The sequence below is a fragment of the Enterococcus sp. DIV0421 genome (assembly GCF_051713745.1).
Taxonomy (GTDB): Bacteria; Bacillota; Bacilli; order Lactobacillales; family Enterococcaceae; genus Enterococcus_D; species Enterococcus_D casseliflavus.
Map to the genome: position 1 here is coordinate 1240001 of NZ_JBIOQM010000001.1, position 115343 is coordinate 1355343.

A 115343-nucleotide genomic window follows, 5' to 3' on the forward strand; every position below is an offset into this window, starting at 1 on the left:
AGACTACCATATCGGAGTCCTACAACCCCAACAAGCAAGCTTGTTGGTTTGGGCTTTTCCCGTTTCGCTCGCCGCTACTCAGGGAATCGAATTTTCTTTCTCTTCCTGCAGGTACTTAGATGTTTCAGTTCTCTGCGTCTACCTCGACTGCGCTATGTATTCACGCAGACGTAACATCCTATAAAAGATGCTGGGTTCCCCCATTCGGAAATCTCTGGATCATAGCTTACTTACAGCTCCCCAAAGCATATCGGTGTTAGTCCCGTCCTTCATCGGCTCCTAGTGCCAAGGCATCCACCGTGCGCCCTTATTCACTTAACCTTTGACCTTACGGTCGGTTTTGAGTACTTCTTCTAGCGATAGAAGGTTGCTCAAGAAAATAAGCGTTGAACTTATTAAAAAACTCTTTTAACATTTCAACTCGGTGTGTGTTACTTGTTTTGATTATTTCTTCGATATCCAGTTTTCAATGAACAAAGCTTAACGACCATTGTCGTTAATGGAGCCTAGCGGGATCGAACCGCTGACCTCCTGCGTGCAAAGCAGGCGCTCTCCCAGCTGAGCTAAGGCCCCGGGTATTTACTTGAGAGTAGACCTCTCAAAACTGAACAAAGGCAAACGATGTGTAGTCTTCCGAAATATTCCTTAGAAAGGAGGTGATCCAGCCGCACCTTCCGATACGGCTACCTTGTTACGACTTCACCCCAATCATCTATCCCACCTTAGGCGGCTGGCTCCAAAAGGTTACCTCACCGACTTCGGGTGTTACAAACTCTCGTGGTGTGACGGGCGGTGTGTACAAGGCCCGGGAACGTATTCACCGCGGCGTGCTGATCCGCGATTACTAGCGATTCCGGCTTCATGTAGGCGAGTTGCAGCCTACAATCCGAACTGAGAGAAGCTTTAAGAGATTAGCTTAGCCTCGCGACTTCGCAACTCGTTGTACTTCCCATTGTAGCACGTGTGTAGCCCAGGTCATAAGGGGCATGATGATTTGACGTCATCCCCACCTTCCTCCGGTTTGTCACCGGCAGTCTCGCTAGAGTGCCCAACTAAATGATGGCAACTAACAATAAGGGTTGCGCTCGTTGCGGGACTTAACCCAACATCTCACGACACGAGCTGACGACAACCATGCACCACCTGTCACTTTGCCCCCGAAGGGGAAGCTCTATCTCTAGAGTGGTCAAAGGATGTCAAGACCTGGTAAGGTTCTTCGCGTTGCTTCGAATTAAACCACATGCTCCACCGCTTGTGCGGGCCCCCGTCAATTCCTTTGAGTTTCAACCTTGCGGTCGTACTCCCCAGGCGGAGTGCTTAATGCGTTTGCTGCAGCACTGAAGGGCGGAAACCCTCCAACACTTAGCACTCATCGTTTACGGCGTGGACTACCAGGGTATCTAATCCTGTTCGCTCCCCACGCTTTCGAGCCTCAGCGTCAGTTACAGACCAGAGAGCCGCCTTCGCCACTGGTGTTCCTCCATATATCTACGCATTTCACCGCTACACATGGAATTCCACTCTCCTCTTCTGCACTCAAGTCTCCCAGTTTCCAATGACCCTCCCCGGTTGAGCCGGGGGCTTTCACATCAGACTTAAGAAACCGCCTGCGCTCGCTTTACGCCCAATAAATCCGGACAACGCTTGCCACCTACGTATTACCGCGGCTGCTGGCACGTAGTTAGCCGTGGCTTTCTGGTTAGATACCGTCAAGGGATGAACGTTTTACTCTCATCCTTATTCTTCTCTAACAACAGAGTTTTACGATCCGAAAACCTTCTTCACTCACGCGGCGTTGCTCGGTCAGACTTTCGTCCATTGCCGAAGATTCCCTACTGCTGCCTCCCGTAGGAGTCTGGGCCGTGTCTCAGTCCCAGTGTGGCCGATCACCCTCTCAGGTCGGCTATGCATCGTTGCCTTGGTGAGCCGTTACCTCACCAACTAGCTAATGCACCGCGGGTCCATCCATCAGTGACGCAAAAGCGCCTTTCAACTTTCTTCCATGCGGAAAATAGTGTTATACGGTATTAGCACCTGTTTCCAAGTGTTATCCCCTTCTGATGGGCAGGTTACCCACGTGTTACTCACCCGTTCGCCACTCTTTTTCTTTCGGTGGAGCAAGCTCCGGTGAAAGAAAAAGCGTTCGACTTGCATGTATTAGGCACGCCGCCAGCGTTCGTCCTGAGCCAGGATCAAACTCTCATAATGATTTGTTTGAATGACCATACGGTCATTAAGCTCATAAAAATTAACTTTGCTAGCTATTGCTTGCATGTATTTGTTTCAATAAATTGAAACGTCCTACACATTGGTTCGTTTGCTTGCTTTGTTCAGTTTTCAAAGGTCTACCGTGCTGTGTTAGCAACTTTTATATCATATCAGAGTGACATTTAATTGTCAACTCTTTTTTTAAAAGTTTTTTTCGCTCGTTGTTTTTCAACTTCGTAGCGGCTGTCTCAGCGACTTAATTAGAATAACAAATGATTTGTTATTTGTCAACAACTTTTTTCAATTAATTTTGTTGATCTATCAACATCAATTAACTATTTTAAAATTGCGACTTCGTTATAATATCATCTGTCGAGCTGTGCGTCAACTACTTTTTTCAATTCTTTTTAGGAATTCATTTAGTCATTTGGCACATGTAATAATATACCAACTAAATCCCTTGCGGTCAATCATTTTCTATGGCTTTTTTCAATTTTTACAAACCCGTCTAATCGCATTGGATCCAGCTTTTATCGTTCGCATTTAATCCGTTTTCTGGCAACTTTCGTGGCGTTTTTCCCTCTAATTCCTCGCTGTTTTTCTCCCTGATCCAGCAGACAAGAAAAAAAGCCGCCCACCTCTTGCGAGTGGACGGAGTTTTTTTATCTCATTGTTGGGAATAATAAAACGTCGCGAATCGATTGCGCATCTGTCAACAGCATCACTAAGCGATCGATCCCGATCCCTAATCCACCAGTTGGCGGCATACCGTATTCAAGTGCTTCTAAGAAATCTTCATCCACCCCATGGGCTTCATCATTTCCTGCTTCGCGCTCTTTTTCTTGCCCTTCAAAACGTTCTCTTTGATCAATTGGATCATTTAGTTCCGTGAAGGCATTCGCAAATTCACGACCAACGATAAATAATTCAAAGCGGTCGGTAAAGCGTTCATCTTCTGGATTCTTTTTCGCTAATGGCGAAACTTCCACTGGATGACCGAAGACAAAGGTTGGCTGCTGTAACGTTTCTTCAACAAATGTCTCAAAGAATTCATTGATGATATGGCCAACAGTCATGGCATCAGTGATTTCAACATGATGTTCTTTCGCTAAGCTGCGGGCTTCTTCAACGGACATTGGTTGCCAGAAATCAACACCTGTTTGATTTTTGATTGCATCGACCATATGGATTCGTGCAAAGTCGCTAGCTAGATCGACTTCTTGTCCATCGTATTGGATCGTTGCTGTATGCAAGACTTTTTCAGCAGCATTACGGATAATGCCTTCGGTCAGATCCATCACATCTTTGAAATCTGTATATGCCGTATACGCTTCTAGCATTGTAAACTCAGGATTATGGGTCGTATCGATCCCTTCATTTCGGAAAACGCGACCGATCTCATAGACTTTTTCCATGCCGCCCACGATCAATCGTTTTAAGTGAAGCTCAAGAGCGATCCGTAAATACAGATCCATGTCTAAGGCATTGTGGTGGGTAATGAAGGGACGAGCCGCTGCACCACCTGCTTGATTATGCAATACTGGCGTTTCGACTTCGATATACCCATGACCGTCAAGGTAACGACGAATTTCGCTGATGATTTGGCTTCGTTTCATGAAACGATCAAAGCTTTCTTTATTACTGATCAAATCCAAGTAACGTTGACGGTAGCGTTGTTCTACGTTCGTCAAGCCATGGTATTTGTCAGGCAATGGACGCAATGCTTTTGATAAGATCACGATTTCTTTGGCTTTGATGGTCACTTCACCGGTATCGGTCTTCATGATTTCACCAGATACGCCGAAGAAATCACCTAAGTCTGCGTGTTTGAATACTTCGTAAGGTTCATCCCCTACTTGGTCTTTACGTACATATATTTGAATACGGCCTTCGCGGTCTTGTAAATGTGCAAAACCAGCCTTACCTTTTCCACGTTTTGTAACGATTCTTCCTGCAATGCTTGCTGAAAGATTCATTTCGGCTAATTCTTCTTTGGTTCTTTGATCAAATAACTCATGTAACTCGGCAGAATTATGGGTGCGTTCGAATCGCTTGCCAAAAGGATCAATGCCTTCTTCCCGTAGTTTTTCCATCTTTTCACGGCGAACCAACATTTGATCATTCAATTCTTCTTGTGTTTGTCGTTCCTCTGTCACGAGTTTTCCTCCATTCTTAACTTGGGTTTCCTTCTTATAATGCCAATGATGACGCAAAAAATCAAGCCGAACTTTCGAATCGACTTGATTTGTTTCTTATTCCTTAAGAGTTGCTAGCGGCTGTTTTTCGGTCTTTTCCACAAATGCATCTAATAAATCAAAAATCGTCTGCTTATCTTCCGCTTGGTTGATAGCTGCCTTCACTTTGGCTGCCCGCGAAATACCTTTTAAGTAGTACGCAGCATGTTGACGGAATTCTCGCGAAGCGATTTTTTCCCCTTTTAGCTCAGCCAAACGTTCTAAATGAAGTTTCGCTGTCGAAATTTTTTCTCGCGGTGTTGGTTCTGGCAATAACTCGCCTGTCTCCAAGTATTGCTTGGTGCGGTGGATCATCCATGGATTGCCTAACGCTGCCCGTCCGATCATCACTGCATCTGCACCGACTTCTTCCAACATTCGCTTGGCATCTTCAGGGGTTTTGACATCGCCGTTGCCCATAAAGGGAATCGTGATACTTTGCTTCACTTGTTTCAACACGTCCCAATCAGCCGATCCTTCATACATCTGTACACGGGTTCTGCCATGCATACCGATCGCTGCGGCACCCGCTGCTTCTGCGGCTTGGGCATTTTCAACCGCAAAGATGTGCTGCTCATCCCAGCCGATCCGCATTTTTACGGTAACGGGCTTGCCGATCGCACTGGAAACAGCATGGACCATTTCATAAACCTTGTCGGGATCTAAAAGCCACTTCGCACCAGCTTCTGCTTTGATGATTTTGTTTACAGGACACCCCATGTTGATATCAATGATATCGGCAGTTGTGTTTTCTGCGACAAATTGCGCTGCTTCTACTAAGGATGCTTTATTCCCACCAAAAATCTGAATACTAAGAGGATGCTCGGTCTCGTCAATAAATAGCATCTCAAGGGTCTTCTTGTTCCGCAGTTGAATCCCTCGATCACTGATCATCTCACAGACGACTAAACCCGCGCCAAATTCTTTGACTGTCACACGAAACGCAGAATTGGTGATCCCTGCCATTGGCGCAACGACGACGCGGTTGGGAATCTCAACCGAGCCGATCTGCCATGTTTGTCTATCTTTCACTTACGCTTCCGCCTCTTTCTTCAATGCCGCCAATTCCGTTTCATCAAAATGATACTTGTTGCCACAAAACGAGCAGACTGCCTCTGCCCCGTGGTCTTCATCGATCATCGCTTGGATCTCATCAGCCCCCAAGGTAATGATCGCCGTCGCAAATTTTTCTTTCGTGCAATCACAATGGAACTGGACTGGCATTTTTTCTAGTACTTCGATCGTCGTGTCTGGCAACAATGTCGCTAAGATCTCTTCTGGTGATTGTCCTTCATCGATCAAGGTTGATACTCGAGGCAATTCTCCCAAACGTTTTTCGATGGCATCAATGATCTCTTCACTGGCACCAGGCATGATCTGCAGCATAAAGCCACCGGCTGCCCGAATTGAATCATCGGTTTCTACTAATACACTCAGACCAACAGCAGAAGGAATCTGTTCTGACACTGCTAAATAATAAGTAAAGTCTTCCCCAAGCTCCCCAGAGACGATCGGTGTTTGTCCAGAGAAGGGTTCTTTTAGCCCTAAGTCTTTGATCACGGTAAAGATCCCTTGGTCACCCACTGCGCCCCGAACGTCCAATTTCCCTTGAGGGTTCAACGGCAGACTGATCTGCGGATTTTTTATGTATCCTTTTACGTCCCCACGGCCATTGCTGTCTACGACGATTGCCCCAGCAGGACCATTTCCTTGAATTTTGACGGTCAATTTGTCTTCCCCTTTTAAGGTACTGCCTAATAACAAACTTCCCACCATCGCTCGCCCTAAAGCAGCGGATGCCGTATTCCATGTTTCATGGCGTCGTTGTGCTTCGGCGATCGTTTCTGTTGCCGATACTGCATATGCTCGGACGAAGCCGTCATATGCTAGTGCTTTTACTAAATAATCCTTCATCTTGATTCTCCTTTTTATTCATTAATGAATCATACTAGGAAGCGCCGCTTTTTTCAACTGAATGTGTTTGAATTTAAGGAAAGTCTTCTTAAATAGAAACAAAAAGGCACCGAGTTTCCTCGGTGCCTTGATACGTCTTGTTTTAGGCGTTATCATCTTTGTTTTCTTGATCAGTCGGTTGACTTTCGCTATTGCGGCGAACGTCTTCCAATTGTTGATCAAAATCGTTTGATGGTGCATCTTCGCTGTGTTTTTCTGCAGCTTGCTTCTCTGCATCTTTTTCTTCCAGCGCACGTTTCGCTTCTTCAAACGTTTGAGCTTTTTCACTAGGATACTCAGAGCTTTCGGTTCCTTCAGGCATTTTGCCTTCTTCAAACAAGGATTTGATTGCTTTGGCATCTAATGTTTCATGTTCAAGCAGTTTTTCAGCGATCAATTTGTGCTGTGCACGGTGTTCTTCAATGATTTCATGGGCTTTTTGATGAGCATCCATTAAAATCTTGCGAACTTCTTGATCGATTTCAAAGGCAACTTGTTCAGAGTAAGCTTTTGTTTGACCATAATCACGACCAACAAAGACTTGATGGTTTCCTTCATATTGAACTGGACCTAACTTGTCACTCATTCCATATTCTGTCACCATGCTTCTTGCAAGCGCAGTTGCTTGTTCAAAGTCATTGGAAGCACCCGTTGATTGTACACCGAAGATGATTTCTTCAGCCGTACGACCACCAAGCAACCCAACGATTTGTTCAAACATATCTTCTTTGGTCATCAAGAATTGATCTTCTTTCGGCAAGGCGATCATGTAACCACCCGCACGTCCCCGAGGAATGATCGTTACTTTGTGTACCACACGGGCACGACTCAAGACTAACCCAACAATGGTATGTCCTGCTTCATGGTAAGCAACCATTTCACGTTCGCGTTTGTTGATGACCCGGTCTTTCTTCGCAGGACCAGCGATCACGCGGTCTTCTGCTTCATCGATATCTGAAGCATCGATTTTTTTCTTGTTACGACGAGCAGCAACTAATGCCGCTTCGTTCAAGACGTTTTCCAGATCCGCACCGGCAAAGCCTGGTGTTTGTTGGGCAACGACTTTCAAATCAACATCATCTGATAAAGGTTTGTTGCGGGCATGGACACGGAGGATCGCTTCACGACCTTTCACGTCTGGACGACCAACCAAAATCTGACGGTCAAAACGACCTGGACGTAGCAACGCTGGATCTAAAACATCCGAACGGTTCGTTGCGGCAATGACGATCACGCCTTCATTCCCATCAAAACCATCCATTTCAACCAACAACTGGTTCAATGTTTGTTCCCGCTCATCATGTCCGCCACCCATACCGGCACCACGTTGGCGACCGACGGCATCGATTTCATCGATAAAGATGATGGCTGGTGCATTTTTCTTCGCTGTTTCAAATAAGTCACGCACCCGGCTTGCACCGACACCGACAAACATTTCAACGAAATCTGAACCAGAGATCGAGTAAAACGGTACGCCAGCTTCACCAGCAACGGCTTTGGCTAGTAATGTTTTCCCGGTTCCTGGAGGCCCCTCAAGTAAGACACCTGCTGGGATACGAGCACCTAATTCAACGAAGCGTCGAGGGTCTTTCAAGAATTCCACGACTTCGACAAGCTCTTGTTTTTCTTCTTCTGCACCGGCTACGTCTGAAAAACGCACGCGGTTGGCTTTTTTATCCGCTTCTTTGGCTTTAGATTTGCCAAAGTTCATCACACGGCCGCCACCGCCACCGCCGCCACCTTGTTGGCTCATCATCATGTAGAAGAAGAAAATGATGATCACAAGTGGTAAGAAGCTAACCAAAAGCGATAACCAAATGCCGCTGTTGGATTCTTCTTCGATCGTGGTTTTGACCCCTTCTGCCGAGGCCAAACTGGTGACTTCGCTTAGTGTGGAATCATTCGGTAAAATGATCGTTGAAAAGCGGGTCGAACTCGCCTGTGTATTACCTAAAACAGACAAGCTGTTGTCATTGCTGACGGTTTGTTCTTCATTGTATTCACCCACGATTCGATACACACCGTTAGCGGGTTGAACAGTAAACTGTTTGATCTTCCCGTCTTTCAGCTGCTCTGTAAACGTGGAGTACTCGATCGTTGGGGTCTGCTGATTGCCATTTCCAAAAATGAAATATACGACCATGACCATCGCCAACAAGACAAGTACATAATATAAGGTATTTTTTACCATACCGTTATTTTTCTTATTCATGCGTACCTCCCTGGCTATTTTGTTTTATCAATCCTGACCATTTAATTGTATCACAATTGATTTAGAACAGTCACTAATTTGACTGATAAACACTAGGTTTTAAGACGCCAACGTAAGGTAAGTTTCGATATTGCTCTGCATAGTCCAGTCCATATCCAACAACAAACTCATTTGGCACATCGAAGCCGACATAATCTGCATCGATCTCAACGACACGACCTTCTGGCTTATCTAATAACGTTACGATTTTCACTGATTTCGCTTTACGGTATTTGAATAGATCCACCAGATAAGCCAATGTGCGACCGCTGTCAATGATGTCTTCAACGATCAAGAGATCACGGCCCTCAACATTTGTATCTAAATCTTTGATGATCTTGACTTCCCCAGATGAAATCATGGCATTGCCATAACTTGAGACATCCATGAAGTCTAACTCCAAGTAACAATCCATCTCACGAACGATGTCTGCCATGAAAGGAACGGCACCTTTCAGCACACCTACGACTAGAGGATTTTTATCCGCATAAGCCGCCGTTAATTCTTGACCAAGTTCCACACAACGATTTTTGATTTCGTCACGGGAAATCAAAATTTTCTCAATATCTTTATCTAGCATAAAGTTCTCCTTCCAACTCTTACTTCTGGTATTTATAAAGAAGTATGTAGTGTATTTTATCAGTTTCTGGCGCAATACTCAAATAGGAAAATGTATGAGGTAGTAAGGCAATCACCTCTTTTTCAAGGTTTGTGACGACCCAACTTTTTTCTCGCGCTTCATTAGGAATTTTTGAATCGATAAAAAAACGACTGATCTTTTTGGTCAGACCACGCGCCAAGCGGATTCGGTCTCCCGGCTGGCGCTTACGCACCACCAGCTCAGAGGAATAGTTTAGCGGTAAATCTTGGGAAAACTCTGACCAATTTGTGATTTTTTTGGGAATATGCTGTTCATTTATCGGAAAATACCCAATCCATTCCTTTTCAGAAAGATAGATCCCCTCCCCTAAAACCAGTCGCTGACTGACTTCTGTCAACGGCGCTGCAGGCTTTTGGGGAACAGTAACAGGTTCCAATAACAATTGGTCATAACTGCGCCGCAGCTGCCACTGTTTGTGCAACGCCAATTGCCATTGCCCTTTCTTTTCATCTAGCAGACGCAATAACTGCGGCAGCTGTTTTTGATTGAGGGGCTGCTTCGTAAAAGCCTCTGCTTGCTGTAAAAAACCCGCATAGAAAAAATAGCGTTGCGCTGGCGAAAATGTCGGCAGCTGCTGCAGATCGATCACTAAGCGAGCAGCTTGCTGTTGAACGAACGCAGACAACCATTGCTGCTGCTCTTGTTGGATCAGCTGATTGGCGAACTGTACTTCTTCAGAAAGCTGTTGAAAATGCGGCAGCAGCTGCGGATTTTCCACTTTTAAGGCTGGCACTACTTGCTGGCGTAGTCGGTTTCGCAAATACAGCGGTTCGTGATTGCTTTCGTCTTCAAAGTAGGGAATCTGCTGTGCTTGCGCATAGTCGTAAATCGCTGCCTTGCTGACAGTAAGCAGTGGACGCAACAAGATCCCTGTGTGAAAAGGCTGCTGCTGTTTCATCCCGCCAGCCGATCGCAAGCGACCTTCTCGCATCATCTTCATCAACATCGTTTCTACTTGGTCATCACTGTGGTGAGCAGTCAGCAAAACATCATAGCCTTCTTGAGACATGACGTCGGAAAAAAATGTATAGCGAAAGTTTCGAGCGCTAGCTTCTACGCCGGTTTCTGGCGGATTTTCCCAGCACCGTTCATAAAAAGGAATACCGCGTTCTTGGCAGTACTGCCGTAAAAAAGCCGCTTCCTTGGCAGATGCTGGACGCAATTGATGGTTCACATGCGCCACACTAAAACATGGCTCTTTTTGCATTTCAGGAAACAACTGACAAAAGATCTGCAACAAGACCATCGAATCGACGCCCGTCGATACCGCCAGCAAAAAGCGGCGTTTTTTTTCAGGATCGATGGCAGTGAGTTGCGCTTGAACGGTTTGAATGACCATCGTTTGACCTCCTTCTCATTTGGTAATCCCACAAGAAAGAAAGCTGAAACAAAACGAACCAACAGTTTTGTTCCAGCTTTTTCCAACTTGCTATTCATGTTTAGTTACGGCGTCCGCCGCGGCCACCGCGTTTTCCTTCTGTATTTCGACGTAATGACGAAAGACGATCATCACTATCTTTTAGAAAAGAACTCATCAATGAATCGAAGTCTTGTTTATTTACATTCGTATTTTGATTGCGTGAAAAAGATTTTTTCGGATTTGGTCGATTGAATTCTTTTTTCGGGTATTCACGTTTTTCTTCCGGTTTATCTTCTGCTTTGCGGATCGATAGGCCGATTTTTCCATCGTTGCCGATTGCCGTAACAAGTACTGTCACTTCATCCCCAACAGACAACACGTCGTGAATGTCTTTGACGAATCCGTTTGATACTTCACTGATATGCACCAAACCAGTTTTCCCTTCACCAAGATCAATGAACGCACCAAAATTTGTAATACCAGACACTTTGCCCTTTAGTTTCGCTCCAACTTCGATTGACATATAAAAAATGTTCCTCCTAATTTTTACCCATTTAAAATAATTCAAACTACTGCGCTGAGTAGGTATGACATTGCTTAATCTTGTGACTCTGTGGATGATGATTCTTGTCCGCTTTGCGAAGAACGCTCATTGGTGTTTTGAGAATCCGTCCCGTCTGGCAAGACTGGATAGATTTTTTCGCCATCTTTTGAGTAGAAGAATCGGCTGCGGGCCAATTTTGCCACATACTCATCGTCTTGCAACAAGGCAACGTCTCGCTCCAGTGAAGCCACCTTTTGTTCTGCCTCTTTTTGTTCGGCGACTGTTTCCGCCTTATATTCCTTTAGCTTTTGCAGGCGCATTTGATCGTTGAACATTTGAATCCCTACGATCGCAAATATCGCTAATGCCGCCACGAAAAACGCCACCAGCCGACGTCGGCGAAACACGACTTGCCGCCGCTCTTTTTCAAACTTGGCAAATTGCTCTTTCGCATAATCGGTCTGCAATAGTTCTATTTTTTTATTTGATTCTTTTGCCACCTGAACTCGCTCCCGTCGCTGTCTTTGTTTTTTACATTATACCAACATCCGCAAAGCTTGTCTAACTGAAAATGCCGTAAAAATCAAGCATTTTCTGAGATTCTTTCCTCTGAAACGATCTCATACATTTTTGCAGCGTCTTCTTTTTTCGTCGATTCATGCAATTCATTGACTTTTACTTCCAAGACCTTATTCCCGAATTGAATGCGCATGGTATCGCCTACTTTGACGTCACTGCTTGACTTGGCTAATTTGCCGTTGATCTGAATGCGTCCCTTGTCTGCCACTTCTTTGGCCACAGAGCGACGCTTGATGATGCGGGAGATTTTAAGAAATTTATCTAATCTCATGTTTTTCACCTCTTCTTAATAGTTTCTTTCCAAATGGAACTAACAGCCATTCGCGAATCGTTAACAATTTGATTTTGATCGCTGCCCCGATAAAGGCTGCACCTCCCAGACCGACACCGCCTAGGCAAAAAAGCAGTGCCTGTAGTCGATGGGTCAAAGGACCGTTCAATAAGATCGCAACGAAGCTATAATATAAGAATAGCACGCTTGCCATGATCCCTAAACAAATAAATAGTTTTTTTCCATAATTTCCTTCATGCCAAAAGTGATTGATGCTGCTTTTTGCTCGACGCTGTTCGGAAACCACAAAACAGCATAAGGTCGCGCCTAACCCCAACAGCGTACTGATACTCGCTCCTGCAGTCCCATAAGAAGCAGTCAGCGGCCACATCGATAGACATTTGATCAAAAGACCGATCCCCGCAGCCAGCAAGCCGAAGGTATAGGTATTACGACTTTGTTGAATGCTTTGATAGGCTTGGATCGTCGCCATCAGAGCGATGGAAAAGACAAACAATACCAGCGCCGCATTGCCAGAACCGTCTTTGAATAAGGCAAAGTTAATATAAGGCAGCAAAATCGCTAAGCCCACGGCGGAAGCCGAAGCAATCCCGATCGTCAGGCGCAAATACATTTTTGCCGACTTTTCAAACAGCTGCTGATTTTTTACCGTCAAATACTTGGTCAACGTTGGCAAAAACGTCGAGCTTAATGCCATCGCCACCACAAGACCTAGTTGGACGAGGGGTTGTCCGCGATCATAGATCCCTTTTGAAATTCGGGCTGCTTGTGCCGTCATCCCCCCCGCTTCTAGCGCATTGGTCAATAAAAACGAATCCGCTAACTGGAACAAGATCAAATAGCCGCTATAAATCGTCAACAGACCGCCTTCTAAGAAGAACCGTTTCTTCAACGAGGCGGATAAACCAGCGGGATTTTCTCCTGTACTGGTGACTGGTTTATGCCATAGCGATAGGCGTTTGCCGTTGATTTGTCGGCTATAATAACTTAAGATCCACCACGCCGCAAGGCCCCCGACTAAGGCACCCATCATGGCGACAGTCCCCGTTTGATAAATCGTCCAGCCCAATTGCTGGAAAGCTGCCGCAGCACCTAAAATCACACCAACTCTAAGCAGCTGCTCTACGACTTGGGAAACTGCTGTCGGCACCATTTGCAAATTTCCTTGAAACATTCCTCGATAAAAGGTCAAAGGCGGGACAAATAAGAAGGTAAAAGAAACGACTCGAATCAAGCCCGCCAGTTGGTGGTCCCCCATCACTTGTGCGATCGGACCAGCAAATAAAAAGGTCACCGCCCATAAACCGATCGCAGACCAAAGCACGAAAGGCGTCAACGCTTGCAGCCGTTCCTTGCTTTTCAAAGGATCGGGTTCTTCAGCGACGATGCGGGAGATAAACTGTGGCAACCCTGACAACGCTAACGTCATCGCCAATCCATAAATCGGATAGACTTGTTGATACACATAAAACCCTTCGTCCCCTACCAGGTTCTGAAAAGGGACCCGATAAACGGCACTTAAGATTTTTGCGATAAAGGAAGCGATCGTTAAAATAAACGCCCCTTCCATCGTACGCTTCAATTGTGATTTCGGCATCCCGCTGGTTCCTTTCTAGCCTTGGCTGGCGTATTTTTGTTCCCGTAACGCTTTGACAAAATCTTGGATTTCTAATAGCCAGGTGCTTTCCTTCATCACTGGCGGAATCTGTAATTTGATGGTCATTTGCTCATGATCGACACCCATCGTGGCTTTTAATTTAGTAGCTTTCAATGCTTCAAACAGCTGCTCCACCGAATAATTTTTCGTGCCGACTTTACTCAAAGTAAACGACACCGTCTGCTGCTGCTTGCGGATAGTTTCTAACAAGGCACGATCGCCGTTCATTTTGATCTCGCCCACCGTTAAGAGATGTGCCACTTCTACAGGGTATTCACCGAAACGGTCTAATAGATCATCTTGAAGTTCATCAACTGCTTCTTGGGATTCCAGCTCACGAATTCGTTTGTAGATCTCGATTTTTTGCCGTTCGTCTTCAATATACGAAGTCGGTAAGTAGGCATCGATCCCCAGATCGATCTCGACGGTCGTTTTTTCTGTTTGGGTATTTTTCCCTTGTTTCCGAGTGACTGCTTCAGACAGCATTTGCGAGTACATGTCAAACCCGACTGCATCGATAAAGCCGTGCTGCTGCGCCCCCAATAGATTTCCCGCTCCACGAATCGAAAGATCTCGCATCGCGATTTTGAAACCTGACCCCAACTCGGTAAAGTCCTTAATGGCTTGCAGCCGTTTTTCACTGACTTCATTCAACACTTTTTGCTGTTCATACATGAAATACGCATAGGCGACCCGATTGCTCCGACCGACACGGCCGCGCAGCTGATACAACGTCGAAAGCCCCATGTAATCGGCATTTTCCACAAACAACGTATTGGCATTGGGAATATCCACACCGGTTTCAATGATCGTCGTCGTCACCAACACATCGTATTGCCCTTCAATAAAGTCAAACAGGGTATTTTCCAATTGAATCTCGGTCATTTGCCCGTGGGCATACGCGATTCGTGCGTCTGGCACTAACGCCTGCAGTTCTTCGACTTTCCGCTCGATCGTATCGACACGATTATAGAGATAAAATACTTGACCTCCCCGTGCCATCTCCCGTTGGATCGCTTCTCGCACTGCTCCTGGATTCATCTCCATCACATAGGTTTGGATCGGGTAACGATTTTCTGGTGGTGTTTCGATCACAGATAGGTCCCGTACCCCCAGCATCGACATATGCAATGTTCGTGGGATCGGCGTTGCCGTCAACGTCAACACATCGACTTGCGAACGCAGTTGTTTCAAGCGCTCTTTGTGTTTGACCCCAAACCGTTGTTCTTCATCGATCACCAACAAGCCCAAATCAGCAAACTCGACATCTTTTGACAATAATCGGTGGGTCCCCACCAAAATATCGACTTGCCCTTTGCGCACTTGCTCGATCGTTTCATTCTGCTGTTTTTTCGTCCGAAAACGACTCAGTACCCCAACATTGACGGGGAATCCTTCAAAACGATCGACCATCGTTTCATAGTGCTGCTGCGCCAAGATCGTTGTCGGTACTAAGAAAGCCACTTGTTTGCTTTCTTTGATCGCTTTAAAAGCAGCCCGCAGCGCCACTTCTGTTTTCCCAAAACCAACATCCCCGACTAACAAACGGTCCATCGGCTTTTCTTTTTCCATATCCCGCTTGATCTCTGCCGTACTGCGCAGCTGATCATCGGTTTCCGAATACGGAAAGGCATCTTCAAATTCTTTTTGATAGGCATCGTCTGGTTGAAAGGCATAGCCTTTTTCTGATTCGCGTTTGGCATACAATAAAATCAAATCATCTGCGATGTCTTCAATTTTTGCCGTCACTTTGCGCTTGGTCTTCGCCCACTCGCTGCCACCTAATTTATTGATTTTCGGTGTTTTCGATTCGGAAGCCACATATTTTTGAATCAAATTCAATTGGGTGACTGGAATAAAGAGCTTGTCTTCGTTTTGGTACAAGATCGTCATGTAATCTTGGTGGACGCCATCGACTTCTAAGGTTTCCATGCCGATGTACTTCCCGATCCCATGATTCGCATGGACGACATAATCGCCCGCTTTTAACTCATTGTAGCTTTTGAGCCGTTCCGCATTGGTGACATTTTGCCTGCGGGCTCTTTTTTTGTTCATCTTTTGGAAAATTTCTTTTTCCGTAACCACCACTAGCTTGTCTTGCGGCATTTCAAAGCCGCTTTGCAAACGTTCCACCACGATTTGGGTGCGTCCTGTAAACAGGCGGTCTTGTTGCGTCTGCACGGCATAGATATCATGATCTCGCAGATCTTGCTCTAACTTCTTGGCCCGCTCTTGGTCACTGACCAGAAAAATCACCGTCTGCTGCTGCTTCTCCCAGCGATCGATTTCAACTTTCAAGAGACCCATTTGGCTGAAAAACTGCTGCATCGGCCGGTATTGGAATTGATGGATCGCTTGGAAGCGAATGTTCCCCATTCCTTTTTGGAATAAAGAAAAGAAGCTGGTCACAAAGGTTTCTTTTTGCAGCAGCTGATGGACATCGATCCCGAATTGCTGTTCAGAAAAGACCCGCAGCTCCGCTAATTTTTGGGTATGCCACTCCGCCTCTTCCCGTTCGATCTCACGATTGGTCTCCATGATCCGAGCATAATCATCGATCATCAAAAAGGCATCTTCAGAAAAATAATCTAAGACACTCGTTTGCTGACGATACAGTAAATCCGTGTAATAACGGGCACTTTCACCAGGAATCCCCGCTTGCCATTGAGAAGCCAACTGGCCAAAATAATCTTCTAAAAAGGCGCGATCGGTTGCTTCTTTGGTGACTGCCAACCGTTTGTTCAATAATTCTTGCAGCTGCTTTTGCCCCGCAGCTAAATCTTCCGCTGAGAAAACCAATTCGGTAGTGGGTAAAATAGCCACTTGCTGCAGCGTTTCCACTGAGCGTTGCGTTTCCACGTTGAAAGAACGCATCGAGTCGATTTCTACATCGAATAACTCGATCCGTACGGGATATTCGGCGTTTAATGGATAAATATCGAGGATGCTCCCACGAATACTGAATTCGCCAGGTTTGCCAATCATTGACTGACGTTCGTAACCCATCAAGATCAATTGTTGCGGCAAACGCTCTAAATCGATCTCATCGCCGATCTGCCATTGAAATTGATTGGCTAACCAGGTTTTCTTTTCAGGCAAATACTTTCGCAAAGCCGCCACCGGCAACACATAGATCCCCGTTTTCCCTTGAGAAACAGCATTCAGCGCTGCCACGCGTTCTTCTCTGGCTTCTGGTGAAGAAAAAGCCATTTCGGCTGACAACACTTCATCCACTGGAAAAACGTAGACATCTTCCGTCACATTGCGCAGATCTTCGGCTAGTTGATTTGTATAATAGAGATTAGGTGTCACGACGATCACTTGTTTTTGAAATGCCTGATACACACCAGTGATCGCTAATGTTTTTGCCGATCCAGCTAGACCGGTCAGTAATTGCCGGGGGGCCTGTTCACGTAAACCTGTATGCCAAGCCGCCACTGTCGGCACTTTATTTATTAATTCAATTAAATCCATCTCGGCCCTCCTTAGTTAAATCGATTCATTGTGGCAAGAAAGTCGCCGTTGGTCAAGTAATCACTACTTGCCTCGACCGCTTTATCAATACTTTGTAAAACGATGGGCAGATCGTCTTTTGCAAAAGGACTCAGGACATGATTGACCACGGTTTGTCCTGGACGTGGACGATCGATCCCGATTTTGATACGGTCAAAGACTGTTGAATCCAAATGAGCGATCAAACTCTTGATCCCATTGTGGCCACCTGCACTGCCTTTTTGGCGCAAACGAATTTTCCCTAACGCTAAATCGAGGTCATCATAGACCACCACTAGTTCTTCTTGGTAGATGCCAAAATAGGTCATCAACGGGCCTACCGCACGACCGGATTCATTCATGAAGGTTTGTGGTTTGACCAAAAGGATTTTTTCACCCTTCAAGAAAAACTCTGCCACCTCTGCTTCAAAAGCCGACTTTTTAAAGGTTGCTTGGTACTTTTGTGCCAACGCATCCACTACCATAAAGCCAACATTATGTTTGGTTTTTTCATATTTTTTGCCAGGATTTCCCAAGCCTACAATCATTTTCATTTTTTATTTACGCTCCATTATTTCTAGTTTCAAGCTGATTCTTCATCTATTTTATCGGTTTTCTTATCCAAACACAAAATACTGGGCACACAAATGCGCCCAGTTCTTTTGCTTAGGTAATTATAACACGAAATGGACTGTTATGGTGGCACCCTCTTGCTCAGTTTTTATCTTTCTTAACGAATCTTAATAAAACCTTGATATATCTTCTTTTTGACGTAATAACAAAGAAAGCATTTACAACTGAAACAGCGATATTTTGTGTAATATTGTTGTGCAAATCACATGACAAACATACTTGAAAATGGTAGGATGATAGCGAGTAAAACAATTATGCGGAAGGAATGATACACAGATGACTGCAAAAACGAACAAAAAAGATCACCAAAAGGTAATTCTTGTTGGAGACGGTGCGGTTGGTTCTAGTTACGCGTTTGCGCTGGTGACCCAAAACATTGCGCAAGAAGTCGGAATCATTGATATAAATACAGCAAAAACAGAAGGCGACGCAATTGACTTGTCCCATGCTTTGGCATTTACTTCCCCTAAAAAAATCTATGCCGCTTCTTATGAAGATGCACATGATGCTGATTTAGTCGTTATTACTGCTGGTGCGCCTCAAAAACCAGGCGAAACCCGTTTAGACTTAGTTCATAAAAACTTGAAAATCAACCGTGAAGTAGTTACCCAAATCGTTGATTCAGGCTTTAACGGAATTTTCTTAGTTGCAGCAAACCCAGTCGATATTTTGACTTATTCTACTTGGAAATTCTCAGGCTTCCCGAAAGAACGCGTTATCGGTTCAGGTACCTCATTAGACTCTGCCCGTTTCCGTCAAGCATTGGCTGAATTGGTCGATGTCGATGCCCGTAATGTCCATGCCTATATCTTAGGGGAACACGGCGATTCAGAATTCCCTGTTTGGTCTCATGCCAACGTAGCTGGCCTACAAATCTATGAATGGGTCAAAAACAACCCAGACATCGATGAAGAAGCAATGGTCAACATTTTCTTCAGTGTTCGTGATGCAGCCTACACCATCATCGAGAAAAAAGGTGCGACCTTCTACGGGATCGCGGTAGCCTTAGCACGGATCACTCGTGCGATCTTAGACGATGAAAATGCTGTTCTCCCATTATCTGTGTACATGAACGGCGAATACGGCTTAAACGACTTGTACATCGGTGCGCCTGCAGTCATCAATGCCCAAGGGATTCAAAAAGTAATTGAGATCCCATTAACAGATGGTGAAAAAGACCGGATGGCCGCTTCGGCAAAACAATTAAAAGATATTCTTGATGAAGCTTTTGCAAAATTAGATGCGGAAGACAATCAATAATTTCTTTTCCCTCGTGTTAAATAGTCAATTTTAGTTAGTCAATTATGCGACTGAACGAATCCTCCAGCTCACTCTTTTTCAGAATCCTTTGATCAAGATGGCTTGCTGCCGATTCGTTCAGTTTTTTTATCGTAAGAAATGCGTTTCTACAGCTTGCCTAAAGATAGTTTAAGAATTTTCTATTTTTCATGGAAGTTTCATTTGCCATATTCGCTTTCCCGTGGGAATATGGTATGATTTAAGCGTTATTATCTATTATGCCATTAGAAAAAAGGAGTAGTTGAATGACTCGTTCAAACAAACATACTGACGCCAAGAATAATACGAAGAAAATTGTTCTGATCGTTGTGGCTGCTTTACTCGTAGTGATCGCTGGCGGCTATACCTACCGAAGTACATATTATGCAAACCGTTTTCTACCAAAGACTGAAATCGATGGGATCGACATCAGCAACAAAACCGTTGCCGAGGCCAACGACCTGCTGCATGATCGCTATTCACAAGAAGACTTTACCATCAAAGATGGTGATAGCGAATGGAAAACAGTCAACCTTGCTCAATTTGGTTTGCAGACGGATTTCACCGATGAGCTGCAATCATTAAAAGATGAACAAAATCAGTGGAGCTGGGGAATGGCTTACGTTTCGGCTGCCGAAGAAAAGAAGCTAGACAATCTCTCAGTAGACCAAGACACCTTGACTAGCGAGACCAACACGATCCAAAAAGAACTCGAAACCTTAAATGAAGATCGTACCAAATCGACTGATGCCACGTTGGAAAAAGGCGAAGACGGCTTTTCTATCAAACCAGAAGTTGACGGCGATGCCATCGATGTTGACAAAGCAGTGGCAGACTTGCAAGAAGCCATCGTCAGCGGCGAAAAGGAATTGAATCTCGTTGATTATGTCACAAAACCAAGTGTGACCGCCGATGATCCAGACTTAACGAAAGAAATGGATTCGTTGAATAAAATCGCCAAAGTAACCGGCAATTATACGATCAACGGAAATACGTTTCAAATCCCAAGAGAAACGATCATGGATTGGCTCTCTTATAAAGACGGCAACACAACGATCGACGAAGACAAAGTAAGAAGCTATGTCACATCGATCGGCGAACAATACAATACTAGCACCAATTCTTCGACCTTCCAAAGTACCAAGCAAGGCGAAGTGACAGTCCCAGCCGGTACTCTTAGCTGGACGATCCAAACCGATGCGGAAACAGAAGCATTGATCGAGGCGTTAAAAGCAGGCGAAGACTTCACCCGCACACCGATCGCTCAAGGAAGCACCGATGCAGGCAGCCCGCTGTTTGGCAACACCTATATCGAAGTTGATCTAAAAAACCAACACATGTGGTATTACAAAGATGGCGAGTTAGTGTTGGATACGAAAATTATCTCTGGGAAACCAGCCACACCAACACCAACTGGCGTCTTCTATGTCTGGAACAAAGAAGAAGATGCAACCTTGACTGGTGAAGATTATGCGTCCCCTGTTGATTACTGGATGCCCATCGATTGGACCGGTGTCGGTATCCATGATTCTGATTGGCAGACGGAATACGGTGGCGATCTTTGGAAAACCCGTGGTTCTCACGGCTGTATCAATACTCCGCCAGGCGTGATGAAAGAATTGTACAGCAAAGCCGAAGTCGGTACACCCGTGATCGTGATTTAATCAAAAAAAGAATCAAACCTTTTTATAGACGAACCAAAAGCCGCAAAAGAAAAATCTTTTGCGGCTTTTTTGTTGTCTCCCAAATGTTCCTATTTACAAAGAACGGTTTAATTAATATACTTAATTAACCAATTTAATTAATAAGGAGAAACATTTTGGAAAAAGTCATTTTTATTGATCGTTCTACTTTGGCTGGAAGTCTGATCAAAATTTTCGCCCGCAACATCCAACTGCTGTCCGAGGATCAAATCAGCGTAACTGTTGTGACACCAGAACGTCTGGCGAATTATCGTTTTTCGCAAGAAAAACTCGTTTTGGTCGATCCCTTGCTTTCTTTAACAGATCCGATGATCAAGCAGGCCATCCCACCACGCATCAACCGCCTTTCGTTTCCCGTCAATCATTACAGCGGGATGAATACTGAAGCCATTCTAGAATTGATCCAACAAGCATAACCTAAAAAGGCGGACGGAAACCAATGGTTTCTGCCGCCTTTTCTCATGCCACTTCCCCTTTGCTAGACTATCGCTTCTTCTTGTTCTAACAAAGTAACTTGCTCTCCTTTGTCTTGCAGTGCAGCAACGTGCATCGTGCCCCATTGGCAAAGTGTATCCAATAAGCCGCCTAAGGTTTCTCCATATTCACTCAAGGAATACTCAACTTTAGGTGGTACTTGATTATATGACTTGCGAGTAACGATGTCAGATTCTTCTAATTCCCGCAATTGCTGGGTCAACATTTTTTGACTGATGCCAGGGATCTTCCGCCGTAAATCACTGGGACGTAATGCCCCATGGCGTAAATTACAAAGAATGATTGGTTTCCACTTCCCGCCGATGACATCCATGGTTGCTTCAACACCGATATTATAAATTTTTTCTGCCATTTTTTTCACCTCATTACGCTTGATACCACACAAAGGTTACCAAAAGGTGGGTATCAAACAAAAAAGTACGTACTATACAGTATTACCACCTCATTATATGATGATACCAGAAAAAAATAAAGGAGATGTTTTTATGATCGAAAAATTATCAGATACCGTCACCCTGAACAACGGCAGTGAAATCCCCGGGTTGGGGTTAGGTGTCTTTCAAATCCCTGAAGCTGACACAGCAGAGGTCGTGAAGCAAGCGATTATCAATGGCTATCGCTTGATTGATACAGCAGCGATTTACGGCAACGAAACAGGAACAGGGGAAGGAGTCAAACAAGGCTTACAAGAAACGGGGTTGGCTCGTGAAGAACTCTTTGTCACTTCCAAACTTTGGAACGATCATTTAACTTATGATGAAACGATCCACGCCTTCAATGAAAGTTTGGCCCGCTTAAACCTTGAGTATCTCGACTTGTACTTGATCCATTGGCCAGGAAATCAAGCATTTCAAGAGTCCTGGCGTGCCTTGGAAGACCTCTATGCGGCAGGAAAAATCAAAGCGATCGGAGTCAGCAACTTCCAGATCCATCATCTGGAGCAATTATTGTCCATTGCTAAGGTCGTTCCTGTTATCAATCAGATCGAGCTGCATCCCAAACTGACGCAGCAAGATCTGCGGGCTTTTTGTGCCGAAAAGGGGATTGCGATCCAAGCCTGGTCACCTTTGATGCAAGGCAAACTGCTGAAAGATGACACCGTCTTGGCGATCGCCGATGCACAGCAAAAATCAGCGGCACAAGTGCTTTTACGCTGGGCTATCCAACAAGGGATCTTAGTCAATGTCAAATCGACACACCCCGAGCGAATGATCGCCAATGCAGCGATTTTTGATTTCCATTTATCAGAAGCTGACATGGCCCGCTTGAACGCATTAAATGAAGACTTACGAGTGGGTCCAGATCCAGACACATTCGATTTTCATTAACCAAACGATATACTAAACAAAACCTTAGGAGGAAGTATAATGACAAACACAAACACAGGCTTTTCAATGGTTAACCACGTGGGAATCACCGTCAGCAATCTCGAACGTTCCATCCAATTTTATGAAGCATTAACGGGAAAGAAAATCGCCAATCAAGATACGATCGGCGGCAAACGCATGGCGCAAACGCAAGGATTAGCAGATACACTGATCAAATATGCCAATCTTCATTTAGACAATCTCAACATCGATCTTTTAGAATACGTCGAACCAAAATCCAACAAAGCCAGTTATTCCAATGAACAAATCAGCGCCATGCATCTTTGTTTTGAAGTCGAAGCGATCGATGAAGCCGTTGCTCGTCTAAAAGCCATTGGCGTTGAGCCTGACGGCACCCCCATCGTTTTTGAAGAACAAGATGGTTTAAAAAGCGGTTTCGGGACAGGTGTTGCCTACTTTACAGATCCAGACGGTACCAATCTTGAATTGATTGCACCAAAAGGCCCTTTTCAACGGGGATAAAAAACCGGATGGCGCTGCAAATCGCCATCCGTTTTTTGGCTAGAAGCACGTATTTTTCGATTGTTCCCCTTCATAGAAGCGTTCATAGCGGATACAATAAGTATGTACTCCTCTTTAGTGGCTTCACTTACTTATCCAACAAATCGCACGTGAAAGGTAGTGATCTCGATCGATATTGGACTTTTGTTGTTGATTTTTACGGGTATTTTTTTCATCGTCTTCTGGTGCTTTTACCGAGAAGAACCCAATTATGTATTCGGCTTTCGCACCAAGCGCAGTACAGCCAGTGTCAGCAATTGGCGTTTTGCCCAGCAGTGGTTCTCCTTGTTAGCGATGCTCTTTCTAGGCGGGGTCGTTTTATTGCAGCGCAACGAGCTGATCGCAGAGGCTTTTTACCAAGTAGCCGTTTTTGGCAGCTATCTTCTAGCAGCGCTACTCGTAGAAACGGCACTGTATCTCAAAGATTCACGCACAAGCACCAAAAAGTAAGACAAAAAAGACATTCCAGCGAATGTCTTTTTTCTATTGTTTATTTTGATGATGGATCGTGATCCCCAACACCAAGGCTAAAATCCCTGAAACCACCCAGATAGTGCGGTGGAATAAGATAATCCCTAGCAAGCTGCTTAAGACTGCACCAAAAAAGAAGCCGCCGATGATCAAGGAAATAGAAATGATCTTGGGTGTCACTGATCGGTCCTTCTTAAACCAGCGCATATACAAATAATCAGCCAGTGAACGTAAGTTGCCGGTGGTCATCGTGGTGGCATAGGGCATCCCTGCCAATCGACGATAGGCGGCATATTGAATCGCTGCAAAAAAAGATAACCCCGAATCGATCATGACATTGGGTAATGATCGAGCAAAAAAGCCCAGAACCAAAATACCGATTGCTTCAAAGATCAATGCGGCATTTTGCCAAACGATCCAGCCCCCTGTCGGAAAATGATGCTGCAGATAATTCGTCACTACGATCCCCACTAAAAACATGAAGATTGGTGGCAGATACCGAAAGGCTTGTTCAAACTGCCCCGTTGAAAGATTGATCCCTAACAAAATGACATTCCCCGACTGCATACTTGCAAACACTTCCCCGTGAAACAAGTAGGTATACGCATCTAAAAAACCGCCCGCCATAGCAAGAAGAATCCCCACTGGTAAACTTTCATGCACGACAAACTCCGATTTTCTTTTGGCACTGCTCAAACTTTTTTCCATTGGTTTCGCCTCTTGTTTTTTATACTTTCTGACAGCTTAACGCTTAAAAACGCCGACAACTCGTTATCTTTTGCGGCGTTTAGGTGACTTTTTCGATAGCTGACAAATCAACCACCCCAAAAGAACGGCGGTCAGTGCTCCAGCTGAATCTAGCATGACATCTTGAAAAAGCGGCGTCCGTCCTCCCGTCAGCATTTGATGGTATTCATCGATCCCAGCGTAGCCGGTGGCTGCCAACCAAGCAAAAAAAGCGGCTAGCCAAAAAGGCTGTTTTCGCAAACTAAGCGTTAAGAACAAACTGCCCCCTAAGACAAAATAAGTGAAGAAATGCGCACCTTTGCGAATGAAAAATTCCACAAATGAGAAATAGCCTTTTTCCGCAATACTGATCTCCGACCCAGCATAGGAAAAAGAGATCGTCTCCAGCCAATCTTTCAATGGTTCATTTTTTAAGATTCGTGAAAGCAACCCGATTTGTGATTGCTGCTCATAGGTTTGTGAAGAGCTGATAAAGAGGATGACCATTACCGCAATTGCGATACAAAAGTAAAAGTTCGGTTCTTTCAGTAATTTTTTCATAGTTTTCACTCCTCATTTTCCTATCTTACCATTTTCATTTGGTGATGCAACTGTTTTTCCCGCAAACCGTGGAGACATTGCACACACAAAAAGAGTGCTTCCATGAAGATTAGAAGCACTCTTTCTTTTTAAAAATAGCCATCGGTATGAAAAGCCGTCACCCGTTTGGTTGTGAGATCTTTGGGCTTGTGGCGTTCAGCTCCTTCAACGATTCTCAGGGCTGTTTTGCGTTTTTTTCTCCAGTAAATAATGACGAACCCATCTCGTAGCCTTCTACATAATGATTCAACCGCTCGACGACCTCTGCTGCCGCTTCTTGTGACGGCGTGATGATCAATAAAATATCAAACCCTGCAATCGTGCCGACAATTTCTGGCAGCTCCATTTCATCAAGATAATTGGCGATTACATCGGCGCCATTTTCAGCCGTATGAACGACAACTAAAAAGTCAATCTGCGTAATCTTTTTTAGGTACTCATACATCGAAAACGCAATTCTGTCTTCTAGATCCTGCTCTTTGGATTCAAAGATCGAATAATACGGTCGGCCATTTTTGGCATAGGTTTTAGCGATGTTCATTTCCCGCATGTCCCTAGAAATCGTGGCTTGGGTAGCTGAAACATTTTCTTTTTTTAATAAATTCATCAATTCTTCTTGAGACTCAATCCGATGTAGGACAAAGAGTTTTTTGATAATTGCTTGTCGCTCTTTTTTTTTCATTTACTTGATCCGCTCCTCTCACGTCGCCTCGCTTATTGAAATAGTTGATTCATCTTGTTCACTTCTTGAAACGCAGCTTACAAGAACAACATCGAGAAGATTAAAATGGCAAGATTGGAAATTCCGATAACCAGTAACGGTTTGCGCATAAAGCGAGTCCAAGTAGAATAGTTGACCCGCGCCAGCTCCAATCCGCCCATCACGACGCCAGAAGTTGGTGTGATCAAATTCACTAATCCACAACCAGCAGTAAAGATCATGACCATGACGTTCGGATTGAGTCCGATGCTTTGCGCCAAAGCACCCATGATAGGGATCGATACATATGCCAGTCCTGAAGTTGATGGAATCAAGAACGATAAGAGCAGATACAAAATATAAGCGCCAATTACGAACAGGACAGGTGATAACCCTTCTAAAAGATGGGAAGCCCGATCCAAAATAAACAGATCCAAGTACGTTGTTTGCATAATGTAGGAAGCCCCCCGTGCCACAACGATGATCAAGACAACGGATAAAATGTCTTTGACCCCATCGATAAAGTTGGTCACGATTTCTTTTTCTGAGAATCCTTGAATCAATGCAATGATGATACTGATGTAGAAGAACCACATAGCCAAATCACCAAAATACCATTCACCGAAGCTATTCCCGGTCAAAAAGGCGGTCCAACCGTCAAACACATGGATATCAAAGTCGCCCCAAGGAATCAAGGAAACCACCATGATCACAAAGGATAAGCCAAAAATCGTCAAAATCAGGCGATGCTTTTGCGTAAACGCCAAGGCTTCGTTCGTGTCTTTGACAAAATGCTCTTCCATTTCTTTTTGCTCTTGCAGCGATAAGATTGTGGAGCCTTTGTCGGCTTTGACTTTTTTGGCATAAGACATCACCACAAAGATACAATACGCGGTCGTGACTAACCAAAGCAATGCGCCAACTACTAGGATCGTGCCATTATTCGGAGCAATATCGATGCTTCGTAAGGCATCCATTGCCACTCCCGTAGCAAAGGGGTTAACGGTGGAGCCGATCACACCAGCACCCAACATGACGGTTCCTGCTGCGACGATCGTATCAAAGCCCGATGCCACCATTGTGATTGCTAATAAGGAATAGAACGGAATCGTTTCTTCCGCCATTCCATAAGTTGAGCCACCAATTGAAAACAACACCATCAAAATCGGGATCAAAATCAACTCGTTGCCTTTGAGTTTTTTGACCAAATGCTGAATACCAGCTTCTAAAGCGCCTGTTCGTGTGACAATATTCAAAAAGCCACCCAAACAAAGAATAAACACACAGATCTCGATCGCATCACGAAATCCGTTAAAAGGCGCCATAAAGAAATCAGAAAACTTGGCACCGACGACTTGGCTGACCATCTCTTCTTGGCCTGCTGGTAATGAAGGTGCAAAGGGCTGACCGGCTAGTAGCCAAGAAGCGACCGTCAACGCAATAATGATCAGAAATAAGATACTGAAAGATGTCAGCGACTTTTTTTCTTTTTGCTTTTTTTTCATCTTCGTTCCTCCTCTATTGAATCAGTCTTAGGTGCAAATTGCCAACAGCTAGTCTGTCTGTGGTCAATTCGCAACATGGGAAAAATAATCTTTGTCATAAATAATGAGTTCTTTGTAACGATAATAAATCTTTCTTTTATGCACGAGCGCCTTGATGGTTTGACTGACCGTCTCTCGGGTCGTTCCACTGTATTTAGCAATATCATTGATAAAAACTGGAAAAGGAATGCGAATCTGCTCTCCTTGTGACTGTCCGTGCTCAATCATCAAGAGACCGATCGTATTGACGACTCTTGTCTGCGCGCTAGAGGTGACACAGTACTCCACTCGGCGTCTTTGCTTCTCCAACTGCTGGCTCATTTGCTGATTCAGCCACAGCAACTGACTTGTAGATGAAACAACCAGCGGTTCAAACAGCGACATCGCTGCAAACTGCACGACAATGTCTGTTGCAGCGAATGCCGATACATCATAGTTGTCTCTTTCAAACAAGCCAATCAAAGGAAATAACTGATCAGGCCCAACAAAATCTACATAACAATAGGAATCAGTTCCGTCGGTTTTTTCGATCCGTACGAGACCTTCGATCACATGGAATATCCGATCTCTTACGTCGCCTTCATAAAAAAGCACTTGGCCTTTTTTGTACGTACGGCAGTAAATATGCTCCTTCAATCGCTGTTGATTTTCTTCTTCCAGCCATTGAAAGCTATTCGCTCTTGTTGATGGATCTTTTATTTGGTAGTCGATCATTTCTCTCACTCCAATGTTTTGGACTTGCTTTGCTACTTCGCTTATTTCCAGGTGATCTGTGTACCAGCGTCTTCAATTTCTGCCAGCTTATCTAAGGAAGTAATCACTGCCCGTTTTTCTGTGCCCATTTTGACAAAATTCAAAGCTGCTTGTACTTTCGGTAACATGCTTCCCGGTGAAAAATGCCCTTCATCGACATAGGTTTCCAATTCAGCGGCGGTCACATGATCCAACCACTGCTCATTTTCCTTGCCAAAGTTCAAAGCGATTTTTTCCACGCCCGTCAAAATGATCAGCTGATCCGCATCGATTAAACGAGCCAATTTTTCAGAAGCAAAATCTTTATCGATCACGGCTTCAACCCCCAGCCCATTATCTAACACGGGAATGCCCCCACCGCCTGCGCAAATAACGATCGTGTTTTGTTCAATCAGCGCCTTGATGCTGGCAACTTCTTGAATCGCTTGTGGTGCTGGACTGGCAACGACTTTCCGCCAACCACGACCAGCATCTTCACGATAGATGGCATCTGTTGCCGCCATGGCTTCTTTGGCAGCTGTTTCCGTTAAGAAAGGACCGATCGGTTTGGTCGGATGGGCAAATGCTGGATCTTGTGCATCGACTGTAATTTCCGTCACCACTGTCACCACCGGCTTAGCCATTTGGGCTTCTTTCAACTGGATTCTCAGCTCATTTTGTAACCAATAGCCAATACTGCCTTGCGTCATTGCCACGCAGGTATCTAAAGGCATCGCTGGGTTTTTGCTAGAATCACTGGCTTGTTGCTGCAAAACCAAATTTCCCACTTGAGGCCCATTCCCATGGGTAATGATCAAATGAACGTCTTTTTGGATTAGGGGAATTAAATACTCGACGGTCTGTTTAAGCCGTTCTTTTTGCCCTTTGGCACTGGCATCATCTGCTAGGATAGCGTTGCCGCCAAGGGCGACAACGATCGTTGGTTTCTTTTCACTCATCTGCTCACTGCTCCTTCTTACACGCTAGGAATAAAGAGATCGCCTAAGGTTACTGCCATGATTGCTTTGATCGAGTGCATTCGGTTTTCAGCCTCTTCAAATTGACGGCCCCATTGACTGCGGAAAATGTCGTCTGTGATCTCCATTTCAGAAATGCCGAATTTTTCTTCGATCATTTTTCCATACGTCGTATTCGTATCATGGAACGCTGGCAAGCAGTGAAGCACGATCAAGCCATCGTCTTGTTTTCCAGTCGCCATTACCATTTCGCGGTTGATTTGGTAATCTTTCAACAGCTTCACCCGTTCTTCAAACTGGTCTTCTTCCCCCATTGAAACCCAAACATCGGTATACAGAACATCGGCATCTTTGACGCCTTTTTGAATATCGTCTGTTACCATCAGCTGACTGCCAGATTCTTTGGCAAATTTGTTGGCATAGTCTGTCACTTCTTCAGCTGGGAAAAGTTCTTTTGGTGCACAGATGCGAACATTGACACCTAAAATCGCCCCCGTCACTAACAAACTATTCGCCATATTGTTTCGGCCATCGCCCACATAGACTAACGTAATGTTTTCTAATGTACCGAAGTTTTCTTTGATCGTCATGAAGTCAGCGATCATTTGGGTTGGATGCCATTCATCGGTCAAGCCATTCCAAACAGGAACGCCAGAGAATTTGGCTAAATCTTCAACGACTTGTTGGCTGAACCCGCGGAACTCAATGCCATCAAACATGCTGCCTAAAACTCTGGCGGTATCTTCAACGGATTCTTTTTTGCCTAGCTGGATATCATTCGCACCTAAAAATTCTGGATGGGCACCAAGATCGATGGCAGCCGTCGTAAATGCCGCCCGTGTCCGAGTCGACGTTTTTTCAAATAAGAGGGCGATGTTCTTGCCTTCCAAATAGCGATGAGAAATATTTTGCTTTTTCAACTGTTTCAAATAGATTGAAAAATCAATCAGGTATTCTAACTCGGCTTTCGTAAAATCTTTTTCTGCTAAGAAGCTTCTTCCTTTAAATACTTGTTTCATTAGTAATTCCTCCTCTAGATTAAATATCTTCTCTAATAAATGGCATGCTCATGCAGCGAGGGCCGCCACGGCCGCGAACCAATTCACTGCCGGAGATTTTATGCAATTTGATGCCGGCTTCAGTTAATTTTTGATTGGTGATCGTGTTGCGGTCATAGACCACGACTTCGCCAGGTGCGATCGTCAAGGTATTGGAACCGTCATTCCATTGTTCCCGAGCTGCAGCGACCAAATCGTTCCCCCCACAGCGAATCAATTCCACTGCATCTAATTCTAAGTAGCGGCACAAAATGTTTTCTAACGTATCTTTTTCTTCTTTGATGGTTACGCCATCCCCGTCACGTGAGATTGAATAAACGGTCAGTTCTCCTTCAATTTCTGGATGGATCGTAAATTTGTCATAATCAACCATTGTAAATACCGTATCTAAATGCATGAATTTGCGTTCTTGACCAATATCAAAAGCTAAGACGTACTCAAAACTTGGTTCATGTTGGAACACATTACGAGCCAACTGTTCAATGGAAGTGGCATCTGTTCGTTGGGAGATCCCGATCGCTAACACTCGTTTTGACAGAACCAATTCATCGCCACCTTCAATTCGTGTTGGCTGATCACGGTCATAAAGCAAGTGCGGTGGCTGTTGTTGGAACATTGGATGATGAGCAAAAATGTATTTGCCATACAACGTTTCACGACGTCTTGTTTCTGAATACATGCGATTCAAGGAAACCCCGTTACCGATCGTCGCAAACGGATCGCGAGTGAAATACAAATTCGGCATTGGATCGATCAAAAACGGATACTGGTCATCCACAGCACCAGCTAGGCTTTGACTATGGGGCAATTTCAATTCATTTTTCGCTAGACCTGCCATCGTTTTATCGATGAATTGACGGTTATCTTCAAAAGATAAGAAATAATCGGTAATTTCAGCAATGATTTCTGGGCTTTGTAACGTTGTTTCTTCTAAATATTCCTTGATAAACTGCTCTTTGATTTCTTGACTAGTTAACGCTTCTGCTGCTAAATCTTCTAAATACAACACCTCCACATTATTATTACGCAATACATCGGCAAATTGATCATGTTCAGCCCTTGCTTGTTCCAAAAAGGGAATATCATCAAATAACAAGCGATTTAAATGATCGGGCACGAGGTTTTCTAATTCTCGACCAGGGCGATGGAGCATGACTTGCTTCAAGCGGCCGATTTCTGAAAAAACATGAATAGCATTTGACATTTCTTTACATCCTCCTTTGTTTTGATTACGCCTACATAGTACAAGAATGTATGCGCTTACCAAGCGACGTATTTCGCCTTCATTATGCAAAGCATTTGTCATTATGCAATAAAGAGTGAATATCTTCTTGCGAGCGTTTTTTTACTCGTTGTTATTTTTTTTTATGTAATATTTATTCAGCAATTTTTAAATAAGAATTTGATGAGAATTAAAATTTGATCGATTTTGTTCTTTTCTTTGATTTTGACGTCCCCGACCAATGCAGGCAAAGTTTACGAAAGAAAAGAACTTTTTCAACCAACAGCTTTCCTTTTTCGATTAAAAAAATCCGATGGTTGCGACTAAATGTGGCTATGCTATACTTAATAAGATCGTAGGAAAAGAAAGGGGTTTGATAGGAATGACCTATTCAATCAATTGGGATCTAGAAACAATTTTTCCAGGAGGCAGTGATTCTGTTCAATTAAAAGAACGCATGAGCCAGCTGGAAGAAGAAATCAAAACTTACCGTGAAAAAGTTGACGCTTGGGCACCAAACGCTACAGACAATGCGACAAAATTAGAGGAATTAATCGAACTTTCTGGCACAATCAATCAGGGATTTTCACAATGTGGCAGCTTTATCAATGCCTTGCTTTCAGCGAATGTCAACGACAGCAAAGCCAAAATCCTGACAGGCGACCTCTACGCAAAACTGCCAGCATTGCAAGCAGCACAAACCGTTTTCTCGAAAAAATTGACAGAAATTTCTGAGGATGATTGGACTGCGTTACTTACCGCGGAAAACTTAGCACCAATCGCCTTTCGTCTAAGCGAGATTCGTCGCGACGGCAAAGAATTGTTATCTGAAGCAGAAGAAACCATCATCAACACGTTAAATTTAGATGGCTTAAATGCTTGGAGCCAACATTACGATACGATCGTTGCCTCGATCGAAATTCCTTTCCTTCAAGAAGACGGCACGACGATCAACTTGTCCGCTGGTCAAGCCTTCAATAAAATGATGGGTGATCCAGATCCAGAAGTTCGTGCACGTTTATTTGACACTTGGGAAAAGACTTGGGCAGAAAAAGAAGACCTCTTTGCAGATACCTTGAACCATTTAGACGGCTTCCGCCTTTCTACCTTCAAGCTTCACGGGGTCACTGATTACTTGAAAGAACCATTAGAATACAATCGTCTGCAAAAAGCGACATTGGATGCTATGTGGGGCACGATCCAAAAGAACAAACAGCCGATCGTTGATTTCTTGACCCGCAAAGCCCAGCTTTTCGGCAAAGAAAAAATGGAATGGCAAGATCAAGATGCGCCGATCATCCTTGGGGACATGGAAGAAAGAACCTACACCTTTGATGAAGCAGCTGACTTTATTTTGACCAACTTCCGTAAGTTCAGTCCGAAAATGGCTGACTTTGCCCAAGTTGCTTTTGAAAAAAGTTGGATCGAAGCAGAAGATCGTCCTGGCAAACGTCCTGGTGGCTATTGCACCAGCTTGCCAGAAACCAAAGAGTCACGTATTTTCATGACCTACAGCAATTCAGTCAACGAAGTAGCGACGCTTGCCCATGAGTTAGGTCACGCGTTTCACAGCAGCGTTCTTTGGGAGCTACCAGAATTAAACCGCAACTATGCCATGAACGTCGCCGAAACAGCAAGTACCTTTGCTGAATTGATCGTTGCTGATGCAACCCTCAAAGAAGCGACAACGAAGGAAGAAAAAATCAATCTATTGGATGCCAAAATGCAAAATGCGATCGCGATGTTCATGAACATCCATGCACGCTTTATTTTTGAAAACAGCTTCTACCAAGCCCGTCAAAACGGCTTAGTTTCAGCGGAGCAAATCACGGAAATGATGACAGCGGCGCAAAAAGAAAGCTATGCGGATGGGTTAGCGACTTATCATCCACATTTCTGGGCAGCCAAATTGCACTTCTTTATTGATGATGTGCCATTCTACAACTTCCCTTACACCTTTGGTTACCTCTTTAGCATGGGGATCTATGCGTATGCCAATGAAAAAGGGTCTAGCTTTGAAGAAGAATACATTGCTTTATTGCAAGATACTGCTTCAATGACGACGGAAGAACTGGCACAAAAGCACCTTGGTGTTGATTTAACAAAACCAGACTTCTGGCAAGCAGGGATCGACATGGTCCTAAAAGATGTTGCCAGCTTTATGGAATTGACTGAAGACTATATCTAAAAGAAAAAACCCTCTTCCAACACGACGCTTGGAAGAGGGTTTTTCTATCAGGCATTCAATAAAGTTAAGCCAATCGTTAAGTAGCCTGCGTACAGACACCAAATCAAATAAGGAATAAACAAGTACATTGCTTTTTTGTCGATGCGAGCAAAGAGGATCATACAAATAATCACTGATAGGACTAACAAGACAATAATGACCGTTCCTGCCCAGTAAGCATTCCAGCCAAAGAAAACGATACTCCACAAGAAGTTTAGTACTTGCTGGATCGCAAAGAAGATATAGGCATTCTTTTTAAGCGCTGGATTGACTTTGGCTACGATCAACAGATACAATGCTGTTCCCATAAAGGCATACAAAATCGTCCAAACGATCCCAATGATCCCACCAGGAGGGGCTAAAAAGGGTTTTTCCATTTGCGCATACGTTCCAGCGATGTCTCCTGCAAACAAACTCGAGATGATTCCTGTTGCTTCGATGCCGATCACACAGACCAGCCAAATCAAAAATTTCATGTTCTCCACTCCTTCTTTTTTTCATGACGCTCTCATTTAATCGTACCATCGAATCGAAAAAAAGCAGAATAGAACGCTTAAAAAAAGAAACGCCCGTGTGGACGTTTCTTTCAAGGTAATTTTGATTATATTCAATGACAGCTACTTTGATTGTTCCTCTTCAAACTTCCGTCGTTCATTTTCCACATACTTGTATAGGGCCCCGTAGCGGCTGCGGTAGCCTTTTTTCCATGGCTTCTCTTTACCGCAAAAATGTAACAAAACGGTATGCTCGATGACCCAATCCAAACTCCATTCCCCTAAACTGATCGTTTCATAGGTACGGTTTTTTCGTACGTCATAGTTGTAGAGCTGATCAGGGATCGCCAGCACCCGATCGCCGTACAACCCATTCAAAATGTCTTGATCTGGCAAAAAGAGGTTCAAATGATTTTTCTCAATGAACGCAGCGATCTCTGTTTCTTTGACCTCTTGCCGCAGCTGGTGCACATTCATCAGCAAAACGCCTGAATTATAGTAGCCTTCCGACTCATAATTGCGCAAACGGACTTTATTGATGACTGTTGTTACTTCTGTCAGCTTAGAATGGCTGGCGGCGGCATACAGAAAATCCCCTAACGTCAGTTCATACAAGGGGCGCAAATCATTGATGCACAAAATATCCGCATCCAGATACAAGATTTTTTCCACCTGCTGCGGCAAGTAATTTTGTGCCAATAATCGATAGTAGATCGACTCAGGGTAGCGATCACTGACTGGCGCGGTTTTAAAAATCGAGCCAGAACCAATAATGATGGGATGATAGGTCATCGCCAGCTTTTGACAAAAAGCCTCCAGCTCTGCAGCATGGCTCAATTCTTTTTCTTGTAAGACATAGACATCAAAGGATGCTACTGTCGTATGACGTTTGATTGAATATAACGTTGTTTTTAATTGTTCACTGAATCGATCATCAATCGCAAAAAGTAGATTCATGCTCTTGTTCACTCCTCTGTTACTGGCAGCGTGCAGGTTTTTGGAAAAAAATCGATTGCTGTTGCACGCAGCTTCTGTTCTTCTAGTATACCCGATTTTTGGTCTTTCTTTCAGTGAAACACCCTTGCCAATCGAACCCTTGCTTGGCAGACGCCAAAAAAGCTGTTCCATCCATGGGATGAAACAGCAAAGGATCGCTTATAAATGATTGTGTCTTAAAAACAGATCAGCGGATCGTTGCAAAAGCTTTTGACCACAACAATAATTCATCTAGCATATCATTGACACCCGCAGCCATGTGCTCACCGGGTTTGAAGGTACTGAAACTTTCAAAATCAGTAAATAAGTTGAAGGCTGGGTTGGTCCGCACGGTGGCAACTTTTTGTTCAGCTAATACGTTGCGCAATTGTTCAGCGGCCCGAATCCCACCGCCAGAACCGTAGCTGACGATCCCAGCAGCTTTATCAAACCATTCTTCCCGAGCAGAATCTACGGCATTTTTCAAGGAAGCTGCAAAACCGTGGTTGTATTCTTGCACGATAAAGATATAGCCATCTAATTCAGAAATTTTTTTGTTCCATGCTAGGTTTGGCTCAGCCGTTCCCATAAACGGTAAATCAAATGCCTTTACATCAACGATCTCGAACTGATGCTCTGACCGTTGATTAGCAATTTCTTGAATATATGCTCCGACTTGCGGACTTACGCGTCCTTCTCTTGTACTGCCTAAAATAATACCAAATTTCATGATAGGTTCCTCCTAAGATTGTTTTCGTTTGTTTTTTTAACGATTGGCAAATGTGTCTGCCCAGTCCAATAATTCCGTCAACATGTCGTTCATTCCTGCAGTCATATGCTCGCCAGGGGTAAAGGTGGCAAAGTTTTCAAAATCAGTAAATAAGTTGAAGGCAGGATTGGTGCGCACCGTGGCTACTTTTTGTTCCGCCAAAATCAAGCGAACTTGCTCAGCGGCACGAATCCCTCCTGCCGAACCATAGCTGACGATCGCTGCTGCTTTGTTGAACCATTCCTCTCGAGCGCTGTCCAACGCATTTTTCAAGGAAGCTGATATGCCATGATTGTATTCTTGTACGATGAAGAGGTAGCCGTCTAACTCAGCGATTTTTTCGTTCCACGCTTGGTTCACTTCACCTGTCCCCATAAATGGCAAGTAATAATCTTTGATATCAATGATTTCAAACGAGCGGTCGCTATGCGCGCGTGCTGTTTGTAAAACATAATTGGCTACTTGCGGACTCACACGGCCTTCTCTCGTACTGCCAACGATGATCCCGATTTTTTGCGCTTTTTTCTTTTCCGGGGTGCGATACACCTCTTTAATTACTTCTTTTTCAATTATTTGTTCTTTTTTCCCAAATCCAAAGACCATTCTTTTGTACTCCTTTTGTTGTGGTTTCTTTAACGATGGACTCAGCATACCAAACTTACTTTTAGTAAGTCAATCATTCTGCTTACTTTTTGTTAGAAAAAAATCTCAGCTGCTTCTTATTGACATTCGTTCGGTACCGAACTATAATCAACTCATCGATATAGTTAGGTACCGAACGATAAACCAAAAGGAGTGTACACCATGAGTACAATGACCGACCACTTAATGAAACAGCTTCGTTTTATCAGCGAAGCCAGCAATGCCTTTATGAGTCAAAACAACCAGCGCCTTTCGGGACAGCAACGTGTCCTGGCCGTATTAAATTTAGAAGACGGCTTGGTGCAAAGTTATCTTGCAGAAGTCTTAGACCTACGGCCAAGCTCTCTAGCGGAACTATTGAAGAAAATGGAAAATAGTGGCGATATTCATCGCAAAGAAGATGCTGCTGACAAACGGATCAAACGAATCTACCTGACAGAAACTGGAAGAAAAAAAGCGGAAAAATTACTAGCACAAAAAGAAGCCACCAGCAGTCAGTCGTTTTTTGCTGGGCTCTCAGAGGAGGATCAAACCGAGTTTGCTCGTCTGCTTGAAAACATCGCCGCTGGGTGGGAGACGGACTTCCAACAGCAGGCACAACGCTTTATTGACCCAATGGATCGTTTGCAAGCCATGCAAGAGATTCGGGAAGAAATGATGAAGCAATGGGGCGGAAATTGGCAGGAAATGACGAATGACGAGCGCCGAAAAATGAGGCAACAAATGAAAGATACTTGGCAAGAAATGGGCGTTGATGAGCGACGCAAAATGAAAAAACAGATCAAGGAAGCCATGCGGCAAATGCCGTTTCCTGGACATCGCGGCATGGTTGGCAATCGACCATTTGAGCCGTTTGGGCCGTTTGGGCCATTTGATAGTAGCGAGGCGAATGATCCACGGTACACATGGGTAAAAGGCAACTTTTTTGATGCCTACGGGTTTAGACAAGACCGCAAAGCAAGACCGACTTCCGCTTCTAAAGACGAAGCAGCCGAGGAGGATTGGCAGGATTTCTAATAACACCTAATTAAAAAGAAAAAGCGGTGAGCCATCTTGCTTGCTGCGGAGAAAAACGAATGGAAACAACGACACCAACAGTGAACAAAAACAAATTTAAAATGAAAGACTTTATCCACCTGATCGTCAGTGTCAATCCTAAGAAAGGCTTGTTTCTTTTAGGGATGCTCTTTAGCCTGATCACAAGTGCCGCCAGTTTGGTCGTGCCGCAGCTGACGAAAACACTGGTCGATGCCAGCGGCACCCCCACGTTCAGCACCTCCATGCTGGTCGTTTTGATCCTAGCCTTTGTGCTGCAATTAGGCGTAGGGACTTTAGGCGGCTTTCTCTTGCGCTATGTGGGAGAAAGTGCTGTGAAAACGTTGCGGGAACGTCTTTGGAAACATCTGCTGCATTTGCCAGTCAGCTATTTTGATGACCACAAGTCGGGGGAAAGCCGTTCGCGACTCGTCAATGATACGTCAGTGATCAAAGAACTAGTCACCTCGCAATTTCCCAGCTTTGTCACTGGCTTGATCCAATTGATCGGTTCGATGATCATCTTGTTTTTGATGGACTGGAAGATGGCTGCGATCATGTTCAGTGCGGTGCCTTTGATCACCTTGATCATGTGGCCAATCGGCAAGATCATGTCAAAACTGGGACGCCAGTTGCAAGCAGCGACCGCCGATTTCAATGCGGATGCCAGCGAAAAGCTCTCAGAGATCCGTTTGATCAAAGCCAGCAACGGAGAAGCCAGTGAACAAGAAAACGGTCGGCGCAACATTGGGGCAATTTTTACCCTCGGGGTCAAGGATGCGAAAGTCAGTGCGATTTTGCAGCCAATCATGACGACGGCCATGCTGGGCTTACTCGTAGGAATCCTCGGTTATGGCGCGATCCGTGTGCAAGCCGGCACCTTGACGAGCGGCGCATTGATCGCTTTTCTACTGTATCTCTTTAATATTATTGCGCCTGTAACGACGTTTGCGATGTTCTTTTCACAAGTCCAAAAAGCGATGGGTGCTACGGAACGGATCCAAGAAATTTTGGATACGCCGCTGGAGCCGATCCAGGCAGCACCCAAAGCCGCCATCGATGGCGCAGTCTTACGAGCAGAACAAATCGATTTCAGTTACGATCCCAAACGGCCGATTTTGCAAAACATTTCTTTTGAAGCCAAACCCAACACCGTGATTGCTTTTGCAGGACCAAGCGGCGGCGGAAAATCCACAATTTTTGCTTTACTGGAACGCTTTTATGAGCCCACCAGCGGGCGCTTGCTGATTGGAGATCAGCCGATAGCTGACATTGATCTGCAAAACTGGCGGGCACAGATCGGCTATGTTTCCCAAGACAGTGCGGTCTTTGCTGGTACGATTCGGGAAAACTTGCAATACGGATTGGGCCGAACGCTGTCAGAGGAGGAATTGTGGCAAGGACTAGCATTGGCTTATGCCGATCAGTTCGTCCAAGAGTTCCCCGAAAAACTAGAAACACAAATCGGCGAACGCGGCGTCAAACTATCTGGCGGGCAAAAACAACGGATCGCTATCGCTCGAGCATTCTTACGGGATCCCAAGCTGCTGATGCTGGATGAAGCGACCGCCAGCCTAGATTCTCAGTCAGAAGAAAAAGTCCAGCGGGCGTTGGATCATCTGATGGAAGGGCGTACGACATTAGTGATCGCCCATCGCTTATCGACCATCGTGGATGCCGACCAAATCTACTTTATAGAAAAAGGCACCATTACCGGTCAAGGTACCCATGCACAATTGATCAACAACCACCCGCTTTATGCTACCTATGTCAATGAACAAATGATCAACTAATCGAAAAAACTGCTTATTGACGGATAAGCAGTTTTTTTCTATTAGCCAACGGCTGAATGTTGCTTCTCTTCACGCGTCCCAGGCATTTGATTTACTCGCTGTAATTCTTTCAGCACCTGATTTTCTGCCCGCAAAAAATCCCGTTCGCTTTGGGCAGTAGCAAGCTTTCCTTGATAAACTAAGACTTCTTCTTGGTAGGTTTTGGCGGTCTTTTGGACTTCTTCTTCTAACTGATCGATTTTATGGGTCAATTCTTGATTGATCTGTTCATATTTTAGGTAAAGCTTCTGGGCATTTTCGATATTCGTTTGTTCCAAATTCGCTTTGCTGGATACTCGGGTAGCCAAATAAGTAAGTACACCAGTAATGAGTGACGGCAAGACAACTGTTACGATCGATGTATCCATGATCCTCCCCCATTCTTTTGATACGATTCATATCATCTGTTTCCAGTATAAAAGATACGATTCGTATCGTCAACTGATGTGATATTTTTTATATCAAATAATACAAAAATAGATACAAATTATATCAAACGTGCTATACTACAAAAAAGGAGGCGATCACTCATGCTTGGCGAACGGCTAAGAACACTCAGACTACGAACCAATCAAACCCAACAGCAGATCGCAGATCAGCTGGGAATCACCCGCGCAGCCTATTCTCATTTCGAAAATGATCGTAACGAACCCGATGGCGAGACCATCGTCAAACTCGCGGAGATTTTTCAAGTATCCACCGATTTTTTATTAGGCAGACAAGTCCCGGCAGGCTTTACGCAGCCCTCTGCAAAAGTTCAAACCGTTGCGGCCCATATTGATGATGACGTCACCGATGAGCAGATGGAAGATATCCTCAGCTATATTGAATTTATAAAACAGCGGCACGCCCAAAAGGAATGATGGAAATGGATAAAGTAGAAGAACTGATGGCCGCCTACCCAGACTTGCACTTTATTTTCGATAAAAATATGCCTGATGGTCAGCAAGGATTGTACATCGATCACCATATTTACTTGAACCCTGACCAATCACAAGAAGACCTCTTGAGCACCATCGGTGAAGAAATCGGTCATTATCTGACCAGTGCTGGCGACATTACCGCCCAAGATACCAACGAAAAGCGCAAACAAGAACGCAAAGCCCGCGACATTGGTTCTGCGATCGTGGTCACGCCCTATGATATCATCGCTTGTTTTGAAGAAGGCTGCAAAACATTGGCGGCATGCGCTGATTTTTTAGGGGTTCCCCCACAAACCTTCAAAGACGCGGTCACCTATTATGCCCGCCGCTTTGACGGTATCAAAACCGAAGAAAATTATACCTTGTTTTTTCATATCGACGGCACGATTGAAGTTGTCAAAACCTTTGGCAATCAAGGCTAAGCCTTTTTCACACAAAAACAGACGTTCCTTTCCTGCTGCTAAAGGCAGCGTTGACGGAACGTCTGTTTTTATCCTTGCATGTTGACCCGCATCAATACACGGTTCGGTCGATAGTTTTCTGAGGATTGATGAACCAATGCACCTTCCTCAAAACGATACAAATTGTATCCATAGCGTTCTTCAAAACGGACCATTCCATCGCCTTCATCTTCCCCGACAAACGACATACTTGCCACAGTATAGTAAGGAATCCCTGCGATCGTTCCCGTAAACGCATGATGGGTATGTCCACTGAGAATACAAGAGATTTGATACTGCTGCAATAATGCCACCAAACGATTGGCACCGGCCCATGCCGGCGTGCTTGCTTGGTCGGGCAACAAATGATGGTGCGTCACAAAAACGATTTTTTTCTCTTTGAGCTGCGCCAGCGTGGCTTGCAGCCATTCAAACTGTCGCTCATCTACGATACCGTCGGCATAGCCATAGCAGGAATTATCGAAAGTCACGATCGCCAATGTCTCCGTTTCATAGACTTGATTAAAAGGTGTATCACTGGCGGTTTCTACTGACTTGCCTTGCCAGCCTTGGCGAAAATGCCGTTTGATATCATGATTACCTAGCGTTACTACGATGGGCACTGAGCCAAAGGCTTTTTCTAAATACTGCTTCAAAGAGGCATAGTCGGCAGGCGCGCCATCTTCGGTCAAATCGCCGCTGATCACCACCAAATCGATCGCTGCTCGCGCCTTGGCATCTTGGATACACTCTTCAAGAGGAATCAAGGGATTTTGCATGGCTGCCAGCATTCCTTGATACCCTTCTTCACAAGGCAGGTAACTTTCTCGAAAGTGGATATCTGATATATGCAATACATTCATAGGTTTATCTCAATTTCTTTCTGATGATTCCAGTCAACTGGTCTAATAAGAAGACGGTCACAACGACGCCCAACAAAATAATACTTACCTTGCTCCAGGTTCTGGTTTGAATAGCAAAAATCAATGGTGCACCGATCCCGCCAGCACCGACTAACCCTAACGTTGCCGCACTGCGGACCGCAATTTCAAAATGATTCAATGCAAAGGAACTATAGATGGGTGCTAAGTAAGGGACCCGCACGAAAAACATCGTCTGCCAAAAATTGGCACCGACGGCTTGCATCTCTTCCGTCAAGCGCTCATCCATGGCTTCCATTTCTTCGGTAAACAACTTGCCTAGCATACCGATCTGGTGGACACCGATCGCCATAACTCCAGCAAAAGGTCCTGGACCTACCACACGGACAAAAATAATCGCATAAACCAGCTCGGGAAATGCCCGTAAGATATTGCAGATCATTTTGCCGATTTTTGCGACCCAGGGTGTCGAGGTCCATAGGTTGGCGGCACTCAGCAAGGTCACTGGAATCGCGCAGACTGTTGCGATCATCGTTCCTAGACAAGCGATCCCGATCGTCAGTAACAACAAGCTCCACAGATCTTCCCCACTGCCGTCATAAAAGAAAGACCAGTCTGGCTGACTCAGCCCTTGCAAGACATCTCTTCCCATCGCTAAGGAAAAGGTGCTTAATCCAGAATAATCCAGCGTCGCAGCAGATAAAACTAGTAAGACAGCAAAGAGCCCCCATAACAGCCAAGTCGTTTTCTTCACTTCTCTGATCATCATAGGAAAGACCTCCTTACCCGCTCACTGAGAAAATCAACGATCGCTACCGTCAGCAAAATCGTCAAGATAATGATCGAGACCCGCTCATAATTCAACAATGCCAATGAGGCGTTCAAGATGACCCCGATCCCGCCGGCACCCACATACCCTAACACCGTCGAAGCTCGAACATTGACTTCAAAGGCATAAAAAGTATAGCTGGCAAACTGGCTGATGACTTGGGGAATGATCGCCCAAACGGTCACTTGAAATTTATTCGCTCCTACCGCCGCTGCTGCTTCAATCGGCGCAAAATCAATGGTTTCGATCGCTTGGAACATCAACTGTGAAACCATACCAAAGGTAAAGACCGCAATGGTCAAAACACCAGTGGCTTCACCGATCCCAAAAATCGCTACGAACAATGCCGCCAACAATAGATTGGGGATCGTCCGCACCAGCCCTAAGAGAAAACGCATCGGCACCGAGACCCCACGGCTTTCTGTCACGACTGTTGTCGCCAACAGACTCACCGGTATCGCTGCGACTACTCCTAAAACGGTGCCTAAAAAGGACATCTGCAATGTCTTGATCAAGGGCATCATCAGTTGCGGTAGATAACTAAAGTCTGGGTGCAAAAAGCGAGCCATGAATGCCGTCATCTGGCTGCGATTCGACCACACTTGTGCAAAATCAGCCCCTGTGATCCAGGCACTACTTTGAAAAAAGAGCAGCAATAAAAGAACCAGCAGCAGGTGTTTGTACCAATTAAAATGAACTGTTTCTTTCAGTTTCATCGATTTCTCCTGCCTTTTCTTCAAAAATTGCTTTGCCATAGATTTGTTCTAAACGCTGATCTGTCAAAGCGGCTGCGTTGCCGTCAAAAACGATCGCACCTGCTTTTAAGGCAATGATCCTTGTCGCATACTGACGAGCCAAGGGAATCGAATGCAGATTGATGACAATCGTTTTTCCCATTTCTTGATTGATCTTCTTCAGATCCTCCATCACTTTCTCTGTCGTGATGGGATCTAGTGATGCCACAGGTTCATCTGCTAAAATCACCGGCGCTTGTTGGACCAAGGCACGGGCGATGGATACCCGCTGCTGTTGCCCCCCACTCAACTGGTCGCTTCTCGTTTGCAGTTTGTCTGACAAGCCGACAGTCGCTAGCGCTTCTTTCGTTCTTTCGTAGTCTTCTTTCGTAAACAACCCTAAAATACTTTTCCAGGTCCCGTAATACCCCAAACGCCCAGACAAAACATTTTTTTGAACGGTACTGCGTTTGACCAAATTGAAGCTTTGCGAGATCAATCCGATTTGTCGACGAATCAAGCGCAATTCTTTTTTATTGGCTTTCGTGACTGATTTGCCGTCTACCCGGATATCTCCTTCAGTGATTGGCACTAAGCGATTGATCGAGCGTAAAAAGGTACTCTTACCAGCACCGCTCAAGCCAATGATGGCCACAAATTCACCTTGCTCAATCGTCACATCTATGTTCTGTAATCCTTTGACCCCATTTGGGTAGACTTTGGATACATTCTCAAAAGTTATCATCTGTTTTCTCCATTATGTAGGGACCGCGGCAAAGTTTCCCCAATCGGTCACGGTCTATTTCACTAAAAAATGCACTGGTACTGCGTATTCCACCTATTCCCCTAGTAAATCGCTGCACATCTCCGTGTCCCGTTATCCTTCTACCGCAATCCCTGATTTTTTACTCTGCTGCTCGTTGTGTATAATCGCGAATGGTATCGTAAGCAGAATCTGCTGCTTCTTCATACCCTTGGTGTCCCCACAAGCTCATTGCTTCGGCACCCTCTTCATCATCTGCCATGTTCAAGAACACTTCTTTGATCTGCTCTTTTAGTTCAGCATCCATTGATGGTTGGACGGCAATGGCGTCATTTGGAATATCCCCTTCAGTCAAGTAAAGGACTTTTAGGTCTTTGAATAAATCGTTGTCTGGAAAGCTTGATGCAAAGACATTTCGTGCCCCTTGGAACACAAAGGCGGCATCCATCTGACCATTCAAGACTGCAGTGATCTCACTTGGAATATCATTCACCGTCGTTAATGTAGCATCCGTCGTTGGATCAACTCCTGCATCTTTCAACTCGGCAACTGGGTAAATATAGCCGCTGGCAGAGTTTGGACTCAATGTGGCGATTTTTTTCCCTTTTAAGTCCGTCAATTCTGTCATGTCGCTATCCGCACGGACCAAGATTTCCCCTTTGAAGGTATTGGTTTTTTCCCCTTCTAATGGCAAGCCCGTCTCTGGATCATAAGCACCTAATTGAGAAGTCAAAATCGCTTCAGCTGCATCCATGTCTTTGGCTTGAACATAAGCGGCTGGCGGCATGATCCCTAAATCAACTTGTCCAGAAGCCATCGCTTCTACGATCGTCGAATAATCCGTTGCTAACGTTACTTCTACTTCACGGTCTAATTTTTTTGATAAATACTCAGCAAACGGTTTTGCTTGGGCTTGCATCGAGCCGTCATTATTGGTCGGTACGAATTGTACCACCAGCTTTTCTTTTTCGGCTGCGGCACTGCTGTCGCTGCTGCTGCTCCCATTCCCACAGCCGGTCAATGCGGCAACTAACGCAATTCCTAACATTCCTTTAACAATTCGTTTCAATGGCATTTTTTCTCCTCCTAATGGTTTGACGCTTTCTTACATTCAAATCATACCAAGTATCCCATCAAAATGAAGTGACACATGTCCTATTTTACCTTATTTTTACATACAATTTACATTAGATTTTATTTATCGTTCGTGTTGAGTCGAAAGGGGAACTAAGCTATACTTAAAGAAAACCATTCAGGAGTGGCTGATTTCCATGAAAAAAATCGATGATACCGTACGCCTCAGTAATTACATTGACACCTTCGATCTGCAATCTTATATGGACAATGATTTGTTAGCGATGGCCACTTTGCATTCCTTTGAAAAAGAAGAGCACCTGATTCGAACGGGTACGCCTTCTGAATACTTGTATTTTCTCGTAGAAGGAACCGTGATGGTCTATTCCTTCTCTTCGGATACCCAAACGATTTGTATTGATTACGCCAAGCCAGCTGCACCTTTAGGAGAAGCTTCCTCTTTATGGGAACTCTTGCCGAAAAGCAGTGTCAAAGCCGCTTCTGCTTGCGTCTGTGTCTGCATCCCTTTGAATCGCTACCGCAACACCTTGCAACAAGACGTCCGCTTTTTGCAAACCATCTGTCAGTTGCTCAGTTCCCGCTTGAATTCGGGGATCAACTTAGCGAATTCATTGACGGAACCTGTAGAGACACGGTTGGCCAAATTTATTCTTGCGCATCAAGAAAATCAACACTTCTCCTTCCAGTTGACCACCTGTGCGGCGATCTTGAATGTCAGCTATCGCCACCTGCTGCGAACCTTTACCAGCTTTCGAGAAGACAAGCTGATTGAAAAACAAAAACAGGGCTATGCAATTCTCGATTTCCCCGCTTTAGAGTCGCTTGCCGAAAATTTAAGCCATGTGTAAGGATCAGTTCCCAAGAATGTTCGGGTTTTCCCTGAGTAGGCATTCCTGATGTTGGTCTTGCTCTTAACTCGCGCTGTGACAAGCGTTTGCCACCGTGTCAGGCAAGCGAGAAGGGCAACTGCGCCTTATTTTCTTACAAAAAACCCGATCCTTGCTGATATTCAGTCGAGGATCGGGTTTCTTTTGCTTATTTCACGATGGCTAAGAAGTCTTCTCCTTGCAAGACATCGGTTTGGTTCATATCCATCACATCTAAATATTGCGGGGTGTTCGTCACAACGATCGGTGTGATCGTGGATAAGCCAGCTGCTTTGATCGTATCTAGATCAAACTTCACTAACAAATCGCCGCGTTTGACTTGATCGTCTTGTTTAACAAAGACCTCAAAGCCTTTGCCGTCTAGTTCCACAGTATCCATACCAATATGCATCAAGACTTCGGCTCCATCCGTGGTGGTCAAACCAACGGCATGGCCAGTAGGAAAGAGCGTCGTGATGGTGCCATCTGCTGGCGCATATAAAGCCCCGACGGTCGGTTCGATAGCGATACCTTTTCCTAATGCACCAGAAGAAAAGACTTGGTCTTTGACTTCTGCTAAGGGAACCACTTTGCCTTCTAACGGACTGCTGAGGATCACTCGTTCTTTAGACGAACTCTCTGTGGGTGCTGCTGGCTCTTTTGCTGGTGCTGCACTGGCATCAGTTGCTGGCTGATCTTCAAAACGTAAGAAGAAGGTCAAGACAAACGCTGCGCCAAAAGCGATAGCCGTGCCGATCGAAGCTGCGATCAGACCACTTAGATCTTTCGTATCTTGTGGGATAAAGGACGGCAGACTTAGTAAGCTGACTAACCCAAAGGTATAGTTTTCGACTTGGCTGAAGCCAATGAAGGCACCACCGAGGGCACCACTGATACACGCGGCGATAAATGGTTTTTTCAATGGCAAAGTCACCCCGTACACCGTCGGTTCTGTGATCCCAAAAATTGAGGTGATTGTTGAAGAAAGGGCCAAGCCTTTCAATTTCACATTTTTTGTCATAAAGAACACTGCTAGCGCTGCACCCCCTTGAGAAAGGACAGCTGGCAATAGCATTGGTACCATGGTATCGACACCAGTTTGGCTGAGATTCAACATGATGATCGGTACAAAGCCCCAGTGCATGCCAAACATCACAAAGACTTGCCATAAACCACCCATGACAGCCCCAGCGATCAGTGGGCTGAAGTGGTAAATGCTGTCATAGGCACTACCTAACAAGTTTCCTAAAATCGTTCCTAGTGGACCGACGACAATAAAGGTCAATGGCGCCATGATCAAGAAGACCGCTAAAGGCACACAGATGATCTGTAAGAAGCTAGGAATGACTTTTTTAAAGAAACGCTCCACATAGCTTTGTAAAAAGACCGCTAATATAATCGGAATGACGGAAGACGTATAAGCACTCGCACCAATAATGACCGGAAGGCCTAAGAAACTCAAGGTTTGCCCAGCTAAAGCGGTGATGTCTGGATGAACCAACGCCATCGCTAAGGAAACCGCTAGAAATTCATTGGTACGAAACTTCTTCGCTGCAGTAAAAGCCAACATCACTGGTAAATAGGTAAATAACCCATCGGCAATCGCATACAATACGGTGTAGACCCCAGAATCAGCCGCTAACCAATTCAAGGTGACTGCCAGCGTCAAGAATCCTTTTAAGACCCCGGCACCTGCCATTGCGCCTAAAAATGGCGTAAAGATCGACGAAATAATATCCACCAGTTGATTCAACAAATTGCCTTTGTCGCCTTTGCTGTCTGCTTCGCCATCAAAGTTCGCTACTCCATTCAATTCACGGTAAACGTCACTGACATGACTGCCGATCACCACTTGGTATTGTCCGCCGCTTTGAACGACTTGGATCACATCGTCGTCTTGATTCAAGCGTGCCGTATCCGCTTTGTGCTCATCTTTTAATTTGAAACGCAAGCGGGTCGCACAATGCACCACGCTGTTGACATTTTCTTTGCCGCCCACCGCATCAAGGACGCGAACGGCAATTTCTTTATTTGAACTCATTTTTTCAACACTCCTTTTTTTTATAAAAAAACCCAGATTGAAAAAACGACCGTCTAACGAGTTTTTTCCTCGCTGACTGTTGTCTTTTCAATCTGGGTATTGCCTGCCTGACAGTAACAATCCGTTAATGATTGAATGTTAATTGGTTTGATCATTGACGACACGTTCGATGTGGATCGTTAAGTAGATCATTTCTGATTCACCGATCGATTTGTCGTAGGTTTTGATCAAGTACTCGTTGATCCGTTGGACCGTTTGAAACGCTTTAGGGTACTTCGATTGCACAAGGGCAAATAAAAACTCATCTTTTTCCCCTGAAAGTTCATCGCTTAAATAACGCTGCGCAAAATACTGCAAATGCGTGGTGATCCGTTGATAATTCAAGGAATCTGGGTTAAAGACTCGTCCATAAAAGCGACTGATGATCGCCAGTACGTCACGTACGATTTCTACCGCTTGCATCGTGGTTTCCATCGTGCCATTGGCTTGTTCGCTATTGACGATATGAAAGGCGATAAAGCCGATCTCCGATTCTGGCAATGTAATCCCGAAGACTTTTTCAAAATAAGCAACGGCATCTGCTGCAACCGCATACTCTTTCGGATAAAACTTGCGGGTCTCAAACAACAATGGATTCGGCAGCTCAATGCCTTCACGTGCCCGAACCAGCGCATAATGGATATGGTCGGTCAGGGTCAAATAAATATTTGGCGACAGCTCGATCCCCAAGGATGCTTCCGCATCATCCACCACTTGCTTGACAGCTTCGACTTCTTCCACAGGAATGTCTGAAAACAATTGCTGAAACTGATTTGCAGTAAAGGTATCCTTTAACACAAATTCTTTTTCGACAAAGGCTTCATCCACTGGATCGCCGACTTTTTTCTTAAACGCAATGCCGCGACCCATATAGATCACTTCCTGACCGGCATCATTGGTCGAGATGACGACATTATTATTTAAAATTTTTCCAATAATCATCGCTTTCCCTCACTCCAAAATAAAAAAACCTAGAATCTCCCCGTTAGCGCGCTGCGGTCAATTCTGGTTTTGCCTGCCGAACAGTAACAATCCTTGTAACTGAAAGAATAATAACACACCCCTGTGGCAGATGCAACCCTTTTCAAGCAGAATTTCTACAACGGGTTTTTCCTTTGTTATACCATTGAAGGGTTCTCCTTGCAACATCCTTCACTACCTAAAATGCTTTGTTTTTTAATAAAAAAAGGAACGGCCCAGCTGCAGCCATTCCTGATGTATCAAAGTTGCTTTCTTTGCTGTCCCATGCGCCGCTCTTTCATCGCCGTTCCTAACGTACCATAGGTGAAGACAGCGATCCCCAGCCAAATAAACGCAAAGGCGGAAAATTGGGCCAGTGAATAGGTTTCGTGAAACAAAAAGATGGCTAACAAAAGCATGATTGTCGGGTTGACGTATTGAATAAACCCAAGCGTAATGTAAGAAACATTTTTCGCGGCTTCCGCAAACAGAAGCAGCGGAATAGCCGTCACGATCCCAGCACCCATCAATAAGAGATTGGTTTGCAAGGGATAATTCATAAAGCCGACGGTTGAAAATCCTAAAATATACACGAGCGCAAAGGGGAAAATCACCATCGTTTCGATCGTTAACCCAGTAACCGAACTAATGGGGATCCTTTTTTTGATCAAGCCATACGTACTAAAGGAAAAGGCCATGATCAGTGAGGCATAAGGAATCGTTCCTGTTTGGATCGATAATAAGATCACCCCGATACTTGCCAGCAGACACGCCAGCATGCCAGTACGACTAAGACGTTCCTTCAAAAAAACGGTCGCTAACAAGACATTGACAAGCGGATTAATATAATAGCCTAAGCTGGCTTGCATCACGTGGCCCGCACTCACCGCGAAGATAAAGGTGAACCAGTTGATGGAGATCAGCACAGAAGCTAAAACGATCAGTCCAGCAAATGCTTTGTTCTTCCACAGCAGACGCGCTTCTTGTAAAAATTGCGTTTTCTTCCCAGAAAGCACGATAAACAACACCATAAAAACAAAGGACCACACGATTCGGTAGCACATCGTTGCTAATGGCGAAACCCCAACGATTATTTTCCAATATAGTGTGACCAAGCCCCACAAGACATAGGCAGACAATCCAAAATAAACGCCTTTATTCTTCATTTTCTCCCTGATTTTTTTCCATTAAAGCAAGCCTTTAATGAAAAAAAATACTCCTCCTAAACCATAAGTTATCTTATTATATCGAATTTTTTGGTTTTTCATAGAGTTTCATGAAATAAATCAAGAAAAGCACCCTTCAAAGAAAGGTGCCCCTCTTTATTCCAGTGGTTCTTCTGCCCCTTCTAGCCAAACGGCTTCTGGCTTCTGATCACGAATCAAGAATAGCCCCGTTGCAAACAGCAGTCCAGAAGCGATCGTCATCAATAAGAAAGAAACATTCATCCCATGAAGCAGTGCACTTGTTCCTGTTAAGGTCGTGCTTTTTTGCGCCACACTATTCATGATCCCGACAAATAGTGCTGTCCCGATGGCGCCTGCCACAGTCCGCAAAGAAGTCAATAACGCTGTTCCATGCGCCGTCAGCTGCGGCGGAATATTTTTATTTCCCCATGTCACGAAGGGCATCAACAAACAACCTGTGGCGGCACAGCGCAGCATGTTCAAAACCACTGCTACCCAAATACCCGTGTGCATATGGATAAAATACATGCCGATGTTGCTCAAGACCAGTGAGCCGCCGCCAAAAAGCGTCAACAAACGGATGCCGACTTTGTCATAGATTCGCCCAGCCACGGGACTTAAGAAAGCCGAGACCAGAGAGCCTGGCAAAACGACTAATCCCGAAATCGTCGCTGATTTGCCTAAAATCGACTGCACGTATAGCGGCATCAGCATCGCCGAACCCATCAAGACCAAGTAAAGCATGATACTGCCAAAGACACTGATGGCATACTCTTTTGTTTTTAAGACCCGCAGATCCAAAAATGGAGTTTCCGCTCTTAACTGACGGAAGACAAAGAAGATCCCTGCTACCAAACCGAGCCCTAAGGTTCCTAAAACGGGTAAGCTGAAAAAGCCATAGCTGCCGATATTGCCAAAACCTAAAGTAATCCCACCAAAGGCGAAGGCACTCAAAACAAAAGAGGTCTGATCAAATTTGCTGTTGCTTACTGGCAACACATCATCAAAAACCTTTATGGCCCAAATCAGTGAAATCAAAACGATCACGGCAACGATATAAAAAATCGCATGCCAGTTCAAGCGGTCCACGATCACCCCAGCAAGAGTCGGTGCGATCACGGGTGCCGCGGTGATCGATAGTCCATACCAGCCCATCACGACACCGATACGATTGATCGGATAGATCGATAAGAGGATCACTTGCGCCATTGCGGTCAAGATTCCATTGCCTACGGCCTGCAAAATACGAGCAAGCATCATGACTAGAAAATTGGGAGCTGCAGCACAAAGCAGCAAGCCCACCAACGCAATTCCTAAGGCAGCGAGATACAGCTTTTTGGTTGCCACACGATTCATAAGATATGCCGTCAAGGGCATAACGATCGCCATCGCCAAGGAATAACCGCTAGTCAGCCATTGTCCCGTAGTGACGGAAATCTGCAGGTCAGTGACGATGGCGGGTAAAGCCGTCGTCAAGGCAGTCGCCAACATGGATACGGCAATACATGTAATCATTAAATTAATAAAAATCAGCGTCCGCTGACGTTCCGTTCGTTGGACTGTTTCACTCAATCAACGTCCGCCTCCTTCTCAAGATAAAACTGTTCGATTTTTGCTAAGGCTTGACCAAAGGCTTGTTTTTCTTCTGCCGTCAAATAGGTCAGCATTTCTTGGTGCGCCTTACTGCGTTTTTCTTTCATTCGCTGTGCCTCTTCCTTGCCTGCTTCCGTCAGCGAAATCAGATGGCTGCGTTTATCTTTCGGATCGACTTCTTTTTGGATCAGCCCTTTTTCAGCCAGTTTTTTTAGTAGCTCGCCAGTGGATGTCGAGCGAATCGCTAAATACGCGGCGAGATCTTTTTGGGTCAACGTCCCTTTTTCGTCCAATACCAGTAGGCAATTGAACTGTCCCCGACCTGGCATAAAACGCCCATATTTTTGTTCCGCATACCGCCGATTTAATTTATACACTTCAAACAATCGTTCCACGATTTCTTGTTCGGAAACCATCGACCTTCAGCTCCTTTCGCCTCTTCACTATTTAGATAGGTACCTAGTTAAAAGTCCGCTCTCCATTTTACATAGGTACCTATCTATTGTCAAGAAAGGATTGACAATGAGAGCGGGTACAGCAACCAAAAACAAAAAAAGCATTGAAACTTACGCTTCAATACTTTCCTCGTGGTTCTTTTTCTCAGCAAACTCTGCCAGCAGTTGCCGAACTTCATCCGTTGATTTAGTATTCATCAATTTTGCCCGCAAATCACTGGCTCCAGGGAAGCCTTTGACATAGATTTTAAAGAAACGATGCAATCCTGCGATCGAGCGTGGCACCATTTTGGCGTAATGGTCCTGCAAGTCTAATTGCAGCTGCAACAAGCCTAATAGCTCTTCTGAGGTATGCTCTTTCGGTTCTTTTTCAAAGGCATAGGGATTCTTGAAAATACCCCGACCGATCATGATTCCGTCTACGCCATATTTTTCTGCTAGCTCTAAACCTTTGGTACGATCAGGGATATCGCCGTTGATCGTCAGCTTCGTTTGTGGGGCGATTCTATCCCGCAAGGCAACCACTTCAGGAATCAATTCCCAATGGGCATCGACCTTGCTCATTTCTTTGCGGGTTCGCAAATGGATCGAAAGGTTGGCGATATCCTGTTGCAGGACATGGGTCAACCAAGCTTCCATCTCCCCTAGTTCGGTATAGCCCAGACGAGTCTTGACACTGACCGGCAGACCGCCAGCTTTGGCTGCTTGGATCAGCTCAGCAGCAACTTCTGGTCGCAAGATCAAGCCGCTACCTTTGCCTCGTCCAGCAACGTTCGGCACTGGACAGCCCATATTTAAGTCGATCCCTTTAAAGCCCATCTCCGCTAAGCCGATACTCATCTCACGGAAATACTCTGGCTTGTCGCCCCAAATGTGGGCCACCATCGGTTGCTCATCTTCGGTGAAGACTAAACGTCCTCGCACACTGTCGCGTCCTTCTGGATGGCAGTAACTATCGGAATTGGTAAATTCCGTAAAGAAAACATCTGGTGCGCCGGCAGCTTGAACGACATGCCGAAAAACGACATCGGTGACATCTTCCATTGGTGCTAGGATAAAAAAAGGCTTCGGCAATTCAGCCCAAAAATTTGTTGTCATGATTTACGCTCCATTTCTTTGTCCAAGGATCTTATCTTATGACCCCACTTGCAAAACAAACCCCATTATACTAAGAATGCGTCAAAGAAGCAAAAGAGCAAGATACGCGTATCAGACCTAGTACGAAATTTCCATTTAAGCTTCCCAGTCATCCTCCCATTCTTCTTCCCAATCTTCCTCTTCTTCATCCCAGTCATCCCAAGCTTCTACTTCTTTCTCCTCAGCGAAATCATCTTCGCTATCCGATACAACGTTCTTCACAAAAAGGGCTACAGAAGTATCGTCAACCATCAAACTGAGTAAAATCTGCCGCATATCTGCTTCATCTAGCTGATCCACCAGCTTCTGATAGACCTCACGGCGTCCTTTACGTTTTGGGGGAGTCAGCGGCTTATTCTTTTCTTTCGCTCTCGTATAGGCGAATAAAACAGCCGCAAGATGTTTGCAATTAAAACCAGCCGCAAAGTGAGGACAATTACAAAATTCCTCCACGACCTTGCCCTGTTTTAGCGCAATTTCTACTTCATAAAGCTCTGTGCCGAATACTTCGGCCAGAATAAGCTGATCATCCGCTCTCAGTCGCGCCACACAACCGCTTAAATAATACTCTTTTCCTCTTTCCAAAATATGGGATTCAAAATAATCTTGCCATTCTAGCATTACTTCTCTCCTCCTCATTCATTAAACTAGAGAACTATGATAGGATTTAATCGATTGCTTATTAATACTGCCGAATAACTGGCGGTTCGTAGGCTTGAATAAAGGCTTCAAGCTCCTTCGTTGTTTGCGCAAAGCCAATTTTTTCGCGATCGGCCTGCGTCAAGAACTCATTTTCCACCATATTGTCATACAAGGCTCTCGTTGCGCGGTAAAAATTGTTCACATCATAAAAAGCACACGGATTCGGGTTCTGACCGATTCTTGACCATGAGATCATCTCCGTGATTTCTTCCAGCGTACCAGGACCGCCTGGTAGTGCGACAAAGGCCTGAGATAATTCGAACATTTTCCGTTTTCTTTCTGACATCGTCTCGACGACATGGAGCTCGGTCAATCTAGGATGTGCTAGTTCCCGATCTTTTAAAAAGATTGGGATCACCCCGATCACCTGACCGCCATTTTCTAAGACAGCATCTGCCAATACGCCCATCAAGCCCGCTTTTCCGCCACCATAAACCAGCGTATTTTTTCGTGAGGCGATCCACTGCCCCAATTCTTGGGCGGCTGTTGCAAAACTAGGTTCATTACCGACACTGGCACCACAATAGACTGCAATTTTCATAAAACTCTCCATCATCCTTCTCAATCATTTTGAAATAGTATATCATGATTCTGATAAAGGTTCTGGGAAAGGATGGAAAAAAATTTATGAACATTGAGGAGTATCAACGATTTATCAGTGACTTCTACAAAGCCCGCAACTGGTATCAGTACGATCCGTTTATTCGGGCGAATTTTTTAGCAGAGGAAGTCGGTGAAGTGAGCCGTGCCATTCGGACATTGGAGATCGGTCGCGACCGTCCCGATGAACAAGAAGGCTTGCCAGAAGAAAAACTGGCAAACCTGACGGAAGAATTGGGTGATGTACTGGATAACTTATTTATTCTCGCCGATAAATATGATATTTCTCTAGAAACGATCATGCAAAAACACAAAGAGAAGCTATTATCTCGCTATCAAATGGACCACGTGACAGAAAAAAACAGCTAACGGGCTACTTGTTGCGGAACGGGCAGCGGCAAAGGTTGCTTTTCCCAAATACAAAAAACCAACGTTTCTGTGGTCGATCGGCCAGTGAAACGTTGGTTTTCTTCTATTATATAAAAAGTTGGTTCTCCTTTTTATGCAGTAGGAGGTGCTTATTGTGCCATTTGCTCTACCAGTTCTTCCAATCCAGTCAAGGCTTGGTAGCCGTAGCCAAAGAGATAATTGTAGTCCATGCTGTAGACTTGTTTGTTTTTGATGGCTTTCATGCTGGAGAGTTTGTCATTTTTGTACAAGCCTTCAATGATTTCTTGACCAGAAACACTGCCTTCGATCGTTGACCAGTCGCCGACGATCAAGACATCGGGATCCGTTTCGATCAAGGTTTCGACACTGACTTCTCCTGAATAGTCTTGAAACACATTGTTCAGTTTGATCATGTCAAAGTTGCTGTTGAAAAAAGACTCATCTTGAGCGGCATAGACACTGACCACACTTGGATCAGACATAAAGAGATGGGCAAAGGTTTGCTCTTCTTTGTCTGCTACTTTTTCTTCCAAGGCACTCTGGCGATCCTTTAATTCTTTTTCAAAAGCAGCGGCTGCCTCAGGGACATTGAAGAGCTTACCAAGGTTTTCAATGTCTTGATAAACGGAATCAAATGTCGCCCCAGTGACAGAGGTTTCTTGGACGTAAGTCGGAATACCCATCTCGTTCAAGGAATCAACGGTGCCGACGCCCCAATCTTGGTTATCGAAAAGTCCCCCGCGACCAAAAATCAAATCTGGATCCACACTTAGCGCCGTTTCTTTACTGATATAGTCACTGCCAAGGTCGTTTAGTTCTGCATAATCAGCAGCAACTTCCTCATCGGCGGCACCAAAGGTTGCACCGACACCCGCAATCTGATCCTTGAGGCCGAGATGCAGCAGCAATTCCGCTGCTGGTCGTGTGTTGGCTACGACTTTTTTTGGTGCCTCATTAAAGGTTTGGTCCTTGGCAGTCCACTGCGTGCCGCCCTCTGCTTTGGTGTAGTTGCTGATGGTTAAGGGATACGTACTTTCTGTCTGTGAGGAAGAAGCCGAAGTTCCTTCATCCTTCGTATTGCCGCAAGCGCTTAATGTAAAGACTGCCAATCCTACCCCAATCATTTTTCCCCATTTATTCATCTGTTTGCTCCTTTTCAAAATAATAATGAAACCCTAATCCGCCTGTGATCGGATGATGGTAAATACTGCATTTCACGCCATAGATTTCTTCGATCAGTTCTTCTGTCAGCAACGTTTCTGGTTCGCCATACCCTACGACCCGACCATCTTTTAAGGCATAGATGATGTCGCAATAGTTAGCTGCTTGTTCCAAATTGTGCAGCGCCGCCAACAAGCCAATCTTCAGATGCTTGACGGTTTCTAAGATCTCCAGTTGATATCGGATATCCAAATGATTGGTCGGCTCATCGAGAATCATAAATTTCGGTTCTTGGGTGATGGCACGAGCAAGGACGACCCGCTGTTTTTCGCCTCCTGATAATGAGAGATAGCTGCGTTTTCTGTAGGCACTTAACCCTGTTTTGGCTAAGGCTTCAGTGACCAGCTCATGATCGGCTTTGGTGTCTTGTTCCAACAAACCCTTGTGGGGCGTGCGGCCTAAAAGCACCATCTGTTCTACTGTTAAATCAAAGCTCAACTCATTGAACTGACTGACGACGCTGACTTGCTGGGCGACTTTTTTTTCGGAACTTTTCAAAATATTCATCTCACCCAAATAAATGTCGCCGCTGTCAGGTTTCAATGTTTTGTAGATAGCTTTTAACAATGTAGATTTGCCGCTGCCGTTGGAACCAATCAAGCCGACAAATTGCCCCTGTGCGGTTTGGACGGAGATGTCTTTTAGTATCTGCTGATCCCCGATCGTCAGATTGAGCTTTTCAACTGCTAATTTCATTCCGTCACCCCCCAAAGTTGTATTGCCGTTTGACAATGATATAGATAAAGATCGGTGCACCGATCAGCGCTGTAATGATCCCGATCGGCAGTTCGACTCCTTGCAGAGTCGAGCGGGCGATCACATCCGCCCAAATCAAAAACAACGCGCCTGTCAAAGCGGTCAAAGGCATCAACAGGCGATGATCCGACCCGCTGACTCCACGTACGATATGAGGAATAATCAAGCCGACAAAGCCGATCATACCAGAATTCGCAACGATGATACTGGTTAATAGCGCTGCTAGCAGCATGTAAAAACGACGATAGAAAGTCAGCTTGACCCCTAAGGTGGAAGCAACTTCATCTCCCAGCAAAAGCGTATTCAAAACACGGTATTGCGTCAGGAAGAACAGCGTGATCAAAGAAACCAGAACCACGATAAAGCCTAATTTGTTCCAAGAAGCCGAGGCTAAGCTGCCCATCGACCAAAACGCCACAGTCTTCATCCCTTCTGCATTGCTAGCCAGATAGATGATCAAGTTTGAAACAGAGCTGCATAAGGCACTGACGATCGTCCCCGACAGCACGAGTTTTGTGGAAGTCATTTTCCCACCGATACTAGCAAGCAGCAGCACCAAAATGGTGGCAATCCCCGCTCCTGCAAAGGCACCAAACGATAAGCCCAGCTGCAAGACTAGCGCCGAGCCGCCAAAACCGACTAAGATGGCGAAGGTCGCCCCTAAGGATGCGCCAGAAGAGATCCCAAGGATATAGGGATCTGCCAGCGGATTTTGGACCACTGCCTGCATCACTGCCCCGCTGATCGCTAACCCCATGCCCACAAAAATAGAGAGCAAGACCCGCGGTGCCCGAACAAACCAGACGATATTGATGTTTGCGTCTGAAATGCCTGAAAGATCACCAACCAATCCATGGCTGATTTTATAGAAGAGAATTTGGTAAACTTCGCCAAGGGTGATATTGGCTTGACCGTTTGCCAAAGCAACTCCTGCAGATAAGAGAATGGCGACAACTAAAACACAGCAAATGATTGTCGAAACCATCCAACGATTTGATTTAATCAACCCTACCGACATGTGATTCTCCTTTATTCAGCACGACCCCCTCCTAATTTCACAGCAAAAACAACCTTGACTGTTGCCTCGCCACCATCATAAAAGAAGCATCTGTGCGTTTTTTCGCTTATAACAGTTCTTCTCATGAAAAGCGCCAAAGCCATGTGCTGCTTTGACATCTATTTGCAAATGAGAATCACTCTCAATTAATAGAGTCATTATAAGGAACCTTTTGTGAAATGTAAATAATTTTCTGAAAATTTCCTTAAATAAGAGTTATTCTAATGTTCGTGATTGATTGGGCGTTTTCCTCTCCATTGACCTATCGAAAATACGGTACCCGTGAAGAAGCGAATCCTTTGGCATAATAATCAAGTGTTTTTTTTATGATGAAAAAAAGACAGACTTCATTTTGTACGAAGTCTGTCTCCAGTCTGATGCCTATGCTCAGGCAGGCTTTTTCTTGCTAGCTTCCCTTTGTTCGAACGTGAAACCTATGCGTTGCCAAGGATTTGCTGATTCAACGAAATCATCTCCAAAAGACCTTGAGCGGCTTCGCTGCCTTTGTTGCCAGCTTTGGTTCCCGCCCGTTCAATGGCTTGTTCAATCGTTTCAGTCGTCAACACACCAAACATGATCGGAATGTCGGCATTCAGACCAATTTGGGCTACGCCTTTCGCCACTTCATTTGAGATCAATTCATAGTGGGTCGTTGCTCCGCGAATCAAGGCACCTAATGTCACGATCCCATCGTATTGCTTGTGGTCAACGATTTTTTTGGTAATATACGGAATCTCATAAGCACCTGGTACCCAATACACGTCGATGTTTTCTGACTTGACTCCATGACGCAACAAATTGTCTTTGGCGCCTTCCACTAACTTGGAAGTGATAAACTCGTTGAATCGTGAGACTACGATCCCTACTTTGACTGCCTCTCCCTGAAACGTTCCTTCAAATACTGTCATCGCTCATTCTCCTTTGGTTGATTAAATAGATAGGTAATGGTGAAACTTTTCTTTCTTCGTTTTCAAATAGCTGCTATTTTCTTTATGCGCAGGCATCTCCAGCGGTACTCGTTCTGCTACCTTAATCCCTAAGCTTTCTAATTCCTTCACTTTGTCAGGGTTGTTGGTCATCAATTGAATCTCCTGCACTTCTAAGGAACGTAAAACATCGGCGGCAAACGTGTAATGACGGGCATCTGCTGCAAACCCTAATGCAATATTTGCTTCATAAGTATCCATGCCTTGTTCCTGCAGCTGATAGGCACGGAGCTTGTTCCGCAAGCCAATACCGCGGCCTTCTTGGCGTAGATACAAAATCGCACCGCGGCCTTTTGCTTCGATCTGCCGCATCGCTTCTTGCAGCTGTTCGCCGCAATCACAGCGATGAGAGCCGAAGACGTCGCCTGTTAAACACTCTGAATGGATCCGTAGTAACAGCGGCTCGGTAGTATGTTGAATCTCGCCTTTGGCTAGTAAAAGGTGTTCATTGCCGAACTCATCTTCAAATAAGGTCAATTGGAACGCCCCATAAGCCGTTGGCAGATCCACCGTGATAGGCGTGGTTCCTCGTAGATATTCCGCCAACTCATCAATGGTCAAAAACGGCAGCTGCCATTTTTCTGCTAATTTTTTCAATTCTGGGACCCGAGCCATCGTGCCATCTTCATTTAAAATCTCACAAATGTAGGCTGCTTCCACGCTGCCAGCAAGCTTTGCTAAATCCACAGCCGCTTCTGTATGTCCTCTGCGTTCCAACACGCCGCCAGGTTGAGCGGTCAATGGGAAGATATGGCCAGGGCGATAAAAATCCGCAGCTTGTGACGCTGGATCAGCCAATTTTTCAATCGTCACTGCCCGGTCTTTCGCAGAAATTCCCGTACTCGTCGTCACGTGATCGACACTGATGGTAAACGCGGTGCCAAAGGCATCCGTATTATTGGCGGTCATCTCAGGCAATGCCAGCTTTTCAGCGATCGCTTGTGAGATGGGTGCACAGATCAAGCCGCGGCCATAAGTCGCCATAAAATTGACAGATTCTGGCGTTGCGTATTCAGCGATCCCAATCAAATCTCCTTCTGATTCCCGATTTTCATCATCGGCGACAATCACTAAGCCGCCTTTTTTTAACCATTCCACTGCTTGTTCTACTTTATGCATCGTCTGCCTTCTTTCATTTTCGTTGGTATTTGACATATTTCCCGATCATATCCGTCTCGATATTGACCCACTCCCCTTGTTTCAACTGCCCCAGCGTCGTCTGGTCTTTGGAATGGGGGATCAAGCTAACGGAAAATGCCTGTGCCGTCGTTTGGGTAACCGTCAAACTGACGCCATTGATCGCAATCGACCCTTGCGGAATGATTTCCCCTTGCACACTGACAGGGTAAGCAAACGTCAAGATCAAGGCATTTTCCAACTGCTTTTTCTGGATCAAACGGGTCGTTACATCAATGTGGCCTGCGACAAAGTGGCCTTCAAAACGCTGCGTTGCTGCCATCGCTCGCTCCAAATTGACTTCGGCACCCACCGAGAGTTGTTTAAAGGTCGTTCGTTGAAAGGTTTCTGGCATGATATCCACCGTAAACGTCGTCGCTTGTTTGGCGATCGCCGTCAAACACGTCCCGTTGATCGCCATACTGTCTCCGATTTGGTAATCCGCCAGTAATCCTTCGGACGCACTGCAAGTTAGCTGGATCGTGCGGCTTTGCTTGCGGATCTCTTTGATGCGGCCTTTTTCCTGAATCAATCCTGTGAACATTCCTCTGGTCTCCTTCCTCGGATGCAAACATCTTCCCCAACTGCAGTCACCGTCACCTCTGTTAGCTGCTGCAGCTGTTTCGGGGTACGCTCACTGGTAAAACTTGCGAGACTATTGCCCCCAAGAAACTTTGGCGCCACATAGGTAATGCTTTCTTGCCACAGTCCGCTGGCTAAAAAGGCATCATGGATCGCAGCGCCTCCTTCTACGTATAGCGATTGGACCTGTCGTGCGGCAAGCTCCTTCAGCAATGCAACAATTGTCAACTCTTCCAGCTGGATCACTGACACATGAGCTGGCAAATCACTGACAGTTGTCTGCTGCGTAAAAATCCACACAGGTGCCGAATCATCGGCAAACATTGCCAAATGGGGTTGCGACAGCGTTCGCCCCCGACGGTCTAACACGATGCGAATCGGCGGAAAGCTGGTTTCAACCGTGGTCAATAACGTGGGATCATCCGTCAACACCGTCTGACTGCCCACTAAGATTCCTTGATAGTCTCCACGTTCTTGATGGACGTTTTGCCAAACCGCTGAACCAGTGATCGCACTGCGGGTTAACGCATCATGAGCGATCCGGCCATCTAAAGTGATCGCTTGCTTCAACGCCACGTAAGGTCGCTGATGCTGATGGTAAAAATTATAGTGTGGATTCAAACGGCGCACCGCTGTTTCTTCGATGCCCACCAACACGTCGATGCCCTGTTCTTCTAAAAAGCGCTTGCCTTGTCCTGCCACGATCGGGTTAGGGTCTAACTGGCCGATGACTACCTTTTTGATGCCGCTGTCGATGATCAGCTGGGTGCAAGGCGGCTGTTTTCCTTGATGGTTGCAAGGTTCTAACGTCACGTATAAAGTCGAATTGATTAGGTCTTCGGAGGAATGGCATTGTTCGATGGCGTTTCGTTCCGCATGGGGCTGCCCATAGACTAAGTGAGCCCCTTTGGCAATGACCCGTTGCTCTTTGACGATCACAGCGCCCACTAGCGGATTGGTAAAGGTTTGGTAACGCCCTTTTTTGGCTTCTGCGATCGCCAAACGCATGTATTCGTTATGCATCTTCCTTCCTCCTTTCAATAAAAAAATGCCTCGTGAGAATCTCACGAGGCATAGACAAACAAGACCGGCAAAAAATCAATTTTAGACGCACTGCGCCCCTTGAAATTTTGTGGTTTCTCTTCTCCCATCCAGACTTTCACTGTCGGTGCCAGATTCACACTGGCTCCACCGCATAGCTATGCGGGTCACGGACTTCAAGCATTGCGCTTGTCACCGTCGGTCGGGAATTACACCCTGCCCCGAAGAATACTATTCAATTCATGTGCATTTTAGCCCGACCATTTTTGTTTGTCAATAGGCCTGATTACAAGCCGATAGGAATTCCTCTTGGCTTTTTCTTTTGGCAACCCAAAAGCAGCGACAGCAGAAACCCCTTGTCGTTCCGCCATTTTACTAAGCTGCAGCAAGGCGATTTTGCCTGTAAAAAAACACAAGAAAACCTAGGTTAAATATTTTTTCTCGAACGAAGCCATTTATCAAACTCCGTCACGAGTAAGACGACCATCCCAGAAGCTGCTGAGATGACCCAGCCGATCAAGGACATGTCCTCCGTATGAAAGGCGCTTTGCATAAATGGAACATAGGTCAATAACAGTTGCAGAACTAGCATCACACCAATGATCACGAACGCTTTTGGATTGGTGAAGGAAGCTTTAGAAAACGCTGGTGCACTGGTACGGATGTTGAATAAATAGAAAATCTTACTTAAGACCACGATATTGACCATCATGGTACTAGCAACGGCTTCGCTGACGCCTTGCAGCAAGAGCCAGTCATGAGCGATCAAACTGATGACTGCCATCAAGATCGACACATACGCCATCTGCCAAATATCGTGGCGATTCAACAATTTATTGCCTGTCTTTCGCGGTTTGCGGCTCATGATCCCAGACTCTGCTGGTTCAAAGATAAACGCAAACTGGATCGTAATAGCAGAAACCATGTTGATCCACAGCAGTTGTGTCGCCTGCAGCGGCAATTCTTTTTGCATCATGATCGTAAAGGCAATGATCAGCCCTTCGGCAAAAGATGTCGGCAACAGAAACAGAATGCTCTTTTTGATGTTGTCATAGATCCTGCGTCCTTCGCGAATCGCTAAGGACATGGTACCGAAATTGTCATCGGTCAAGATCATATCAGCAGAATCTTTGGCTACATCCGTGCCGCTGATCCCCATCGCTACACCGATATCCGCCCGCTTCAACGCAGGGGCATCGTTGACACCGTCCCCTGTCATCGCCGTGACTTTGCCTTTAGCTTGCAGCGCTTTGATAATGTCCAATTTATTTTTCGGCGTGGTTCGTGCAAAGACTTGATTCGTCAAGGCAGCATCTTGAAATTCAGCTTCGCTCATCTGATCCAACTCGGCACCAGTCACGACGTGAATTTCATCCGCTAAGCCAAGCTTTTCCCCAATCGCTTTGGCGGTCAGAGGGTGATCGCCAGTGATCATTTTCACTTGAACACCGGCTTGGTTCATTTCCTTCAGGGAGGCAATCACTTCTTCTCGCGGCGGATCGATGATCCCAGCGATCCCTAGTAATTGCAGCCCTTGCTCAAAAATCGTTTCATCAATGTGATCGATCGAAACTTTCTGATAGCCCACCGCTACCACTCGTTTGCCTTCTGCCGACAAGCGGCGGACATGGCCTGTCCAATAGGCTTCATCAAAAGGCGCCGCTTGTTTTTGCACCATTTCAAACAATTTATCTGGGGAGCCTTTAACAAATAGCAAGCGTTCCCCCGCAGGGTTTGCCACTAGTTTCGCCATGTAGCGGTTGTCCGAATCAAAGGGCAGCATATCCAGCTCTTGGTAAGCAGGTGCTTGCGGATAGGCAAACTGCTTATGATACAGCGTCAAAAAGGAGCCGTCTGTTGGTTCCCCATTGATCGTCCAGTGATTTCCTTCTGGGACCAGTACCGTATCGTTGGCTTCGTAACCAGCTTCCAAAAACAACTGCAAGGTGTCTTGCGCGTGGACCTCCTCCTGCTTTGGACGAATTTCTCCCACCGGCGCATAGCCGTCACCCGTCACTTCATATTCCTGCTCAGCCAATACGATGTCTTTGACCGTCATTTCATTTTTGGTCAGGGTACCTGTTTTATCCGTCGCGATCACATCCACTGAGCCTAGCGTTTCAACCGCTGGCAGCGTTTTGATGATGGTGTGCTTGTTTTTTGCCATGTCGCTGACACCCATCGCCAAAACCACCGAGGTCGTTGCTGGCAATCCTTCTGGGATCGAGCCGACGATCATGGTGACAACGGCTAAGGATAAGACAGAGATCGCATAGGTTTGCTGGAACAAGCTGACGACAAATAGCAAGACCGCCACGCCCATGATCACGTAGGTGATGCCTTTCCCCAGTCCATCGATCTCTTTCATCAATGGCGTTTTTCGTTCTTCCGTTTGATTGACTTCAGCTGAGATTTTCCCAATTTCAGTCTTGACGCCAGTAGCGATCACGATCCCTTTCCCGCTTCCTGACGTCACGGAAGTCGAAGCAAACGCCAAATTCCGTTGTTCCGCTAATGGAGTTGCTTCATCCATTAAGGCATCTGTTATTTTTTCCACCGAATCGGCTTCACCAGTCAAGGCGGATTCTTGGATACGCAAGTTGTCGGCTTCGATGATCCGCAGATCTGCGGGCACATTGTCACCAGCTTCTAGGAATACGACATCCCCTGGAACGACTTCGGCAGCTGGAATATCTTGCCGAATCCCATTCCGATAGACCGTGGCTTCTGCTGATAGCATCTCTTTGATTCGTTCTAACGCATCGGAAGCATTGGCTTCTTGGTAATAACCGATCAACGCATTGACCAGTACGACGATGCCAATGATCACGGCATCAGAGAAATGCCCCATCAGCAGCGTTAAGATGGCGGAGAAAATCAAAATGTAGATGATCGTGTTATGGAATTGTCGCAGCAGCAAACGCCACTTGGCGGTTTTTTTAACCGCTAATTGGTTCAATCCGTAGGTTTCTAACCGCTCGGTTACTTGCGCCTCATCTAATCCTTGATCGATTGACGGCACCTGATACTGTTCGATTGTTTCTGACACTGATAACTGAAACTCTTTTTTATTCATTTTTTTCTTCTTCCTTTTCTTTTTCATTGATGGATAACACAAATAAGCCCCTTATTTAGAAACTGCTCCTAAATAACGCGCTGTTGTTTGTCTCCTATTCAATTAAAAAGTAAGGCAAGTCAAAATAGTGTTTCTGCTCACCGTCACTCGAGTCGCTTGACATTCGTTTACCACCCCCTCTAAAGTTAGCAATAAGCGTAACAAACTATTTTTCCAAAGTCAAGAGTCACCGCTTTCAAAAATGAAAAGTGGCTGGCTTCTTCACAAAAAAAGCCGCACGCCAACGATTCGTCGCCGTGCAGCTCCTTCAGTACATTCTCTTCAAGCCCAAAGGCTCGCCTTAAAGCTGATCCAGTGACTCGCTGATGGGGGTTTCCCCAGCTTGGACTTTGATGACTTTTTGATAAGTTGCTGGACGTTCCAGCATTTCACCTAACAAGACGGCGACATCCTCGATGGGGATCGCACCAGAGGTCGTTTCACTGATCTCGATCAAACTAGATCCTGGTGTTTCTTTCAACGCACCCGGCTGCAAAATCGTATAGTCTAGTGCGGTGTTGTCGATCAGCCAGCGATCAGAGAAAAATTTGGCGATCGTGTAATCCATCAATGACGCCATGCCTTCCCTTTGCCACTGTTCAGGTTCTAAGGCATAGGCTGAGCTAAGGTGGATGTAGCGCTTGATTCCTTTTGCTTCAGCGGCTTGCATCACTTTGACCGCACCATACAGATCAGATTGCAGCAAGTCTTTGCCTCGGGAACCCGCCACGAAGTATACCGCTTCCGCATCTGCGAATTTCGCCGCCATCTCTTCCGGTTCCGTGTGTAAATCAAAGAACACGGGCTTGATCGTCTCCGTTTCTGTGATTTTCTCACTGCTGCGCGCACCAGCATAAACGATGTGTCCTTGTTTTTCTAGAAAGGTGATCAATTTTTGGCCTACTCGTCCAGTAGCACCAACGACAAAAATTTTCATTTTCTTTGCTCCTCTCGTTTCTTTTTCCAACTCTTGCTAGTATCATCGTAGGACAAAAACCAAGATCCAACAACTATTCTGTTTCTAAACGAAGGGGAAAAAAGCACAGCACAAACCAATTCTTGCTGTTTTTCCCCATAGAAACCCATGTTTTTAAAAAAACACCCAAAAAAATGAAAAAAATTTTCTCAAACGATTGACAAAGCGTTGACTCTTTTGTAGACTAGGTAGAAATAATTTAAATATTTAGAAAATTCAAAATAAAGTAAAGGACGGTGGCGTATATGACCCGCACCAATGTTAGCAAACGAATTATTTTATTATTATAGTCGGGACTGTTTGATTTTATACATTCAAAGAGTCCCTATTCACATTGCATCCAAAAAGAAGAACAGCTTCTTGAGATGGAGTGTTTTTTTATACCCATTTTCAAGAAAGCGGCCTTTTGCAAGCTGACACCTTGATGTCAGATAGATCCAAAACGCTCGTTGACCAACTGCTGCCGATTCCCCGCGGTTATGCACTGCACTTATTCTAAAGACCCCTTCTGTTTGGACACTTGATTGGTCAAGCAGAAAAAGGAAGGATGATTTTTTATTATGAAAACCGTCAACACGATCGCTGCTTTTGTAAACAAGTATTTGATCTACATCATGATTTTATTGATGATCGTCTCTTATTTTTTCCCGCAACCCTTCTTATGGATTCCGCCTCGTACAACGATTCTTTTAAGCATCATCATGTTTTGTATGGGGATGACTCTAAACGTTGCTGCGTTTAAAATGGTCGTCTTACAGCCCAAAGCATTCATCTTAGGGGTGCTTTTCCAGTTCACCATCAGTCCTTTGGTGGCTTACGGCTTAGCGCAGCTGTTTGGTCTTTCTTCCGGTTTGATCATCGGTTTTGTCTTACTAGGCTGCGTTTCTGGCGGAACCGCTAGCAATGTCATGACCTTCATCGGCAAAGGCGATGTCGCCCTCACCGTTTCCATGACCACGGTATCGACCTTGTTAGCGACCGTCGTTACACCCTTTTTGGTTTATGTCTTGGCTGGTCAGTACACCGAGATCTCCTTCTGGGAAATGCTCTTGTCTGTCTTGCAGATGGTGCTTTTGCCGATCATTTTAGGGGTGATCGTCCACAAACTCATTGCCAAGCACATCGAGCGATTTCTGCAATCATTTGTGTTGATTTCTTCCGTCAGTATCTTATTGATCGTTGCAGGAACTGTCGCTCGCAACGGTGCCGTCATCGTCCAATCTGGCTTGATCGTGATTTTCTTAGTCTTGCTCCATAACTTGATCGGCTACGGCGCAGGCTATGGTCTGAGCCGTGTGATGGGCGTCAGTGCTACCCAAGCCAAATCCATCATGTTTCAATTAGGAATGAAAAATACTGGCCTAGCGATCTCGTTAGCCAATGCCCACTTTGCCGCCATTGCTGCAGCCGTTACCCCTGCCGCAGTCGGCATGGTGATCCATCAAATTACCGGACCAATTTTAGCCAATCTCGTGGCCAAGAAAGAAGGAGAAAAGTATGAGTCAAAGTATCTTTTTGCCAAACTACACAATCGGGGCGGACGCCTACGAAAAAGTAAATGACATCGTAAAACCATACGGCACCAATGCCGTGATCATCGGCGGAAAAACCGCCCTTGAAAAAGCTGAAGACAAGATTAAAGCCGCTTTAACGTCAGCAGTCCAAGTGACGGATACCTTGTGGTACGGCGGCAACTCGACCTATGAAAACGTCGATCAGCTGTTCGCTACTCCAAGTGTCCAAGCCGCCGATGTTCTATTCGCCGTTGGTGGCGGCCGCGTTTGCGATACCGTCAAAGTGGTTGGGGAAAAAGCTGGCAAACCAGTCTTCACCTTCCCAACGATTGGCTCCAACTGCTCACCAGTCACCGCGGTTTGTGTCATCTATAAAGAAAACGGCGAGATGCAAGGGTTGTTTTTCCCTTCGCAACCGCCGACCCATGCCTTTATCGACAGTGAGATCATCGCCCAAGCCCCCGACAAGTACTTATGGGCAGGAATCGGCGATGCCCTCTCCAAAGAGATCGAATCGACATTTTCAGCGCGGGGCGATCAGTTAGATTACACCGATGGGTTAGGCATCCAAATCGGCAAAATGTGCACGGAACGCTTATTGCAATACGGCACACAAGCCTTGAAAGACAGTGCCGCCAATCAGCCGTCTTATGCCATTGAGCAAGTCGTCTTGGATATCATCGTAACCACCGGCTTAGTTTCCGTCTTAGTCATCAATGATTACAACTCCGCCCTTGCCCATTCCTTTTACTACGGAACGACCGTTTTGGAAAAAATGGAAGACTATTTACACGGCGCATCCGTTAGTTACGGCGTTTTGGCCTTGTTGCAACTCGATCAGCAAGATGCCCTCTTCCAGCGCATCTACGCCTTTATGAAGGAAAACAAACTGCCGGTTTGCCTAGCGGATATGGGCCTTAACGACACCAGCGATCTTGAGGCAATCTTAGACAAAGCAATGACCACCAATGACATCGTCCACGTGCCTTATGAGATCACGCGAGAAATGTTTAAACAGGCAATCCTAGACGTGGAAGCCTATCATGCCAAACAAAACCAAGCAGCATTGGCAGCTGCCAATTAAATGAAACCCTCCAGCAATTCGTTGCTGGAGGGTTTTTGTATGGCCTTTTTTTCGCTTCTTCGTACTTGTCCTCCTTCTTCTTTCTTACATGTTAAAAAACATGCAATCGTTTACTTTGATTTATTTTTAAAAACTTATTACTATTTTAGTATAACAAAGGAGGAGATTGGTTTGGAATTGGTTTATTTATCTGGGTTGTTTTTGGTCATTTTCTTGTTGTATTTTCTGGCAAAGAAAAATAATCGAATCAAACAGCTGTTTTCGAAGATCACGATTGCTTTTCTGCTTATTTACTTGGTTTGGCGTTTGTTTTTCACGATCCCTATGGATAGTTCTGCTTCACTAGTATTTGGGATCATTCTCTATATTGCAGAAGTCATTGGTTTGTTTGTCTATGGCTTTTTTGTTTACCTTTTTTCCAACAAGCTCTCAAAAGAATACCGCTACGAGGGAGATGAAGCAGAAGAATTCTTGCCAAGTGTCGCCGCTTTTATTTGTACTTACAATGAAGACATCAAGCTGGTGATCGCCACCGCACTGGCTGTCAAAGCCTTGAAATACCCCAACAAAAAAATCTATATCTGCGATGATGGCCATCGAGAGGAACTAAAAGAAATGGCCGAGCGAATGAACCTCGGCTATTTGACCCGCGAAGGAAATGCCAATGCTAAAGCTGGGAATATCAACTATGCCTTGTCCCAAACCAGCAGTGACTTGATTTTGCTTCTGGATGCTGACTTTATCGTCAAAAAGAACATTATTTTTGAAGCTGTCGACTATTTCCGCAATCCTAAAGTTGCATTGGTGCAATATCCACAAACATTTTATAACAAAGATCCTTTTCAATTACTGCGCAAATCCATGTACAACGAACAGGAATTATTCATGCGCTTTCTAGAACCCGCACTTTCTCGTGAGAATGCTTTGATCCATATCGGTACCAATGCCATCATTCGTCGCAGTGCCCTTGAAGAGATCGGCGGCGTTCCTACCAGCAGTATCACCGAAGATATGGCGACTGGGATGCTTTTACAAGACGCCGGCTATGAAACGATTTTTATCAATAAAGCCTATGCCTTGGGGATCACTCCTTACACTGCCAAAGAGCTGACCTCACAACGGACTCGGTGGGCGCAAGGAACGAAACAAATTTTTGACCACTTCAAACCGCGCCGCTTAAAAGGATTGTCGTTCATGCAAAAACTTTGTTATTACAACTCCTATTTGTATTGGTTTACCTCTTTCCAAAAAATCATCTTTTTATTGGCACCAACCTTATTTATGGTTTTTGATATCTTTATCGTCAGAAGCAACAATCACCAATTGTTGCTGTTCTTTTTACCGCCTTTCATTATGATTTCCCTGTCGTTTCGGCTGTATGTCCCTAATATCAGGAACCTGACAAGCTCCCACATCTATGATTGCTTTGTCGCTCCTATCCACACTGGGGCATTGATCAAAGAATTTATGAAATCACAGAAAAAATTCAACGTGACCAAAAAAGAGATCGTCGGCAGCAACGCCTTTGATTGGCGGACCGTCTTGCCCCACATCATCCTCTTTACTTGGATTTCCTTTGCCTGTCTGGTGGCTGGGTATCGTTTGTACCGAGGAGAAGGCTATGAATTCGGCTATATCGTGACCTTGGTTTGGTCGCTCTATAACCTCTATGGCTTGTTTTATGCCATTTTGATCGGGAAAAACCGTTTTATCGAAAGTGATAGTGAAGCCTTGAGTATCGCCATCAATCGTCAGCTTTCTTATGATGCGAAGACGTTCGAAATGTATCAAATGAGTTTCAACGGCTTCCGTATCCGTACTCATCCCGAGCAACTATTCGTACCAGGCGAAAGTTATACCTTTTATGATGACAAACACCGCTTCACCATCAATTCGATCTGTCTGGAGGATCATGGCACCTATGTGACTTTTGCCTTCAACAATCTAACACCGCAATCTGCTGAAGAGCTTGCCAGCTACTATAGCGACCAGCTCAACGCTGCCAAACAGTTGGAATTTGATATGGAGGAAGAAGTCGCAGAAATGAATAGTTAGCCCCGCCCCCTTTGTCGCAAGAGACAAAGGGGCTTTATTGATTCCAGAAAGCTCCTTAAAGGGCAGTTCTCCATCTTCTGATGATTCTCTTCCTTTAGATAACACTTAGACGTCTGCTTTATTTTTTTTCAATGATCATTGATTGAAAGAGCCATAACAGAATCTTGATGATGTCTCGATGGCAAATACTTTTTAAGCCTTTAGAAAATATTAAAAAGTCTGCTTTTCCTATGACCTGATTGAGCTGATACGCTTGTCACTGCTCACCTGTTTGTGAATAAAAGCGCATGGAAAAGCAATCCTTGTTATACTTATAAATAACACGAAGTCCTTAGAAAAAGGAGGAAAACACATGACCCGTTACAAACGATTTCGCTTTGTTCATTTAGGCGCTCTTTTGGTGTTGGGCTTACTCCTCACTGGCTGCAGTGCGGATACGGCACCAATTGAAGAACAACCGACTACCAACACCGCCACTTCTTCTGAACCAGCGGTTTCCTATGAAGCCTTTCCATTGCCGCAACCAATCTTAGACGGGGAAACCAGTGTGGCGGAAGCTCTCTTCGAGCGGCGCTCGCAACGGGATTTTCTAGACACTGAGCTAACACAAGAACAGCTGGCACAGCTTTTATGGGCCGCTGCCGGTGTCACTACAGAAGATGGTCGCCGGACAGCGCCTTCGGCTGGTGCCTTGTATCCCTTAGACCTCTATGTCGTAGTCACACAGGTAACGGGGCTTGAGCCAGGGCTGTATCTGTATCAACCTGAGCAGCATACCTTAGCAAAAGTTCTTACCGGCGATTTTCGGACCGCACTGGCGGAAGGTTCGTTGGACCAGCCAGCAATCCAACGGGCACCTGCCACATTGCTTTATACAGTGGTTTATGAACGACTGATCGAGCGCTATGGGGACCGAGGAATCGAACGTTATGCCTATATCGAAGTCGGTCATTCCGCCCAAAATGTCCTTTTACAAGCCCAAGCGTTAGGCTTAGGTGCTGTGCCGATCGGCGCCTTCACGGATCATGAACTTACAGAGCTGCTGCAGCTGCCACCGGAAAATGAACCCCGCTATTTGATTCCTGTAGGCGTTATTGAGTAACACTGCCGACGAACAAAACCCAATTTTCATGGGACTACCGAACTGCCGTTAGAAAACCGCAACTGGCAAGGTTGATTTTCCCAGAAAAACCAGTAGAATCGAAAAACCACCTGCAAAAACAGCAGGTGGTTTTTCGATGGGCTTACAGTTTGTATGCTCGGACTTCTTCGGGTATTTCTTCTAGCGGCAACTCTTTTACCACCGCTTCGGTGCCTGCTGCCATCGCGGTATCGTAGTACCAGCATTTGTATTTGATCGTGTTCATGGTTTCTTGCAAGGCTGCCATTTGCTTTGTGACTTCTTCCAGACGTTCATGAAACAGCTGCTGCCGTTTCTGCAAAGACGCATCGCCTTCCTCGCCCCAATCCAAGAAATTCTTGATGTCTTTGATGGGCATGCCAGTATTCTTCAAACAATCGATCACTTTGATCGTCGCTACTTCTTTTTCTGAAAACACCCGAATGCCGCCATTACTGCGGGCCAGCTTCGGAAACATCCCTTCTCGATCGTAATAACGCAGAGTCGAGATGGGGATATTGGTCGTTTGTGATACTTCGCCAATCGAGTAACTCACTTGCATCGCTCCTAAAAAAAATTTTGTTTATCGCTTGACCTAAACCTAACTTCAAGTTCTACAATTAAAATACACCGCAAGCACTGAACTGTCAATCACCTATCGTCTCATAGGTTCGCCATTGGCAGTAGCAGGATTCGATGAAAAAAATCATTCACTGGAGGAAATACAAATGACAGAAATCAAAGAAAAAGTTATCGTAATTATGGGAGCATCTTCAGGAATTGGGGAAGCAACCGCCGTTAAACTAGCCGAACAAGGGGCAAAAGTAGTGATCGCTGCCCGCCGTGAAGAGCGCATCAAAGCACTGGCTGAAAAATTAGGAGAAAATGTCTTGTATCAAACAGCCGATGTCACCAATCGCGAACAAGTCCAGCAAGTCATTGATTTAGCCATGACCTCCTTTGGTCGGATTGATGTCCTTTTTAATAATGCTGGCATCATGCCTCAAGGAAACTTGGCAGAGTTGAACTATGACAGCTGGCAAAAAATGCTGAATATCAATATCATGGGGGTATTGAACGGGATCGGCGCTGTGCTGCCCATCATGCAAAAACAGCAAGACGGTTTGATCATCGCCACTGACTCAGTTGCCGGACATGTCATTTACCCGGGTTCTGCCGTGTACAACGGGACAAAGTTTGCAGTTCGTGCAATTATGGAAGGCTTGCGCCAAGAAGAACGTGAACATGGCATTCGCTCAACCATCGTCTCTCCGGGAATGGTCTCCACGGAATTGTTTGAAACCGTCGGCAATGCTCAACTAGAAGCAGCCTTGAAAGAAACCTCTCGCGTAGAAGGCAACAGCCTAACGCCAGAAGACGTAGCAAATGCAGTGGTTTATGCCATTCAACAGCCCAAACATGTGGCGATCAGCGAAGTCTTGCTGCGCCCAGCAAAACAAACCGTTTAAGCTATTTCTACTAATCTAAGAAACCTGCGACCGATTCAAGCTGGTCGCAGGTTTTTTTGTCGTCAAAGCCCACCGTTTTCTTGGAAAAATTACTTGATTTTCTTGTAACACCCGCTTGTCCAAAGAATGTAAACCAATGGTTGCTTTATGTAAACGACTAGGTTCTGTTGCTTCGGGGGAAATTTTTTTATACTTAGTACAAAGCTTCCGTATAAACCCGTTTGATCAGAAACAAACCGGACGTTCTCCTCATGAACGATGAATAGCCAAGCAAGCGCGCAGCCCTACCTTCACCGTTGACTTGCAAGTACTGCCTTAGCTGTCCTCTTTTTAGTACTTGCTTTTTATAAAAGAATGGAGTGTGTATATGAATGTAAAACAGCTACTCATTATTGCCGAGCAACGAAGAAACATTACGAATCAAAAATTGAGCTATGCTGAAAATTTCTTGGCTGCCGGCTACTCTGCTGCCGAATTGCTGGCAGACGAAACCTTTCTTGAATTAGAGCGAAGGGAAACCCAACTGATTGCAGAACGCAACGCCATTTTTTACGAAGAAGTCAGCCACAATTAATCCCCCTGTCCAATTGTAGGCGACGAAAAAGCGAAGGCTCAGCAGCACCTTCGCTTTTTTAACCCTCAAAGGCGTCCTTTGCCCTGAGGATCACGCCGCTTGATCGTCCAATAAAACAGCCCTGCAAAGAAACCACCGAGAATCAGGAAATTCATGCCGTATAGACAGTAGAGGAAGAAAAAGTTCAGCTGCCCACTACTCCAAAAGACCATGATTCCCACTAAAACCAGACTGTTGACGCATCCTGTCAACACACAAACCGTGCGACTGCACTCCAAGCTTTGTAATAGGTATTTTGTGATTTCATATAACGGACTGACGAGCATTATCCCCAGCATGATTGGTAGAATAGCTGGCAACAAGTCTAAAACAGCGACATCTGTAGTAAACAACTGAAAAAAAGCAGGACGAAAGACCCAGATCAGACTGGCGATTCCGACATAAGCCACAAAAGAAGAAACGAAGGCACTTTTCCCCACTGCTAAAATCTTCTGACGGTTTTTCTGTCCATTCGCCTCACTAGCAAAGACGGTCACTGCGTTGCCATACATCAAAGCAGGCAACCGTGCGATCATCAATCCTTGGCTGCCGATCGCATAGGCTGCCAGCGTACTGACACCCAATCGTGAGACGAAAGCTTCAAAAGCAATAATAAAGACTAAGCCTTCAAAGCATTCCTGAATCATTAAGGGGACCGCTTTTTTCAATAAAAAGGTGCGTTTTCGTGGTCTTTGTTTCAGCCCCCTGGCTAGACTTTCTCGTAAAAGAACCCCATAAATCCCCAGCAAGCACAAAGTCGCAAGCATATTTGCGATGCCACTGCCTAAGACCCCCATTGCGGGAAAACCGAGATTGCCATTTATCAATAGATAGCTAAGCAACACCTGTACCAACGCACTAATAATGGAAACGCCGAGGATGTAATTCGTTTTCTTTTCAATTTTTAAAAGACTAGTAAAAACAAACGTGACTAACGTAAGTAAAATATAGGGAGACATGATTGCAAGATACAATGTTGCGGTCCTTAGCAGCTCCCCACTAAATCCGTAGACAACCTGCAAAATGCCGTGTCCAAAAAGCAGGAAAATCAGGAAAAAGCTCACGCCGATCGCGACTACTAGAAAAAGAACCGACGACAGATAATCATTTAACTGCGTCTCTTCTCTTTGTCCGACTGCCTTTGCGCCATAAATATTAAAAGCTAGACCAATCGCACCTAAGATACCCGCAAAAGCATAGAGAAACCCGTCGATCAGTGCGATCGCCGCCAATGCTTCCGTGGATCTTCTTGAAATAATCGCTAATGAAACTTGCGCAATAATGATTTGAAACAAATTGGAAGCAATCAAAGGCAATGTAAAAGACTGTATTTTTTTGTTCAAAAAGCTCTCCTCTCTCATTCGTCATAACTGCGCAACACCCACTCGCTTATTGTGATTTTAGTCACAAGAAAAGCGATCGTTGGTCGCTACATATACTCAACGACCCATCGGGCGTTTTGACGTTTCTCCCTCCATTTAACCATACAGCCTTCTCGGTGTATATTCCTTCGTAATTAAAAAACAAAACATACCGACAATCTCCGCTTATTTCCTCTATTGGTGTCGACAAGCAATCACTGATGAAGAGTAAAAAGGTTCAGAAGAACATGCTGCTCTTCTGAACCTTTTCCATAGGATGATAAAAAACGCGACAAACCTTTCAAAAATCCCGTTATTTCTTCACGATCAGCTGAACGGCTTGATCGATTTTCTGCTTTTGGGTTTCCGTGTCGCTGTCTGGATTTTCCAAACAATTTTTCAAATTTTCAGCGACAATGATCCCCATAATACGGTTAACACTGGAACTGACGGCGGACAATTGCGTGATGACATCGACGCATTCTTTCTCGTCTTCGATCATTTTTTGAATCCCCCTCAACTGGCCTTCGGTTCGTTTTAACCGATTCAAGATATCTTTGTTGCATGCGGTCATCGTTTGATTTCTCCTCTCCATGCTGACATGCCGCCGAGGACATTGGTCACTTGAAACCCTTGCTGGCTCAAAAACTCAGATGCCATTTGCGAACGAGCCCCTGAATGACAGATGACATAGTAGTTTTTATCCTTCTCTAAGTCGCTGATTTGTTCTGTCAGCTCGCTCAACGGTAGGTTTTGTGCTGTTTTGATGTGTCCTTGTGCAAACTCATCGACTTCTCTGACATCAAGGATCTCAAGTGGTTCACGTTTTTCTTTTTGGGCAAATTCCTCCATAGATATTGCTTTAATCATGAATAATCATCTCCGGCTTAATAGTATTATACAACGAAAAGGCACCATCGAGGTTTTGACAATTGATGCCCGCTTGTTTTAAGATGCGTTCGGCAATGTAGCTTCTCAATCCGCTATGACACGTAACGACATACGAAACGCTTGGATCCAATTCAGACAACCGATCCCTCAATTCATCTAACGGAATGTGGAGCGCTTGTTGAAAACGTCCATTATTGGCTAATTCCATCTCTGAACGAACATCCAACAACTGCTTACCGTTTTCTAAGGCATCCGTCAATTCGTGCCACTGAATATTCTCACTGATTCCTTCCGCCAGATTGATCGCTGCATAGCCAAGCATATTCACTGGATCTTTGGCTGAGCCAAAAGGCGGTGCATAGGTGAATTCCAGTTCAGGCAAGTCAAAGATCGTTAAGCCGCCTTTGATCGCTGTTGCCAATATATCGATCCGTTTATCGACTCCTTTGGCACCGATGCCTTGCGCACCGTAGATTTTTCCAGTATCCGCATCAAAAATCAGTTTCAAATAAATATCCGTCGCATCCGGATAATACCCTGCATGGTCTTTGCCTGAAAGATGAACCACCTGGGGATTTAGCCCTGCCAGTTTGGCGCTGCGCTCACTCAACCCTGTGGAAGCTGCTGCAAGATCGAATACGCGCACGATCGCAGTCCCGATACTGCCTTTGTTTTTGCGAGCCAGTCCTCCCAACACATCAGCTACTTGCCGACCTTGGCGATTGGCTGGTGAAGCCAGGGAGATCAGCGTGTCTTCGTTGGTGATTTGTTGTTTCACAACGATGGCATCACCCACCGCGTAAATATCTTTCTTGCTGGTTTTGTATTGCTCATCTACTAAGATACCCCCCCGGCGTCCCAATTCAATACCAGCACGTTTCGCCAAATCCGTTTCTGGTTGGACACCAACCGAAAGAATCATGAGATCTGAAGTCAGGACCGTGCCATCTTCCAGAACGATTTCTTGCCCTGCTTTTTCAAAAGCGGTCGCTGACTGCGAGGTCAAAACTTTGACCCCTTGCTTGATCAATTCATTTTTGACATACGCAGCCATTTCTTCGTCCAAAGGTGGCAATACGTGGGGTGCTTTTTCTACGATCGTTACTTCGAGGCCTTTTTTATGTAAATTTTCAGCGACTTCTAACCCAATAAACCCAGCGCCAATGATCGTGGCTTTTTGAGGCTTTTTGTCTTCAAGATGCGCCATGATTTGGTCTAAGTCAGGAACATTGCGCAAAGAAAAGGCGTTGGTTGCTTCTTCTAGCCCTTTGATCGCTGGTACTAGCGGTTTTGCCCCCGGCGATAAAATCAACGCATCATAAGATTCCGTGAAGACATGTTCGCCATGTTTGACCGTCACCGTTTTCTCCTCTGGCTCGATCGACAGCACTTCATGAAAAGGTCGCACATCTAAGTTGAACCGTTTCTTTAATGCTTCAGGTGTTTGGACCAATAGGGCATCTCGCTCTTTGATCTCACCAGAAATGGCATACGGCAACCCGCAATTCGCAAAAGAGACAAAAGGACCTTTTTCAAAAACAATGATCTCCGCTGCTTCTTTAAGCCGACGTAAGCGCGTGGCTGCCGACATTCCCCCTGCTACCCCACCGACAATAACTATTTTTTCCATCATTACTTTCCTCCTTTGGTTGTTCCGCGCCATTGATTCATTCCGCCACGAACGTTGACCACATCAAAACCTTTTTTACTTAGGATTTTGGCTGCTTGTTTGCTTCGCATCCCCGATTGGCAAATGACTGCCAGTTTCTTGTCGCCTTTTTGAGTAAATCCAGCAATCTTATTTAACGGTACATTTTTCGCATAGGCAATGTGCCCGCTGCGGTACTCCGCCGGCGTGCGTACATCCAAAACCGTCCATTCTTTGGCTCCTTCTTTTTGTAAATCTGCTGTTGACATACTTGGTATGCGCTTAAATAGTGAAAACATTTCTTGCTCCTTTCATATACCCCTAGGGGTATATGAAACAAGATGTTTCGCGATTTGTCAACTAAGTGATTTTCTTTAAGAAAAGAACCTTGCTGTTGCGCTGCTCCCCGCTCGATACTCTCGACAGCTGTCGGACAGCTACCGATCAAGCAGCGAAAGGCCTGTATCCCACATTTCCCTCCCCTCGATCACAATGCTATAATAAAAGAAAAGATACATTGTAAAAATAACACACATCAAATCGTTTACTTAGCAGCTGATCGCTTTGATTATTAAAGATGATTGGCTCCCGCCCTAACCAAGAGCGGACAAAAAAGCGACGCAAGCACCACTTTCCCTTGATTTATCAAGCAGCAAGCCCTGCTTTCTTGGAACCAACGAGGGTTTCGACTATGCTTAAGTCACATCAGCGAAAGGAAGAAAAGATGGAATTTGGCGAAAAAATCAAAGAAGTACGTACGAGAAATAACTTGACCCAAGAACAATTTGCCACTCAACTACACGTGACGAGACAAGCCGTTTCGAACTGGGAAAACAATCGCAATCTACCGGATTTAGAAATGCTGATTGCCATCGCCACGATTTTTGAACTCTCGCTTGATGAATTGATTTTAGGAGGAACTCAAGTGAACAAGATCACTGAAAAACTAATCAAAGACGGCAGCGAGACCCGACGCGCCAAACTCAATTTGATCACGACCTTGATCGGAACATTTTTACTACTATTCGGCTTTGCTTGCTTCTTCATCAAAGCAAGCGCCGTGGAATATATCGATCAAACCGGCATTTTACATGAAAATTTCTACCTGATTCCCGTAGGATTCTTGTTTCTATTGGCTAGTTTCGTAGTATTTGCAGGAACCGGGATCAATTATTTTCGAGCTGTTAGGAGAAAATAAATAAGAAGACGGTATAAAGCGACCCTCGAAAAGCAGATCAAAATCTGACTTTGGCGGGTCGCTCCATTTAAATTGCCTTGCTAAATTGTTTGATTCCAGTAAATACTGTACCGATACTTTATCTCCTTACAAAATCCCCTCTATTCTTCTTTCGTTTCACAAATTGATCCCACTGATCATTCCTTAAAGTGTTTAAACTATTTACGACTATTCGTCAAGCAATTATGCTTAAAATAGTATAAAAAACCATTCCAATCATTTTTTTTGACACAAAAAATGTCAGATGATAGCCTTGAAATAGAAGGTTATCACTAACAATGACCTTCTTGCTTTTGGAATAAATAATAAAAAGGAGTGTATGAAATGAAACATCTAAAAGCGTTGGTTGTCAAAGCACTAATGATTTGGGCGATTTTGTGGATTGTGTTGTCAGGGATTTACGATGTCAGTTTTATGGACTCGACGATCGTCGGTGTGATCATTGTGGTGATGATCTATGTGCTAGGCGACTTGGTCATTTTGCGAAAGATCGGTAACATTGCGGCAACGGTTGCAGATGCCGGCGCAGCAGCCCTTATCCTATGGCTGTATCTGACTTATATGGACTATACAAATGACATCTGGATGCTAGTATTGATCCCAGCAGTATTGATTGGTGTGGCAGAATGGTTCTTCCACAAATGGTTGTTAAAAGCAGACATCGTGCCAGATGAACGGAAAATGAAATAATTTTGTTGATTGCTAGAATCGAACGCAGACTCTTGTTCTGTGTTCGATTTTTTTTGTTTACAAGATCGGCTATTGAAAAGCGACGCATCTTCATGTTCCATACGTTTTCTATAGTCACGCACGCTTGCCAAGATTTCTGGTTAGCTAAAGCAATCGCCAAATTTGAATAAATCCCATCTTTCCATTACTATAAACGAAATCCGATCGTTTTTGCACGGTTATACTATCAAGGAGGTTTGTATGGCAATTCATGTGATGTGGTTTAGAAAGGATCTACGCTTAGAGGACAACACGGCACTGACTGAGGCGCTTGCGTCTCTTCAAGAAAACGACCATTTGTTGTGTGTATTTCATCTCAATGACAAGCAGTTTCTCCCCGAGGCGCCAAGCCATGATTACTTTTTTAGCGCAGTTGCTCACTTTATCGAGGCTGCCAAAAAGCAAAATCTGACGATCCACCTATTGACAGGGACTTTGACAGAAGCCTTTGATCAATTGTTCGCTTGCTATCCAGAATGGAGCCAACTGTACTTCAACTTTGATAACCGTGGATTTGGTCGTAAACGCGACCTCTACATAAAAGAATTGGTCGAGAAAAAAGGCATCACTGTCCATTCTTTTGAAGACCATCATCTGCATCAACCAACAGAAGTCACCAAAGAGGATGGGACGTATTACAAAAAATTTACCCCCTACTATAAGAAATGGATTCAATTGCCCAAACCGGTGTATCAAAAGCAGGCCCTCGATTTTGAAAAAGCCGTTCATTTTGATGATGCCCCTCACTTCAAAGCAGGGACAACACTGCTTACTAAGCTGCTAGAAAATAGAAAGACCGATTTTTCAACGATCGTTGGGGAAGACTATGCGCATAAACAATTGCAGGCATTTGTGCAAAAGCGTTTGGCCGCCTATGAAAAAGACCGTGATCTCCCTTCGATCAAAGGAACGAGCCGCCTGTCCCCTTTCTTGTCTTTTGGACAAATCTCCATTCGGAAGGTTTGGGCCGCTTGCCAAAGAATGCCATCCAGCACTGGCAAAGCGACCTTTTTAAAAGAACTGGCTTGGCGAGATTTTTATCATATGATCTACTTCAGCCATCCTGAACAAAAAAACTATGAACTCATTGAGAAATATCGAAACATGGATTGGCGAAAGAATGAAGAGGAGCTAACCAAATGGCAAGCAGGGCAAACCGGCTATCCGATCATTGATGCCGCGATGCGGCAGCTGAATCAAACTGGTTGGATGCATAACCGTCTACGGATGATCGTCGCTTCCTTTCTAACCAAAGATTTACTGATCGATTGGCGGCAAGGAGAAGCCTATTTTGCTCGACAATTGATCGACTACGACGCTGCCAGCAATATCGGCGGCTGGCAGTGGGCAGCTTCGACTGGCACCGATGCGGTTCCTTACTTTCGAATTTTCAACCCCATTACACAAGGGAAAAAATTCGACAAGGATGGGACGTTTATCAAACAATTTGTTCCCGAACTCGCCCAGTTGCCGCTAAAATTCATCCATGAACCCTACTTGATGACTGACGAAGAACAAGCCGACCTAAAAGTAGTTTTAGGCACCGACTATCCGTTGCCTGTAGTTGACCACAACGAAGCCAGAAAAAGAGCCCTCGATTTGTATAGTAAAATCGAACCATAAAAAGCTGCCATGGACTGCTCTCAAGCATTTTCGGTAAAAAAAACCAGCAAAGACGGTCTCTTACGGAGCGCCTTTGCTGGTTTTTTATTAAACTGATGCGCTATTTTTCACCTTTCTATAGTGAAAAAACAAGCGGCATGTCTCATCAAGCTGTCTGCTGCTGGGCATACATAAAAGAAGTATTTTCCATGCTGTGTTTTTTAATTAAGGTCTTGTTGTCTACTTCTCCTCTTATTTCTAGTCGCTCTAAGTACCAATCCCCTGACGATTCATAGATCGAACCCTTTACTAGCGGCGTTCCCTGCTTTTTCACGACTGGCTAGCAATGTTTCTCCTTGCAAAACTGTTCGTCTGATGAAAGGTCATCTATAGAACCATTCTGTTATAATAGCTCCATATTTGAGGATAAGGATGGTTTATATGAAAAAAATAATCGGATTCATCTTAGTCGTACTTTTAGGGTTTGTTGGATACAAAGGATATGAATATTATCAATCCACCTACTCAGGACAAACAGCTTACGCGTATGTCCCGTCTGAGATTCCGCCTAAAGTCCAACACGAAAGTAAGAGCGGCATCGGCGACCAGTCTCCTTGGTATTCTTACGATTACACATTAAACTTTGTAAAAGAAGATGGCAGCACCCAAACCCTTGAGGTTTCATTATCAGAAGATAACGCAAAACCCTTAACACCAAATTCTTATGTAAAAGCGGTGATCAGTGAAAAGCGTACAATAAAAGGCCCGAATGGCGTTGAAAAAGACGCAATTCCCAAAAAGGTTCTAGAGAAATTAGAAAATCAGAACTAACGATGCCAGACTCACATCTCTATGTGGGTCTTTTTTACCTCCTTCCAAAATCAGCATTTTGAATCCCTTCTGTTAGTTTCATTGATGTCTTCTGCTCTGTTGCGATACGTTATACAAGGATACTGGGCACATTTATTTAGCAGAAAGCTGCTTGACTGATCCCTGTTTTCATTCCGTCATCAATGATAAGAGCAATTCAAGCTCCTTTTCCTTTCCCTCCTTCGCAGATAATTGAAAAAGCAGCGAATCACCTATTCGTTGACTCACTGCTTTTTAACTAACAAGTGATGGCTCACACCACAAAAGAATGGTACTTAGAGTAAGCAATTTGATCGACGATCGCAGAAACCTGATTGACATCTAAATCGGCACCGATGGCAGTCACTTGATAAAATTGACCATAATTGTTGCCAAGTTGAGGGACACGGGCGTTTGAAATCAGCAAATCGTATTCTTCCTCATTGTTATAAGGAGAAATAGTCACATTTTGTTTCCCTTTTAGTTCATTTTTTAACAAGTAAATGGAAGCATCTGCCAAAAGACTGGAGCCCATATTTAAGACTCCGATCCGTACTCGATATTCCTCTTTCGGTGATAACAGATAGATTAAAAAGACCAGACGTTTCTTGAGGTAGTTGAGTTTCGTGGGCGTAAACAAGTTGGTTGGTGCAATAATGTGTTGCAGGATGTCTGTAATCACTTGATCTCGCAAGGAATTGTGAAATAGCTTGTGGTAATAATTCAAGGTGACTCTGTCAATGGAGTAATTTACCCCATGAAAGTAATAGACTTGTGCAATCAAGGAGAAGACACTGGCTTTAATATCGATCGTCGTATGCGAGGCTTCAAGACAATAAATGGACTGGATCGCTGCCATCACTTCATCGGTAATCTCAAAAACAGGATTTTTATTGGTATACAACCCTAAGCGAAGCTCCTCGTAAGGAATTCCTCCTACCGTAACGAGAAAAAGACAGATAAAGAAGGGGACGATCTTGGCTTCGTCTACTGAACAGATGCTTTTTTTCGACACATAGGCCTGTCGAATAAAGCGACAAATCGGCATTTCTTGGCAGCGATTGATTTTGATTTGTTCCTCCGGACTTAAGCTTCCCAAGGTTGTGTGAGGCGTGACTTTTTTCATGATCACAAATAGCCAGATCTTCAACTGCTTTTGTTGCGCAATCGAGAGGGTTATTTTTTTCGCTAGCTCCGCCACCAGGTCATCGATCAAAACAGAATCGATCGCTGTTTCCCCCATTTTTAAAAAATTATAGTAAAAATAAATGCGTTGCGTCATCGTTCCCGCTAGCTTTTTGTTCTTTATCTTTAATTCAAAATGCTGCAGCAGCTGATTGCACTCTGCAATCACACGATTCAGTGTCCCCACACTTATTTTTAATTCATCAGCTAATACGAAAGCATCATAGCCTGCATGTTGAAACAAATAATGGATAATTTGATATTTTACAGATTTTTTCAATAACGTGTCGGTCAAATCATCCAATGAGACGCTGTCGTTTACTTGCAAATCAAGGGTATAACGGTTGATTGCAAAAGAGACCTTCTCATTTTTTAGTTGTTGCTGAAGATTTTCTGATAGTTTCGTCAAGGTTGGCATCGTAATCTCTAATTCCCGACAAGCATCACTTTTTTTGATATGACCCGTCGATAAATACAAAAATTTGAGCAAGATATACTCTAATTTCAAGTCCTTATCCAGTAAGTCTTCTTTATACATGACTGTTTTTCCTCCAGTGTAAATCTATATTCATTCAGAATAGTTACAACCAATTTACAGAAAAAGATAGCAGTACGTTACTTATGAAACAAACAAGCGCAGTAAAAACAGGCCCTTTCTACACATACTTTTCCTTCACTTACTCCCCAACAAACCATGACTGACAAACAAAAACCCTCGATGCAAGACGAATTTCCCTAATAATTCCCTCACGACAACGTTCTAAGATTTCCTTTTTGTTTATGTAAAACGTTCTTCTCTAAAAAAATATATTTAGACCATAATAATTAATACTATCACAAGCCAGAAATGTCAATAAATGAAATTATCAAGCACTGTTTTTTTACTTTCTCTTAAAAAACGACACTGTCAAGTGCTTACCCGTTCTTACAAACAAAAAAATCAAAGGCAGTCGATGCAACCGCCTTTGATTTTTCTATAAACCATTGTTCATTCAGTCTTGCAAAAAACGTTTCATAAAGGGTCTTTTTATTCATTGAAAAAAGCAATGAACGGGTTTCTAGCGATACCGTTTCTTAATGTGAAAAGCCATAGGTTTGGTCGGATGAAACATGACGGCTTGGTCGCTTGTTCAATCGCTCGATTCCTTCTTTCATGTCTTGCACCAGATCCATTGCCATTTGCATACTTAAATCTGCCCGGCAGACAAAACGTTGGATATTGATATGTGATAGATTATCAGGTAATGGATAGGTAGGGACTTGCCAGCCTTTCATGGCAAATTCATCCGTCAAATCATACAGATTCCAAGAAATATCGGCATCTTCTTTTAATTTGTAGCAGACGATCGGCAACCGTGACCCATCATTATAAATATCGAAGTAGCCCATGTTTTCAATCTCTTTTGCCAAATATTGGGCAACATCGCTGGTCTTTTTGTGGATCAAGCGGTAGCCTTCAAACCCATTGCGGATAAAGGTGTAATATTGTCCGATGATTTGGCTGGCACTTCTTGAAAAGTTGATGGCCATCGTTGGCATTTCACCGCCAAGATAACTTACTTTGAAGACCAATTCTTCTGGAAGGAAATCTTTTTCTTTCCAAAGCACCCAACCGATACCAGGATAGACTAACCCATATTTATGTCCAGACGTACTGATGGAACGAACGTTTTTCAAACGGAAATCCCATTCAAGCTCTGGTTCCATAAATGGTGTGTACAATCCACCACTAGCCGCATCCACGTGGATGTAGACTTTGTAGTCGGTGTGTTTGTTGTATTCCTCTAATTTCTTATCTAGTGCTTTGATGTCATCGTATCGTCCAGTGTAAGTGATCCCTAAGATGCCGACGACCCCGATCGTATATTCATCTAAATAGTCCGTGACCTTATCGACATTGATGCTGCCATGTTCTTCATCGATAGGGATCGTCCGCATTTCAATGTCCCAGTAGACACAGAATTTTTCCCAAACGACTTGATAGGCAGAAGAAATCACTAAGTTTGGTTTTCGTTTATTGATATCTAAACCAAGTTTTTTTGCCCGATTGCGCCAAGCAAATTTTAAGGCCAATCCACCTAGCATACAGGCTTCACTTGAGCCTACCGTTGATGTACCGATAAAATCAGACGCTTCTGGGGCATGCCATAAATCAGCGATCATGTTGACACAGCGGTTCTCAATTTCTGCTGTCCGTGGGTACTCGGTTTTATCAATGGCGTTTTTATCAAGGGTTTCACTCATGATTTTGACTGCTTCTGGTTCCATGTAGGTTTGACAAAACGTCGCCAAATTTTGTCTTGAGACCCCTTCATCGATCAATTGATCTTTGACTAATTCATAGGCGTCCCGCGGTACCAAGGACTCTTTTGGCAATTTATACATAGGGATCGCCCGATCCATTGCCTCATTCCCATAGATAGGTTCCAAATATTGGGCTTCTTTTCGATTTTTTTTACTAAATAACATGCAGCTCTCCTCCTCATAGGTTGTGCTTTTTATTTTTTATCGCTTGCTTTTTCACCTACGTATTTATAGATGACAAACGGTATCACGACAATTATCAGCCAGCTGATGATCAAGATGGCCAAATAGGTTCCGCCTTTTCCCGATCCAATATCGCTCGGTGGAAAGAAGGAAATAAAGAAAGAAAAAATAGAAACAAGCAAACCAACCATCGCAACACCAATTTTCACATTTTTCCCACCAGGAATATGATACGTTCTTGTTAAGTCGTCTTTTTCCTTGACTAACTTAATATACGAAAGAAACAAGAGAACATAAGCAACCAGATAGATGCAGACCGTCAAAGCCATCGCAACGAAGAAGGATAGATTGGCGCCCCCGCCGCCTAATGTCAAAACAACCGCCCAAATAGAAACAATGATGCCTTGCACCAAAACGATGTTGATTGGGACATTGTGTTGATTGACTTTTGCCATTTGTTTTGGCAGCAAGCCATTTTCAGCTGCTTCAAGCATCGCAGTTGATGGGCCGACTACCCAAGCGGCAATTTCTGCAATGACACCTAAACAGATGACCACGGCAATCAAACGAACCAGCCATTCCCCGCCGCCAAAATGATGGATCAAATAAGAATAGGCTTGAATCACACCAGTATCAAGAGACAATTGATTTTGGGGAATCGTGGCAGCCACCGTTGCTCCGCCGAGCGTATCCAAAAGAATCGTCGCTACGACTAAAATCAAAATGGCTTTCGGGTAATTCTTCCCAGGATTGTCCATGTCTTTTACGTGACTGGCAGAAGATTCAACCCCTGCATAGGCCAAAATAAAGGAAACAAAAACGACCAGCGTATTGATTTTCGTAAAATCAGGAATCCAAGCGCCTGAGCCAAAGGAAACTTTGATGGGATTTCCTTGAGCAATGTAGACAATTCCTAGGATAAAAAGTATGATCCCAGTTGCGACGATCCCCACAAAGAACCCTACTTTGGCAATCTTCGCAGTATTTTTTGTTCCGCCAAATTGCGAGATCGTAATCAACCAAAAGATCACTAAAGTGGCAATCAGCTTCAGCCAAACATTGGTATTAAGAGCCGGCCAATTTAGGGCATAGGAAAGCGCCCCGACAATAAAGTAAATCATCGTAATAAAGCCTACCGTGATTTGGAACCATTGGAAGAAAATGGCAGCAAAGCCCCATTTTCTGCCTAATGTTTTTGAGACCCAGGTATAGAGTCCCCCTTTTTCCCATCCTTTTACAGTAGCCATCTCCGCAGAGCAAAGGGCTACAGGGATAAACCAGAGGAAACCGCCGACGAGTAAATAAAAAACTAGATTCATCTTCGATGTCGCAAAGGTTGGATACTCATATACCGTCATCACCATTGAAGCAGTTATCGCAAAAAAACTCAACAATGATAGTTTTTTCTTGCTAGCATCCATTTTTTTCAACCTCCTATCGTTAGATACTATTTTTCAGCAGCGGAAGAAAGATCAATATGGTACGTATGTGTCAAATCGCCATCTGCTTTAAATTCGATTTCGATTGCTTTGATCGCTGGCAAACTTTGTTCTTGCGCTACTTTAAAGTGAATAAAGCCATCTTTGTGTTTGTCATGGGTCAAAATTTCATCATCTAAATAGTCCACAAATACTTCCGCTTCAATTTTCTTGCCATCATTCAACACCAAATATGCTTTGTCAGGTTTGATTTTTTTGTCTTTCGAATCTTCATTAAACAATTGATATTTCAGTGAAAGCAATGTTTTGTATTCTTTGTCTTTGTGTTTGAACGCTTCTACATTCACAATTTTTACATGGTTCACTAAAAAGCGAATGTGATCCCAACCAGCATTTTCATAATTCGTTTCATACCAAACAACATCTTTGACTTTCGGATCGATTCCCTTGGTTACGATTTCTTCAAAATACCCGTCATCACTCAATTTTTCACTTCCCACGATCACCTCATCTGAAGAATCACTGATCAACGTTTCGGTTCCTGACCCAGAGACCACTTCCCCTGACTCTTCCACTGTTGAGCACGCACCTAGAGTGAACAAAACGCCTACACCTAAAACGAAACCTGCAACTAATGATGTTTTTTTCATTGTAAATCCTGTCCTTTCTTTTATTATTTTTATTCCATCTCAGGTATACCATTTATCTAAAAAAAGCGAATATCTAATTTTTTATTTTAAAAACAAAAAAACGCGAAAATTACTTCGCGTTTCGGTGCTATCATGAAGTGCAGATAAGAACAATGACCATTGAAAAGAAAGGACTGAGTTTTTTGAGAGCGCTTGTGGTCGTCATAACCGCCTTTTTGTTGGGTATCCGCCCACTTTCAGCTGCCTTTTTTCTGGAAAGTACGGACGGACATACTTCTAGCGCAACGATTTCTCGGATAAAAGTTGCCCAAAATGAGTGGTTTCCTTCTGGGTCACAAAGGTTTGTTGGAACGCTGATGCTTCCTGATGCAAAAGACAACGTGCTGACAGCTGACGGGCATTTTCTGAGAAAGCCTTCCAAGCTTGCGACGAATAGACGAGGAGCAATAGCAGCTTGTAGGGTTCAAAAAACACCAAAAACCGCACGGAGCAGCCAACTTACTCAGCGTTGCAGCTTTTCAGCCCTTACGACTTTGCGGTTAGAAAAAGCGTGTCAGGCACGGGCAATCAACCGTCCTTAGTTCTCATCCGAGTATCTGGTGTCGTACACGACGCCTTCATCCACAGGGTTTTCGCAGTGATGGCACATAGGTAAGTCAAAAACAAATGATCCTCAAACGTTTATCCTCACGTGTATCCTAGACAAATCTACTTCCCCATCCTGAACACAAAAAATAGCCACTACCTACTTTCCACTTACTTGTGCCATCCTCTGCTTGATAAAACGATCAACATTTTTTGATTGAAAACAAAAAATTGCCTATTCTGTTTTGATCACTTTTTAGTGATCGATCATTGCTTAGCTAGCTAAGCCCCCCAAACCAAAAGCAGCCTCCGAAAAACAGTTTCGGGGGCTGCTTGGGGTGAGCTTTGCTCACTATTTAGTTTTCTTATAAAAATTTTAATATGAGAAATCATTTATTACAATATGAATGAGAAAATTGAGTTACGCTTTCTATTTTCATAAGTAAGTATAGATTCTATTCACAATGTAACATAGTAACCTTATTTAACTAAGCTATTTTTTTAAGAAGACCTTATCAATCTTCTGAAGCAAAAATATTCCACCAGATTATATTAGTCTTGCCGAAGCCATTTTTATATGCTCTTCAATATTGTACTTATAGCTAACGCACTTCGACTCACCTGTATTCATTCGAATTAACGGACAGCCTCCTAAACACAAAGGTTGAACTTTACAACTTGAACATTTCGCTTTCGAAAAAAATTTGTACTCTGTAAATGTTTTATGCACACTGTTCAATTGTATTCCTGTATAGATATCTCCTACTCGTCCAATCGTTTTACCAATATGAACCCAGCATTTATATAAAAATCCATTAGGGTCGATTACATAGTCGTCTCGATTGATAGCTTCGCAGAACCCAATCGTTGTCCGTGGTATGGCAACAATATTTATCCCTCTTTCCAAAAGACTTTTATAAACCATTATTTCTTCTTTCGAAAACTCTTGGGATGTATAACATGTGGGTGTTTTGTAGGTATCAAAATCCTCTACCGGCGCAAGATAAAAGCCAACTTTCTTAAGTAAATTAAAATTATCCAGCGAGTTCATCAAACGAATAACATCTTCATGATTATTCTCCCTATCTATATTTACTCTTACAGTTACTGGAATATATTTTAGAGTTTTAACTATATTCTGTAATATTCTTGCAAATGTCCCTTTCCCATTTGTTAAACATCTTCTAGAATCATGATTTATCTGATCCCCATCCAGAGTAATTTGAGCATAATTAACGTGATAACTTTTTAAAAGTTGTGCAACTTTTTCTGTTAGCAAATAACCATTGGATACAATTTCTGCGTTGAAACTTTTATATTTTTTTTCGTTTTTCATTATTATTTCACTTATAACTTTAATAGAGTTCAATCCCATCAAAGGCTCTCCTCCATACCAAATTACTTTCAATGACTGATGGGGTAATACATTTTTAAGAATAAACTCGGCTGTTTTCTTAGCAGTTTCAGTAGTCATAGTATGTTGTCTAAACCCTTGCTCGTAACAATAAAAACAGGAGAAATTACAGTTCATCGTAGGGGCAATTGTGAAAGTTACTTGACTAGGATTATATCGTTTTTCATTTGCCACAGACACTAATCTTGCTTCTTCATCAATCTCATCGGAAACAATGATATTTTGATTTTCTAAATAAGAGAATAATTCTGTTTTCTCCAAGTTATCGTTATTAATAAAAGTCTGTAGATCATGGAACTCGCTTTGAGTTAGTAAAACGATAGCAGAGTATACCGAATTGTACAAAAGTATTTCATTATCCACTTCTTCAACAATCGTATATTGCGATAATTTCATAAAATCACTCCTAATTAAATTGGGTAAAAAATTTCCTGTTACCTAGATTTGTATGCTTTACAAAAGAACGTATGAATGTTTCTCTATCAATTGAATAGTTTGGGTTACATGAAGTATCACACTGTACCTTTCCTCGACACACTGCAATTAATTCACATGAATTACACTGATTGTTGCTTTTCGGAAGAACACTCTTTTGGTCATAAAGGCTATATTGAACATCTTCTGCAAAAGAAGATGATTCTGGAAAACTTTTTATTATTCTACGTTCATAAAAATTTGTTGCATTACATAACCCTATAGATCCATCAGAGAAAAACTTTACAGACCAAGGATTATACGCATCGCACTCAAAGCGATACGAAGAAAATGGAGAGATATTCACCAGGAAACCGTTTTCAATTAGGTGATCAATTGCAGTTGAAGATACCCACTTTAGATATTTCTCATAGGATAATGCATTGAAATAATTTTCATTAAACTCATAGTTATTAATGTAATAGCAATTGATATGGGCTTTGATATCACTTTGGCGGATCGTAACGAGAAAAGACTGAAACTCTTCTGTATTTTTATCAGATGTATTATAACCAATATGGATTTTAACACGTCCGCTCTTAGATGCTACCGCTAGATTTTCAAAAATCTTATCATACGTTCTGCTTCCACTCTTAAGAGATCTATTTCTATCATGATCTTTTCTAGATGTTAGTGTAGTATCGACAATTAAAGAATCAAAATGATTTACAAAATCTGGAGTGAGTAGATAGGCGTTTGTTCCTAAACCATAAGAAATTGAGAGTGATTTCTCTGACGCAATTTGATCAATCTTACTTTTAATTGCGAGAATTCTTTTTTTATAAAGAAGTGGCTCGCCCCCGAAAAAATAGATATATAGTCTCCGAACGCCTAGCTGAGCAATGTCTAAAATGTATTGCATTATATTATTTATCGTCTGATCAGTAATAACATTTTTAGAAAGGAAATCATTCTGGTAACAATAAGTACACGAAAAGTTGCAATCTTCTGTAATATTTATAGTGATAGTAACTAAGTCTCTCTTTAAATTAATTGTTTTCTGTTTATAACTTTCCAAATCACCGTGTATAAATCCATTTTCAAATAAATATTTTCGTTCATCTTCACTTATTTCGCTCGAAATCTCCGTTTTACTTTTCATTTTTTTTGAATCAACAGTAACTATTTCTTGCGTTAATGTATTGCAAAGAATAGTCTCGTTACCGTTCTCAATGATATCGACATACCGTGAAAAACGCATCACCTAACCCCCTTTTTCAATAATTATACATTTCACAAAATAATATTTCAATTTTTTTTTAATTTGTGATATAGTTTTTACATAGGAGGGAGAGAATGAAAAAAATATTAAAAAGAAACCGCTCACTTTTCTTTTTGCATGTGATTTTATGCGCAATCGTAGCGCTCATTCAAGTTGGGGTTGCTTTGGTGTATAGACAAATCACTGAGGTTGCTATGTCAGGAGATGTAAAAAGACTTTTATTTATTGGTATATTCGCCTTCTTTTACATCTTATTGAACACGATGAGCGATTTTATTCCAAGAAGAAGTAAATCCATCTTAGTTCAATCAATAATGAATCAACTGAGAGAGAGTCTCTCGCAGAAAATCGTTCGAATGAATCCGGTACTATTTCTTAAAAATGAGAAAAACGAGTATCTCTCAAAGTTGGCAAATGAAATGAAAGTCGTTGAATTAGAATTTTTAAAGCCCGGATTTGGACTGATTTTAAGCATTTTTACCTTTCTATTCTCTCTTTTATTCACACTAAAATTAAACACTTCTTTTTCATTGATTATGCTGCTCTTAGCTTTTAGTCCTTTGCTAGCCCCTTATTTCGCTAAGCGAATCCTTAGTGATCGTCGCAAGTCCGTTGTTCTGGAGCAAGATCGTACACTTAGTTTATTTGACCAACTTCTCTCAGGATACATGACCTTACGTGTCGGCAAAGGTTTTCCAAAATATACGAAAATTTTTACTAACAGTAGTGAACGATTAAAAAAGGAAAGTATCACTTTTGAAACCTTACAAGGACTGACTTATGCAATTTCTTTTGGACTTGGGGATCTTGCTTATTCGGGGACATGGATCGTTGGTGGCTTCTTTGTTGCTGCCAAAATAATCACCATTCCCGATCTTATTGCGATGACTACACTAATGAGTACGATTGCCGGGCCGTTAGAGTATTTCAGTACATCAGTTACAGATATTTTAGCGAGCAAGAAGGTCGCGGACGATCTTATAGCTTTCATTGATGGTACCGATGATGATGAGCCCAATCGCTCACTTGAACTTGCAGAACCAATAACTACTTTATCGATTGAAAATCTGCATTTCCATCATGGAAATCGTTTGATTTTTAATGGTTTTACTCAAACATTTGAGCGTGGAAAAAAATATGCTATCACTGGCGCAAGCGGTAGTGGGAAGTCGACACTATTGAATATTTTAGCGGGAATTTACCCTATCGACGATCATCAAGTATTGGTTGACCAGCAAGAGATGAATCAGCTATCTAGAGACTCCCTTTATGAGAAAGTCGCACTTGTCCAACAAAAAACTGCTATCTTCCAGACGAGTATTGCTTACAACGTTTCTATTTTTAGTGAATACGAACTTGAAAAAATCGTTGATGTTTTAAAACGAAGTGGATTAGATGATCGCTTTGATAACAATGATTTAACCGATACGCAAGATAATACATGGATAAACTTTCTTTCTGGCGGCGAGCTTAGACGGCTTGAGATTGCTCGGGCAATCTTTAAAGATTCCGATGTTATTCTTTTTGACGAACCAACATCTGGTCTAGACAGTATAAACGAGATGATTATCAGTGACTTAATCTGCTCACTTACAGATAAAATAATCATTGTCGTTACTCACTCAACAAATCAGGAATTTCTAGGTTCATTTGATGAGCTAATTCAGTTACATAAATCATGAATTTAGATGATATAGGCCTACCTTATGTCATCTGGAAATATAAAAGAAAGGAGAGGTATACAATGAAAGTAATCTCTGAAGCTTCAAAAGAACAAATCATCACCATGTGTGGAAGTAATCAGCATTCCCATCATCCACCAATCATCTTACCTGAAGAGACTGATACACCATTTTCAAATCAGAAAAAAGAAGAGATAAAAAAAGAAGAGAAAGCTAGTTAAGAGAAAATCATTTGATCCTTACTTTACTTATTAATAAGGATAATAGCAATCAAAGAAGGGGTCGTGACTAGCTATATATGTCTCGACCCCTTCTTACATATTTCCCGCAAACACAAATAATTTTTAACAGCTACTTGTTATCAACTTTCTTCATATACAGAATTGGATAAGGGTTTCCTTGTTCGTCTAACTCGCTTCTTTTGTATACCTCAAATCCCATATGCTCATAAAATCCTTTCGCCTGAGGATTCTGTTCATTTACTCCCAGTTCATTTACAGCATAGTTTTCCATCCCGTAAGCCAAGAGTTTTTTCCCTAGTCCCTTACCTCTTTGTTCATTTGCTATAAAAAGCATTTCAAGATTTCGATCCGAGATCCCCATGAAGCCAGCTGGCTCTTCATTTTCACTTTCTACGATAATCAAATGTGACACATGATGCAATGCCTCTGGAATGTATTGCTTAATGGCTTGGATTTCGGTCTCTGACAAAAAGGTGTGCGTCGCCTTAACAGAACTCTCCCAAACTTCAATTAATTGTTGCTCTAACTTTTGATTCATACTACTTACTTCTTTTATATTCATAGATATTCACACTCTCATTAGCTTATTTTCGTTTTTCATAACAAGAACCGATTGTTTCCTTGATCCAAGTTAAAAATTTTCATCATCATCATAACATGAGATGGATTTATTTAAAATCTATGGATGATAAATGCCTTGCTCATATAGATAACAAAACAATCATCTATGCATGTATTTCTGAATACTAAGAGAGCATGATATGCTTTGAAACACACTAAAAAAGGAGCTTTCAATGCTGATGATTGCTCAAATCAATCTGTTGAAATACAAATGCTTGAAGCTTTTTCTTCCTATATAGTCGTCCTGACGAACAAAATATATTCTTTTAAATAAATAATTTTCAACCACTTGCCCTAGAGTCCACTTCAGGGTTTATGATTACTTATAGAAAAAGATAAGGAGAACCAACGATGAATATAAAAAAAGCAGCGGAAATGTTTGATTTGAGCGTAGACACATTGCGCTATTATGAACGAGTCGGTGTGATTCCACCTGTCCAACGCAATGAGAGTGGCTATCGGGTGTACACAACGAATGATCTAAACTGGATCTATCTAGCAAAACATTTACGAAATGCAGGATTGTCCATCGAATCGCTAATTGAATTTGCTCAATTGGCACAAGTTCGTGAAAGGCAAAATGTCGAAAAAGCCCAAAAACAGATTTTAGCCGATCAACTCGAAGAATTAGAGAAAAAGTTAGCAGAAATGCAGGAAGTACGAGACCTGCTTATTTATAAGATAGAAACGTATGATGAGCATATCGCAAAATTCAAAGCAGGAAATATGACTCCTGATAAAGTGGAAAAATTATGGGAACGAAAGAAATAAAATCTTTTACTTGCTATAGACCTAACTCCAAGGTTTAGGATAGAACATGTAATGAAAATTAGAGGAGGAAACACTATGCAAACAATCATACTCAATAATGGTGTCACCATGCCGCAACTAGGATTTGGCGTTTATCAAATTCCTTTGGAAGAAACAGCTGAAGCTGTTTACCAAGCAATCAAAGCTGGGTATCGCCTGATCGACACTGCTTCTATTTATGGAAATGAAAAAGAAACCGGCGAGGGAATCAAGCGTGCTATCAGTGAAGGTCTAGTCACTCGAGAACAACTTTTTGTTACCTCTAAATTATTTATTCTCCAAGCTTCCGAAGATAAAGCTAAAGAAACGATTGAGCATTCGCTTGAAACAATGGGATTGACTTATCTTGATCTCTACCTTATTCACCAACCATATGGAGATATTTATGGTGCTTGGCGCTCAATGGTTGCTGCTCAAAAAACAGGGAAATTACGTACAATTGGCGTTTCAAATTTCAAATCAGCTAAGATGATCGAGTTTGTCGGCTTGAATGAGGTGAAACCTCAAATCAATCAAATCGAAGTGAACCCTTGGAATCAACGAGTGGAAGATCAGGAATGGCATGAAAAATACGACGTTCAAGTTGAAGCTTGGGCACCTTTTGCAGAAGGACGCCATGACCTATTTACCAATCCGACATTAGCAGAAATTGGCAAGCAATATGGCAAAACGGTTGGTCAAGTTGTGCTTCGCTGGTTGATGCAAAGAGGGATCGTCGCTTTAGCAAAAACAGTTCGTCCAGAACGGATGGCTGAAAACATTGCTATTTTTGACTTTGAGCTTTCCCAGGAAGACATTGAAAAAATAGCCGCTTTAGATAAAAAAGAGTCCGCATTCTTTGACCACGATGCCCCCCAACAAGTGGAATGGTTTATGAATCGAATGTTAGATACTGAAAACTAATAGGGTTTTTATTGAAGGAAACCAATACAAGTCCGCTTCCGTTTCGAAAGGAAGCGGACTTGTATTGGTTCTTACTGAGTTGTATCTTGTCTCTTTTCATGGTAATTCTTACAAAATTTTTGGAAATTCTGCCTTGATCAAGTAACTGAAGAATCCATCGATTAAACTCATTTCTCTGGAGCACTGTGCTTGTAGCTAAAAAACGGACAGTGTTCTGTTACGCTCGCTCTTAAAATCTCTATTGTACGATTTCTATTTACTACTCCCTATTTATCAAAGACAATGATCTTTTTGCCAGTATTTCCGCCTGCTTGGAAATCAAGGTGAGCTTGCTTGATTGCTTCTAATTCAAAGGGATATGTCTTGTCTACAAGGACATCTAGTTTTCCTTGCGCATAAAGATCAATGACTTTTTCCAGCTCTTCAACAGTCATGAACCCCATAGAATACATACCAGTAATTCCTCTACGCTCCGTTTCTTCTTGGTTGATTGGCGCATGAACAGAAGTGACGCGCCCGCCTTTTTTGATTACTTGATAACTGTTCTCCAATGTTTTAGGACCAGTTAAATTAACCACTAAATCGGCATTAGAAACCAATTTTGTGAAATCTTCTGTTTGATAATCGATCGTTTCATCTGCCCCTAACTCCTTCATATAGTCAGCTTGTTCAGCGCTGCCTGTTGCTATGACATACGCCCCGGCATGTTTTGCCAGCTGAACAGCTTTAGACCCGACACCGCCAGCACCGCCATGAATCAGCACTTTTTGTCCAGCTTTTGCTTGACCATCACGAATGGTTGCACCATAAGCTGTGGCTACGCCAAGGAAAAATCCACCTAACGGCACCAAGACCAGCTCCTTCGGTACAGCAGCAACAACTGCTGACTCGTCTAACAAAATGTATTCAGAATATGTACTCATAAACGCCATCCCAACCACATGATCACCTACTGAAAAGCGGGTCACATCATCTCCGACAGCTGTTACGATACCAGAAAAGTCTTGTCCCAAAGAGTGTGGAAGCACAGGTTTCAATTCTTTTGGCATCGTTGGAAATGGTCCATTCGCACGAATAACAATATCAGGATCATTCACGCCGATCGCTGCGGTTTTGATCACAATTTGTTTAGCAGCTGGCTCAGGGATAGCAGTTTCAACCATTTGCATAACATCTACAGAGCCATATTGATTCAGTATCATTTTTTTCATAAAAAAAACCTTCTTTCTTAAGATGATTTCATTATGACCTGTTACCTCAATAATAAAAAGTACCATATTTTTTGATAGGTACTATCGTTTTCAATAGATTTGTGTAATCATACGGATTTCAGGCACAAAAAAAATCCTTGAACGCTTCAAGGATTGACTACTTTTTCGTTTTCTGACTCATAGGTAGAAGCAAATGTTTCTAAGGCATCCAAAACTGGCATGAATTTATGCCCCATTTCGGTCAGTGAGTATTCAACTTTTGGCGGCACTTGCGGATAGACTTCACGATGAATGAGGCCATAGCTTTCAAGCATGCGCAATTCCTTTGTCGAATTTGCTTGGGTCACCATGGGCATTTTACGACTAAGCGCACCGAAACGAAGCGTTTTGTGCCGTAAAAAGGACAAGATGACCATGGACCACTTGCCGCGTACGACCTTCTGGACGCTAGCCACTGGGCATTCTACAAATAATTCAGTTTCTTCTGTTTGCTGCATCACTACTTCCTCCTATTCGCTCACTTTTGCTGCGGTCTTTCATATCAGCAATACTACCGAAATGATGACGACATACGAAAACATGAAGTATAGACATCAGTATATAACGACTGCAAAAAATAGCAAGCCCGTAACGCTTATCTGAACTCTCAAATCGGCTTCAATCAACCTAATTTTAGAGCTTCTAGGCGTACAACCAAGCCATCCTCAATTCCTTTACGCTTATAGGCAGTCACTGCACAGTAATTTTTATATCAAGATGGTTGCTGCCAGCACAACGAAAGAAGAGACGACATGCGCAATAATCGGTTCTCCACTATTATCTCTGCATCAAAGGCTACCCCTTTATTTCAATTAAATGATAGAAAGAGTGATCAAGGCAATCCCAAAAGTGATTCCATCTAGAACAAACCATTCTTTTTTACCTTGAGACGCCTTGGTAGCAATCAAACAACTTACTCCATAAAGAATCAATAGAATTCCTATGTTTAGGGGAAAAGATAACCAAGCTGTTAGGGCATTAACAAATAAGAGAAGCATCAATGGTAAAATATAAAATAATGCATACCACTTTTTTAAATAGTGCGGCAGCTTCTGGTAATTTGAATACATCTATTTATCCTCACAATTCATTTCATATTGGTCATTTATTTCTGATATGAGCAGTAAGTACTTTCGTTATAAAATGAGACAAAACAAAGCTTAGGATGATAATCCCAAAAGTAATAGCAAAAGATAAAATCGTATTCTCAAGTAAATTAGCAAATAAGGGCAGCTTAATATACAAATAACACCCAATTGCCGCAATAATACTACCTGCTAAATAGAAACAAAGCATTTCAGCGACTGTTTTTGAAGAATGAATGTTTCGATCAACTGATGAAAAGTCGCCATTTTGAAAAGGTATTGGTGATCCAGTTTGTGAAGGATCAGATTTTGTATTCATTACGTTAAAGGAATTACTAGATAGATTGCTAATTGAATGTTGTTTTCGATTCTTTTCGTGATTGTTCATAGCTATTCAGACCTGCTTCCCTAAAAAAATTCATTATTTTCAATTCCTTCAAAATAATCTCAATGCCATGATTTCATGCATTTGTGCTATTGCATCTATTCAAAAAACTCTATATTTTCAAAACCAAGTCGAATCAACAGCACGTTGTAGGGTCATCGGTCCATGTTTTGCTTCATATATAAAATCTTTTGACTGTAATCCAGTACGCTCCTTAAAAATTTTCTCAAACATAGAAGAATCGTTAATGGGATCGTCATTGTGTGTCAAAGTCAATATATAGTGTTTCTCTTTTGGTTTACTCCAGACCCCCATATTACTTAAAGAAGCTAAATCAAGCGGTGGAGTATTAGAAGATAAATTAATCGTATACTGGCGTCTATGCAAAACATCATTTATTTTCATAAAGCACTTCCTTAATTAGTTAGTATTTCCTCAAACATTACAGATCCAAACAAACAATAGTTACCTTTTCATTCAAATACAAACGTACATCATATTATATTGCGTTCCTCTTAAGCATTTTTTCAAGATAAGCTTCAGTTCTTCCTATCTCTAAAATAACAAAAAACCAAATAACCACTCGAGCATACTAACAAAGGAAGCCCGACATAGAGCATACCAGTTCCTAATGGATAATTAATAGCAAGATCAAGTTGGATATTCTTAAGTTCTTCTTTGCTGATTGTGTCAAAATCTTGAATAGGGATCAAAATCGTCTGTAAAAAAAAGCCAACGACCGTGATAAAAAGACTGAAACAAAAAACGCCGAGTGCAAATTTTTTCATAAGGGTCCTCTTTTCAGCATACACTTTCTTACTGTATGTTCTTATTATACATACCAACCATTAAAAAAAGAACCTTAAATTATTTTTTAACATTAATTTTACAACAATAAAAAGAAAATGAATCAGGTAAACAAAAAATTGACAAGACTCAATTAGTACTATATAGTTCTATTATGACAAATTATAAACATTCAAATAAAAACCGAGTGATCGAAACAGCCGCCAGCCTTTTTCTCAAAGTCGGCTACACGTATACCAGTATGGATGAGGTCGTGCAGCAAAGCGGTGTGTCAAAATCAAATGTCTATTACCACTTCTCAAGCAAGGAGGAATTATTACTAGCAGTGATTGATTTTTGGATCACTGTATACCGAGAAAAACTAGCAGACATTTTGAAACAGACCAATCTAACTTTGGAAGAAAAAATGCTGACCTTTCTAGAAAGTTTAGCTGAAGAAATTGAAGAGCGGGACTATCAAGGCAGCTGTCCCTTCATTACTTTCATTATGCAAGCACCGAAAAATGATCGGCTGGTCCAAGAAAAAATCAATCATTTTTTTGATTATTTAACGCGTATCTGCGAGGGATTGATTCAAGAAGGAATAAATACTAAAGCATTTCGTGAAGACATCAACGTCAAAGAAACGGCGGAGATTTTTGTGAATAACCTTGAAGGGGCACTCTTTTTAGCAGAAGTAAAAAAAGAGAGTCAGTATCTCACTACTACAGCCAAAAATTTATTTAAATTACTCGTTTAAGAGTAATTTTTTTATATAAAATTAGGACTAAATAGTTCTAAAAAAGGAGAAAATAATGAATATTTTAATTATCGGGGCAACTGGGTTTATTGGCAAAGAAATCGTCAAACAACTCGCAAGGGAAGATGTTTTCTTAACATTACTTGTCAGAAATCCAGCGAAAGCAAGACCATTGCAAGCATTAGCCCCTGAAAAAATAGTGTTGGTAACAGGCGATTTAACAAAAGAGAACTTAGGCTTAAATGCGATCGACCAAGAACGAGTGATGAACTGCAACATGATTCTTCACTGCGGCGGTCCGATGGATATCACCTTATCAGAAGTAGCCGCGAAGCGCTCCTTTTTAGAAGGCAGCAAAAACCTCATGACACTTGCAACAGAAATCAACAAGAGAAACAAATTGAAAAAGATCATCCACGTAGCTGGGTACATGAGCCCATTCACGGATGATTCTTCTGTCTGGGAAACGACGGATGTGTTCAAAGAGGTGCATCCAGCGTTACTTGGAACCCCGCCCTATGAGCAGATGAAGTTTTTATCTGATATTTATATTCGACAAGAAGCGAAAAAGCACCATATTCCTTTAGCAGTAATCAATCCGCCAACCGTCATCGGTGATGAGCAAACAGGCAGCACCGAACAGCTCGAAGGCTTTGGCTTATTTATAAAAATAATCCGAAGTGGAGCCTTACCGGTTATCCCCGGAGGAACCGACTATCGACTGCCGTTGATCAATAAAAATGTACTCGCACAATTTATTGTCAAAACCATATTCAATGAGACAAAAGACGAAATGACGTATCCCCTTGTTGCCGATAAACACGCCGATAAAGAGATCGTTCAACTGATGGGACTGATTTCTGAAAGTCTTAATCGAAACAAACCTCGTCTGACTGTTCCTTTTGGTTTACTCAAGTTCGTTATGGCAGCTGGCGGAAGCAAATTAACGGGGATTCCTGAAAGCAGTTTAAACTTTTTAACCAATAGAACGTTTGACAATCGGCTGACAAAACGCGATTTTGAGCCGAAACTGATTAAAAAAATCGCAGCATCAAACATCCCATTAGCAGTAGCTGACATTGATTTTCGCTTGACCTATGGGGAAGAAAGCCTAACACCCTACACACGCATAGCTGTCAACGAAGCGACGGTCTATCAATTGGAGGGCTCTGCTACTCCTCTCGTGCTTTTGCATGGCTTATTTAGCGATGGCACCGATCTCTTTCAACTGGGACTAGCATTGAATAAACAAACAGGCAGAAAAATTATCATTGCAGACTTACCAGGATTCGGAAGATCTCCGTTTATTAAAAAGCAACAGCTGTTGACACCATATCTTGAGTTGATACGCTCACTAAAGAATATCCTGCCTGATGGCTCTGTCTTTATCGGCCATTCTTTTGGTGCTGCCTTGTTACTAACAGCCGCTGAACAGCGCTTCTTTTCAGAGAACGATCAACTGATTCTTTTACAACCACCTGTCCACAAAACCGATTCGGTCCCTGCAACATGGCTCAGTAAACTAGCTTTAAAGCATGTCTCTGAACGACAACTACTCGCCTATTTTACAAAAAAAGGACTGCTGATAGACGAAGCAGCCTCTTCTAGTGAATATTTAAAAAGAGTGAAGAAGAGTGTTCGTTCTTCACGGATAGTCAACACAACACTTCAACTAAATCGGTTGTTAAAAGAAATGACCCTTCACCAAAGAATAGACCCTTCAATTCCGATCATATGGGGAACCGAGGATAAAAGCTATTTACCGCCAAGAGAAACGACTAAAATAGTCGATCTGCCATTGGGTCATCATTTTCCAATCAGCCATCCGCAAGAAACAGCTGATGTGCTGGTAGAGTTGATCGAAGGGTGATTTTAGAGAGGCATGCGATGATTGATCAATTGCGCTAACCTTACTACCGAAAATTCCTACTTAATATAATTAGTTATTGAAAGGTGACCCTCTCTTTGATGAGAATGGTGTCAGTATCTTCTTAACATCCTTCATGTAAGAAGATATGATTCTCTATGAAATAAATTTACATGAAAAATCTATCCATAGCTCTTCTGGCGGCACGGACATCCACACTTGTTAGCTTTCCAGAAGAAACGATTCTATCAGGAGCCTGCTCTACTATTTTTGATGAAAATAGTATCGGAGTCAAAATTGGTATTATGCCAAGAGACTCTTGGTTATCGTTATAAAAAAATCAGATAAACAAAAAGTTAAGATAAGAAAACTATCTAGGATAAGTAAATAAAATGGTATCTATCCACAATAGCTAAGTAATAAAAAAGAAGCTAATTATAAGAAACGATCCTTTGATTAGCTTCTTTCCATGTTAGAGAGAGTAATAAAGCGAATAAATTATACAAGAAATGTAACAAAATCCAGGGTATTATAGTCTTCATTTTTATGGATAAATAAATGGTCTTATGGTCCCGTACACTGTATCGAATGATTTAAAAAAATTTCATAAAGAAATTCGTAAAAGTCATTTCTTAACAGTAAATTTAATAGATTCATCATCTACTTTCTGTTGCTCGGGAGTTGATTTTATGTGACCTACATGGCCTCTGTGAAGGTTTCTCTCTCTAACCTAGTAAGAAAGAGAAACTTGGCTGAAGTCTTTTTCAAATAAAATAAAGTACCCGGAAATAAATCCCGCATACTTTATTTTTTAGACATTACACTTTCTTCGCTTTTCTTTTTTTCCAAAAGAAAATTACACCTGTCAGAAGCACAATTATGACACCTGCTACTAATTCAACTACTGATTTATTTTCATTTGTTTTAGGAAGTGTTACATGTTTCTTACTATCAGGAGTTGTTTTTTTCTGATTCTCTTTCTCTTGTTCTGGTGTCGCATGCGTTGAATCATCTGCAGGTTTTTCTTGGCTAGGTTTTTCTTTTACTGTGACTGTAGCCGTTACCGTAATTCCATCATAACTATACGATACTTCATAGCTACCTGCTTTGCTCGGATCAACTTGACTGGCGTCTACTGTCAAGTCTTCGTACACGACTTTCTTTCCTGCTTTGTCTAATGCATTGTCAAAATTTTCTTTTGCCGTCCATTTATCTCCCACATAAATCGTGGAATCATGGACATTGATGGCTGTCATTTTCTCTTTAACCGTAATGATCGCTGTACTCGTTACACCATCATACGTATAGGTAACTTTGAAGGTTCCTTCTTTACCCATATCTGCTTTGCTAGCATCGACCGTTAGAGCTGAAAAATCAACATTGTTGCCATCTTTATCTAACGCACTATCGAAGTTATCTTCTGCTTCCCAATTATCTCCCACATAAATCGTAGAATCATGGACGTTGACGGCTATCATTTTTTCTTTAACTGTGACAATCGCTTTACTGGTTACACCATCATACGTGTAGGCAACTTCAAAACTGCCTGCTTTACTCATGTCGGCTTTACTGGCATCGACCGTTAGGGCTGAAAAATCAACATCGTTGCCATCTTTGTCTAATGCACTATCGAAATTATCTTCTGCTTCCCAATTATCTCCTACATAGATCGTAGAATCGTGGACATTAACGGCTGTCATTTTCTCTTTGACTGTCACGATCGCTTTACTGGTTATACCATCGTACGTAAAGGTAACTTCAAAGCTGCCTGCTTTACTTGTATCTGCTTGACTCGCATCAACCGTCAGATCTGAAAGTGCAACGTCGTTGCCATCTTTATCTAACGCACCATCGAAATTATCTTTTGCTTCCCAAGTATCTCCTACATAAATCGTGGAGTCATGGACATTGACAGCAGTTTGTTTTTCTTTGACTGTAACAACCGCTGTACTGGTCACACCATCATACGTATAAGTGACTTTAAAGCTGCCTGCTTTACTTGTATCTGCTTGACTCGCATCGACAATCAGATCTTGGAAATCTACTGAATTCCCATCCTTGTCTAATGCGCTATCGAAATTATCTTTCGCTTCCCAGTTATCTCCCACGTAGATCGTAGAATCATGAACATTAACGGCTGTCATTTTCTCTTTGACCGTGATAGTCGCTGTACTCGTTTCACCATCATACGTATACGTGACTTTAAAGCTGCCTGCTTTACTCGTATCTGCTTGACTAGCATCGACAATCAGATCTTGGAAATCTACTGAATTCCCATCCTTGTCTAATGCGCTATCGAAATTATCTTTCGCTTCCCAGTTATCTCCCACGTAGATCGTAGAATCATGAACATTAACGGCTGTCATTTTCTCTTTGACCGTGATAGTCGCTGTACTCGTTTCACCATCATACGTATACGTGACTTTAAAGCTGCCTGCTTTACTCGTATCTGCTTTACTGGCATCGACCGTCAGATCTGAAAGTGCAACATCGTTGCCATCTTTATCTAACGCACTGTCGAAGTTATCTTCTGCTTCCCAATTATCTCCCACATAAATCGTAGAATCATGGACGTTGACGGCTGTCATTTTTTCTTTAACTGTGACAATCGCTGTACTCGTTACACCATCATACGTATAGGTAACTTTAAAGCTGCCTGCTTTACTCGTGTCGGCTTTACTAGCATCGACCGTTAAAGCTGAAAAATCAACATCGTTGCCATCTTTGTCTAACGCACTATCGAAATTATCTTCTGCTTCCCAGTTATCCCCCACGTAGATCGTGGAATCGTGGACATTGACGGCTGTCATTTTTTCTTTGACTGTAACAATCGCTGTACTCGTTACACCATCATACGTGTACTTGACTTCAAAGGTCCCTGCTTTACTTGTGTCGGCTTTACTAGCATCGACCGTCAGATCTGAAAGTGCAACGTCGTTACCATCTTTATCTAACGCACTATCGAAATTATCTTCTGCTTGCCATGAATCACCCACATAAATCGTGGAATCATGGACGTTGACGGCTGTCATTTTTTCTTTGACCGTAATGATCGCTGTACTCGTTACACCATCGTACGTATAGGTGACTTCAAAAGTACCTGCTTTATTTGTTTCTGCTTTACTAGCATCGACCGTCAGTTCTTGGAAATCTATCGGATTACCATCTTTATCCAACGCACTATCGAAGTTATCCTCTGCTTCCCAGCTATCCCCCACGTAGATCGTTGAATCATGGACGTTCACCGCAGTTTGTTTTTCTTTGACCGTAACAATCGCTGTACTGGTTACACCATCGTACGTATACGTGACGTCAAAACTGCCGGCTTTACTCGTATCTGCTTTACTGGCATCGACCGTTAGGGCTGAAAAATCAACATCGTTGCCATCTTTGTCTAATGCACTCTCAAAATTATCCTCTGCTTCCCATGGATCACCCACATAGATTGTTGAGTCAGAGACATTTATGGCGGTCAGCCGAGGCTTAACAACTATTGTTGCATCCTTGGTTAGATTATTGAGAGTATAACGAACCGTATAAGTACCCGCTGTCTGTGTGTCTACTGTACCAGAGACAATCCCGCCGTTTGCCAAAAATTCCTCATAAGTTAGCTGTTTCCCTTCTTTTGATGAAGCCTCGATAAAGTTATCGATCGGTGACCATGTGTCCTGTGTATGAATAGTACTATCTTTAATCAAAATATCGGTATAATCAATTTGCACTTTCTGATAAACATAGGTAACAGTAAATTCACCACGTTGAAATACTCCAATAGCATTAGAAGGCAACTTACTTGTGTCTAGCTCATATCCTGGAATTTGTGGAATATAGTCGCTAGTTGAAACGTTATAGGGCTGATTTCTACTATCATCAATTCGACGTGAAGGGTAGATTTCATGACCTGATTCATCTACATACTGAATAGTTAAGTGGCTGTTTGTAAAACGGATATTGTATGCAGCTGTAAATAGGTCATTCCCGTTAGCATCTTTGTAAGGAATAACCACAGTAAACCCAAAATATTCATAATCATCAGGGCTCCAACCTTGAGTGAAATTACTCCATGACATTTGTAAAGTGTTCACTCCTATTACTGGATTGCTATGTGATGAACCTGTCATGAAATATTGCTGATCCGATTTGTACTCGTAAAAATTTCCGTCATCTCCACCTAACAGAAGACGAAAATATAGTTCATCCTGTATATATTTTTCAGGAATGGGTAAATCGATTACCAAAGATTTAAACTTAAGAGGATCATATTCGACTGTTAAATCATAAGTGAACGTTTCTGAAGCTTCCATTGGAGCCATAAGCATCTTTGAGTCTTTTTTATGTATTTGATTCTGGTCAGCATTATCTTTCATACTTTCACTCGTATTGGATTCAGATGACTGGCTTTCAGATAGTTCTTTACTGTTATCCGATTGCTCCTCATTCATAGCAGCATCATCTTCTAGACTGCTTGACGTTTCATTCTCCAAAAGGTTTTCATTAGCTTCACTTTCAGAAAATACATCTTTGTTATCAGGCGACGGTTCCTGATTTTCACTTTTTTCAAAGCTGTTCAAAGGTTCCGATAAAAGATTGGCAGCTTCTTGTTCCTGAGCGGGTGCTATTCCGAGCGTATCTGTCAATGCTTGTACTGGATTCATTACAATTGACCCAAACAATAATCCAACTAAAAAAAGGTGCATATGTTTATTTTTCATTTTTTCTCCTCATTTCGATTTAACAAACGGCATCTTAGCATTAAACTACGGCATTTTAATTTATTAAAAAAAAGCACCTAACAACGGTTATTACATAAAATTATTTGCTAAATGCTATGATTTATAATGTCTATATCACAAGTGCGTAACCTACAATTCAAGGGAGGCTTACTATCTATTATTTCTTCATCTTAACCATCTCATCCTTATAATTATATAATCCAAAACTATAAACGTACTTTTTCTATTATCCTTTTTTTTTGTGCATAGGAATTTCTATTTTTTTCATGGAACTAAAATATTAGAACTGCAGACTTTGGATGCTTCTCACTAGAGAACTGACATTTTGGTATAACAGTGTACGAGAATTGTGTTTTAGAAGAAGATATATTCCATATTTTTTCATAAGCTATTGACTGTGTGGTTACCCGACACGATATACTTATCCTCAGGAGGCTACTTATGAAATTACTTACAACAAGTGAACTAGCATCATTGTTTTCTATTTCGAAACACACCATTCGACACTATATTGATATCGAATTGCTCACACCAAAGGAACGGAATGAAAACGGGTATTTTTTCTTTGATGAAGAAAATGTCTACAAACTCTATCAGATTCTCGTTTTTAAAAATATTGGTTACTCGCTTCGTTCCATCAAAACCATTTTGACCCAATCAAACATGGCACCTTTTTTTACTGAAGCCGAACAAACGATCCAAAAAAAGATCGATGAATTGCTGGCTATAAAAAATACCGTACACGCCGTTATCGAAGCCCAAAATTCCTACAAGTTAAACGAAATAAGTTTCTTCGAGAGGTCCGATCGTTATTTTCATTCTTTTCCAGAATCAGTTGTGGAAAATGGCGAGGTGGATTTGATAAAAGCCAATAATATGAATCTATCCTCTCTCGATCAAATTTTTTATGTTCATCGTGAAAATGAAGATATCCCTTGTCTTGAAAGTAAAAAGGAAGAAGGGGAATTTGCTTTTACTAAAGGGACTTATGCAAGTATGAGTTTTATCGTGGAGACGGAAGATTGTATCAAACAAAATATCGACCTTTTTTTAACGGACAAACTGCTGTCTGTCAGAGATATTTCTCAAAATCAACTCTTATTTTTTGAAAACGTCTATTGCTCATTAGCCTATAACAACACCACTATTTTTACTGTAGAAATGAAATTGTGAAAGAAGGAATCTATTATGTATTTAGTAACAACCGAGACCATTGCAGACCAAAAAATCAGTGAAGTAAAAGGAGCTATTTTTAATGAACAAGTGATTTCCGTGAACATCGTAATGGATGCCATAAGTGGGATAAAAGGGATATTTGGTGGAAAATCTACTACCTATTCTGATGAATATTCTAAAGGAAGAAAGTTAGCTCTCGTGGAATTGAAAGAACAAGCGCATCGCTTATCGGCAAACGCCATAGTCAATACGCGTATCAGCTACAATCAATTTGTAAATTCAGATATTATGTTAATTGTGGTGACAGCCAGCGGAACAGCCGTTGTTGTTGAAGACTAGAGAATTCTGTATGTTTCTATAAAAAGCGGTTCAAAATAAAGAAAGCACGGTGCGGATCACCGTGATCTGATTTATTTTCATTGCGCTTAAAAGATCATTTATTTCATTAAAAAAGCGACCGCATAAAAACGGTCACTTCTGAGGTCAAATGAAAAATTCTACTAAGCCTTTTGTTTTTTCCGATTTAAACGATGCTCATTTACTACAAAACCAACTATCCCTAGCAATATAGCTACAACAGAAACGATTAAATCATAGACAGTCAAGTCATGAAATCTAAGAACCGGCGCTACCAAAGTAACGAGGCTAAACAAAAACACCCGTTCACTTTTATGAAGATTTGGTTCATAAGTCATACTTGTCCAAGTGACACCAATAACGTTGTGACGAAGCAAAGACCCCCATAAAATGACCAGTACGAGGAAAGTGAGAATGATCATAAGTATCGCCGTTATGCCATAGTACTTCACTTGTCGTATAAGTGAGGACACTATAGCCAAAAGTAAATAAAGACCCACCAATCCTAACCGCCGCTTCTTTTTGATAGTATTCATAGTCACACCCCCTCTAGACAAGATTTAAATAAATAACCAGAAAAATGACGAAACAAGTGACGGTCAGTTCGATTATATTTTCTGTACGTCTCGTACGGTTCTTTAAAAAAATACCCGGAGCAGTCGAAGAAAATTGGGAGCGATATTTTTGGGGGATAAAAAATCCTACTAATATTCCTACTAGGACCAAGTAGAAGGGCCAGTTCGGTGAGATCCCGCGATTAAGAAAAGCCATGGCGAATGCAATCACGTAAATCACTACCTGAATAACCGTAATACTGTAAACCTTTTTTAAATCTTTCGACATCGTTGTGCCCTCCAGTAGAAGAAAAAAATCTTGATTGTAATAGAAGTGCTACGGCGTAACCGAGTTTTATAAAACTAACTGACCAGATTACAACATCCTTTTCAACCGCATAAGCTGTCAATGAAGCGAATCTGCCTCGCATTTGAAAGGCTGTTGTTGGCTGATCACCTATCCGCTATCTCTCGGTTAACTCATCCCTGAATTTCAGGAATAGCTCTTTCGCTTGTCCTGTGCTCATGTTTGTCAGATCTTTGATTTTCTTGACCATGCCAATATCATTTTCGTTTTTTGAAAGCATTTGTCGTGCCATTTCTTCTTTGATTTCTGCTTCTTCTTCCTTCGTTAAATTTCTGACTTCTTTCTTTTTACCAAATAGTCCCATCCTGCTCTCTCCTTCTTGTAAAATTTATGCGCTTTTCACACCAGCCAGACTGAGTACTCTTTTTTATCTAAAATGCTGTTTTTCTGTCCATGACTTGATTCCTATAATCTAATCTACCATTTCCGTCGAAATCGAGGAAATGGTTCGTTCTCTTTTTTATTTTTAGGGAAGATATAAAAATAAAACACGGAGCCAATGATAATCGCTGGCGGCACAGAGATACTCAATAGTTTTAAAGCGGTGGTTAACAATACACCAAATTTTTCTTGAATAGAAAGATTCATAATCGTGCTGAAGTCTTGATTGAACGAAGTTATGATCATCGTGGCAAAAAAGATCAAGCAAAAACTAATCACCCCATACTTGATACTTACTTTTAAATCATCATTGTCTTTCTTAGTTTCTTCCAAAAGTAATGTTTCTAATGAGATATCCAATTCTTCGGCTATTTTGATCATATTTTTTTTGCTAGGGTACGTAGCACCTAACTCCCATTTTGAGATCGTCTTGTCACTTACTTCTAATAATTCTGCGAGCATACTTTGCGTTAGCTTGTTTTTTTCTCTATATTCTTTCAGCTTCATTGCTAATATCGTTTCTTTCATTCCAACCACTCCTCATCCATTTCTACCCTTCATTTTGACATAAAACCTATCATTTAACAGGAATTCTTGAAAAAGAGAGTAGAATAGAGGGGATTTTATGGCTATTTCTGGCGATTTGCCTGAAACATACTACCGAATCCTTCCTTACAACAATAGTTGCTGTGCATTCTGATATCTTCTAAATACTATCAAGCCAGAAATTATAAGCATCTGTAAATAATTAAAGGAGCAGCAAAAATTTCCGAGTTTTTGCCCTCCCTCATTTCTCAAGAAAATTTGTTAATAGAAGATTTTCTATCTATCATTCTTATTAGAAGAAACCAAAGTATTTTTTCACTTCAATATACACTAAAGGAAAAATGGATAATCCGATTACCCATAGCCAGTCAACTGCACGAAGAGAGACAAAGCCAAAAATGGTTTGCGTGAATGGAATCGTTACTAACAAGATAATGATCAATGCACCTATGAAGGTTGTCATTACTAACAACGGATTGCTCAAAAAACGCAGCTTCAGGATAGATTCTTTACTTCTACAATTAAACATGTGCACAATAGTTGATAATCCCAATACAATAAATGTCATTGTCTGCGAAACCTCTATCGATTCTAGACGTCCAATTAGAATCGCGCCTAATGTGACGACTGTAAAAACAATTGAGATTTCTACAATTTTTACCAATAATCCTTGCGCAAAAATGCTTGTGTATTTAGTGATAGGGGCTTCCTTCATTGCTTTTTTGTCGACTGGTTCAATGCTAAGACTCATTCCTGGGATTCCATCTGCAACTACTTTTATGATTAACAATTGAACCGCTGTAACAGGTGCTCCCCACCCAACGAGCAAGGAAATTAAAACGATCGTCAGTGCAGAAATATTGCAACCAAGCATCGCATATAATGATTTTCTGATATTGCTGTATACCCGTCGTCCTTCTTCAACCGCCTGCACAATCGTCGCAAAATTATCGTCTACTAAAACCATATCAGAGGCTTCCTTTGCTACTTCTGTGCCACCTCCCATTGCGATCCCTACATCAGCTGCTTTTAATGCAGGTGCATCATTGACACCATCGCCAGTCATAGCGACAATCTCATCGTTTTTTTGGAATGCTTTTACGATTCGAATTTTATCTTCTGGGGAAGTACGAGCAAAGACTCGATAGTCATCAATCACACGAGCTAATTTTTCATCGCTCATTTCATGTAAATCCGCTCCGGTCATTGCTTTTTTCCCATCGGTGAGAATTCCTACATCCTCTGCGATTTTCTTTGCTGTCAGTAAGTGATCCCCTGTGATCATTACGGTTTGAATCCCTGCTTGTTTTGCAATAGAAACAGCCGTATAGCTTTCGGGTCGAGCCGGGTCGATAATCCCGACAAATCCTGCAAACTCTAGCTGACTTTCAAGAATTTCTTCAGTAAGACGTGTAGGTTTTTCATCGTATCTTTTATAAGCAACGCCCAAAACACGGTATGCTTGATTGGCCAACTCATCATGCTTGTTCACGTAGGTGGGGTTGTTCGCATCAATGAGATCCAAGCGATCAAAAGCCCCTTTTGTGACAGAAACATACTGGTTGTTTACTTTATATAAGACAGTCATTCTTTTTCGTTTTGAATCAAAGGGAACTTCATGAATCTGTTCAAAGGTTGAAGCGATTTTACCTAGTTCCTCTTTAGTGAAGATCGATGCCAGTTTTTTTCTGATCGCCAACTCTGTTGGATTACTAGTTACTGTTGTATTTTCTTCCATCGAACTAGCAAGATAGAAGAGAAATAAGAGATTTTTTTCCTTCTCTTCTGTTATTTCTAAGCAAGAAGTCAGTTTATCCTTCATCGTGGCAACTTCTTTCACGGTCATCTTATTTTCCGTAATCGTTCCAGTTTTATCTGAGCAGATGATTGAAACACCTCCAACGGTTTCCACTGTTGAAGGAGTCCTAACGATGGTTTTCTTCAGTGCCGTATTCCTCATCCCAACTGCTAGAGAGATTGTTACTACGACTGGCAAAACCTCTGGAATAGCAGCAACAGCCATGGATATTGCGGTCATGATACTGGTCTCTAAAGACAATCCTTTGCTGATTCCTATAGCAATCGCTAGAAAGCCAGAGAGAATAGCGATTAGTCCTAGAACTTTCCCAAGTTTTTGCATTTTTATTTGTAGAGGTGCTACGGTTGTTTCTTCCTTGCTTAATAAGCTCGATATTTTACCAATTTCCGTATTCATTCCTGTCTTTTCAACTCGAACGTTTGCTTTTCCTGTGACGACCAATGAGCCAGAAAAAACCAAGTCTTTTCTGTCCCCTAAAGAATCTTCACTAGAAGAAATATAGGTGGGATCTTTTTCACTTGGTTCACTTTCACCAGTTAGAAACGATTCATCAACAAAGAAATTACTACTCGTTAAAAGCGTAGCATCTGCTGGAATACGGTCCCCTAACGCCAACTGAACAATATCACCAGGAACAATGTTCAAACTTTCAATCTCTTTTAACACCCCATCTCTGAATACTTTACTTACGGGAACACTCATCTTATTTAATTCACTCATTGATTTTTCCGCATTTTTTTGCTGTCGAATCGACAAATATAGATTAAGAATGACAATTGAAAAGATGACTATCGGTTCCGTAAAATCATCCGGATGGTTTTGAAAAGCAACATAACAAGATAAGAGCGTTGCAACGATTAAAATCAAGATGGTAATATCCTTCATCGACTCTTTCAAATAGTCATAAAAGTGCTTCTCATCTTTGCTTTCTATAGAATTAAATCCATATTTTTCTAGCTTCATTTCTGCTTCTTTACTGGAAAGTCCCGACTGGTTAGGGCCCTTTCCGTATTCTTTCAATTGTTCTTTTAACATCTGCCTATACCTCCTAAAACAAAAAAGAAGTCAGACAAACTAACCATAAAAGCCTAAGGTTAGTTTTTCTGACTTCAATAAGATTTATTCCGGCGAACAAATCTAATGTCATTATTTAAATTCCACCTAATTATTGCACATCCGAGTATTTGGGTCAAGATTTTCACGATGACCGAGCAATCAAAATGAGAGAATCGTATGCAAAATCGAGAAAAAGTAGGTGCACAGCCTGATCCAAGAGACAAGAAGCTCGCCTCTACAAAATGATTTCAGGACTTTCTTTACTTAGCACATAATCATCACCTGTTACGTTAAAATATTCTTGAATCAACAGACTTAACTCTTTGATTGCTTCATTTGCACGAGCCCGTTGCGTTTCATTGATCGACTCGATGAATAAAACAGCACGGGTGGTCTCTTCTGTTAGCATCGTACGTTGGGCTTCCCGCCAATTCAAGCATCGACAAATTGCACCTTTCTCATCATAGTAAATGACTTCATTTTCTAAAGCTGGGGAATCAGTATCTGCACCTAAGGGAAAGAAAGATTCGCCACCTTTTGCAACGCCTAAATGAAGGTCGCCAACGATTGTATCGAGGTCTTCTCCGCCTAAAGGGACACCATATTTCAAGGAAATACTATTATAGATATCTACTAAGGGATTGATGGGATAAAATTCTCTCTCTTGATTCACCCGTTTCAACAGTGCTTCGATGGAAGAGCGTACCCCTTTTTTCGTTTTAAATTGCTGAAAAGCACTTCGCCATTCTTGGATCACCTGGTTTTCACTGAAGGTGTCGGTCGTTAAGTAGCGCTTTGCTTGCTCTTTACTACTTTTTAGCAAGTTAGTAAAAAACGTCTCTTGTGCGGCATCGGCAACATTGTTTATATTTTTTACAACAAGGCAGTTGATTTGGGCTTCTGGAAATAGCGCCCAAAATTCTTGATCGATCATTATTTTCTTCACTTTCTCTACACTCCTACTTAGTTTATTTGAACAAATTCATGTCCTTTATTTTTCAGGATATCTGTTTTTTCAGCAGCCATCATCGCTATATCCTTTTTAACAAAATATCATCTACCTGTGCTTCTTTTCCCATGTAGAATGAATGTTGCCCTACTTTGTGAAAGCCCATGTGCTCGTAAAAAGAACGTGCGTTGAAGTTCTTTTCCCACACACCTAACCATATGTATGATTTGTTCCATTTTTTTCCTATAGATTCAGCTAACTGGATGAGGTATTTTCCATATCCGCTTCTTTGGAATTTCGATCGAATGTAAATCCGCTCAACTTCCATAGCGTTCTCTTTCATGCTTTCTGTTTGAGCATTGCCCACGTTTAGCTTTAAATAGCCAATGGTTTCTTCCGATTTTTCTATCAAATAAAAATGGCTTTCATCCTCAGTGATCTCTTCCCTTAACTTTTCTGTTGTATAGCTTGAATTGATGTAGTCCATCAAATTTTCTTCTTTATTTTGATCTTTAAATGTATCCGTAAACGTTTCAATACTTACCTGTTTCAGAATATCAATGTCACGTTCTGTGCATTCAACCAAGTGTAAGCTTTCCATCTGCCTTCTCCCTTCAATAGTCTCTTTTGATCCCATTCTTGACGTTGACCCAATCAACTTCTACCGAAGATTTTATTTTTGCCAGCATTTCCGCAAGATTTTTTCTTTCTAAAGCAGATAACTGTTGAATCGCTACTTTATTTGAATAGTTATTTTCTCTTATGATTAATTGAACTGCCTGTTTTCCTTTGGAAGTTGTGTATAAGTGTTTGATTTTTTTATTTTCTTTATCTGACTCTTTTAGGATAAAACCATTTTCCTCTAACTTTTTTACCGCCCGTGACAAAGTTGTGCGATCAACTTTGATCCGTTCGGCTAATCGTTCAGGAATAATTCCTTCATTTTCAAATATACGAACTAAGTAAATGTATTGCCCTTTACTGAGTTGAAGCTCTTTAAATTCAATATTAGCAATTGATTCCAACATTCTACTGATCGAACCTATCTCACGAAGTATATCCTCCACGAACTATCCCCTCCCTATCTAGCACTATAATAGCCCATTATTGTTGCATATGCAACAATAATGGGCTTGATTTACTTTTTTACTCACTCTTAGAAAATGGGTGCATGGCATAAGCTTGTTGTTTCTGTTCTCAAAAAAAGCAGGAGAATACCGAGAAAAACTTCTCTGTACTCTCCTTTTACAATCATTCCAAGTAGAAATACTATCCGAATTTCTCCTAATTTCAAAACCAAATTCATAAAGACTGATTGCTTAGACCAACAGAGAAAGAAAGGAAGGTTTCCTAGCCTGCGAAATTCGTCTTAACCCCCTATGCCAAATCACTCCCATTTGACGCAATCACCTTTTTATACCAATCAAAGGATTTCTTTTTCTTCCGATCGTAGGTGCCATTTCCTTCATCATCAGCATCAACATAGATAAAGCCATAGCGTTTACTCATTTGCGAAGTCGAGGCACTGACGATATCAATGCAGCCCCATGAGGTATAACCCATCAGTTCAACGCCTTCTTTTAGAGCTAAATTGATTTGTTCAAAGTG

Annotated in this window: 109 protein-coding genes, 1 tRNA gene, 2 rRNA genes and 1 riboswitch (2 of these 113 running past the window's edge); of the genes, 32 read left to right on the top strand and 80 right to left on the bottom strand. The window is 42.9% G+C overall.

All coding sequences use genetic code 11. From position 1 onward, the window contains the following. The 15 genes from IGI96_RS06115 to pth all read right to left on the bottom strand — a co-directional run. Positions 1-321: ribosomal RNA gene (locus IGI96_RS06115) — 23S ribosomal RNA — on the bottom strand; it reaches 2594 nt to the left of the window's first position. A 179-nt stretch (positions 322-500) separates the two neighbouring features. Next, a tRNA-Ala gene (locus IGI96_RS06120) sits at positions 501-573 on the bottom strand. A 76-nt stretch (positions 574-649) separates the two neighbouring features. Beyond that, a 16S ribosomal RNA gene (locus tag IGI96_RS06125) occupies positions 650-2208 on the bottom strand. Together the 16S and 23S rRNA genes with 1 tRNA gene alongside form the textbook arrangement of a ribosomal RNA operon. Before the next feature lie 662 nt (positions 2209-2870). Continuing rightward, positions 2871-4364 carry a lysine--tRNA ligase gene (gene lysS / locus IGI96_RS06130; RefSeq protein WP_005230758.1) on the bottom strand — a complete coding sequence of 498 codons (1494 nt, stop codon included), beginning with the start codon at positions 4362-4364 and terminating at the stop codon, positions 2871-2873. 96 nt (positions 4365-4460) lie between these two features. Continuing rightward, complete coding sequence (dusB, locus tag IGI96_RS06135) at positions 4461-5474, bottom strand: tRNA dihydrouridine synthase DusB (RefSeq protein WP_086338746.1); 1014 nt, start codon at positions 5472-5474, stop codon at positions 4461-4463. Then, complete coding sequence (gene hslO, locus IGI96_RS06140; RefSeq protein ID WP_005230756.1) at positions 5475-6356, bottom strand: Hsp33 family molecular chaperone HslO; 882 nt, start codon at positions 6354-6356, stop codon at positions 5475-5477. Between the two features lie 142 nt (positions 6357-6498). Further along, positions 6499-8607, bottom strand: coding sequence for an ATP-dependent zinc metalloprotease FtsH (gene ftsH / locus IGI96_RS06145; RefSeq protein ID WP_010749000.1), 2109 nt, complete (start codon positions 8605-8607; stop codon positions 6499-6501). A 73-nt stretch (positions 8608-8680) separates the two neighbouring features. Continuing rightward, complete coding sequence (hpt, locus tag IGI96_RS06150; protein WP_005230750.1) at positions 8681-9226, bottom strand: hypoxanthine phosphoribosyltransferase; 546 nt, start codon at positions 9224-9226, stop codon at positions 8681-8683. Between the two features lie 19 nt (positions 9227-9245). Then, positions 9246-10646 (bottom strand): tRNA lysidine(34) synthetase TilS, encoded by a 1401-nt coding sequence (tilS, locus tag IGI96_RS06155; RefSeq protein WP_142967686.1) that lies wholly within the window; start codon positions 10644-10646, stop codon positions 9246-9248. Positions 10647-10746: 100 nt separating this feature from the next. Beyond that, positions 10747-11190, bottom strand: coding sequence for a S1 domain-containing RNA-binding protein (locus IGI96_RS06160; RefSeq protein WP_010748998.1), 444 nt, complete (start codon positions 11188-11190; stop codon positions 10747-10749). Positions 11191-11264: 74 nt separating this feature from the next. Then, on the bottom strand, positions 11265-11711 hold the full coding sequence (locus tag IGI96_RS06165) for an FtsB family cell division protein (protein WP_005230746.1): 447 nt from the start codon (positions 11709-11711) through the stop codon (positions 11265-11267). 83 nt (positions 11712-11794) lie between these two features. Next, positions 11795-12061, bottom strand: a complete 267-nt coding sequence (locus IGI96_RS06170) for an RNA-binding S4 domain-containing protein (RefSeq protein WP_005230745.1) — start codon at positions 12059-12061, stop codon at positions 11795-11797. Continuing rightward, positions 12048-13679, bottom strand: a complete 1632-nt coding sequence (locus tag IGI96_RS06175) for a polysaccharide biosynthesis protein (RefSeq protein WP_086338748.1) — start codon at positions 13677-13679, stop codon at positions 12048-12050. The genes IGI96_RS06170 and IGI96_RS06175 overlap by 14 nt, the downstream gene beginning before the upstream one ends. Before the next feature lie 15 nt (positions 13680-13694). Continuing rightward, on the bottom strand, positions 13695-17213 hold the full coding sequence (gene mfd, locus IGI96_RS06180; RefSeq protein ID WP_016608449.1) for a transcription-repair coupling factor: 3519 nt from the start codon (positions 17211-17213) through the stop codon (positions 13695-13697). Between the two features lie 11 nt (positions 17214-17224). Continuing rightward, positions 17225-17785: an aminoacyl-tRNA hydrolase gene (gene pth / locus IGI96_RS06185; RefSeq protein ID WP_015510502.1), complete on the bottom strand. Its 561-nt coding sequence runs from the start codon at positions 17783-17785 to the stop codon at positions 17225-17227. A 355-nt stretch (positions 17786-18140) separates the two neighbouring features. On the opposite strand from pth, the gene IGI96_RS06190 reads away from it, so the two are divergent. From IGI96_RS06190 to IGI96_RS06200, 3 genes are all read left to right on the top strand, one after another. Further along, positions 18141-19124, top strand: coding sequence for an L-lactate dehydrogenase (locus IGI96_RS06190; protein WP_005230720.1), 984 nt, complete (start codon positions 18141-18143; stop codon positions 19122-19124). Positions 19125-19408: 284 nt separating this feature from the next. Further along, positions 19409-20806, top strand: coding sequence for a L,D-transpeptidase family protein (locus tag IGI96_RS06195; RefSeq protein WP_438784957.1), 1398 nt, complete (start codon positions 19409-19411; stop codon positions 20804-20806). A 155-nt stretch (positions 20807-20961) separates the two neighbouring features. Beyond that, complete coding sequence (locus tag IGI96_RS06200; RefSeq protein WP_086338749.1) at positions 20962-21261, top strand: hypothetical protein; 300 nt, start codon at positions 20962-20964, stop codon at positions 21259-21261. Between the two features lie 62 nt (positions 21262-21323). Here the strand turns inward: IGI96_RS06200 and IGI96_RS06205 are convergent, their stop codons facing one another. Beyond that, a complete protein-coding gene (locus IGI96_RS06205) occupies positions 21324-21692 on the bottom strand; it encodes a winged helix-turn-helix transcriptional regulator (RefSeq protein ID WP_016608452.1) in 369 nt (122 codons plus the stop codon). Between the two features lie 97 nt (positions 21693-21789). Here IGI96_RS06205 and IGI96_RS06210 point away from each other — a divergent pair, with 97 nt between their 5' ends. The 3 genes from IGI96_RS06210 to IGI96_RS06220 all read left to right on the top strand — a co-directional run bounded on the left by IGI96_RS06210 (position 21790) and on the right by IGI96_RS06220 (position 23679). Then, complete coding sequence (locus tag IGI96_RS06210; protein WP_375838819.1) at positions 21790-22668, top strand: aldo/keto reductase; 879 nt, start codon at positions 21790-21792, stop codon at positions 22666-22668. 39 nt (positions 22669-22707) lie between these two features. Next, a complete protein-coding gene (locus IGI96_RS06215) occupies positions 22708-23190 on the top strand; it encodes a VOC family protein (protein ID WP_086338751.1) in 483 nt (160 codons plus the stop codon). Positions 23191-23349: 159 nt separating this feature from the next. After that, positions 23350-23679 carry an SdpI family protein gene (locus IGI96_RS06220; protein ID WP_016608455.1) on the top strand — a complete coding sequence of 110 codons (330 nt, stop codon included), beginning with the start codon at positions 23350-23352 and terminating at the stop codon, positions 23677-23679. 33 nt (positions 23680-23712) lie between these two features. On the opposite strand, the gene IGI96_RS06225 is transcribed toward IGI96_RS06220, so the two are convergent. The 8 genes from IGI96_RS06225 to arcA all read right to left on the bottom strand — a co-directional run bounded on the left by IGI96_RS06225 (position 23713) and on the right by arcA (position 31241). Further along, positions 23713-24408, bottom strand: a complete 696-nt coding sequence (locus IGI96_RS06225) for a YoaK family protein (protein WP_086338752.1) — start codon at positions 24406-24408, stop codon at positions 23713-23715. 63 nt (positions 24409-24471) lie between these two features. Further along, positions 24472-24987 (bottom strand): VanZ family protein, encoded by a 516-nt coding sequence (locus IGI96_RS06230; protein ID WP_086338753.1) that lies wholly within the window; start codon positions 24985-24987, stop codon positions 24472-24474. 214 nt (positions 24988-25201) lie between these two features. Beyond that, entirely contained in the window at positions 25202-25708 is a 507-nt protein-coding gene (locus IGI96_RS06235) for an arginine repressor (RefSeq protein ID WP_005230706.1), read from the bottom strand. Between the two features lie 77 nt (positions 25709-25785). Further along, positions 25786-27231, bottom strand: coding sequence for a YfcC family protein (locus IGI96_RS06240; RefSeq protein ID WP_438784958.1), 1446 nt, complete (start codon positions 27229-27231; stop codon positions 25786-25788). A gap of 63 nt (positions 27232-27294) precedes the next feature. After that, positions 27295-27984, bottom strand: a complete 690-nt coding sequence (locus IGI96_RS06245; protein ID WP_005230704.1) for a Crp/Fnr family transcriptional regulator — start codon at positions 27982-27984, stop codon at positions 27295-27297. A gap of 41 nt (positions 27985-28025) precedes the next feature. Then, complete coding sequence (gene arcC / locus IGI96_RS06250; RefSeq protein WP_086338755.1) at positions 28026-28961, bottom strand: carbamate kinase; 936 nt, start codon at positions 28959-28961, stop codon at positions 28026-28028. Positions 28962-28978: 17 nt separating this feature from the next. Then, positions 28979-29998 carry an ornithine carbamoyltransferase gene (gene argF / locus IGI96_RS06255; RefSeq protein ID WP_086338756.1) on the bottom strand — a complete coding sequence of 340 codons (1020 nt, stop codon included), beginning with the start codon at positions 29996-29998 and terminating at the stop codon, positions 28979-28981. Between the two features lie 19 nt (positions 29999-30017). After that, a complete protein-coding gene (arcA, locus tag IGI96_RS06260; RefSeq protein WP_010748983.1) occupies positions 30018-31241 on the bottom strand; it encodes an arginine deiminase in 1224 nt (407 codons plus the stop codon). A gap of 400 nt (positions 31242-31641) precedes the next feature. Here arcA and IGI96_RS06265 point away from each other — a divergent pair, with 400 nt between their 5' ends. Then, the gene (locus tag IGI96_RS06265; protein ID WP_010748984.1) at positions 31642-33447 is read left to right on the top strand and encodes a M3 family oligoendopeptidase; all 1806 of its coding nucleotides are present in this window, start codon (positions 31642-31644) and stop codon (positions 33445-33447) included. A gap of 47 nt (positions 33448-33494) precedes the next feature. Here IGI96_RS06265 and IGI96_RS06270 read toward each other — a convergent pair whose 3' ends face one another. The 4 genes from IGI96_RS06270 to IGI96_RS06285 form a co-directional block, all read right to left on the bottom strand. Beyond that, positions 33495-33962, bottom strand: a complete 468-nt coding sequence (locus IGI96_RS06270) for a TspO/MBR family protein (protein WP_010748985.1) — start codon at positions 33960-33962, stop codon at positions 33495-33497. A 141-nt stretch (positions 33963-34103) separates the two neighbouring features. After that, positions 34104-34937 carry a glycosyltransferase family 8 protein gene (locus IGI96_RS06275; RefSeq protein ID WP_086338757.1) on the bottom strand — a complete coding sequence of 278 codons (834 nt, stop codon included), beginning with the start codon at positions 34935-34937 and terminating at the stop codon, positions 34104-34106. A gap of 226 nt (positions 34938-35163) precedes the next feature. Then, positions 35164-35685, bottom strand: coding sequence for an NADPH-dependent FMN reductase (locus IGI96_RS06280; RefSeq protein ID WP_086338758.1), 522 nt, complete (start codon positions 35683-35685; stop codon positions 35164-35166). Positions 35686-35721: 36 nt separating this feature from the next. Continuing rightward, on the bottom strand, positions 35722-36327 hold the full coding sequence (locus tag IGI96_RS06285; protein WP_438784959.1) for an NADPH-dependent FMN reductase: 606 nt from the start codon (positions 36325-36327) through the stop codon (positions 35722-35724). Between the two features lie 201 nt (positions 36328-36528). Here IGI96_RS06285 and IGI96_RS06290 point away from each other — a divergent pair, with 201 nt between their 5' ends. Both IGI96_RS06290 and IGI96_RS06295 read left to right on the top strand, forming a co-directional pair. Then, positions 36529-37383, top strand: a complete 855-nt coding sequence (locus tag IGI96_RS06290) for a MarR family transcriptional regulator (protein WP_086338759.1) — start codon at positions 36529-36531, stop codon at positions 37381-37383. A gap of 59 nt (positions 37384-37442) precedes the next feature. Next, positions 37443-39194 carry an ABC transporter ATP-binding protein gene (locus tag IGI96_RS06295; RefSeq protein ID WP_438784960.1) on the top strand — a complete coding sequence of 584 codons (1752 nt, stop codon included), beginning with the start codon at positions 37443-37445 and terminating at the stop codon, positions 39192-39194. A 41-nt stretch (positions 39195-39235) separates the two neighbouring features. On the opposite strand, the gene IGI96_RS06300 is transcribed toward IGI96_RS06295, so the two are convergent. Next, a complete protein-coding gene (locus IGI96_RS06300) occupies positions 39236-39601 on the bottom strand; it encodes a hypothetical protein (protein ID WP_086338760.1) in 366 nt (121 codons plus the stop codon). A gap of 162 nt (positions 39602-39763) precedes the next feature. Between IGI96_RS06300 and IGI96_RS06305 the strand changes: the two genes are divergently transcribed. Both IGI96_RS06305 and IGI96_RS06310 read left to right on the top strand, forming a co-directional pair. Further along, complete coding sequence (locus IGI96_RS06305) at positions 39764-40096, top strand: helix-turn-helix domain-containing protein (RefSeq protein ID WP_015510522.1); 333 nt, start codon at positions 39764-39766, stop codon at positions 40094-40096. A gap of 5 nt (positions 40097-40101) precedes the next feature. Continuing rightward, complete coding sequence (locus IGI96_RS06310) at positions 40102-40578, top strand: ImmA/IrrE family metallo-endopeptidase (protein WP_034858679.1); 477 nt, start codon at positions 40102-40104, stop codon at positions 40576-40578. A 68-nt stretch (positions 40579-40646) separates the two neighbouring features. Here the strand turns inward: IGI96_RS06310 and IGI96_RS06315 are convergent, their stop codons facing one another. The 5 genes from IGI96_RS06315 to IGI96_RS06335 all read right to left on the bottom strand — a co-directional run bounded on the left by IGI96_RS06315 (position 40647) and on the right by IGI96_RS06335 (position 44878). Then, a complete protein-coding gene (locus IGI96_RS06315; protein ID WP_010748973.1) occupies positions 40647-41459 on the bottom strand; it encodes a metallophosphoesterase family protein in 813 nt (270 codons plus the stop codon). A 4-nt stretch (positions 41460-41463) separates the two neighbouring features. Beyond that, entirely contained in the window at positions 41464-42246 is a 783-nt protein-coding gene (gene phnE / locus IGI96_RS06320; RefSeq protein WP_010748972.1) for a phosphonate ABC transporter, permease protein PhnE, read from the bottom strand. Then, complete coding sequence (gene phnE / locus IGI96_RS06325) at positions 42243-43022, bottom strand: phosphonate ABC transporter, permease protein PhnE (protein WP_086338761.1); 780 nt, start codon at positions 43020-43022, stop codon at positions 42243-42245. The genes phnE (IGI96_RS06320) and phnE (IGI96_RS06325) overlap by 4 nt, the downstream gene beginning before the upstream one ends. After that, on the bottom strand, positions 42994-43785 hold the full coding sequence (gene phnC / locus IGI96_RS06330) for a phosphonate ABC transporter ATP-binding protein (RefSeq protein WP_005230661.1): 792 nt from the start codon (positions 43783-43785) through the stop codon (positions 42994-42996). Before phnC ends, phnE (IGI96_RS06325) begins: the two co-directional genes overlap by 29 nt. Before the next feature lie 160 nt (positions 43786-43945). Further along, on the bottom strand, positions 43946-44878 hold the full coding sequence (locus tag IGI96_RS06335; protein WP_086338762.1) for a phosphate/phosphite/phosphonate ABC transporter substrate-binding protein: 933 nt from the start codon (positions 44876-44878) through the stop codon (positions 43946-43948). A gap of 196 nt (positions 44879-45074) precedes the next feature. Between IGI96_RS06335 and IGI96_RS06340 the strand changes: the two genes are divergently transcribed. Continuing rightward, entirely contained in the window at positions 45075-45746 is a 672-nt protein-coding gene (locus IGI96_RS06340) for a cyclic nucleotide-binding domain-containing protein (protein ID WP_086338763.1), read from the top strand. A gap of 187 nt (positions 45747-45933) precedes the next feature. On the opposite strand, the gene IGI96_RS06345 is transcribed toward IGI96_RS06340, so the two are convergent. From IGI96_RS06345 to IGI96_RS06380, 8 genes are all read right to left on the bottom strand, one after another. Beyond that, entirely contained in the window at positions 45934-47805 is a 1872-nt protein-coding gene (locus IGI96_RS06345) for a beta-glucoside-specific PTS transporter subunit IIABC (RefSeq protein WP_086338764.1), read from the bottom strand. 138 nt (positions 47806-47943) lie between these two features. Further along, positions 47944-48786: a BglG family transcription antiterminator LicT gene (gene licT, locus IGI96_RS06350; protein WP_016608476.1), complete on the bottom strand. Its 843-nt coding sequence runs from the start codon at positions 48784-48786 to the stop codon at positions 47944-47946. Positions 48787-49064: 278 nt separating this feature from the next. After that, entirely contained in the window at positions 49065-49970 is a 906-nt protein-coding gene (gene rarD, locus IGI96_RS06355; RefSeq protein WP_005230654.1) for an EamA family transporter RarD, read from the bottom strand. A gap of 156 nt (positions 49971-50126) precedes the next feature. After that, positions 50127-51563 carry an MDR family MFS transporter gene (locus tag IGI96_RS06360; protein WP_254777721.1) on the bottom strand — a complete coding sequence of 479 codons (1437 nt, stop codon included), beginning with the start codon at positions 51561-51563 and terminating at the stop codon, positions 50127-50129. After that, complete coding sequence (locus tag IGI96_RS06365) at positions 51560-52000, bottom strand: MarR family winged helix-turn-helix transcriptional regulator (protein WP_005230651.1); 441 nt, start codon at positions 51998-52000, stop codon at positions 51560-51562. Before IGI96_RS06365 ends, IGI96_RS06360 begins: the two co-directional genes overlap by 4 nt. 150 nt (positions 52001-52150) lie before the next feature. Beyond that, complete coding sequence (locus IGI96_RS06370) at positions 52151-53137, bottom strand: tRNA dihydrouridine synthase (protein WP_005230648.1); 987 nt, start codon at positions 53135-53137, stop codon at positions 52151-52153. A gap of 135 nt (positions 53138-53272) precedes the next feature. Continuing rightward, positions 53273-53797, bottom strand: coding sequence for an SWIM zinc finger family protein (locus IGI96_RS06375; RefSeq protein ID WP_074934166.1), 525 nt, complete (start codon positions 53795-53797; stop codon positions 53273-53275). A 61-nt stretch (positions 53798-53858) separates the two neighbouring features. Beyond that, the gene (locus IGI96_RS06380) at positions 53859-54419 is read right to left on the bottom strand and encodes a TIGR00730 family Rossman fold protein (protein WP_176324005.1); all 561 of its coding nucleotides are present in this window, start codon (positions 54417-54419) and stop codon (positions 53859-53861) included. 86 nt (positions 54420-54505) lie between these two features. Here IGI96_RS06380 and IGI96_RS06385 point away from each other — a divergent pair, with 86 nt between their 5' ends. Further along, complete coding sequence (locus IGI96_RS06385; protein ID WP_015510530.1) at positions 54506-54847, top strand: MazG nucleotide pyrophosphohydrolase domain-containing protein; 342 nt, start codon at positions 54506-54508, stop codon at positions 54845-54847. Positions 54848-54996: 149 nt separating this feature from the next. On the opposite strand, the gene IGI96_RS06390 is transcribed toward IGI96_RS06385, so the two are convergent. The 9 genes from IGI96_RS06390 to IGI96_RS06430 all read right to left on the bottom strand — a co-directional run bounded on the left by IGI96_RS06390 (position 54997) and on the right by IGI96_RS06430 (position 65739). Continuing rightward, positions 54997-56010 carry an ABC transporter substrate-binding protein gene (locus tag IGI96_RS06390; protein WP_010748956.1) on the bottom strand — a complete coding sequence of 338 codons (1014 nt, stop codon included), beginning with the start codon at positions 56008-56010 and terminating at the stop codon, positions 54997-54999. Next, the gene (locus IGI96_RS06395; protein ID WP_010748955.1) at positions 56003-56785 is read right to left on the bottom strand and encodes an ABC transporter ATP-binding protein; all 783 of its coding nucleotides are present in this window, start codon (positions 56783-56785) and stop codon (positions 56003-56005) included. Before IGI96_RS06395 ends, IGI96_RS06390 begins: the two co-directional genes overlap by 8 nt. A gap of 4 nt (positions 56786-56789) precedes the next feature. After that, positions 56790-57863 (bottom strand): FecCD family ABC transporter permease, encoded by a 1074-nt coding sequence (locus IGI96_RS06400; RefSeq protein ID WP_005233272.1) that lies wholly within the window; start codon positions 57861-57863, stop codon positions 56790-56792. Between the two features lie 473 nt (positions 57864-58336). Continuing rightward, entirely contained in the window at positions 58337-58810 is a 474-nt protein-coding gene (gene ribH / locus IGI96_RS06405) for a 6,7-dimethyl-8-ribityllumazine synthase (protein WP_086338767.1), read from the bottom strand. A 21-nt stretch (positions 58811-58831) separates the two neighbouring features. Next, a complete protein-coding gene (gene ribB / locus IGI96_RS06410; protein ID WP_086338768.1) occupies positions 58832-60043 on the bottom strand; it encodes a 3,4-dihydroxy-2-butanone-4-phosphate synthase in 1212 nt (403 codons plus the stop codon). After that, a complete protein-coding gene (locus IGI96_RS06415; RefSeq protein ID WP_005230617.1) occupies positions 60021-60608 on the bottom strand; it encodes a riboflavin synthase in 588 nt (195 codons plus the stop codon). The genes ribB and IGI96_RS06415 overlap by 23 nt, the downstream gene beginning before the upstream one ends. Continuing rightward, positions 60593-61669: a bifunctional diaminohydroxyphosphoribosylaminopyrimidine deaminase/5-amino-6-(5-phosphoribosylamino)uracil reductase RibD gene (gene ribD / locus IGI96_RS06420; protein WP_086338769.1), complete on the bottom strand. Its 1077-nt coding sequence runs from the start codon at positions 61667-61669 to the stop codon at positions 60593-60595. The genes IGI96_RS06415 and ribD overlap by 16 nt, the downstream gene beginning before the upstream one ends. 112 nt (positions 61670-61781) lie before the next feature. Beyond that, positions 61782-61920: riboswitch (FMN riboswitch) on the bottom strand. Between the two features lie 194 nt (positions 61921-62114). Beyond that, positions 62115-64763: an HAD-IC family P-type ATPase gene (locus tag IGI96_RS06425; protein ID WP_086338770.1), complete on the bottom strand. Its 2649-nt coding sequence runs from the start codon at positions 64761-64763 to the stop codon at positions 62115-62117. A 340-nt stretch (positions 64764-65103) separates the two neighbouring features. After that, positions 65104-65739: an NAD(P)H-binding protein gene (locus IGI96_RS06430; RefSeq protein ID WP_086338771.1), complete on the bottom strand. Its 636-nt coding sequence runs from the start codon at positions 65737-65739 to the stop codon at positions 65104-65106. A gap of 599 nt (positions 65740-66338) precedes the next feature. Between IGI96_RS06430 and IGI96_RS06435 the strand changes: the two genes are divergently transcribed. From IGI96_RS06435 to IGI96_RS06450, 4 genes are all read left to right on the top strand, one after another. After that, the gene (locus IGI96_RS06435; RefSeq protein ID WP_010748949.1) at positions 66339-67340 is read left to right on the top strand and encodes a bile acid:sodium symporter family protein; all 1002 of its coding nucleotides are present in this window, start codon (positions 66339-66341) and stop codon (positions 67338-67340) included. Further along, a complete protein-coding gene (locus IGI96_RS06440) occupies positions 67276-68376 on the top strand; it encodes an iron-containing alcohol dehydrogenase family protein (protein ID WP_017144437.1) in 1101 nt (366 codons plus the stop codon). Before IGI96_RS06435 ends, IGI96_RS06440 begins: the two co-directional genes overlap by 65 nt. Before the next feature lie 171 nt (positions 68377-68547). Then, the gene (locus IGI96_RS06445; RefSeq protein WP_086339151.1) at positions 68548-70431 is read left to right on the top strand and encodes a glycosyltransferase family 2 protein; all 1884 of its coding nucleotides are present in this window, start codon (positions 68548-68550) and stop codon (positions 70429-70431) included. A 352-nt stretch (positions 70432-70783) separates the two neighbouring features. Further along, a complete protein-coding gene (locus IGI96_RS06450) occupies positions 70784-71533 on the top strand; it encodes a SagB/ThcOx family dehydrogenase (RefSeq protein ID WP_438784962.1) in 750 nt (249 codons plus the stop codon). A 142-nt stretch (positions 71534-71675) separates the two neighbouring features. On the opposite strand, the gene IGI96_RS06455 is transcribed toward IGI96_RS06450, so the two are convergent. After that, positions 71676-72113 carry a MerR family transcriptional regulator gene (locus IGI96_RS06455; RefSeq protein WP_005230594.1) on the bottom strand — a complete coding sequence of 146 codons (438 nt, stop codon included), beginning with the start codon at positions 72111-72113 and terminating at the stop codon, positions 71676-71678. Between the two features lie 166 nt (positions 72114-72279). On the opposite strand from IGI96_RS06455, the gene IGI96_RS06460 reads away from it, so the two are divergent. Together IGI96_RS06460 and IGI96_RS06465 are read left to right on the top strand one after the other, a co-directional pair. Further along, positions 72280-73020: an SDR family oxidoreductase gene (locus tag IGI96_RS06460; RefSeq protein WP_086338773.1), complete on the top strand. Its 741-nt coding sequence runs from the start codon at positions 72280-72282 to the stop codon at positions 73018-73020. Positions 73021-73387: 367 nt separating this feature from the next. Beyond that, positions 73388-73594, top strand: a complete 207-nt coding sequence (locus IGI96_RS06465; protein WP_086338774.1) for a hypothetical protein — start codon at positions 73388-73390, stop codon at positions 73592-73594. A 65-nt stretch (positions 73595-73659) separates the two neighbouring features. Here IGI96_RS06465 and IGI96_RS06470 read toward each other — a convergent pair whose 3' ends face one another. From IGI96_RS06470 to IGI96_RS06490, 5 genes are all read right to left on the bottom strand, one after another. Continuing rightward, the gene (locus IGI96_RS06470) at positions 73660-74976 is read right to left on the bottom strand and encodes an MATE family efflux transporter (protein WP_086338775.1); all 1317 of its coding nucleotides are present in this window, start codon (positions 74974-74976) and stop codon (positions 73660-73662) included. Positions 74977-75307: 331 nt separating this feature from the next. Further along, on the bottom strand, positions 75308-75568 hold the full coding sequence (locus IGI96_RS06475; RefSeq protein WP_005230585.1) for a metal-sensitive transcriptional regulator: 261 nt from the start codon (positions 75566-75568) through the stop codon (positions 75308-75310). Beyond that, positions 75565-75864: a rhodanese-like domain-containing protein gene (locus IGI96_RS06480; protein ID WP_010748942.1), complete on the bottom strand. Its 300-nt coding sequence runs from the start codon at positions 75862-75864 to the stop codon at positions 75565-75567. Before IGI96_RS06480 ends, IGI96_RS06475 begins: the two co-directional genes overlap by 4 nt. Further along, complete coding sequence (locus IGI96_RS06485) at positions 75857-77515, bottom strand: FAD-dependent oxidoreductase (RefSeq protein WP_438784963.1); 1659 nt, start codon at positions 77513-77515, stop codon at positions 75857-75859. The genes IGI96_RS06480 and IGI96_RS06485 overlap by 8 nt, the downstream gene beginning before the upstream one ends. Positions 77516-77517: 2 nt before the next feature. Next, entirely contained in the window at positions 77518-77832 is a 315-nt protein-coding gene (locus tag IGI96_RS06490; protein ID WP_005230579.1) for a rhodanese-like domain-containing protein, read from the bottom strand. Positions 77833-78257: 425 nt separating this feature from the next. Here IGI96_RS06490 and IGI96_RS06495 point away from each other — a divergent pair, with 425 nt between their 5' ends. The 4 genes from IGI96_RS06495 (at position 78258) to IGI96_RS06510 (ending at position 81932) form a co-directional block, all read left to right on the top strand. Beyond that, entirely contained in the window at positions 78258-78731 is a 474-nt protein-coding gene (locus tag IGI96_RS06495) for a DUF3955 domain-containing protein (protein ID WP_086338776.1), read from the top strand. Between the two features lie 363 nt (positions 78732-79094). Then, on the top strand, positions 79095-79460 hold the full coding sequence (locus tag IGI96_RS06500; RefSeq protein WP_086338777.1) for a DUF2512 family protein: 366 nt from the start codon (positions 79095-79097) through the stop codon (positions 79458-79460). A 240-nt stretch (positions 79461-79700) separates the two neighbouring features. Next, a complete protein-coding gene (locus IGI96_RS06505) occupies positions 79701-81122 on the top strand; it encodes a cryptochrome/photolyase family protein (RefSeq protein WP_086338778.1) in 1422 nt (473 codons plus the stop codon). Between the two features lie 411 nt (positions 81123-81533). Continuing rightward, complete coding sequence (locus IGI96_RS06510) at positions 81534-81932, top strand: YxeA family protein (RefSeq protein WP_010748936.1); 399 nt, start codon at positions 81534-81536, stop codon at positions 81930-81932. A 292-nt stretch (positions 81933-82224) separates the two neighbouring features. Here IGI96_RS06510 and IGI96_RS06515 read toward each other — a convergent pair whose 3' ends face one another. From IGI96_RS06515 to IGI96_RS06530, 4 genes are all read right to left on the bottom strand, one after another. Further along, a complete protein-coding gene (locus IGI96_RS06515) occupies positions 82225-83673 on the bottom strand; it encodes a helix-turn-helix domain-containing protein (RefSeq protein WP_010748935.1) in 1449 nt (482 codons plus the stop codon). A gap of 536 nt (positions 83674-84209) precedes the next feature. After that, positions 84210-85604 (bottom strand): glutamate decarboxylase, encoded by a 1395-nt coding sequence (locus tag IGI96_RS06520; RefSeq protein WP_016608507.1) that lies wholly within the window; start codon positions 85602-85604, stop codon positions 84210-84212. A gap of 29 nt (positions 85605-85633) precedes the next feature. Beyond that, the gene (locus IGI96_RS06525; RefSeq protein WP_016608508.1) at positions 85634-87043 is read right to left on the bottom strand and encodes an amino acid permease; all 1410 of its coding nucleotides are present in this window, start codon (positions 87041-87043) and stop codon (positions 85634-85636) included. A 26-nt stretch (positions 87044-87069) separates the two neighbouring features. Continuing rightward, positions 87070-87711, bottom strand: coding sequence for a hypothetical protein (locus tag IGI96_RS06530; RefSeq protein ID WP_015510550.1), 642 nt, complete (start codon positions 87709-87711; stop codon positions 87070-87072). 152 nt (positions 87712-87863) lie between these two features. Between IGI96_RS06530 and IGI96_RS06535 the strand changes: the two genes are divergently transcribed. Then, on the top strand, positions 87864-88292 hold the full coding sequence (locus IGI96_RS06535) for a hypothetical protein (RefSeq protein WP_016608509.1): 429 nt from the start codon (positions 87864-87866) through the stop codon (positions 88290-88292). Between the two features lie 551 nt (positions 88293-88843). Here IGI96_RS06535 and IGI96_RS06540 read toward each other — a convergent pair. Together IGI96_RS06540 and IGI96_RS06545 are read right to left on the bottom strand one after the other, a co-directional pair. After that, positions 88844-90106 (bottom strand): radical SAM/SPASM domain-containing protein, encoded by a 1263-nt coding sequence (locus tag IGI96_RS06540; protein ID WP_016608510.1) that lies wholly within the window; start codon positions 90104-90106, stop codon positions 88844-88846. Between the two features lie 10 nt (positions 90107-90116). Beyond that, positions 90117-91385 carry a radical SAM protein gene (locus IGI96_RS06545; RefSeq protein ID WP_016608511.1) on the bottom strand — a complete coding sequence of 423 codons (1269 nt, stop codon included), beginning with the start codon at positions 91383-91385 and terminating at the stop codon, positions 90117-90119. Between the two features lie 95 nt (positions 91386-91480). Here IGI96_RS06545 and IGI96_RS06550 point away from each other — a divergent pair, with 95 nt between their 5' ends. Then, a complete protein-coding gene (locus IGI96_RS06550) occupies positions 91481-93088 on the top strand; it encodes an ATP-binding cassette domain-containing protein (protein ID WP_016608512.1) in 1608 nt (535 codons plus the stop codon). Between the two features lie 62 nt (positions 93089-93150). Continuing rightward, a complete protein-coding gene (locus tag IGI96_RS06555; RefSeq protein ID WP_008380281.1) occupies positions 93151-93309 on the top strand; it encodes a hypothetical protein in 159 nt (52 codons plus the stop codon). Between the two features lie 130 nt (positions 93310-93439). Here IGI96_RS06555 and IGI96_RS06560 read toward each other — a convergent pair whose 3' ends face one another. After that, the gene (locus IGI96_RS06560; RefSeq protein WP_086338779.1) at positions 93440-93892 is read right to left on the bottom strand and encodes a GNAT family N-acetyltransferase; all 453 of its coding nucleotides are present in this window, start codon (positions 93890-93892) and stop codon (positions 93440-93442) included. A 410-nt stretch (positions 93893-94302) separates the two neighbouring features. Between IGI96_RS06560 and IGI96_RS06565 the strand changes: the two genes are divergently transcribed. Both IGI96_RS06565 and IGI96_RS06570 read left to right on the top strand, forming a co-directional pair. Further along, positions 94303-94722, top strand: a complete 420-nt coding sequence (locus IGI96_RS06565) for a MerR family transcriptional regulator (RefSeq protein ID WP_086338780.1) — start codon at positions 94303-94305, stop codon at positions 94720-94722. Between the two features lie 75 nt (positions 94723-94797). After that, entirely contained in the window at positions 94798-95664 is an 867-nt protein-coding gene (locus IGI96_RS06570) for an aldo/keto reductase (RefSeq protein WP_034858704.1), read from the top strand. Positions 95665-95930: 266 nt separating this feature from the next. Here IGI96_RS06570 and IGI96_RS06575 read toward each other — a convergent pair whose 3' ends face one another. The 6 genes from IGI96_RS06575 to IGI96_RS06600 all read right to left on the bottom strand — a co-directional run bounded on the left by IGI96_RS06575 (position 95931) and on the right by IGI96_RS06600 (position 99172). Further along, positions 95931-96875 carry an NADP-dependent oxidoreductase gene (locus tag IGI96_RS06575; RefSeq protein WP_086338781.1) on the bottom strand — a complete coding sequence of 315 codons (945 nt, stop codon included), beginning with the start codon at positions 96873-96875 and terminating at the stop codon, positions 95931-95933. A gap of 146 nt (positions 96876-97021) precedes the next feature. Then, positions 97022-97372 (bottom strand): winged helix-turn-helix transcriptional regulator, encoded by a 351-nt coding sequence (locus IGI96_RS06580; RefSeq protein ID WP_086338782.1) that lies wholly within the window; start codon positions 97370-97372, stop codon positions 97022-97024. 354 nt (positions 97373-97726) lie between these two features. Further along, positions 97727-97984: a hypothetical protein gene (locus IGI96_RS06585; protein WP_086338783.1), complete on the bottom strand. Its 258-nt coding sequence runs from the start codon at positions 97982-97984 to the stop codon at positions 97727-97729. A gap of 31 nt (positions 97985-98015) precedes the next feature. Then, positions 98016-98387, bottom strand: coding sequence for a hypothetical protein (locus IGI96_RS06590; RefSeq protein WP_005230536.1), 372 nt, complete (start codon positions 98385-98387; stop codon positions 98016-98018). A 117-nt stretch (positions 98388-98504) separates the two neighbouring features. After that, positions 98505-98789 carry a hypothetical protein gene (locus IGI96_RS06595; protein ID WP_086338784.1) on the bottom strand — a complete coding sequence of 95 codons (285 nt, stop codon included), beginning with the start codon at positions 98787-98789 and terminating at the stop codon, positions 98505-98507. Between the two features lie 134 nt (positions 98790-98923). Beyond that, positions 98924-99172, bottom strand: coding sequence for a hypothetical protein (locus IGI96_RS06600; protein ID WP_086338785.1), 249 nt, complete (start codon positions 99170-99172; stop codon positions 98924-98926). Positions 99173-99345: 173 nt separating this feature from the next. On the opposite strand from IGI96_RS06600, the gene IGI96_RS06605 reads away from it, so the two are divergent. Together IGI96_RS06605 and IGI96_RS06610 are read left to right on the top strand one after the other, a co-directional pair. After that, positions 99346-99930: a TetR/AcrR family transcriptional regulator gene (locus IGI96_RS06605; RefSeq protein ID WP_086338786.1), complete on the top strand. Its 585-nt coding sequence runs from the start codon at positions 99346-99348 to the stop codon at positions 99928-99930. A 55-nt stretch (positions 99931-99985) separates the two neighbouring features. Beyond that, positions 99986-101800 (top strand): alpha/beta fold hydrolase, encoded by a 1815-nt coding sequence (locus tag IGI96_RS06610; RefSeq protein ID WP_086338787.1) that lies wholly within the window; start codon positions 99986-99988, stop codon positions 101798-101800. An 815-nt stretch (positions 101801-102615) separates the two neighbouring features. Here the strand turns inward: IGI96_RS06610 and IGI96_RS06615 are convergent. Continuing rightward, a complete protein-coding gene (locus IGI96_RS06615) occupies positions 102616-106509 on the bottom strand; it encodes a bacterial Ig-like domain-containing protein (protein WP_438713264.1) in 3894 nt (1297 codons plus the stop codon). Between the two features lie 462 nt (positions 106510-106971). Here IGI96_RS06615 and IGI96_RS06620 point away from each other — a divergent pair, with 462 nt between their 5' ends. Further along, a complete protein-coding gene (locus tag IGI96_RS06620) occupies positions 106972-107703 on the top strand; it encodes a MerR family transcriptional regulator (protein ID WP_086338789.1) in 732 nt (243 codons plus the stop codon). A gap of 15 nt (positions 107704-107718) precedes the next feature. After that, positions 107719-108045 (top strand): YbjQ family protein, encoded by a 327-nt coding sequence (locus IGI96_RS06625; protein ID WP_086338790.1) that lies wholly within the window; start codon positions 107719-107721, stop codon positions 108043-108045. A gap of 161 nt (positions 108046-108206) precedes the next feature. Here the strand turns inward: IGI96_RS06625 and IGI96_RS06630 are convergent, their stop codons facing one another. From IGI96_RS06630 to IGI96_RS06670, 9 genes are all read right to left on the bottom strand, one after another. After that, positions 108207-108599 carry a hypothetical protein gene (locus tag IGI96_RS06630; protein WP_086338791.1) on the bottom strand — a complete coding sequence of 131 codons (393 nt, stop codon included), beginning with the start codon at positions 108597-108599 and terminating at the stop codon, positions 108207-108209. 13 nt (positions 108600-108612) lie between these two features. After that, positions 108613-108906 (bottom strand): hypothetical protein, encoded by a 294-nt coding sequence (locus IGI96_RS06635; protein ID WP_086338792.1) that lies wholly within the window; start codon positions 108904-108906, stop codon positions 108613-108615. A 175-nt stretch (positions 108907-109081) separates the two neighbouring features. After that, the gene (locus tag IGI96_RS06640; RefSeq protein WP_005230526.1) at positions 109082-109288 is read right to left on the bottom strand and encodes a hypothetical protein; all 207 of its coding nucleotides are present in this window, start codon (positions 109286-109288) and stop codon (positions 109082-109084) included. A gap of 113 nt (positions 109289-109401) precedes the next feature. Beyond that, positions 109402-109893, bottom strand: a complete 492-nt coding sequence (locus tag IGI96_RS06645; RefSeq protein ID WP_016608533.1) for a helix-turn-helix domain-containing protein — start codon at positions 109891-109893, stop codon at positions 109402-109404. Positions 109894-110203: 310 nt separating this feature from the next. After that, on the bottom strand, positions 110204-112765 hold the full coding sequence (locus IGI96_RS06650; RefSeq protein WP_086338793.1) for a cation-translocating P-type ATPase: 2562 nt from the start codon (positions 112763-112765) through the stop codon (positions 110204-110206). Between the two features lie 256 nt (positions 112766-113021). Further along, entirely contained in the window at positions 113022-113720 is a 699-nt protein-coding gene (locus tag IGI96_RS06655) for a B3/B4 domain-containing protein (protein WP_016608535.1), read from the bottom strand. A gap of 97 nt (positions 113721-113817) precedes the next feature. Further along, positions 113818-114336 carry a GNAT family N-acetyltransferase gene (locus tag IGI96_RS06660; protein WP_034858711.1) on the bottom strand — a complete coding sequence of 173 codons (519 nt, stop codon included), beginning with the start codon at positions 114334-114336 and terminating at the stop codon, positions 113818-113820. Between the two features lie 13 nt (positions 114337-114349). Beyond that, complete coding sequence (locus IGI96_RS06665) at positions 114350-114802, bottom strand: MarR family winged helix-turn-helix transcriptional regulator (protein ID WP_016608537.1); 453 nt, start codon at positions 114800-114802, stop codon at positions 114350-114352. Between the two features lie 310 nt (positions 114803-115112). Then, positions 115113-115343 carry the end of a glycoside hydrolase family 1 protein gene (locus IGI96_RS06670; protein ID WP_086338794.1) on the bottom strand. It continues 1239 nt past the right edge of the window, so 231 of the gene's 1470 nt are visible here — the last part of the coding sequence; its start codon lies beyond the right edge, outside the window; it ends in the stop codon at positions 115113-115115.

Coding starts and splice junctions, on each gene's coding strand:
- IGI96_RS06545 (WP_016608511.1), bottom strand. CDS start 91,385: ATGCGTTTTTCACGGTATGTCGATATCATTGAGAACGGTAACGAGACT.
- IGI96_RS06210 (WP_375838819.1), top strand. CDS start 21,790: ATGATGATACCAGAAAAAAATAAAGGAGATGTTTTTATGATCGAAAAA.
- IGI96_RS06510 (WP_010748936.1), top strand. CDS start 81,534: ATGGTTTATATGAAAAAAATAATCGGATTCATCTTAGTCGTACTTTTA.
- IGI96_RS06395 (WP_010748955.1), bottom strand. CDS start 56,785: ATGAAATTAGCAGTTGAAAAGCTCAATCTGACGATCGGGGATCAGCAG.
- IGI96_RS06600 (WP_086338785.1), bottom strand. CDS start 99,172: ATGAAAAAATTTGCACTCGGCGTTTTTTGTTTCAGTCTTTTTATCACG.
- IGI96_RS06235 (WP_005230706.1), bottom strand. CDS start 25,708: ATGAAAAAAAAAGAGCGACAAGCAATTATCAAAAAACTCTTTGTCCTA.
- IGI96_RS06190 (WP_005230720.1), top strand. CDS start 18,141: ATGACTGCAAAAACGAACAAAAAAGATCACCAAAAGGTAATTCTTGTT.
- IGI96_RS06450 (WP_438784962.1), top strand. CDS start 70,784: ATGACCCGTTACAAACGATTTCGCTTTGTTCATTTAGGCGCTCTTTTG.
- tilS (WP_142967686.1), bottom strand. CDS start 10,646: ATGGTCATTCAAACCGTTCAAGCGCAACTCACTGCCATCGATCCTGAA.
- IGI96_RS06495 (WP_086338776.1), top strand. CDS start 78,258: ATGGAATTTGGCGAAAAAATCAAAGAAGTACGTACGAGAAATAACTTG.
- IGI96_RS06645 (WP_016608533.1), bottom strand. CDS start 109,893: ATGAAAGAAACGATATTAGCAATGAAGCTGAAAGAATATAGAGAAAAA.
- IGI96_RS06280 (WP_086338758.1), bottom strand. CDS start 35,685: ATGAAATTTGGTATTATTTTAGGCAGTACAAGAGAAGGACGCGTAAGT.
- IGI96_RS06365 (WP_005230651.1), bottom strand. CDS start 52,000: ATGGTTTCCGAACAAGAAATCGTGGAACGATTGTTTGAAGTGTATAAA.
- IGI96_RS06515 (WP_010748935.1), bottom strand. CDS start 83,673: ATGTATAAAGAAGACTTACTGGATAAGGACTTGAAATTAGAGTATATC.
- IGI96_RS06175 (WP_086338748.1), bottom strand. CDS start 13,679: ATGCCGAAATCACAATTGAAGCGTACGATGGAAGGGGCGTTTATTTTA.
- IGI96_RS06555 (WP_008380281.1), top strand. CDS start 93,151: ATGAAAGTAATCTCTGAAGCTTCAAAAGAACAAATCATCACCATGTGT.
- IGI96_RS06655 (WP_016608535.1), bottom strand. CDS start 113,720: ATGATCGATCAAGAATTTTGGGCGCTATTTCCAGAAGCCCAAATCAAC.
- IGI96_RS06615 (WP_438713264.1), bottom strand. CDS start 106,509: ATGAAAAATAAACATATGCACCTTTTTTTAGTTGGATTATTGTTTGGG.
- IGI96_RS06315 (WP_010748973.1), bottom strand. CDS start 41,459: ATGAATGTATTGCATATATCAGATATCCACTTTCGAGAAAGTTACCTG.
- IGI96_RS06265 (WP_010748984.1), top strand. CDS start 31,642: ATGACCTATTCAATCAATTGGGATCTAGAAACAATTTTTCCAGGAGGC.
- IGI96_RS06575 (WP_086338781.1), bottom strand. CDS start 96,875: ATGAAAAAAATGATACTGAATCAATATGGCTCTGTAGATGTTATGCAA.
- IGI96_RS06480 (WP_010748942.1), bottom strand. CDS start 75,864: ATGATTAAAGCAATATCTATGGAGGAATTTGCCCAAAAAGAAAAACGT.
- IGI96_RS06520 (WP_016608507.1), bottom strand. CDS start 85,604: ATGTTATTTAGTAAAAAAAATCGAAAAGAAGCCCAATATTTGGAACCT.
- phnC (WP_005230661.1), bottom strand. CDS start 43,785: ATGATAACTTTTGAGAATGTATCCAAAGTCTACCCAAATGGGGTCAAA.
- IGI96_RS06440 (WP_017144437.1), top strand. CDS start 67,276: ATGAGTCAAAGTATCTTTTTGCCAAACTACACAATCGGGGCGGACGCC.
- IGI96_RS06295 (WP_438784960.1), top strand. CDS start 37,443: ATGGAAACAACGACACCAACAGTGAACAAAAACAAATTTAAAATGAAA.
- hpt (WP_005230750.1), bottom strand. CDS start 9,226: ATGCTAGATAAAGATATTGAGAAAATTTTGATTTCCCGTGACGAAATC.
- IGI96_RS06635 (WP_086338792.1), bottom strand. CDS start 108,906: ATGTCGAAAGATTTAAAAAAGGTTTACAGTATTACGGTTATTCAGGTA.
- IGI96_RS06240 (WP_438784958.1), bottom strand. CDS start 27,231: ATGAAAAAAAAGCAAAAAGAAAAAAAGTCGCTGACATCTTTCAGTATC.
- IGI96_RS06525 (WP_016608508.1), bottom strand. CDS start 87,043: ATGGATGCTAGCAAGAAAAAACTATCATTGTTGAGTTTTTTTGCGATA.
- IGI96_RS06390 (WP_010748956.1), bottom strand. CDS start 56,010: ATGAATAAATGGGGAAAAATGATTGGGGTAGGATTGGCAGTCTTTACA.
- IGI96_RS06570 (WP_034858704.1), top strand. CDS start 94,798: ATGCAAACAATCATACTCAATAATGGTGTCACCATGCCGCAACTAGGA.
- ribH (WP_086338767.1), bottom strand. CDS start 58,810: ATGACAGTATTTGAAGGAACGTTTCAGGGAGAGGCAGTCAAAGTAGGG.
- IGI96_RS06530 (WP_015510550.1), bottom strand. CDS start 87,711: ATGAAAAAAACATCATTAGTTGCAGGTTTCGTTTTAGGTGTAGGCGTT.
- IGI96_RS06500 (WP_086338777.1), top strand. CDS start 79,095: ATGAAACATCTAAAAGCGTTGGTTGTCAAAGCACTAATGATTTGGGCG.
- hslO (WP_005230756.1), bottom strand. CDS start 6,356: ATGAAGGATTATTTAGTAAAAGCACTAGCATATGACGGCTTCGTCCGA.
- IGI96_RS06310 (WP_034858679.1), top strand. CDS start 40,102: ATGGATAAAGTAGAAGAACTGATGGCCGCCTACCCAGACTTGCACTTT.
- IGI96_RS06595 (WP_086338784.1), bottom strand. CDS start 98,789: ATGAAAATAAATGATGTTTTGCATAGACGCCAGTATACGATTAATTTA.
- IGI96_RS06590 (WP_005230536.1), bottom strand. CDS start 98,387: ATGAACAATCACGAAAAGAATCGAAAACAACATTCAATTAGCAATCTA.
- IGI96_RS06205 (WP_016608452.1), bottom strand. CDS start 21,692: ATGGCAGAAAAAATTTATAATATCGGTGTTGAAGCAACCATGGATGTC.
- IGI96_RS06335 (WP_086338762.1), bottom strand. CDS start 44,878: ATGCCATTGAAACGAATTGTTAAAGGAATGTTAGGAATTGCGTTAGTT.
- IGI96_RS06270 (WP_010748985.1), bottom strand. CDS start 33,962: ATGAAATTTTTGATTTGGCTGGTCTGTGTGATCGGCATCGAAGCAACA.
- IGI96_RS06490 (WP_005230579.1), bottom strand. CDS start 77,832: ATGTTTTCACTATTTAAGCGCATACCAAGTATGTCAACAGCAGATTTA.
- IGI96_RS06415 (WP_005230617.1), bottom strand. CDS start 60,608: ATGTTCACAGGATTGATTCAGGAAAAAGGCCGCATCAAAGAGATCCGC.
- IGI96_RS06625 (WP_086338790.1), top strand. CDS start 107,719: ATGTATTTAGTAACAACCGAGACCATTGCAGACCAAAAAATCAGTGAA.
- IGI96_RS06380 (WP_176324005.1), bottom strand. CDS start 54,419: ATGAAAATTGCAGTCTATTGTGGTGCCAGTGTCGGTAATGAACCTAGT.
- IGI96_RS06305 (WP_015510522.1), top strand. CDS start 39,764: ATGCTTGGCGAACGGCTAAGAACACTCAGACTACGAACCAATCAAACC.
- IGI96_RS06215 (WP_086338751.1), top strand. CDS start 22,708: ATGACAAACACAAACACAGGCTTTTCAATGGTTAACCACGTGGGAATC.
- licT (WP_016608476.1), bottom strand. CDS start 48,786: ATGATTATTGGAAAAATTTTAAATAATAATGTCGTCATCTCGACCAAT.
- IGI96_RS06620 (WP_086338789.1), top strand. CDS start 106,972: ATGAAATTACTTACAACAAGTGAACTAGCATCATTGTTTTCTATTTCG.
- IGI96_RS06550 (WP_016608512.1), top strand. CDS start 91,481: ATGAAAAAAATATTAAAAAGAAACCGCTCACTTTTCTTTTTGCATGTG.
- IGI96_RS06345 (WP_086338764.1), bottom strand. CDS start 47,805: ATGAGTTCAAATAAAGAAATTGCCGTTCGCGTCCTTGATGCGGTGGGC.
- IGI96_RS06285 (WP_438784959.1), bottom strand. CDS start 36,327: ATGGTCTTTGGATTTGGGAAAAAAGAACAAATAATTGAAAAAGAAGTA.
- IGI96_RS06660 (WP_034858711.1), bottom strand. CDS start 114,336: ATGGAAAGCTTACACTTGGTTGAATGCACAGAACGTGACATTGATATT.
- IGI96_RS06605 (WP_086338786.1), top strand. CDS start 99,346: ATGACAAATTATAAACATTCAAATAAAAACCGAGTGATCGAAACAGCC.
- IGI96_RS06585 (WP_086338783.1), bottom strand. CDS start 97,984: ATGTATTCAAATTACCAGAAGCTGCCGCACTATTTAAAAAAGTGGTAT.
- IGI96_RS06640 (WP_005230526.1), bottom strand. CDS start 109,288: ATGGGACTATTTGGTAAAAAGAAAGAAGTCAGAAATTTAACGAAGGAA.
- ftsH (WP_010749000.1), bottom strand. CDS start 8,607: ATGAATAAGAAAAATAACGGTATGGTAAAAAATACCTTATATTATGTA.
- IGI96_RS06370 (WP_005230648.1), bottom strand. CDS start 53,137: ATGACAACAAATTTTTGGGCTGAATTGCCGAAGCCTTTTTTTATCCTA.
- IGI96_RS06375 (WP_074934166.1), bottom strand. CDS start 53,797: ATGCTAGAATGGCAAGATTATTTTGAATCCCATATTTTGGAAAGAGGA.
- IGI96_RS06400 (WP_005233272.1), bottom strand. CDS start 57,863: ATGTCGGTAGGGTTGATTAAATCAAATCGTTGGATGGTTTCGACAATC.
- IGI96_RS06225 (WP_086338752.1), bottom strand. CDS start 24,408: ATGGAAAAAAGTTTGAGCAGTGCCAAAAGAAAATCGGAGTTTGTCGTG.
- IGI96_RS06460 (WP_086338773.1), top strand. CDS start 72,280: ATGACAGAAATCAAAGAAAAAGTTATCGTAATTATGGGAGCATCTTCA.
- IGI96_RS06465 (WP_086338774.1), top strand. CDS start 73,388: ATGAATGTAAAACAGCTACTCATTATTGCCGAGCAACGAAGAAACATT.
- IGI96_RS06540 (WP_016608510.1), bottom strand. CDS start 90,106: ATGAAATTATCGCAATATACGATTGTTGAAGAAGTGGATAATGAAATA.
- arcC (WP_086338755.1), bottom strand. CDS start 28,961: ATGAGTGAAAAGAAACCAACGATCGTTGTCGCCCTTGGCGGCAACGCT.
- phnE (WP_086338761.1), bottom strand. CDS start 43,022: ATGAAACTGAAAGAAACAGTTCATTTTAATTGGTACAAACACCTGCTG.
- IGI96_RS06230 (WP_086338753.1), bottom strand. CDS start 24,987: ATGAAAAAATTACTGAAAGAACCGAACTTTTACTTTTGTATCGCAATT.
- phnE (WP_010748972.1), bottom strand. CDS start 42,246: ATGATGATCAGAGAAGTGAAGAAAACGACTTGGCTGTTATGGGGGCTC.
- IGI96_RS06435 (WP_010748949.1), top strand. CDS start 66,339: ATGAAAACCGTCAACACGATCGCTGCTTTTGTAAACAAGTATTTGATC.
- IGI96_RS06610 (WP_086338787.1), top strand. CDS start 99,986: ATGAATATTTTAATTATCGGGGCAACTGGGTTTATTGGCAAAGAAATC.
- IGI96_RS06430 (WP_086338771.1), bottom strand. CDS start 65,739: ATGAAAATTTTTGTCGTTGGTGCTACTGGACGAGTAGGCCAAAAATTG.
- IGI96_RS06170 (WP_005230745.1), bottom strand. CDS start 12,061: ATGAGATTAGATAAATTTCTTAAAATCTCCCGCATCATCAAGCGTCGC.
- IGI96_RS06650 (WP_086338793.1), bottom strand. CDS start 112,765: ATGTTAAAAGAACAATTGAAAGAATACGGAAAGGGCCCTAACCAGTCG.
- mfd (WP_016608449.1), bottom strand. CDS start 17,213: ATGGATTTAATTGAATTAATAAATAAAGTGCCGACAGTGGCGGCTTGG.
- IGI96_RS06565 (WP_086338780.1), top strand. CDS start 94,303: ATGAATATAAAAAAAGCAGCGGAAATGTTTGATTTGAGCGTAGACACA.
- IGI96_RS06245 (WP_005230704.1), bottom strand. CDS start 27,984: ATGATCGACTACCAAATAAAAGATCCATCAACAAGAGCGAATAGCTTT.
- IGI96_RS06475 (WP_005230585.1), bottom strand. CDS start 75,568: ATGACCGCATGCAACAAAGATATCTTGAATCGGTTAAAACGAACCGAA.
- ribB (WP_086338768.1), bottom strand. CDS start 60,043: ATGTCAAATACCAACGAAAATGAAAGAAGGCAGACGATGCATAAAGTA.
- argF (WP_086338756.1), bottom strand. CDS start 29,998: ATGAAACAAGTATTTAAAGGAAGAAGCTTCTTAGCAGAAAAAGATTTT.
- IGI96_RS06580 (WP_086338782.1), bottom strand. CDS start 97,372: ATGCAGCAAACAGAAGAAACTGAATTATTTGTAGAATGCCCAGTGGCT.
- IGI96_RS06290 (WP_086338759.1), top strand. CDS start 36,529: ATGAGTACAATGACCGACCACTTAATGAAACAGCTTCGTTTTATCAGC.
- IGI96_RS06340 (WP_086338763.1), top strand. CDS start 45,075: ATGAAAAAAATCGATGATACCGTACGCCTCAGTAATTACATTGACACC.
- IGI96_RS06535 (WP_016608509.1), top strand. CDS start 87,864: ATGACCATTGAAAAGAAAGGACTGAGTTTTTTGAGAGCGCTTGTGGTC.
- IGI96_RS06560 (WP_086338779.1), bottom strand. CDS start 93,892: ATGAATATAAAAGAAGTAAGTAGTATGAATCAAAAGTTAGAGCAACAA.
- IGI96_RS06195 (WP_438784957.1), top strand. CDS start 19,409: ATGACTCGTTCAAACAAACATACTGACGCCAAGAATAATACGAAGAAA.
- IGI96_RS06485 (WP_438784963.1), bottom strand. CDS start 77,515: ATGGAAAAAATAGTTATTGTCGGTGGGGTAGCAGGGGGAATGTCGGCA.
- IGI96_RS06385 (WP_015510530.1), top strand. CDS start 54,506: ATGAACATTGAGGAGTATCAACGATTTATCAGTGACTTCTACAAAGCC.
- IGI96_RS06455 (WP_005230594.1), bottom strand. CDS start 72,113: ATGCAAGTGAGTTACTCGATTGGCGAAGTATCACAAACGACCAATATC.
- IGI96_RS06630 (WP_086338791.1), bottom strand. CDS start 108,599: ATGAATACTATCAAAAAGAAGCGGCGGTTAGGATTGGTGGGTCTTTAT.
- IGI96_RS06160 (WP_010748998.1), bottom strand. CDS start 11,190: ATGTCAATCGAAGTTGGAGCGAAACTAAAGGGCAAAGTGTCTGGTATT.
- IGI96_RS06275 (WP_086338757.1), bottom strand. CDS start 34,937: ATGAATCTACTTTTTGCGATTGATGATCGATTCAGTGAACAATTAAAA.
- arcA (WP_010748983.1), bottom strand. CDS start 31,241: ATGTCAAATGCTATTCATGTTTTTTCAGAAATCGGCCGCTTGAAGCAA.
- pth (WP_015510502.1), bottom strand. CDS start 17,785: ATGAAAATGATTGTAGGCTTGGGAAATCCTGGCAAAAAATATGAAAAA.
- IGI96_RS06300 (WP_086338760.1), bottom strand. CDS start 39,601: ATGGATACATCGATCGTAACAGTTGTCTTGCCGTCACTCATTACTGGT.
- ribD (WP_086338769.1), bottom strand. CDS start 61,669: ATGCATAACGAATACATGCGTTTGGCGATCGCAGAAGCCAAAAAAGGG.
- IGI96_RS06505 (WP_086338778.1), top strand. CDS start 79,701: ATGGCAATTCATGTGATGTGGTTTAGAAAGGATCTACGCTTAGAGGAC.
- IGI96_RS06425 (WP_086338770.1), bottom strand. CDS start 64,763: ATGAATAAAAAAGAGTTTCAGTTATCAGTGTCAGAAACAATCGAACAG.
- rarD (WP_005230654.1), bottom strand. CDS start 49,970: ATGAAGAATAAAGGCGTTTATTTTGGATTGTCTGCCTATGTCTTGTGG.